Origin of the sequence: Acinetobacter sp. ANC 4470 (assembly GCF_002135335.1) — a bacterium.
Lineage (GTDB): Bacteria > Pseudomonadota > Gammaproteobacteria > Pseudomonadales > Moraxellaceae > Acinetobacter.
Genome location: NZ_NEGC01000009.1, coordinates 1 through 115,343, shown reverse-complemented (window position 1 = coordinate 115,343; position 115,343 = coordinate 1). Strand labels below are relative to the sequence as shown.

The 115,343-nt window shown below is 38.5% G+C and carries 108 protein-coding genes and 1 other RNA gene (1 of these 109 running past the window's edge); 54 read left to right on the top strand and 55 right to left on the bottom strand.

Translation table 11 applies throughout. The features are described 5' to 3' along the window. From B9T25_RS12855 to dnaE, 4 genes are all read right to left on the bottom strand, one after another. Nucleotides 1–477 carry the 5' portion of an ABUW_2363 family tetratricopeptide repeat lipoprotein gene (locus tag B9T25_RS12855; RefSeq protein ID WP_086188806.1) on the bottom strand. 438 nt of this gene lie to the left of the window's left edge, so only the first 477 of its 915 coding nucleotides appear in the window; it begins with the start codon at nucleotides 475–477; the stop codon falls past the left edge of the window. A gap of 111 nt (nucleotides 478–588) precedes the next feature. Then, nucleotides 589–1,395: a serine O-acetyltransferase gene (gene cysE, locus B9T25_RS12850; protein ID WP_086188805.1), complete on the bottom strand. Its 807-nt coding sequence runs from the start codon at nucleotides 1,393–1,395 to the stop codon at nucleotides 589–591. Beyond that, the gene (locus tag B9T25_RS12845) at nucleotides 1,388–2,245 is read right to left on the bottom strand and encodes an RNA methyltransferase (RefSeq protein WP_086188804.1); all 858 of its coding nucleotides are present in this window, start codon (nucleotides 2,243–2,245) and stop codon (nucleotides 1,388–1,390) included. The genes cysE and B9T25_RS12845 overlap by 8 nt, the downstream gene beginning before the upstream one ends. A gap of 27 nt (nucleotides 2,246–2,272) precedes the next feature. Next, a complete protein-coding gene (gene dnaE / locus B9T25_RS12840) occupies nucleotides 2,273–5,836 on the bottom strand; it encodes a DNA polymerase III subunit alpha (protein WP_086188803.1) in 3,564 nt (1,187 codons plus the stop codon). Between the two features lie 245 nt (nucleotides 5,837–6,081). Here dnaE and B9T25_RS12835 point away from each other — a divergent pair, with 245 nt between their 5' ends. Continuing rightward, entirely contained in the window at nucleotides 6,082–6,843 is a 762-nt protein-coding gene (locus tag B9T25_RS12835) for a DUF4184 family protein (protein ID WP_086188802.1), read from the top strand. 100 nt (nucleotides 6,844–6,943) lie between these two features. On the opposite strand, the gene B9T25_RS12830 is transcribed toward B9T25_RS12835, so the two are convergent. The 11 genes from B9T25_RS12830 to B9T25_RS12780 form a co-directional block, all read right to left on the bottom strand. Beyond that, nucleotides 6,944–7,639 (bottom strand): methionine ABC transporter permease, encoded by a 696-nt coding sequence (locus B9T25_RS12830; RefSeq protein ID WP_086188801.1) that lies wholly within the window; start codon nucleotides 7,637–7,639, stop codon nucleotides 6,944–6,946. Continuing rightward, entirely contained in the window at nucleotides 7,636–8,661 is a 1,026-nt protein-coding gene (locus tag B9T25_RS12825) for a methionine ABC transporter ATP-binding protein (RefSeq protein WP_086188800.1), read from the bottom strand. Before B9T25_RS12825 ends, B9T25_RS12830 begins: the two co-directional genes overlap by 4 nt. Nucleotides 8,662–8,734: 73 nt before the next feature. Next, complete coding sequence (locus B9T25_RS12820; RefSeq protein WP_086188799.1) at nucleotides 8,735–9,604, bottom strand: MetQ/NlpA family ABC transporter substrate-binding protein; 870 nt, start codon at nucleotides 9,602–9,604, stop codon at nucleotides 8,735–8,737. Between the two features lie 664 nt (nucleotides 9,605–10,268). After that, on the bottom strand, nucleotides 10,269–11,552 hold the full coding sequence (gene purD / locus B9T25_RS12815) for a phosphoribosylamine--glycine ligase (protein WP_086188798.1): 1,284 nt from the start codon (nucleotides 11,550–11,552) through the stop codon (nucleotides 10,269–10,271). Nucleotides 11,553–11,681: 129 nt separating this feature from the next. Continuing rightward, on the bottom strand, nucleotides 11,682–13,256 hold the full coding sequence (gene purH, locus B9T25_RS12810) for a bifunctional phosphoribosylaminoimidazolecarboxamide formyltransferase/IMP cyclohydrolase (protein WP_086188797.1): 1,575 nt from the start codon (nucleotides 13,254–13,256) through the stop codon (nucleotides 11,682–11,684). Between the two features lie 94 nt (nucleotides 13,257–13,350). Then, nucleotides 13,351–13,620: a DNA-binding transcriptional regulator Fis gene (gene fis / locus B9T25_RS12805; RefSeq protein ID WP_001086304.1), complete on the bottom strand. Its 270-nt coding sequence runs from the start codon at nucleotides 13,618–13,620 to the stop codon at nucleotides 13,351–13,353. 376 nt (nucleotides 13,621–13,996) lie between these two features. After that, nucleotides 13,997–14,860, bottom strand: a complete 864-nt coding sequence (locus tag B9T25_RS12800) for a DUF3426 domain-containing protein (protein ID WP_086188796.1) — start codon at nucleotides 14,858–14,860, stop codon at nucleotides 13,997–13,999. Between the two features lie 3 nt (nucleotides 14,861–14,863). After that, nucleotides 14,864–15,781: a 50S ribosomal protein L11 methyltransferase gene (gene prmA / locus B9T25_RS12795; RefSeq protein ID WP_086188795.1), complete on the bottom strand. Its 918-nt coding sequence runs from the start codon at nucleotides 15,779–15,781 to the stop codon at nucleotides 14,864–14,866. Between the two features lie 140 nt (nucleotides 15,782–15,921). After that, nucleotides 15,922–16,812: a bile acid:sodium symporter family protein gene (locus B9T25_RS12790; protein WP_086188794.1), complete on the bottom strand. Its 891-nt coding sequence runs from the start codon at nucleotides 16,810–16,812 to the stop codon at nucleotides 15,922–15,924. A gap of 273 nt (nucleotides 16,813–17,085) precedes the next feature. Next, nucleotides 17,086–17,976, bottom strand: coding sequence for a bile acid:sodium symporter family protein (locus B9T25_RS12785; RefSeq protein ID WP_086188793.1), 891 nt, complete (start codon nucleotides 17,974–17,976; stop codon nucleotides 17,086–17,088). 140 nt (nucleotides 17,977–18,116) lie between these two features. Further along, nucleotides 18,117–18,467 carry a hypothetical protein gene (locus tag B9T25_RS12780; RefSeq protein WP_086188792.1) on the bottom strand — a complete coding sequence of 117 codons (351 nt, stop codon included), beginning with the start codon at nucleotides 18,465–18,467 and terminating at the stop codon, nucleotides 18,117–18,119. A 251-nt stretch (nucleotides 18,468–18,718) separates the two neighbouring features. On the opposite strand from B9T25_RS12780, the gene mnmG reads away from it, so the two are divergent. From mnmG to B9T25_RS12765, 3 genes are all read left to right on the top strand, one after another. After that, nucleotides 18,719–20,599: a tRNA uridine-5-carboxymethylaminomethyl(34) synthesis enzyme MnmG gene (mnmG, locus tag B9T25_RS12775; RefSeq protein WP_086188791.1), complete on the top strand. Its 1,881-nt coding sequence runs from the start codon at nucleotides 18,719–18,721 to the stop codon at nucleotides 20,597–20,599. A gap of 316 nt (nucleotides 20,600–20,915) precedes the next feature. Next, complete coding sequence (gene mhpT / locus B9T25_RS12770; protein WP_086188790.1) at nucleotides 20,916–22,121, top strand: 3-(3-hydroxy-phenyl)propionate transporter MhpT; 1,206 nt, start codon at nucleotides 20,916–20,918, stop codon at nucleotides 22,119–22,121. 133 nt (nucleotides 22,122–22,254) lie between these two features. Then, complete coding sequence (locus tag B9T25_RS12765) at nucleotides 22,255–22,581, top strand: hypothetical protein (RefSeq protein ID WP_086188789.1); 327 nt, start codon at nucleotides 22,255–22,257, stop codon at nucleotides 22,579–22,581. 58 nt (nucleotides 22,582–22,639) lie between these two features. Here the strand turns inward: B9T25_RS12765 and glnG are convergent, their stop codons facing one another. Continuing rightward, nucleotides 22,640–24,124, bottom strand: a complete 1,485-nt coding sequence (glnG, locus tag B9T25_RS12760; RefSeq protein WP_086188788.1) for a nitrogen regulation protein NR(I) — start codon at nucleotides 24,122–24,124, stop codon at nucleotides 22,640–22,642. Then, a complete protein-coding gene (gene glnL, locus B9T25_RS12755) occupies nucleotides 24,111–25,220 on the bottom strand; it encodes a nitrogen regulation protein NR(II) (protein WP_086188787.1) in 1,110 nt (369 codons plus the stop codon). Before glnL ends, glnG begins: the two co-directional genes overlap by 14 nt. A gap of 361 nt (nucleotides 25,221–25,581) precedes the next feature. Here glnL and rimO point away from each other — a divergent pair, with 361 nt between their 5' ends. The 12 genes from rimO (at nucleotide 25,582) to lpxA (ending at nucleotide 38,002) form a co-directional block, all read left to right on the top strand. Then, nucleotides 25,582–26,925, top strand: coding sequence for a 30S ribosomal protein S12 methylthiotransferase RimO (gene rimO / locus B9T25_RS12750; protein WP_086188786.1), 1,344 nt, complete (start codon nucleotides 25,582–25,584; stop codon nucleotides 26,923–26,925). A gap of 49 nt (nucleotides 26,926–26,974) precedes the next feature. Further along, nucleotides 26,975–27,703: a UMP kinase gene (gene pyrH / locus B9T25_RS12745; protein ID WP_004651724.1), complete on the top strand. Its 729-nt coding sequence runs from the start codon at nucleotides 26,975–26,977 to the stop codon at nucleotides 27,701–27,703. 78 nt (nucleotides 27,704–27,781) lie between these two features. Beyond that, the gene (gene frr / locus B9T25_RS12740) at nucleotides 27,782–28,336 is read left to right on the top strand and encodes a ribosome recycling factor (protein ID WP_086188785.1); all 555 of its coding nucleotides are present in this window, start codon (nucleotides 27,782–27,784) and stop codon (nucleotides 28,334–28,336) included. 6 nt (nucleotides 28,337–28,342) lie between these two features. Beyond that, nucleotides 28,343–29,089: a polyprenyl diphosphate synthase gene (gene uppS, locus B9T25_RS12735; RefSeq protein ID WP_086188784.1), complete on the top strand. Its 747-nt coding sequence runs from the start codon at nucleotides 28,343–28,345 to the stop codon at nucleotides 29,087–29,089. A gap of 10 nt (nucleotides 29,090–29,099) precedes the next feature. After that, complete coding sequence (locus tag B9T25_RS12730; RefSeq protein ID WP_086188783.1) at nucleotides 29,100–29,924, top strand: phosphatidate cytidylyltransferase; 825 nt, start codon at nucleotides 29,100–29,102, stop codon at nucleotides 29,922–29,924. Further along, nucleotides 29,925–31,121, top strand: a complete 1,197-nt coding sequence (gene ispC, locus B9T25_RS12725) for a 1-deoxy-D-xylulose-5-phosphate reductoisomerase (RefSeq protein ID WP_086188782.1) — start codon at nucleotides 29,925–29,927, stop codon at nucleotides 31,119–31,121. It abuts the gene before it with no gap. A 3-nt stretch (nucleotides 31,122–31,124) separates the two neighbouring features. After that, nucleotides 31,125–32,480, top strand: a complete 1,356-nt coding sequence (gene rseP / locus B9T25_RS12720) for an RIP metalloprotease RseP (RefSeq protein ID WP_086188781.1) — start codon at nucleotides 31,125–31,127, stop codon at nucleotides 32,478–32,480. 42 nt (nucleotides 32,481–32,522) lie between these two features. Continuing rightward, nucleotides 32,523–35,120 carry an outer membrane protein assembly factor BamA gene (bamA, locus tag B9T25_RS12715; protein WP_086188780.1) on the top strand — a complete coding sequence of 866 codons (2,598 nt, stop codon included), beginning with the start codon at nucleotides 32,523–32,525 and terminating at the stop codon, nucleotides 35,118–35,120. A 36-nt stretch (nucleotides 35,121–35,156) separates the two neighbouring features. Next, nucleotides 35,157–35,654, top strand: a complete 498-nt coding sequence (locus B9T25_RS12710; RefSeq protein WP_086188779.1) for an OmpH family outer membrane protein — start codon at nucleotides 35,157–35,159, stop codon at nucleotides 35,652–35,654. A 3-nt stretch (nucleotides 35,655–35,657) separates the two neighbouring features. Beyond that, a complete protein-coding gene (lpxD, locus tag B9T25_RS12705) occupies nucleotides 35,658–36,725 on the top strand; it encodes a UDP-3-O-(3-hydroxymyristoyl)glucosamine N-acyltransferase (protein ID WP_086188778.1) in 1,068 nt (355 codons plus the stop codon). A 6-nt stretch (nucleotides 36,726–36,731) separates the two neighbouring features. Then, nucleotides 36,732–37,217 (top strand): 3-hydroxyacyl-ACP dehydratase FabZ, encoded by a 486-nt coding sequence (fabZ, locus tag B9T25_RS12700; RefSeq protein ID WP_171262787.1) that lies wholly within the window; start codon nucleotides 36,732–36,734, stop codon nucleotides 37,215–37,217. After that, on the top strand, nucleotides 37,214–38,002 hold the full coding sequence (lpxA, locus tag B9T25_RS12695; protein ID WP_086188776.1) for an acyl-ACP--UDP-N-acetylglucosamine O-acyltransferase: 789 nt from the start codon (nucleotides 37,214–37,216) through the stop codon (nucleotides 38,000–38,002). Before fabZ ends, lpxA begins: the two co-directional genes overlap by 4 nt. A 53-nt stretch (nucleotides 38,003–38,055) precedes the next feature. Here the strand turns inward: lpxA and B9T25_RS12690 are convergent, their stop codons facing one another. Further along, nucleotides 38,056–38,889, bottom strand: coding sequence for a YbgF trimerization domain-containing protein (locus tag B9T25_RS12690; RefSeq protein WP_086188775.1), 834 nt, complete (start codon nucleotides 38,887–38,889; stop codon nucleotides 38,056–38,058). 294 nt (nucleotides 38,890–39,183) lie between these two features. Here B9T25_RS12690 and ffs point away from each other — a divergent pair. After that, nucleotides 39,184–39,280: signal recognition particle sRNA small type (gene ffs, locus B9T25_RS12685), an RNA gene on the top strand. Between the two features lie 40 nt (nucleotides 39,281–39,320). Here ffs and B9T25_RS12680 read toward each other — a convergent pair. From B9T25_RS12680 to B9T25_RS12665, 4 genes are all read right to left on the bottom strand, one after another. Next, entirely contained in the window at nucleotides 39,321–39,920 is a 600-nt protein-coding gene (locus B9T25_RS12680) for a regulatory protein RecX (protein WP_086188774.1), read from the bottom strand. An 85-nt stretch (nucleotides 39,921–40,005) separates the two neighbouring features. Continuing rightward, the gene (gene recA / locus B9T25_RS12675) at nucleotides 40,006–41,049 is read right to left on the bottom strand and encodes a recombinase RecA (RefSeq protein WP_086188773.1); all 1,044 of its coding nucleotides are present in this window, start codon (nucleotides 41,047–41,049) and stop codon (nucleotides 40,006–40,008) included. A gap of 144 nt (nucleotides 41,050–41,193) precedes the next feature. Beyond that, nucleotides 41,194–41,634: an RNA-binding S4 domain-containing protein gene (locus tag B9T25_RS12670; RefSeq protein WP_086188772.1), complete on the bottom strand. Its 441-nt coding sequence runs from the start codon at nucleotides 41,632–41,634 to the stop codon at nucleotides 41,194–41,196. Continuing rightward, nucleotides 41,627–42,313 (bottom strand): HAD-IA family hydrolase, encoded by a 687-nt coding sequence (locus tag B9T25_RS12665; protein ID WP_086188771.1) that lies wholly within the window; start codon nucleotides 42,311–42,313, stop codon nucleotides 41,627–41,629. Before B9T25_RS12665 ends, B9T25_RS12670 begins: the two co-directional genes overlap by 8 nt. A gap of 13 nt (nucleotides 42,314–42,326) precedes the next feature. Between B9T25_RS12665 and B9T25_RS12660 the strand changes: the two genes are divergently transcribed. Next, entirely contained in the window at nucleotides 42,327–43,181 is an 855-nt protein-coding gene (locus B9T25_RS12660) for a 3'(2'),5'-bisphosphate nucleotidase CysQ family protein (RefSeq protein WP_086188770.1), read from the top strand. 53 nt (nucleotides 43,182–43,234) lie between these two features. Beyond that, complete coding sequence (locus tag B9T25_RS12655) at nucleotides 43,235–43,972, top strand: histidine phosphatase family protein (protein ID WP_086188769.1); 738 nt, start codon at nucleotides 43,235–43,237, stop codon at nucleotides 43,970–43,972. Between the two features lie 51 nt (nucleotides 43,973–44,023). Here the strand turns inward: B9T25_RS12655 and B9T25_RS12650 are convergent, their stop codons facing one another. Then, nucleotides 44,024–44,464: a hypothetical protein gene (locus B9T25_RS12650; RefSeq protein ID WP_086188768.1), complete on the bottom strand. Its 441-nt coding sequence runs from the start codon at nucleotides 44,462–44,464 to the stop codon at nucleotides 44,024–44,026. A gap of 771 nt (nucleotides 44,465–45,235) precedes the next feature. Further along, on the bottom strand, nucleotides 45,236–45,502 hold the full coding sequence (gene rpsT / locus B9T25_RS12645) for a 30S ribosomal protein S20 (RefSeq protein ID WP_086164024.1): 267 nt from the start codon (nucleotides 45,500–45,502) through the stop codon (nucleotides 45,236–45,238). Nucleotides 45,503–45,717: 215 nt separating this feature from the next. Here rpsT and B9T25_RS12640 point away from each other — a divergent pair, with 215 nt between their 5' ends. The 3 genes from B9T25_RS12640 to B9T25_RS12630 are packed head-to-tail and all read left to right on the top strand — an operon-like array spanning nucleotide 45,718 to nucleotide 47,707. Continuing rightward, nucleotides 45,718–46,383 (top strand): NAD(P)H-binding protein, encoded by a 666-nt coding sequence (locus tag B9T25_RS12640; protein ID WP_086188767.1) that lies wholly within the window; start codon nucleotides 45,718–45,720, stop codon nucleotides 46,381–46,383. Between the two features lie 12 nt (nucleotides 46,384–46,395). Then, complete coding sequence (gene rraA / locus B9T25_RS12635) at nucleotides 46,396–46,908, top strand: ribonuclease E activity regulator RraA (protein WP_086188766.1); 513 nt, start codon at nucleotides 46,396–46,398, stop codon at nucleotides 46,906–46,908. Between the two features lie 22 nt (nucleotides 46,909–46,930). Continuing rightward, nucleotides 46,931–47,707, top strand: a complete 777-nt coding sequence (locus tag B9T25_RS12630; protein ID WP_086188765.1) for a glutathione S-transferase N-terminal domain-containing protein — start codon at nucleotides 46,931–46,933, stop codon at nucleotides 47,705–47,707. A 535-nt stretch (nucleotides 47,708–48,242) separates the two neighbouring features. Here B9T25_RS12630 and B9T25_RS12625 read toward each other — a convergent pair. From B9T25_RS12625 to B9T25_RS12615, 3 genes are read right to left on the bottom strand one after another with little or no spacing between them, the layout of a single operon-like run. Then, nucleotides 48,243–49,412, bottom strand: coding sequence for a cupin domain-containing protein (locus B9T25_RS12625; RefSeq protein ID WP_086188764.1), 1,170 nt, complete (start codon nucleotides 49,410–49,412; stop codon nucleotides 48,243–48,245). 16 nt (nucleotides 49,413–49,428) lie between these two features. Beyond that, a complete protein-coding gene (locus tag B9T25_RS12620; protein WP_086188763.1) occupies nucleotides 49,429–50,022 on the bottom strand; it encodes a Maf family protein in 594 nt (197 codons plus the stop codon). After that, complete coding sequence (locus tag B9T25_RS12615; protein WP_086188813.1) at nucleotides 50,022–50,405, bottom strand: DUF2237 family protein; 384 nt, start codon at nucleotides 50,403–50,405, stop codon at nucleotides 50,022–50,024. The genes B9T25_RS12620 and B9T25_RS12615 overlap by 1 nt, the downstream gene beginning before the upstream one ends. 140 nt (nucleotides 50,406–50,545) lie before the next feature. Here B9T25_RS12615 and B9T25_RS12610 point away from each other — a divergent pair, with 140 nt between their 5' ends. The 4 genes from B9T25_RS12610 to B9T25_RS12595 all read left to right on the top strand — a co-directional run bounded on the left by B9T25_RS12610 (nucleotide 50,546) and on the right by B9T25_RS12595 (nucleotide 54,274). Then, nucleotides 50,546–51,733, top strand: coding sequence for a phosphoglycerate kinase (locus B9T25_RS12610; RefSeq protein WP_086188762.1), 1,188 nt, complete (start codon nucleotides 50,546–50,548; stop codon nucleotides 51,731–51,733). 147 nt (nucleotides 51,734–51,880) lie between these two features. After that, nucleotides 51,881–52,153 carry a hypothetical protein gene (locus tag B9T25_RS12605; protein WP_086188761.1) on the top strand — a complete coding sequence of 91 codons (273 nt, stop codon included), beginning with the start codon at nucleotides 51,881–51,883 and terminating at the stop codon, nucleotides 52,151–52,153. Between the two features lie 123 nt (nucleotides 52,154–52,276). After that, a complete protein-coding gene (gene fba, locus B9T25_RS12600) occupies nucleotides 52,277–53,314 on the top strand; it encodes a class II fructose-bisphosphate aldolase (protein ID WP_086188760.1) in 1,038 nt (345 codons plus the stop codon). A gap of 96 nt (nucleotides 53,315–53,410) precedes the next feature. Continuing rightward, nucleotides 53,411–54,274, top strand: a complete 864-nt coding sequence (locus tag B9T25_RS12595; protein WP_086188759.1) for a DMT family transporter — start codon at nucleotides 53,411–53,413, stop codon at nucleotides 54,272–54,274. 307 nt (nucleotides 54,275–54,581) lie between these two features. Here the strand turns inward: B9T25_RS12595 and nfsB are convergent, their stop codons facing one another. The 3 genes from nfsB to B9T25_RS12575 all read right to left on the bottom strand — a co-directional run bounded on the left by nfsB (nucleotide 54,582) and on the right by B9T25_RS12575 (nucleotide 56,820). Continuing rightward, on the bottom strand, nucleotides 54,582–55,235 hold the full coding sequence (nfsB, locus tag B9T25_RS12585) for an oxygen-insensitive NAD(P)H nitroreductase (protein WP_086188757.1): 654 nt from the start codon (nucleotides 55,233–55,235) through the stop codon (nucleotides 54,582–54,584). A 237-nt stretch (nucleotides 55,236–55,472) separates the two neighbouring features. Continuing rightward, the gene (locus tag B9T25_RS12580) at nucleotides 55,473–56,192 is read right to left on the bottom strand and encodes a UDP-2,3-diacylglucosamine diphosphatase (protein ID WP_086188756.1); all 720 of its coding nucleotides are present in this window, start codon (nucleotides 56,190–56,192) and stop codon (nucleotides 55,473–55,475) included. Between the two features lie 118 nt (nucleotides 56,193–56,310). After that, on the bottom strand, nucleotides 56,311–56,820 hold the full coding sequence (locus tag B9T25_RS12575) for a peptidylprolyl isomerase (RefSeq protein ID WP_086188755.1): 510 nt from the start codon (nucleotides 56,818–56,820) through the stop codon (nucleotides 56,311–56,313). A 165-nt stretch (nucleotides 56,821–56,985) separates the two neighbouring features. Here B9T25_RS12575 and B9T25_RS12570 point away from each other — a divergent pair, with 165 nt between their 5' ends. Together B9T25_RS12570 and B9T25_RS12565 are read left to right on the top strand one after the other, a co-directional pair. Beyond that, the gene (locus B9T25_RS12570; RefSeq protein WP_086188754.1) at nucleotides 56,986–58,707 is read left to right on the top strand and encodes a glutamine--tRNA ligase/YqeY domain fusion protein; all 1,722 of its coding nucleotides are present in this window, start codon (nucleotides 56,986–56,988) and stop codon (nucleotides 58,705–58,707) included. 118 nt (nucleotides 58,708–58,825) lie between these two features. Beyond that, entirely contained in the window at nucleotides 58,826–59,737 is a 912-nt protein-coding gene (locus B9T25_RS12565; protein ID WP_086188753.1) for a bestrophin family protein, read from the top strand. Between the two features lie 26 nt (nucleotides 59,738–59,763). Here the strand turns inward: B9T25_RS12565 and B9T25_RS12560 are convergent, their stop codons facing one another. The 4 genes from B9T25_RS12560 to putA all read right to left on the bottom strand — a co-directional run bounded on the left by B9T25_RS12560 (nucleotide 59,764) and on the right by putA (nucleotide 66,245). Then, entirely contained in the window at nucleotides 59,764–60,261 is a 498-nt protein-coding gene (locus tag B9T25_RS12560) for a lecithin retinol acyltransferase family protein (protein WP_086188752.1), read from the bottom strand. Nucleotides 60,262–60,605: 344 nt separating this feature from the next. Continuing rightward, complete coding sequence (locus B9T25_RS12555) at nucleotides 60,606–60,833, bottom strand: hypothetical protein (RefSeq protein ID WP_086188751.1); 228 nt, start codon at nucleotides 60,831–60,833, stop codon at nucleotides 60,606–60,608. A gap of 252 nt (nucleotides 60,834–61,085) precedes the next feature. Continuing rightward, the gene (gene trmA / locus B9T25_RS12550; protein WP_086188750.1) at nucleotides 61,086–62,171 is read right to left on the bottom strand and encodes a tRNA (uridine(54)-C5)-methyltransferase TrmA; all 1,086 of its coding nucleotides are present in this window, start codon (nucleotides 62,169–62,171) and stop codon (nucleotides 61,086–61,088) included. Between the two features lie 297 nt (nucleotides 62,172–62,468). Continuing rightward, nucleotides 62,469–66,245 (bottom strand): trifunctional transcriptional regulator/proline dehydrogenase/L-glutamate gamma-semialdehyde dehydrogenase, encoded by a 3,777-nt coding sequence (gene putA, locus B9T25_RS12545; protein WP_086188749.1) that lies wholly within the window; start codon nucleotides 66,243–66,245, stop codon nucleotides 62,469–62,471. A gap of 118 nt (nucleotides 66,246–66,363) precedes the next feature. Here putA and B9T25_RS12540 point away from each other — a divergent pair, with 118 nt between their 5' ends. Then, nucleotides 66,364–66,855, top strand: a complete 492-nt coding sequence (locus B9T25_RS12540; protein ID WP_086188748.1) for an Lrp/AsnC ligand binding domain-containing protein — start codon at nucleotides 66,364–66,366, stop codon at nucleotides 66,853–66,855. 67 nt (nucleotides 66,856–66,922) lie between these two features. On the opposite strand, the gene putP is transcribed toward B9T25_RS12540, so the two are convergent. Further along, nucleotides 66,923–68,431: a sodium/proline symporter PutP gene (putP, locus tag B9T25_RS12535; RefSeq protein WP_086188747.1), complete on the bottom strand. Its 1,509-nt coding sequence runs from the start codon at nucleotides 68,429–68,431 to the stop codon at nucleotides 66,923–66,925. 460 nt (nucleotides 68,432–68,891) lie between these two features. Between putP and aspA the strand changes: the two genes are divergently transcribed. The 5 genes from aspA to B9T25_RS12510 all read left to right on the top strand — a co-directional run bounded on the left by aspA (nucleotide 68,892) and on the right by B9T25_RS12510 (nucleotide 76,632). Then, the gene (aspA, locus tag B9T25_RS12530; protein ID WP_086188812.1) at nucleotides 68,892–70,340 is read left to right on the top strand and encodes an aspartate ammonia-lyase; all 1,449 of its coding nucleotides are present in this window, start codon (nucleotides 68,892–68,894) and stop codon (nucleotides 70,338–70,340) included. A gap of 143 nt (nucleotides 70,341–70,483) precedes the next feature. Beyond that, a complete protein-coding gene (locus B9T25_RS12525) occupies nucleotides 70,484–70,837 on the top strand; it encodes a hypothetical protein (RefSeq protein ID WP_086188746.1) in 354 nt (117 codons plus the stop codon). Between the two features lie 144 nt (nucleotides 70,838–70,981). After that, nucleotides 70,982–74,440 (top strand): transcription-repair coupling factor, encoded by a 3,459-nt coding sequence (gene mfd, locus B9T25_RS12520; RefSeq protein WP_086188745.1) that lies wholly within the window; start codon nucleotides 70,982–70,984, stop codon nucleotides 74,438–74,440. Nucleotides 74,441–74,673: 233 nt separating this feature from the next. Continuing rightward, complete coding sequence (locus tag B9T25_RS12515; RefSeq protein ID WP_086188744.1) at nucleotides 74,674–75,108, top strand: HIT domain-containing protein; 435 nt, start codon at nucleotides 74,674–74,676, stop codon at nucleotides 75,106–75,108. Between the two features lie 63 nt (nucleotides 75,109–75,171). Further along, nucleotides 75,172–76,632 (top strand): adenylate/guanylate cyclase domain-containing protein, encoded by a 1,461-nt coding sequence (locus B9T25_RS12510; protein WP_086188743.1) that lies wholly within the window; start codon nucleotides 75,172–75,174, stop codon nucleotides 76,630–76,632. A 75-nt stretch (nucleotides 76,633–76,707) separates the two neighbouring features. Here the strand turns inward: B9T25_RS12510 and fdx are convergent, their stop codons facing one another. The 8 genes from fdx to B9T25_RS12470 form a co-directional block, all read right to left on the bottom strand. Beyond that, entirely contained in the window at nucleotides 76,708–77,046 is a 339-nt protein-coding gene (gene fdx / locus B9T25_RS12505; RefSeq protein WP_086188742.1) for an ISC system 2Fe-2S type ferredoxin, read from the bottom strand. A 13-nt stretch (nucleotides 77,047–77,059) separates the two neighbouring features. Then, a complete protein-coding gene (gene hscA, locus B9T25_RS12500; protein ID WP_086188741.1) occupies nucleotides 77,060–78,922 on the bottom strand; it encodes a Fe-S protein assembly chaperone HscA in 1,863 nt (620 codons plus the stop codon). Nucleotides 78,923–78,960: 38 nt separating this feature from the next. After that, nucleotides 78,961–79,476 (bottom strand): Fe-S protein assembly co-chaperone HscB, encoded by a 516-nt coding sequence (hscB, locus tag B9T25_RS12495; RefSeq protein ID WP_086188740.1) that lies wholly within the window; start codon nucleotides 79,474–79,476, stop codon nucleotides 78,961–78,963. Between the two features lie 109 nt (nucleotides 79,477–79,585). Continuing rightward, a complete protein-coding gene (iscA, locus tag B9T25_RS12490) occupies nucleotides 79,586–79,906 on the bottom strand; it encodes an iron-sulfur cluster assembly protein IscA (RefSeq protein ID WP_086188739.1) in 321 nt (106 codons plus the stop codon). 37 nt (nucleotides 79,907–79,943) lie between these two features. Further along, complete coding sequence (gene iscU / locus B9T25_RS12485; RefSeq protein ID WP_086188738.1) at nucleotides 79,944–80,330, bottom strand: Fe-S cluster assembly scaffold IscU; 387 nt, start codon at nucleotides 80,328–80,330, stop codon at nucleotides 79,944–79,946. Nucleotides 80,331–80,416: 86 nt separating this feature from the next. Beyond that, nucleotides 80,417–81,634 (bottom strand): IscS subfamily cysteine desulfurase, encoded by a 1,218-nt coding sequence (locus tag B9T25_RS12480; protein ID WP_086188737.1) that lies wholly within the window; start codon nucleotides 81,632–81,634, stop codon nucleotides 80,417–80,419. Nucleotide 81,635: 1 nt separating this feature from the next. Then, nucleotides 81,636–82,109: an Rrf2 family transcriptional regulator gene (locus B9T25_RS12475; protein ID WP_086188736.1), complete on the bottom strand. Its 474-nt coding sequence runs from the start codon at nucleotides 82,107–82,109 to the stop codon at nucleotides 81,636–81,638. 112 nt (nucleotides 82,110–82,221) lie between these two features. Then, nucleotides 82,222–82,869 carry a hypothetical protein gene (locus B9T25_RS12470; protein ID WP_086188735.1) on the bottom strand — a complete coding sequence of 216 codons (648 nt, stop codon included), beginning with the start codon at nucleotides 82,867–82,869 and terminating at the stop codon, nucleotides 82,222–82,224. 195 nt (nucleotides 82,870–83,064) lie between these two features. Between B9T25_RS12470 and B9T25_RS12465 the strand changes: the two genes are divergently transcribed. From B9T25_RS12465 to B9T25_RS12455, 3 genes are all read left to right on the top strand, one after another. Beyond that, complete coding sequence (locus B9T25_RS12465) at nucleotides 83,065–83,523, top strand: phasin family protein (protein WP_086188734.1); 459 nt, start codon at nucleotides 83,065–83,067, stop codon at nucleotides 83,521–83,523. Nucleotides 83,524–83,680: 157 nt separating this feature from the next. Then, nucleotides 83,681–83,953 (top strand): HU family DNA-binding protein, encoded by a 273-nt coding sequence (locus B9T25_RS12460; protein WP_086188733.1) that lies wholly within the window; start codon nucleotides 83,681–83,683, stop codon nucleotides 83,951–83,953. A gap of 133 nt (nucleotides 83,954–84,086) precedes the next feature. After that, nucleotides 84,087–85,955 (top strand): SurA N-terminal domain-containing protein, encoded by a 1,869-nt coding sequence (locus tag B9T25_RS12455; protein WP_086188732.1) that lies wholly within the window; start codon nucleotides 84,087–84,089, stop codon nucleotides 85,953–85,955. Between the two features lie 60 nt (nucleotides 85,956–86,015). On the opposite strand, the gene B9T25_RS12450 is transcribed toward B9T25_RS12455, so the two are convergent. Beyond that, nucleotides 86,016–86,888 (bottom strand): DUF2797 domain-containing protein, encoded by an 873-nt coding sequence (locus B9T25_RS12450; protein ID WP_086188731.1) that lies wholly within the window; start codon nucleotides 86,886–86,888, stop codon nucleotides 86,016–86,018. Nucleotides 86,889–86,920: 32 nt separating this feature from the next. On the opposite strand from B9T25_RS12450, the gene B9T25_RS12445 reads away from it, so the two are divergent. Together B9T25_RS12445 and B9T25_RS12440 are read left to right on the top strand one after the other, a co-directional pair. Beyond that, complete coding sequence (locus B9T25_RS12445; RefSeq protein WP_086188730.1) at nucleotides 86,921–87,391, top strand: DUF6231 family protein; 471 nt, start codon at nucleotides 86,921–86,923, stop codon at nucleotides 87,389–87,391. Between the two features lie 108 nt (nucleotides 87,392–87,499). Beyond that, on the top strand, nucleotides 87,500–88,111 hold the full coding sequence (locus tag B9T25_RS12440) for a YidB family protein (protein ID WP_086188729.1): 612 nt from the start codon (nucleotides 87,500–87,502) through the stop codon (nucleotides 88,109–88,111). A 68-nt stretch (nucleotides 88,112–88,179) separates the two neighbouring features. Here B9T25_RS12440 and B9T25_RS12435 read toward each other — a convergent pair whose 3' ends face one another. Genes B9T25_RS12435 through B9T25_RS12425 form a run of 3 tightly spaced genes read right to left on the bottom strand, consistent with a single transcriptional unit; the run spans nucleotide 88,180 to nucleotide 90,161 of the window. Continuing rightward, the gene (locus tag B9T25_RS12435; RefSeq protein WP_086188728.1) at nucleotides 88,180–88,812 is read right to left on the bottom strand and encodes an OB-fold-containig protein; all 633 of its coding nucleotides are present in this window, start codon (nucleotides 88,810–88,812) and stop codon (nucleotides 88,180–88,182) included. An 18-nt stretch (nucleotides 88,813–88,830) separates the two neighbouring features. Next, entirely contained in the window at nucleotides 88,831–89,142 is a 312-nt protein-coding gene (locus B9T25_RS12430) for a Rieske (2Fe-2S) protein (RefSeq protein WP_171262788.1), read from the bottom strand. Nucleotides 89,143–89,156: 14 nt separating this feature from the next. Continuing rightward, on the bottom strand, nucleotides 89,157–90,161 hold the full coding sequence (locus tag B9T25_RS12425; RefSeq protein WP_086188811.1) for an adenosine kinase: 1,005 nt from the start codon (nucleotides 90,159–90,161) through the stop codon (nucleotides 89,157–89,159). Nucleotides 90,162–90,298: 137 nt separating this feature from the next. Here B9T25_RS12425 and B9T25_RS12420 point away from each other — a divergent pair, with 137 nt between their 5' ends. The 3 genes from B9T25_RS12420 (at nucleotide 90,299) to B9T25_RS12410 (ending at nucleotide 95,274) form a co-directional block, all read left to right on the top strand. Then, entirely contained in the window at nucleotides 90,299–90,748 is a 450-nt protein-coding gene (locus tag B9T25_RS12420; RefSeq protein WP_004651798.1) for a GNAT family N-acetyltransferase, read from the top strand. Nucleotides 90,749–91,154: 406 nt separating this feature from the next. Next, complete coding sequence (locus B9T25_RS12415; protein WP_086188726.1) at nucleotides 91,155–94,094, top strand: insulinase family protein; 2,940 nt, start codon at nucleotides 91,155–91,157, stop codon at nucleotides 94,092–94,094. 25 nt (nucleotides 94,095–94,119) lie between these two features. Continuing rightward, nucleotides 94,120–95,274 carry a phospholipase A gene (locus B9T25_RS12410; RefSeq protein ID WP_086188725.1) on the top strand — a complete coding sequence of 385 codons (1,155 nt, stop codon included), beginning with the start codon at nucleotides 94,120–94,122 and terminating at the stop codon, nucleotides 95,272–95,274. A 454-nt stretch (nucleotides 95,275–95,728) separates the two neighbouring features. Here B9T25_RS12410 and B9T25_RS12405 read toward each other — a convergent pair whose 3' ends face one another. The 5 genes from B9T25_RS12405 to B9T25_RS12385 form a co-directional block, all read right to left on the bottom strand. Next, a complete protein-coding gene (locus B9T25_RS12405; RefSeq protein ID WP_086188724.1) occupies nucleotides 95,729–97,069 on the bottom strand; it encodes a TrkH family potassium uptake protein in 1,341 nt (446 codons plus the stop codon). A gap of 3 nt (nucleotides 97,070–97,072) precedes the next feature. Next, nucleotides 97,073–97,723 (bottom strand): potassium channel family protein, encoded by a 651-nt coding sequence (locus B9T25_RS12400; RefSeq protein WP_086188723.1) that lies wholly within the window; start codon nucleotides 97,721–97,723, stop codon nucleotides 97,073–97,075. Nucleotides 97,724–98,123: 400 nt separating this feature from the next. Beyond that, entirely contained in the window at nucleotides 98,124–98,252 is a 129-nt protein-coding gene (locus B9T25_RS14595) for a DUF2474 domain-containing protein (RefSeq protein WP_086188722.1), read from the bottom strand. Between the two features lie 18 nt (nucleotides 98,253–98,270). After that, a complete protein-coding gene (gene cydB / locus B9T25_RS12390) occupies nucleotides 98,271–99,275 on the bottom strand; it encodes a cytochrome d ubiquinol oxidase subunit II (protein ID WP_086188721.1) in 1,005 nt (334 codons plus the stop codon). Then, complete coding sequence (locus tag B9T25_RS12385) at nucleotides 99,268–100,728, bottom strand: cytochrome ubiquinol oxidase subunit I (protein WP_086188720.1); 1,461 nt, start codon at nucleotides 100,726–100,728, stop codon at nucleotides 99,268–99,270. The genes cydB and B9T25_RS12385 overlap by 8 nt, the downstream gene beginning before the upstream one ends. Before the next feature lie 392 nt (nucleotides 100,729–101,120). Here B9T25_RS12385 and B9T25_RS12380 point away from each other — a divergent pair, with 392 nt between their 5' ends. From B9T25_RS12380 to B9T25_RS12370, 3 genes are all read left to right on the top strand, one after another. Next, nucleotides 101,121–101,936 (top strand): hypothetical protein, encoded by an 816-nt coding sequence (locus B9T25_RS12380; RefSeq protein WP_086188719.1) that lies wholly within the window; start codon nucleotides 101,121–101,123, stop codon nucleotides 101,934–101,936. 172 nt (nucleotides 101,937–102,108) lie between these two features. Next, nucleotides 102,109–102,492, top strand: a complete 384-nt coding sequence (locus B9T25_RS12375) for a CidA/LrgA family protein (protein WP_086188718.1) — start codon at nucleotides 102,109–102,111, stop codon at nucleotides 102,490–102,492. After that, nucleotides 102,489–103,184 carry an LrgB family protein gene (locus tag B9T25_RS12370; protein WP_086188717.1) on the top strand — a complete coding sequence of 232 codons (696 nt, stop codon included), beginning with the start codon at nucleotides 102,489–102,491 and terminating at the stop codon, nucleotides 103,182–103,184. The genes B9T25_RS12375 and B9T25_RS12370 overlap by 4 nt, the downstream gene beginning before the upstream one ends. 203 nt (nucleotides 103,185–103,387) lie before the next feature. Here the strand turns inward: B9T25_RS12370 and ilvA are convergent, their stop codons facing one another. After that, nucleotides 103,388–104,926 (bottom strand): threonine ammonia-lyase, biosynthetic, encoded by a 1,539-nt coding sequence (gene ilvA, locus B9T25_RS12365; RefSeq protein WP_086188716.1) that lies wholly within the window; start codon nucleotides 104,924–104,926, stop codon nucleotides 103,388–103,390. Nucleotides 104,927–105,032: 106 nt separating this feature from the next. Here ilvA and rpiA point away from each other — a divergent pair, with 106 nt between their 5' ends. The 8 genes from rpiA (at nucleotide 105,033) to B9T25_RS12325 (ending at nucleotide 112,997) form a co-directional block, all read left to right on the top strand. Further along, a complete protein-coding gene (gene rpiA, locus B9T25_RS12360; protein ID WP_086188715.1) occupies nucleotides 105,033–105,704 on the top strand; it encodes a ribose-5-phosphate isomerase RpiA in 672 nt (223 codons plus the stop codon). Nucleotides 105,705–105,836: 132 nt separating this feature from the next. After that, the gene (locus B9T25_RS12355) at nucleotides 105,837–106,532 is read left to right on the top strand and encodes a M48 family metallopeptidase (protein ID WP_086188714.1); all 696 of its coding nucleotides are present in this window, start codon (nucleotides 105,837–105,839) and stop codon (nucleotides 106,530–106,532) included. 171 nt (nucleotides 106,533–106,703) lie between these two features. Next, a complete protein-coding gene (locus B9T25_RS12350) occupies nucleotides 106,704–107,810 on the top strand; it encodes a sensor domain-containing diguanylate cyclase (RefSeq protein WP_086188810.1) in 1,107 nt (368 codons plus the stop codon). 114 nt (nucleotides 107,811–107,924) lie between these two features. Next, on the top strand, nucleotides 107,925–108,980 hold the full coding sequence (argC, locus tag B9T25_RS12345; protein WP_171262786.1) for an N-acetyl-gamma-glutamyl-phosphate reductase: 1,056 nt from the start codon (nucleotides 107,925–107,927) through the stop codon (nucleotides 108,978–108,980). Between the two features lie 72 nt (nucleotides 108,981–109,052). Further along, nucleotides 109,053–109,811, top strand: coding sequence for a DUF6776 family protein (locus tag B9T25_RS12340; protein ID WP_416202365.1), 759 nt, complete (start codon nucleotides 109,053–109,055; stop codon nucleotides 109,809–109,811). Between the two features lie 18 nt (nucleotides 109,812–109,829). Beyond that, the gene (clpS, locus tag B9T25_RS12335) at nucleotides 109,830–110,243 is read left to right on the top strand and encodes an ATP-dependent Clp protease adapter ClpS (RefSeq protein ID WP_086188712.1); all 414 of its coding nucleotides are present in this window, start codon (nucleotides 109,830–109,832) and stop codon (nucleotides 110,241–110,243) included. 9 nt (nucleotides 110,244–110,252) lie between these two features. Beyond that, nucleotides 110,253–112,529 carry an ATP-dependent Clp protease ATP-binding subunit ClpA gene (gene clpA, locus B9T25_RS12330; protein WP_086188711.1) on the top strand — a complete coding sequence of 759 codons (2,277 nt, stop codon included), beginning with the start codon at nucleotides 110,253–110,255 and terminating at the stop codon, nucleotides 112,527–112,529. Between the two features lie 114 nt (nucleotides 112,530–112,643). Next, complete coding sequence (locus B9T25_RS12325) at nucleotides 112,644–112,997, top strand: YnfA family protein (protein ID WP_086188710.1); 354 nt, start codon at nucleotides 112,644–112,646, stop codon at nucleotides 112,995–112,997. Between the two features lie 142 nt (nucleotides 112,998–113,139). Here the strand turns inward: B9T25_RS12325 and argF are convergent, their stop codons facing one another. Both argF and B9T25_RS12315 read right to left on the bottom strand, forming a co-directional pair. After that, nucleotides 113,140–114,060, bottom strand: a complete 921-nt coding sequence (gene argF, locus B9T25_RS12320; RefSeq protein ID WP_086188709.1) for an ornithine carbamoyltransferase — start codon at nucleotides 114,058–114,060, stop codon at nucleotides 113,140–113,142. Nucleotides 114,061–114,173: 113 nt separating this feature from the next. Continuing rightward, nucleotides 114,174–114,824: a TetR/AcrR family transcriptional regulator gene (locus tag B9T25_RS12315; protein WP_086188708.1), complete on the bottom strand. Its 651-nt coding sequence runs from the start codon at nucleotides 114,822–114,824 to the stop codon at nucleotides 114,174–114,176. A gap of 246 nt (nucleotides 114,825–115,070) precedes the next feature. Here B9T25_RS12315 and B9T25_RS12310 point away from each other — a divergent pair. Then, nucleotides 115,071–115,343: isocitrate lyase/phosphoenolpyruvate mutase family protein (locus B9T25_RS12310; RefSeq protein WP_171262785.1), on the top strand; the 273-nt coding region annotated here is incomplete at its 3' end.

Here is a 115,343-nt window from a genome sequence, read left to right as displayed (position 1 = left end):
ATCTAGCTGTTGTGTTAATTCTTTGAGCTTAGCTTCAAAACCTTTACGTTCTTGACGTTCACTAAAGCGAGGTGGGTAATGGCGTGCTTTACCTTCAACCAGTTGTAGAAAGTCATCAATTTCAGTGATGTCGATTTCATTGTCACCAGCAAGAACAGCATATTTTAAAGTACGTTGATTACTGTTCACTGTTGGAATAATCAGTTTATTAACATCTAAAGTCATTTTTTTAGATGGATCACTTTGCAGATTAACTTCCATTTTAGTCACTGGCTGTGCAGCAGCTTGTTTAAGTGCAATTTCAAATGGAGGCGGTGCATCGTAATTAAATGGATTTAGTGCATAGAATGGCGCAGTTAAATCAGGTTCAGTGAAGATGATTGGGCTATTCGGTTTTTTATCTGTAGTTGGTGCCATGCTACATGCGGAGAGCAAAGACATTGCAACTAATGTACATGCCAAAGGCTTAAGTGTCATATGGGTCATCCATTCATTTAATTTTAAAATTGATCAATAAGCACATTTGTCAGTCTAAGAAAACTCTGATAAACATGCAAGTTAGCGCTTGTTAATATTTAAATAACGTTTTTAGGCTTTAGATTGAGTGCCTTGAGCTTCACATTCGCGTCGCACATCTTCAATAATTTTAAGTTCTTCAACACTAAAAGGTTGTTCATCTTGTTGCTTCTTAAATGAAGGATCAAGCAAGGATAAACGCTGACATAATGTATTCATGCGTTTTTCATTATGCTGAATGCGATCAAGTAGAACACGCATACCCTCTAAAATTGGATCAGATTGATCTTGCGTTGCTGCATATGGCTGGAAACCAATACTTTCGGCATAATCACGACGACGTGCTTCTTCAGCATCTTTAGGCTTATCTTTGGTGATAAAACGGGCAGGGTTGCCGACTGCGGTGGTATCAGGCGGAACTTCTTTGGTCACAACGGCATTAGAACCCACTTTCGAGTTTTTACCAACGGTAAATGGTCCCAGAATTTTTGCACCAGCACCGACTACCACACCATCTTCTAATGTCGGATGGCGTTTACCTTTATGCCATGTTGTACCACCCAATGTCACGCCATGATATAGCGTGACATCATCACCAATTTCAGCCGTTTCGCCAATCACCACACCCATGCCGTGATCGATAAAAAAACGACGCCCAATTTTAGCACCTGGGTGAATTTCAATACCTGTGGCAAAACGACTAAAAGAAGACAACAGGCGAGCAGAGCCTTTACACTCTTTTTGCCAAAGTTCATGGGCAACACGGTGCATGATGAGCGCGTGAATACCTGGATAAGTGGTTAGAACTTCCAAAGTGTTTCGAGCTGCGGGGTCGCGCGCGAATACAGCTTGTATATCTTCTTTGAGCTGTTTAAGCATTAGGTTGATCCTCTGAAGAATCTATTGTTTTGTCTACTGATTTTTTCCATGTACCATTATTCATCGCTTGTACACGAGTGAATATGCCACGAAGTAAATGGTATTCCATACGGTCTAATTGTATACGTCCAAATAGGCGACGCAAGCGTAAAGGTAATAATCTTGGATTTTTTGGGTCCATAAATTCAATTTCAGCTAACATTTTTTCAATGTGAGGGTAAAACTGTTCCATTTGTTCATGGGTGACTAAAGGCTCATCCCAATGCATAGATTCTGTTTCAGTCACAAGCATGGTTGCTTCAGAACTTTCCTTTTGTTCCACAAACTCCATCGCAGCCATGCGCATTTCATAGCAAATCACTTGAATGGCTTGTGCAACATTCAATACGCCATAATCAGTATTTACAGGAATAGTGACGTGATAATTCGCCATCGCCAACTCTTCATTGGTCAAGCCACGATCTTCACGACCAAACACGACAGCAATTTCTTGTTGGTCTTTAACAACAGCATTAAGCGATTTTTTAGCGGCAGGGCGTGCATCAAGCAATGGCCACGGAATGGTACGGCTACGCGCACTGGTGCCAAAAACAAGGTGACAATCTTTAATCGCATCTTCTAAAGTCGCTACAATTTCAATCTGTTCGATTAAATCTGCGGCACCTGCGGCTAAAGCATTAATATCGGGATGCGGATAGGTTTTAGGCGCAACCAACACCAGCTTAGATAAGCCCATGGTTTTCATTGCTCTTAACGCACTGCCAATATTTGCAGGTAATGTGGTATTCACCATGACAATACGCACATGGGAAAGATGTGCTGAAACAACAGCATTGTCAACTTGACTCATAAGGTGTCCAATTTAAATATTTAAAAATTAAGAATATTGGTTGGCTTCAGCCTGATACATGTCCATTGCATCATCCATGCTCACATTGGCAGGTGGCGGTGCAATTTGTACAGGCTTACTATACTGTACGGCTTTTGCGGCCTTAGATTTCACTTGATATTCGATATGGATGACATCTTTACCAAAATAATCGCGTAATTTAGCCAGTAATTCATCCTGTGGTGCAACTTTCCAATTTAATCCCAAGTGAACTTCGGCAGAAGCATAGGGATAATCAATTTGTAATTGCATTGGAATATGATTGCACATATCGACATTACAAAATGGCAGCAAAATCTTTTGTAAATCTAGACTGAGTGATTTAGTCAGATGTTCAGCAGCCAATTTAATTTGAATACTATTGGCACGTTTCTGACGGATTTCATTGAGACTAAAAGCTTTGGTTAGTCGTCCCATTGGGCGATCATAACCTTCACGCTCATAGATTTCACCTTCAATCACCACCACACGGTCGGCTTGGATAATATCTTTAAAGCGTTGGAAGCGTTCATGGTTGGCAGACACTTCAATTCGTGCTGTACCATCATCTAAGGTGACCATCATACGATTTGGGAAGTTGGCAACATCCACCACCAAGCCTGCAAAAACGGTAGTAACACCGCGACGTGTTGGCGTTAATTCATTAATACGTACAGGAATAAAAGATTTTAATTCTGGACGATAGACATCAATCGGGTGTCCAGTTAAATATAAGCCAAGGGTGTCTTTTTCACCTTTGAGACGAACTTCATCTGACCACGGTTTAACAGGTTTGGCTGGTTTACGTTGAACTTCTTCAACTTCACCAAATAAATCCATGATGCCTGTTTCACGATTAGAGCGTGCTTGATCAGCTGCTTGCACTGCTTCAGGTAATTGCGCCATGATGCTGGCACGATCAATGCCTAAGCAATCTAAAGCACCTGAACGGATCAGTGCTTCTAAGGTTCGTTTATTGATTTTTTTCAAATCAATACGATGGCAGAAATCAAACAAATCTTTGTAAGGACCATCCTGCAAGCGTGAATCAATCACCGATTGCATAGCGGCTTCACCGACACCTTTAATTGCCCCTAAACCATAGACAATGGTTTTTTCATCGCTGGCATAGAACTGATAAAAAGACATGTTAATCGAAGGAGGAAATACTTCTAAGTTATTAATTCGACAGTCATCAATTAAAAATACAATACTGTCGGTATTTTGCATTTCTGAAGTGAGTACTGCTGCCATAAATTCAGATGGATAGTAGGCTTTTAGCCATGCCGTTTGGTAAGCAACGAGGGCATAGGCTGCCGCATGTGATTTGTTAAAACCATAGCCAGCGAATTTTTCCATATAGTCGAAGATATGGTTGGCAGTCGATTCATCAATGTCTTTTTGCGCTGCACCTTCAATAAAGATTTGACGTTGTTTAACCATTTCCTCAGGTTTCTTTTTACCCATGGCACGACGTAACATGTCTGCGCCACCAAGCGTATAGCCTGCACAATATTGCGCGGCTTGCATCACCTGTTCTTGGTAAACCATAATTCCGTAAGTTGGCTCTAATACACCTTCTAATAAGGGATGCAGATACTCAAACTCACCACCATGCATACGGTGAATAAAGTCAGGAATAAGATCCATTGGACCCGGACGGTACAAGGATACAAAGGCAATAATTTCTTCAAACTTACTTGGACGTGCCTCTTTCAGCATTTTTTTCATGCCGACGGATTCAAACTGGAATATCGCAGTGGTATTGGCATTTGCAAAAATTGAATAGGCTTTTGGGTCGTCTAACGGAATATAAGTAATATCGACTGATTTTTCAGGACCAATACGTTTATTAATATTTTGAATGGCATCTTCAATCACGGTTAGGTTACGTAAGCCTAAAAAGTCGAATTTAACCAAACCTGCTGATTCAACATCATCTTTATCGAATTGAGCAACACGGTTGGTGCCATCCGCATCGCACATCACGGCTGAATAATCGGTAATTTTACCTGGTGCAATCACTACACCACCGGCATGTTTACCCGTATTACGGGTAATACCTTCAAGTTTTAAAGCCATTTCCCAGATTTCGGCTGCATCATCATTGTCTGGGTTGGACGGGTTGGTCACGATATCTTTAAGCTGGGGTTCGATATCGATAGCACCACGAAGGTCTACACCTAAGGGTTTGGTCGGGATCATTTTCGAGATACGATCCGCCAGACCATAAGATTTTCCGAGTACCCGCGCGACATCTCGAATCGCACCTTTCGCTGCCATCGTCCCGAAAGTCGCAATTTGTGAGACGGCTTCACGACCATAATGACGCGCAACATAGTCAATGACGCGGTCACGACCTGCAATACAGAAGTCGATGTCAAAGTCGGGCATGGAGACACGTTCTGGATTCAAGAAACGTTCGAATAGCAGGTCGTAACGGAGTGGATCCAGATCGGTGATTTTTAAACTATAGGCAACTAATGAGCCTGCACCTGAACCACGTCCGGGTCCAACTGGTACGCCATTATTTTTCGACCATCGGATGAAGTCCATGACGATGAGGAAGTAACCGGGGAATCCCATGTTTAAGATGGTGCCAATTTCATAGGCTAGGCGTTCATCATAAACTTTACGAATTTCAGCCCAATCTTCATCGCGTTTTTCAGCTGGATAAAGGACGTTTAAACGTTCTTCTAAGCCTTCCTGAGAAACATGCTCAAAGAAGGTATCAATGGTATGACCTTCAGGTACTGGGTAATCTGGAAGGTCATTGAAGCCTAAACGCAAGCTAACATTACAGCGTTTAGCGATATGGTAGGTATTTTCAATCGCAGATGGAATGTCTGAAAAAAGTTCCGTCATTTCCTCGGCAGTTTTGAAATATTGTTCAGAACTATAATAACGAGGACGACGACTGTCGCCTAAAACATAACCATCGGCAATACAGACACGGGCTTCATGTGCTTCAAAATCTGTTTGTGCAATAAAATGCACATCGTTATGCGCAACGACACCAATATTGTATTTTTGAGCCAGTTTGACTGCCCCAGCAATGAAACTTTCTTCATCAGGGCGATCGGTACGGGTTAGGGCTAAATAAACACGGTCCCCAAATTTTTCAATCCATTCTTCTAATAGCGCGTCGGCTTTTTGTGGATTGGATGAATTGAGCATTTTACCAACATCACTATGCATGCCCAAAAGTACGATAATGTCTTGGTTTTGTTCAAGAACCCAATCTTTTTGTACACACGGAATATCAAGTTTCTGACCTTCAATAAAGCCACGCGAAACAATTTCAGTGAGACTGCGCCAGCCTTTATTGGTCATTGAAAGCAGAGTGACTTTATGTTCTGCATCATTCAGGCGAATGTTACTGCCCAAAATAGGCTTAATGCCTTTATCTAGACATTTTGTATAAAATTTAACTGCGGCATGTAAGTTAGATAAATCTGTTAATGCCAAAGCTGGCATTTCATCATTCACTGCAGCTTTAATAAGATCAGGTATACGTACGATAGATTCCGTAATTGAAAATTCTGTATGTATACCAAGATGAACAAAGTGCATAAATGAGTCCCTGCAAAAACCGTCGGCTATTTTAGCATGGCCCGCAGTCAATCTGAGGGATATTCAAGTGATTTGGCGAAGTTTTATTTGATTATTGAAGCTCAATCACCTAGATCAGGGGGCACTTGGCGAGGTTAAAGTATTTAGCAATCGAGACTCTATGTTTATTTTAGATTGATTTAGGCTTTTACAGCAGTTTTAATTCATAATATTCTTCTTTCTAAGAAAAACAGAAATTTAAAACCATGCCTTTTACATTTTCGCATACAGTGGCAGCATTTCTTTTTAAGCCTTGGCTAAATAGATTATCGCTAACTGGCGTTGTTCTTGGATGTATGGCGCCAGATTTTGAATACTTCTTAAGAATGAGAATGCAGGGGGAATTTGGGCATCATATTGCTGGAATTCTTCTTTTTGATCTGCCAGTTTCAATTTTAATTGCTTTAGTTTTTCATCAAGTGATTCGTAATGAAATGATTGAAAACTTACCTTGGTTTTTGAAAAAACGGTTTATTGTTTTTCAGAGGTTTGATTGGTTTGGATATTTTAAGAACCACTATTTTATGGTCATTATTTCGATTTTTTTAGGAATTTTCACCCATATAACATGGGATGCTTTTACGCATCAAACAGGTTTTTTTGTTCAGAAATGGGTTGTTTTGCAAGATACTGTTTCAATTGCAGATTTCAATATACCGCTGTATAAAATTTTCCAGCATTTAAGTTCCAGTTTGGGACTGATGATTATTGCTATTTATTTTTTTAAACTACCGTCTTATACAAATATTCAGAAAAATAATGAAAGAAAAACCCTGTGGATGTATTGGGGAGCGATATTGGTATTGCTCGGGTGTTTGCTTGGCTTATGGTCAAGTTTCAATAATGATTTAAAGTTTTCTTTGGTTCATGTGTTGGTCGCCGCAATAGCATGTTCGTTTTGGAGCATCTTAATTGTGTCTTTGTTTTTTAAGATGATGAAAAATAGAAAGATAATAAACATTAAATGAGCCATTTTCTTTTCTGGAAAAATAAGTGCAGCCCATGAAATCCATATAATAAAAAGCCCTCAAATTTGTGAGGGCTTTAAACATTTGCTTGAATCATACTTTATCTTAATTTGGCTAACCAATCGCCCATAGTTTGAACAATTTGAACCAAGAGTAACAGCACGATCACTGTTAAAATCACCACACTGGTATCAAAGCGTTGATAGCCATATGAAATTGCTAAATCACCAATACCGCCTGCACCCACTGCACCGGCCATCGCCGTTGCGCCAATTAAACTAATCGTGGCAGTGGTTAAGTTTAAAATCAGTGAGCTACGCGCTTCAGGTAAAATAAACTTGAAAATAATCTGTAGTGGGGTTGCGCCCATGGCTTGAGCTGATTCCACAATACCATCATTGACTTCAAGTAATGATGTTTCAATCAACCGTCCCATATATGGGCCAATATAAATGGTCAAAGGCACAATGGCTGCCCATGTGCCAATTGAAGTCCCGACTAAAAATTTAGTTAAAGGAATCACAGCAATTAATAAGATAATGAAGGGCAGTGAACGTAGCGCATTCACAATTGGATTTAAAATATGGTACATCGCACGATTGGGTAAAATACCATCAGGGCGTGAAACCAATAAAATAATGGCTTGAATAAAACCCCAGATACAGCCAAACAGCATAGCAAAGAACACCATGTGAAAGGTTTCTTGCAATGCAGTAATAAATTGATCAATCGAAAGGGAGCTTTTCCAAAAGGAAGAAGTTGCTTCAGTCAGCCATTGTACAATGAGGTCTCTCATGGCTGTACTCCTGATTGCTCAACTTCCACACCACTTTGCTTTAAAAATTCAATGGCTTGTTGAATGATTGCTGGGTCGCCTAACAATTGAATAAACATTTGTCCAATCACAGTGCCATTAATTTCAGTCATATTGGCAAATAAAATATTTAAGCTAATATCAAATTTTTTAATTACTGCTTGAACCACTGTTTCTTGCGCAGATTTGCCCAAGAATTGCAGGCAATAAATACTGTTGTGGTTCTGATTTTCCAGATTATTCAAAATATTGATAGGCAGTTGTTGCCGTAATACAGTTTGAATGAAATTTTTGGTGGTTGGATGTTGCGGTCGACTGAAAATATTAATTGTTGAACCTGTTTCAATGACCTTACCTTGTTCCATGACAGCAACATAATCACAAACAGTCTCAATCACATCCATTTCATGGGTGACCATGACGATGGTAATCCCTTGCTCTTGATTAATCTTTTTAAGAAGAGCCAGAACTGATTTTGTAGTTTGTGGGTCAAGAGCTGAAGTGGCTTCATCACAAAGTAAAATTTTAGGATGATTGGCTAAGGCACGAGCAATACCCACGCGCTGTTTTTGACCACCAGAAAGCTCATCAGGGAAGGCATCTTTCTTATGTTTTAGGTCAATAAAATCAAGCAATTCATTGAGACGCTTTTCACGCTCAACTTTACTAATGCCCAAAAGTTTCAGTGGTATTTCAATATTTGCAGCCACAGTTTTGGTTTGTAATAAGTTGAAATGCTGAAAGATCATACCAATATTTGCACGTTCTTGACGTAATGAGCGTGCATCTAAAGCGGTAAAGTCTTTTTGATTAATAATCACTTGACCTTGTGTGGGACGTTCGAGCAAATTGATCAAACGAATTAAGGTACTTTTACCTGCACCACTATAGCCAATAATGCCAAAAATACTGCCTGCTGGAATCTCCAGATTAATCTGGTCCAGAGCATGTATGGTTTGACCTTTTAGCTCATAATGTTTTGAAATGTCTTTAAATTCAATCATATCGTCAAAAACTGTACAAAAAAGAAAAAACAGGCAAAGTTAATTTGCCTGTTTTGATATGCGAAGTATATTACTATTTTGCGTCAGTAAGATAGCTTACAGGTTTGTTTACATCAATTTTAGTACCACCAAAGTGTTCTTGAACATATTTGTTCACAGCTTCAGTGTGATATAACTCACCTACTTTTTGCAATAAAGCATCATTTTTACGAGATTCAGCAACAGCTAAAATATTGACATTTAATTTTGTGCTTTGATCCACTGGTTCATAGTAGATCGAATCTTTAAGTACGTTTAAACCGCCTTCCATTGCCAGTGTATTGCCTAGAATGATCGCATCCACTTCGTCTTTAACACGTACAGCAGTTGCCATTTGAATTGGCTTGATCACGATTTTTTTCGCATTTTCAGTGACATCACTTGGTGTCCCTGTTGCAGGGTTAAAATCTGCTTTAAGTTTGATTAAACCAGCAGATTGTAAAAGTAATAACGCACGTGCTTCATTTGCAGCATCATTTGGAATTGCAATGGTTGCCCCATTGGCAAATTCTTCAACTTTTTTGACTTTGCTTGAGTAAATACCCATAGGTTCAAGATAAGTTGTCGAAACAGGTGCGATCTTTTCTTTATTACCCTCATTGAAAGCCACTAAATAGGCATATGATTGGAAGGCATTAATATCGACTTCTTTGTTTGCAACAGCAGTATTCATGGCTACATAGTCAGTGAAGTTTTTCACTTCAAGTTTAATACCTGCTGCTTTTGTTTCAGGTAAGGTTGCAATATAACGCCAAATATCAGCATCAGAACCAGTCGATACCATAACAACGGTTTGTTCTTTTGCTGTATCGGTTTTTGCTGCATCAGTCGCAGGTGCTTCTGGTTTTGAGCAACCAGCGAGACCAACGGTTAAACCTAATACCAATCCAAGGAGCTTTTTCATGTATTCATCCTAAGTAAATTTAATTTTGGCTTTAAATTTACGCATTATTCATTGAAGAGATTAAGTCAAAATCGAGATCAGTATAAAGCGAAGGAGTGATTACAGTCATCATCTCCAAATGTTTCTCTGATCTATGCACAGCACTATAGAATGAACAAATTATGCTATCCAATGAGCAATCTGGTGAATATCAAATTAAAACAATTATAATGTGTTTTAAATCATTGTATTCATTCACGAGATTGTATTTCAACTCAATCAAAATTTGCCTCATCATAACAATAAATCTATATGCAATATAGTGAATAAAAACTTAACAATTATCTCTTTTATAGAATAGCAAAGGCGAGATATTTGAAAATTTCATAATAAAAACAATATATTATTTAAAATTATATTAATAATTCGTAAAATATTGTTTTTATTGCTTCTTTATAACTTTTTTTTCAGTCTAAATCTAAAAAATAGATAATAAGAATAATGTTTTAGAAAGTGATGTTTTATGGTGTAAGTTTATTGATTGTCCAGCTCTTATGATAGGTTTCTTGCAGGGAGTATTTTTTAGCGATAATTTGTTTTAGTCAGCGAAATAGGGCGGCTTGATCAGAAAAATAAAAAAGCCCACACAAAGCGGACTTTTTTAAATCTTTTGAAAAACTAAGCTTTAAGCATTTTCACGCGCAATGGCACGGTAACCAATATCTTTACGATATTGAACGCCATCAAAAGTCACTTTTTCACAAAGTTCTAATGCTTTTGCTTGCGCTTCACCAATAGTATTGCCCAATGCTGTTACGCAAAGCACACGACCACCAGCAGTCACGATCTCGCCATTTGCATTTACAGCAGTACCTGCGTGGAAAACTTTAGCATCGGTCATTTCAGTGTCTAAACCTGAAATCACATCATCTTTGCTTGAAGTTTCTGGGTAGCCTTTAGATGCAAGTACGATACCGACAGTTTTGCGCTCATCCCATTCCGCTTCCGCAGGTAAATTGCCTGCAATGCCAGCTTCAACCAAATCAACTAAAGATGATTTTAAGCGCATCATGATCGGTTGAGTTTCAGGATCACCAAAACGACAGTTGAATTCGATCACACGCGGCTGACCTTGTTCATCAATCATCAAGCCTGCATACAAGAAACCTGTATAGACATGACCATCGGCTGCCATACCATCAACGGTTGGGCGCATCACTTCTTTCATCACTTTGTCGAAGATTTCAGCTGTTACAACAGGAGCAGGAGAGTAAGCACCCATACCGCCAGTGTTTGGACCTTGGTCACCTTCAAAAATGCGTTTATGATCTTGTGAAGTTGCCATTGGTAAGATGTTGTTGCCATCAATCATACAAATGAAAGACGCTTCTTCACCATCAAGGAACTGTTCAACTACAACACGAGAACCTGCATCGCCAAATTTGTTACCTGCAAGCATATCATCAATGGCATCAAATGCTTCTTGATTGGTCATGGCAACAATCACGCCTTTACCCGCAGCAAGACCATCGGCCTTAATGACAATCGGTGCGCCATTTTGTTCAACATAGGCTTTAGCAGCCTCAACTTCTGTGAATACATCATAGAAAGCGGTAGGAATGTTGTGACGTTTTAAGAAATGTTTGGCAAATGCTTTAGAGCCTTCAAGCTGTGCAGCAAATTGGGTTGGCCCCCAAACTTTCACATCAGCAGCACGGCAAGCATCTACAACACCATTGACGAGTGGTGCTTCTGGACCTACAACAATTAAAGCAACATCATTTTCTTTAGCGAAAGCAATAATTGCCGCATTGTCTAAAATATCGATATTGACATTTTCGCATTTATTTTCAGTTGCAGAACCTGCGTTACCTGGTGCTACAAATACTTCTGCGACTTTGTCATCTTGTGCAATTTTCCATGCAAGTGCATGTTCACGACCGCCACTACCCAAAACTAAAATATTCATCGCTTCATACTCCATGAATCGAAATAACATGAAAGTCCTCATCCCAAAACAGGAGAGGACTTTCATGTAAGATTTAGAAATCTGTTTTAAACATGTATGACTTTGTCATTACAGTCAGGATTCCATCAATTAATGACGGAAGTGACGCATGCCTGTGAATACCATTGCGATACCTGCTTCATCAGCAGCAGCAATGGTTTCTTCATCACGCATAGAACCGCCAGGTTGAATGATGCATTTAATCCCTGCTTTTGCAGCGTTATCAATGCCATCACGGAATGGGAAGAATGCGTCAGATGCCATAACAGCACCTTCAACCACTAAGCCTGCATGTTCAGCTTTAATTGCAGCAATACGAGCAGAGTTCACACGGCTCATTTGACCCGCGCCAACACCAATGGTTTGACGACCTTTCGCATAAACAATCGCATTTGATTTCACGTATTTTGCAACTTTCCAAGCAAAAATCAAATCATCAATTTCAGCTTCAGTTGGCGCAATTTTTGTCACCACTTTCAGGTCATCTTTAGTGATCATGCCTAGGTCTTGCTCTTGAACCAACAAGCCGCCATTCACACGTTTGTAGTCAAGTTGAGTTTGACGCGCATCAATTTTTGGTAATTCACCACATACCAGTACACGTACGTTTTTCTTCGTACCTGTAACTTCAAGTACGCCTTCAGCGATGCTTGGTGCAATAATCACTTCAACGAATTGGCGGTCTACAATTGCTTGCGCAGTTGCAACGTCTAATTCACGGTTGAATGCAATGATGCCACCAAATGCAGATTCAGGATCTGTTGCATAGGCAAGGTCATAAGCTGTAGCAATGCCATCTAAAGAGACTGCAACACCACATGGGTTTGCGTGTTTAACAATCACACATGCAGGTTTAGCAAAAGACTTTACACACTCAAGTGCTGCATCGGTATCTGCAATATTGTTATACGATAATTCTTTACCTTGCAGCTGTTTCGCCGTTGAAACAGAAGCTTCAGTTGCAGTGCTTTCAACATAGAATGCTGCTGACTGATGTGGGTTTTCACCGTAACGTAAATCTTGTGCTTTATTCAATTGTGTATTGAAAGTACGAGCAAATTTATCAGCTTGACCTTCATCGACACCCACGCGAGCGCCTAAGTAAGACGCGATCATGCCGTCATATTGTGCAGTATGTTCGAATGCTTTAACCGCAAGGTCAAAACGAGTGGCATGAGACAATGAACCGTCTGCTTTAAGTTCTGCAATCACTGTGTCGTAATCAGATGCATTGACCACAATACCCACAGACGCATGGTTTTTTGCAGCAGCACGAACCATTGTAGGACCGCCGATGTCGATGTTTTCGATTGCATCGTTCAGTGAACAGTTTGGTTTTGCAACAGTTGCAGCAAATGGATAAAGATTCACAACCACTAAATCGATTGCATCGATGTTGTGTTCAGCCATTACAGCTTCGTCTAGACCACGGCGAGCTAAGATACCACCATGAATTTTTGGATGAAGTGTTTTAACACGACCATCCATCATTTCTGGGAACCCAGTGTGCTCTGAAACCTCTACTACAGCGATATTGTTGTCTTTAAGCAACTTATATGTACCGCCAGTAGATAAAATTTCTACCCCAAGAGTCACGAGGTTTTTAGCAAATTCAACGATCCCTGATTTATCAGATACAGAGATTAAAGCGCGTTTAATAGTCATGATTTTCGTCAACAATATTAAAGGTCTAGATTAAAACAGCAGGCAAAACGTAAGATAAAAAAAATGCCCACGGTAGCCGTGAGCATTTTATCATTTATTCACTCATTAAACCGTGAGCTTTTAACTTTTTGCGTAAAGTGCCACGGTTCAGTCCGAGAATCTCGGCAGCGCGTGTCTGGTTGCCGCGAGTATATTCAAGCACTACAGATAAAAGAGGTTTCTCCATTTCTGCTAGCACCATGTCGTAAACTTGAGATGGTTGCTCACCTTGCAATTGTGCAAAATAGTGGCGAACTGCGCGATCTACGTGAATACGAAGAGCGACATCAGATTGTGCAGTAAAAATAGGAGATTTGCTATTCATGCGAATTAATCCGAAAAATCAAATATCACTTGGGTAAAGAGATATATAAAAGTGGTCTATAAAATTAAATGAACTCCGTTTTAGATCCTAAAGCGGAGTTCTAAAACTTGAACATTTAGCATGCCACAAACCAACGAGATGGTCGAAATTTAAGCGTAACAATAGTTAAATATTTGTTACAGACCAAAATCAAAACAAAAAAATCTGCTCAATACGCAATATATAGATAAAGCGCATTTTGCTAAATTGTATTTGTTGTGAAAAATAGCGAGGAGTTTGCGGCACAAAGCTTTCGTGGCGCGTATGATAGCATTGTCTCAGAAAAAGTGAGCAAGAAAACTGCATTTTTTTGTTTTTTTTAATGCTTTTTTCAATATTAAGGGGAAATTATTTCCAAACTATAGGTGTCGAAGCTTTTACGTGACACAGGAAGGTTAAACTTAAATTTAAAAGGACTATTCTGTGGGATGCGGTGGATGCCCGCAAGACTGCTAATCAGGTATTCGGAAGGTTGTAAAGAATAAGAAGATATAATTTCCCCATTATCTTTTAAATTTACTTTGATGATTGGTAGGGGCAAGCTTTTAGAATGATAATTGATTAGCTCACCAGTAAACTGAATTTCTTTTTTGGAAATTTGTTTTAATTTGACTTTGTTAGTCGAAATAAGACGATAATTCTGCTCCAATATCGAGCAGTTGAATGCCTGACACACTGTATTAAATACAGCACTAACTGCAGGGCTGTTGTTTAAGGTTTTAGGGTTGAACCAAAAGAATTGGAAAGCAAGTAAACTAATTAAACATATATTAACCACGATCCAGAGTGCATAGTGCCAAATATTATATTTACTCTCTTGTTCTGATTTGTCAGCCCAATTAAGTGCAGGATAGTTGCCAATCGGTTCTGTACTGAAGTAATTTAAGTTATTGAGATAGGTTTTTAAATCAATATTCGAGTTCTCTACTTTACGATCGAAAATAGCTAATAAATGCTGTACTGGTGGTTGATCGTCTAAAAAAGTGTTTTCTGTTATTTCTATGGCTTGAGTAGAGTTTGCAGAAGGAATGGATAGCGTAGTAGAACTAGGTTCTTCTTTGTCTACTACAAGATGTGTTAACGCATTAAAATTGGTTGAACATTTGGCACAACAAACCATGCCCCGAGCAACTGTGAGTTGAGCCACTGAGACTTTATACTTGGTAAAACAGTTAGGGCAATAGGTTTGTTTTTCGCTCATAGTCTATTCAAAGTTTGAATGGTTATTTTGGCGTTTCCCCGAAATACGGCACCAATGTTGTTCACGTTTTTCAACTTCCAGTATATCAAAAAAATTCAAATAAACACTAGAAACATCAGCTACTTGCTCTTCTAATATGCCTGCAAGTGCGAACTCTCCCTCAGATTTAATTAAAGTTGCGAATTCAGGCGCAAGAGCCATTAAAGGACCTGCAAGAATATTTGCGACAAATACATCTGCCTTTTGATCTTTTAATTCTGCATTGAATTCTTCTGGTAATCCAACATAGAGCTTTTCGAGTACACCGTTAAGTTCAGCATTTTGTTTAGTTGCAAGAACAGCTTGAGGGTCAATATCGGTTGCATAGACTTTTTTAGCACCAAGTAATAGTGCAGCAACACCTAAAATGCCAGAGCCACAACCATAATCGATCACAATTTTATCTTTAACATCAGTTTTACCTAACCATTGTAGGCATAGGAAGGTGCTGGCATGGTTACCTGTACCAAATGCTAGACCTGGATCAAGCTTAATATTTACTGCATCTGCTTCAGGTGCTTCCATCCACTCAGGAACAATCCAATATTTTTCAGCAATCTGAATAGGTTCATAGGCATCCATCCAAGTACGCTCCCATTCTTGGTCTTCCATGAATTCATGGCGTACTGGTGCTTCAGGCATTTGTGCAGTAATAAATGTGAGTAAAGCATTTACATCAATTTCTTCGTCATCTTCTTGGGCATAAATACCGGTCACAATGACGTTATTCCAAAGCGGGGTTTCGCCTGGAAGTGGTTCAAGTAAGTCCTGATTTTCAGCATCATCTAAAGTTACACTGACAGCACCAAGTAAACTTAATAATGTTTCAGTAAAATCGACTTGCGCTTGTTCAACAGTAATATGAATTTGTAACCACTTCACAGAGATAACCTAAAATTGTCTTTTCTAAAGAAAGCATTGTATCGAACTGACACAATAACAGCTACCTATTCATGCAGTAGAGCAAGAAAAGGATGCACTGTGGCATCCTGATATGAAGTTTAGGCCCGAGACTGTTTGTTTTAAGTCGCAGGTTCTTGAAGCGCTTGTACTTTTGGTTGTGGTGCGAATTTATTTAACAACATGCCAAATACTGCTGCAAAGACATACATGAAAATAGAATATACCGCAGCTGGCATTGCAACTGTGGAGCTAGCCATAACTGTGAGTGCAATGGTCATCGCAAGCGTACTATTATGAATGCCAATTTCAAATGCACATGCACGCGCTTGTGCACTATTGATACCCAATAATCGTGGCACAAAATAACCAATCAATAAGCTACATAAGCAGAATAAAACAGTTGCTAAACCTACTTGCGCTAAATATTCTAAAATTTGATGACGTTCTTTGGTGATGGCGCCAATAATAATTAAGATCAGAAAGCTCACTGCAAAAATACGCAGGGGTTTGTTGAGTTTTTCGGTAAAGTGCGGTGCATGGTGTCGAATAAGCATACCAATACCAACAGGAATGATAATGATTGCAAACACTTGCAAAATTTTACTGAACTGTAGGCTGATTTCTTGTCCGTCACTCATGAAATGTTGAATAGCAAAATTAACAATTAAAGGTAGGGTAAAAGCAGCAATGACTGAATTGATCGCGGTTAAAGTAATATTGAGTGCAATATCACCTTTAAATAGATAACTAAATAAGTTGGCTGTACTTCCCCCTGGTGATGCCGCAAGGAGCATTAAACCAACAGCAAGCAGAGGTGGAAGAGCCAAAACTTTACAGATGATAAAAGCAATGCTGACTAAAACCACCAATTGACAAAATAAAGCAATTAAAACAGCCTTAGGTTGTTTTGTTACGCGGGTAAAATCTTTCGGTGTTAGCTCTAGTCCTAAACCAATCATGATAATGGCAAGTGCTAAGGGTAATAAAATGGTGATAATTCCTGAATCCATTCAACATCTCCTATCCTGAATTGGTTTTATTTGATTTAGATTAAATTTTTTTACTCATTTTTATAAATTGAATAACAATTGTATAGCTGATAAATGAAAAATATGGAATAGCTTGCATAGGTTGCGAATTAGCTTCGGTTGCAGTAAGCCAATCTACTAAATGATTTTTCTATTTTATAGCTGTACCAAAATGCTTTGTTTTGATCATGATTAGGTGTATTAAAGGGTATATGAGTTAAGTGCTTATGTAGTATCAATGGGTGATCTCACAGTTTATTCATTGATTGCCTCAGATTTTTTTTGCTTCGCTGTAAGTGGGCTTCTTGTTAAAATATAGCCAAACAAAAATGCAAAAGCGTACATGAAAATAGAATAAATACCTGCAGGAATGGCGATGGTGCTATTTGATAAAACTGAAAGTGCAATGGTTAATGCAACAGTGGTGTTGTGAATGCCTATCTCAAAGGTACATGCACGTGCCTGTTGGTCAGGAATTCCAGCGAGTAAGGGTAATAAATAACCCACCAATAAGCTGATAAAACAAAAAAGAGCTGTTGCAATACCAATATCTGCAAAATATTTAATGAGGTTATATTGTTCTTTATATAATGCAAGGCAGAAAATAAAGATTAAAAAACAAACAGAAAGTAGTCGCATCGGTTTTTTAAGTTGTAGTGCAATAGTAGGTATAACTGAGCGAATGAGCATTCCTAAGCACACGGGGATAAAGATGATTAAAAAAACCTGAATAATTTTTGTAATCGGCATACCAATTTTTTGATGATCACCTAAAAAATAGTGAATCGATAAATTGACAATAAAAGGTAGAGTAAACGTGCAGATAATCGAGTTGATGGCGGTGAGGGTAATATTTAATGCAACATCCCCTTTATAAATGTAGCTAATTAAATTTGCAGTAGGCCCGCCGGGTGAGGCGGCTAGTAGCATTAAGCCCACGGCTAAAAGTGGTGGTAGTTGTAAAAAGATACAAATTAAAAAAGCAATAAAAACTAAAATCACCAGTTGGGCGAATAAAGCTAAAAAAATAGCCTTTGGATAATATTGGATACGAAGAAAATCTTTCGGCGTAAGTTCCAGCCCTAATCCAGTCATCATGATGGCAAGTGCTATTGGTAAAAAAAATGTGAATAGCCCTGAATCCATGAAACATCCTTTTTATATTTTTATTCTTTAATGTTCTTGAGTTTAAACAAGTTCTTTTAATAAGCAATAAAGAAAGTGGGCAAAGAAATAAATTTTTTGCCCACTTTTTTGACTTGGTTAACGAAATCATAATAATCTGATTATTTAGGCCGTAGTGCAGTAAATCCTAAAGCGCATTTACCTTTGACTTCATGTCCTTCAATATTCATTGATGTTGCATTTGTATTACCTTGGCAAATAGAATTTAACTCAGCTTCGTCACCTTTTAGCATGACTTTTTTTGAAGAGGGGAAAAATTGAGGTTCGCAAGTACCATTCCAGATAATGCCTCGGTAAGCAAAGCTGACTTGAGCACCTTGCATTTTACCTTTACAAACCTGTTGATACTTTTGAGCATTATAAATTGTTTCAACTTTATCATTAGCCTGGGTGGTCAATGGTGTGAGACAAAGACTACAGAGTATTGCGGAGAAGAAAATATTCTTATTCATCACTTATACCTTTGTTTGTAGTGTAGCTAACTTACAGGTTATAAAACACCCAAAATAAAACAATGCTATTCAAGTAAGTTTTGCAGACTAAATGTTTTATTTATATGGTAACTCTGCAAAGGAGGGTTGCATTTCAGCTTTTGATGCATGGTGAATACGGATCTGATCCTTAAAATTGACTGAATTTGTCAACTTATCTTGCTTAGTTTTGATATAATACTCCGTCATTCTTTTTTATCTCTCAAACCATTATGCATTATCCTAAAGTTTACGATGTCATTGTTATCGGTGGCGGTCACGCAGGTACGGAAGCAGCACTTGCTGCGGCGCGTATGGGTCGACAGACTTTACTCTTAACTCACAACATTGAGACTTTAGGGCAGATGAGCTGTAACCCTGCCATCGGTGGTATTGGTAAATCACACTTAGTGCGTGAAATTGATGCGCTAGGCGGTGCAATGGCATTGGCTGCCGACAAAAGTGGTATTCAATTCCGTATTTTAAATTCGCGTAAAGGCGCTGCGGTTCGTGCAACACGTGCGCAAGCTGACCGTGTGCGTTTTAAAGCCGCTATTCGTGAAACATTAGAAAATCAAGCCAACTTAGATATTTTTCAACAGTCGGCTGATGACTTAATTGTAGACGGCGATACCGTTAAAGGCGTTGTGACACAAATGGGTATTCGCTTCGATGCGAAAACTGTTGTGTTGACTACAGGTACATTCTTGGGCGGTGTGATTCACGTAGGACTCGAAAAATCGAGCGGTGGTCGTGCGGGTGATCCTCCATCTATTTCATTGGCGGCACGTTTACGTGAGTTAAATTTACCAGTTGGCCGTTTAAAAACAGGTACACCACCACGTATTGATGCACGTTCAGTTGATTTCTCGGTAATGACAGCACAGCCAGGTGATTTCCCATCGCCAACGATGTCATTTATGGGCGATGCTTCGATGCATCCTGAACAAGTAAATTGCTATATCACCCATACCAATGAACGGACGCATGAAATCATTCGTGGTGGTTTAGACCGTTCACCAATGTACACAGGTGTGATTGAAGGTGTGGGGCCACGTTATTGCCCATCAATTGAAGATAAAATTCATAAATTTGCCGATAAAAATTCGCATCAAGTGTTCCTTGAACCAGAAGGTTTAGAAACACATGAGCTTTATCCAAATGGTATTTCGACGTCGCTACCATTTGATGTTCAGTTTGAATTGGTGCGTTCAATTCGTGGTATGGAGAATGCACATATTCTTCGTCCGGGTTATGCGATTGAGTATGATTATTTCAATCCACAAGCATTGAAATTCTCTTTAGAAACCAAAGCCATTAATAACCTGTATTTTGCTGGTCAAATTAACGGTACGACGGGTTATGAAGAAGCAGGCGCACAAGGTTTGCTTGCAGGCTTGAATGCGGCACGTCGTGCGTGGGATCAAGAACAATGGACACCAAAACGTGATGAAGCGTACATGGGTGTATTGGTTGATGACTTGATTACATTGGGTACTAAAGAACCGTACCGTATGTTTACCTCACGTGCGGAATACCGTTTGATGTTACGTGAAGACAATGCAGATCAACGTTTAACGGCTATTGGTCGTGAAATGGGCTTGGTTGATGATACGCGTTGGGCAGCTTATTGTGAAAAAATGGAAGCAGTCGAAAAAGAAACCAGTCGTTTGCAGCATCTTTGGGCTGCGCCAAATAATCCAATGGGTAAAAAATTCGTTGAGATGACAGGTGCGGATCTTTCTAAAGAGTGTTCTGCAATTGATTTGTTGAAGCGTCCAAATATTAATTTTGCTCAAATTGCAGAACTGACAGGTTCTGAAGTTAGTCCATTTGTAGGCGAGCAAATTGAAATTGCCGTGAAATATGCGGGCTATATTAACCGTCAACATGAAGATGTTGCGCAGATGAAACGTCTGGAAGACACAAAAATTCCTGCCGATTTCGATTATGACATCGTGTCTGGTTTATCGCGTGAAATCACATTAAAATTGAAAGATGTACGACCTGAAACTTTAGCACAAGCAAGCCGTATTCCAGGTGTTACACCTGCTGCGGTACAGTTGGTGATGATTATGATTCGTAAGAATCTGCAAGCTAAAAAGTCGGCTTAATCTTTAGATTGTAAAAGACCCGCATCATCATGCGGGTTTTTTTATGGCTTAATTTTAATGAATCAATTTTGACTATGGTTTGATTATAAATAGCTATTACAAACATAAGTATTTGAATATATATGTAAATAAAAAATATTAAGATGGTAAAAGTATATTTACCTCATCTTTTAAGTCTAATTGAGTTGGTTTTTATTGTTTATAGGGGGTTAAATCCGACTATTGTAGTGGTATTTATACGGGGCGATTGAACAGAGAATAGTAAGACGAATTGTGATTATAAAAACGATTTGTATATTATTGATGGAGATCGATCATGGCACAAACACACACAGGGAAACTACAAAAATTTTTAACGATATTTTTGTGTTTTTGGGTCGCATTTTTTGAAGGTTTTGATCTTCAAGCACCGGGTATTGCAGCTAAAGGAATTGCAGCGACATTCGGTTTGGATCAAGTTCAAATGGGATATGTTTTTAGTTTAGGTGTATTCGGAATGCTTTTTGGAGCATTCTTTGGTGGGCGTATTGCCGATTATTTAGGACAGAAGAAAGTCTTGATGCTTTCTATCGCCATTTTTGGCGTCTTTATGTCTTTGACAGCATTAGCACCAAGTGCAGAAACTTTATATGCTGCCCGCTTTTTTACAGGTTTAGGGCTTGGGGCTGCAATGCCAACCATGATTTCAGTGGTGGGTGATGAAGCAACTGAAGCTAATCGGGGTAAATTAAATAGCTTGATGTATTGCGGGTTACCTGTTGGTGCAATCTTTGTTGCGAGCCTTGCAATATTGTTACCTGAAGTTAAATGGCAAACTTTATTTTTGATTGGCGGTTTAACGCCGTTAGTATTAATTCCATTGATGGCGATGATCCTTAAGGATAAGCCAAAAGTGGTTGTTATCGAGAAAGCAGCTATAGAAACTGTGCCAAATATGGCACAAGTATTATTTAAAAAACAAAAATATAAGAATACCTTGCCACTTTGGGTGGGTTTCTTCTTTACCTTGATGATTAATTATATTTTGATTAGTTGGTTGCCTAACTTATTGATGGAACAAGGTTTGGAAAAATCACAAGCCTTTATGGTCATGCTGGTATTTCAAGTCGGTGCTGTTATTGGTACGTTGGCTTTGGGTTATTTGTTGGATCGCTTAAAACTTTGGCAAATGGCTACAATTATCTATGGTGGTTTATTTGTTGCGTTAGTTTTGCTGTTCACGACAACGTCTATTCCTGTATTGATTTTAGCAGGCGTGATGGGCGGTATCTTTTCTACAGGTGGTCAGTCCATTCTTTATGGTATTTCACCAATCTTCTATTCAGGAATGGGGAAAGTAACAGGAGTAGGAAGTGCGATTTCTTTGGGGCGTTTAGGTGCAATGACAGGACCTTTGTTAACTGGGAAAATTTTGGCATTAGGATTGGGAACGACGGGTATTTTAATCGCGAGTTTACCTGCTGTGGTCATTTCAGCGGTTGCTGTAACTGCGTTATCACGTTATAAATCGACTTACAAGTAACTCAAGCGAGAAAAAAGAGAATCGAAAGATTCTCTTTTTTTGCAATTTCATTTACAGGCTCAATTTTATTTAAAAATAGAGAAAGCTGAATTGTTTGCTAAACTATAATGATAGAAAAACTGATTTATTTTTTATGACCTATCAATTGATTCAACTCTCTATTCAAGCGACTGACAATATTGCTTGCCCACATTGTCAACAAGACGTTATTAATTGGGCTGAAGAGCAATATGTGCAGCCCTGTGAACATACTTTATTTATTGCCATGGATGTTGGCTTTGAATATATGACAGATGAGTTCGAACAGACCATGCCACGTTCGGTAGATGATCTGCATGAACATGATGATCAAGTGAATATGTTCTCAGAAATTACTCAATCAACTTATCCAAACTATTTGATTGTTAAATCAGATTTGGGAATGGAAGGGTATTTTCGCTATGTGGGTTTTACTGCATAAAATGCCATGACATTGGATTTAAAAAAGCTCCTGAAGGAGCTTTTTTTTTGAGTAAAAATTAACTTTCTATAATTTCTTCTTCAACATCAATATCATCGACAGTGTCCATACCTAACTCTTTGAGCTTACGGGTTAAGGTGTTGCGACCCCAGCCTAAAAGTTCGGCAGCATGGCGTTTGCGCCCACGTGTTTGTTGTAAAGCTGCTGTAATTAAAGTACGTTCAAACATTGGTGTTGCAATGTCAAGAATCTTCATTTCACCATTTTTAAGCTTTTGTATTGCCCATTGACCTAATAATTCATCCCAGTGATGTAGTGAAACGCGATCAAAAGTACTATTGGGTTGAGCTTCATCACCAGAGCGTTGGATTGGGATTTGCTTTAATTCAGAAGGGAGGTCTTCAGGGTAGACCTCACGTCCAGTAATCATCACCGTTAGCCAACGGCAAGTGTTTTCAAGCTGACGCACATTGCCTTGCCAAGGCAATTGTTTCATATATTCTTGGGTTTCTGGACGTAGGATTTTAGGATTCACACCTAACTCTTTACCAGCACGAGCCAAGAAGTGTTGCGCCAACATGGGAATGTCTTCACTACGATGTGCAAGTTTCGGAATATGAATACGGATCACATTCAGACGGTGATATAAATCTTCACGGAAGCGACCATCATGAACCGATTTTTCTAAATCTTGATGGGTTGCAGCAACAATACGCACATTAACTTTGACAGGAATATGTCCACCAACACGATAGAATTCACCATCTGCCAAAACGCGAAGTAAACGAGTTTGTGTTTCAAAAGGCATATCGCCAATTTCATCTAAAAATAGCGTACCGCCGTTGGCTTGTTCAAAACGACCTTGGCGTTGAGAGTTTGCACCAGTAAATGCACCTTTTTCATGACCAAAAAGTTCAGTTTCAATTAAGTCTTTTGGAATGGCTGCCATATTTAAGGCAATAAATGGTTTGCTGCTACGTGGGGAATGGCGATGAAGCGCATGTGCAACCAGCTCTTTACCTGTCCCAGATTCACCATTAATGAGTACAGTAATGTGAGATTGCGATAAGCGACCAATCGCTCGGAATACTTCCTGCATGGCAGGGGATTCACCAATGATTTCAGCAGATTGAATCGGAGGGGCAGTTTTAGCAGACTCTTGTTGTTGTAATTTGGTGATATGTAAGATGGCACGATTGACCAATGCCAAGGCTTCATCAATATCAAAAGGTTTGGGTAAATACTCGAAAGCACCTGTTTGATAACTGGATACAGCGGATTCTAAATCTGAATGCGCCGTCATAATAATCACAGGGAGATCGGGATGACTGGCTTTCACTTTACCTAAGAAAGTGAGACCATCAATGCCTGGCATGCGAATATCGGTTAAAATTACATCAGGTAAGTCGATGCTCAGTTGATCGAGAGCAGATTGAGCCTCTTCAAAACTAGTAACATCAAAACCTTCTTCTTTGAATGTTTTTTCCAACACCCAGCGCATGGCGCGATCATCATCAATGACCCATATTTTATTTCGCGACATGGTTAGACTCCCAAGGTAAATATAAGCTAAATACTGTTTTTCCTGAAATTGACTGACATTCAATCATTCCACTATGTTGGTGCATAATATTTTGTGCAATGCTCAGTCCTAGTCCCGTACCTTTAGCACGTCCTGTGACCAGTGGGTAAAACACGGATTCTAAAATTTCTTCTGGTACACCCGGACCATTGTCTTCAATATCTATGCGAATAGCAGAGCGTTTTAATACGCCATTAATCGTGACAAGGCGTTGAATACGTGTTCGCAAAATAAGTTCAGGTTGATGATCGACAAAGAATTCTTTATTTTCCATCATGGCTTGAACTGCATTTACGCTGATGTTAAGCATGACCTGAATCAGTTGGTCGCGATCTGCCATCACATCGGGTAATGACAAATCGTAGTCACGGGTAATTTTAATTTTCTTTTTAGTTTGATTGGTAATCAGAGAGCGAACACGTTCTAATGGTTCATGCACATTAACTAATTCATAACTCGGTAATTGGCGAGATCCGAGCATGGTGTCGGCTAGATTACGTAAGCGATCGACTTCACTAATAATAATATCGGTAAATTCTGCATATTGTGGATCATTCAAACTTCGTGCAAGTAGTTGTGTTGCACCACGAATGCCGCCTAAAGGATTTTTAATTTCGTGCGCCACACCACGAATCAGTTGTCTTGCAACTTGATGTTGTTGAATTAAATTTTCTTCTTTAGATATTTTTAACATCCGATCAATTGGATTGAGTTCTATAAGTAGTAGTGGGTGATACGGCTTTTGAGCATTAATTTGTGAGACGGTATAATCGACATGAATATCTTTAAAGCTCACACTAACGGTTGCTTCACGACGGGTATACGGTTGTCCTGTGATGAATGTATTTAATAATGCTTCTTTGGTATTGAATTCATCATTGGGCATATGCAGTAAATTTAAGACAGGTTGACCTGAAGCACGCAGCAAACTAATGTCAAATAATGATTCACAAGAAGAATTTAAATAAAAAATATTAAGATGGCGATCAACCAGCAAAATGGCTGTAGTTAAATTATCCACTAAAAGGCGGTAGTCGATAGCGATGGGTTGATCCATTAGCGAAGGCATCCTGTATTGAAATAGCGCAATGGCATCTGCACTTCTTGTCATTTCTCCCTATTCTGGGACATTTAATGAGTTAAACGTTGTCGAAATAAAGCAAAATACACGCCAACTTTAAGTATTTATCTAAATAAAAATTTTGCCGCAATAAAAGTGTGCTTTTTTTATTCTTTTATTGCAGAAACTCATAGCATAGTAAAGGAATTAAAAACATTAATGAACTAAAATGGTGCGCATAAGATATTTGGTGAGAAATTGGATGTATTTTGGTGCGTTATGCAAAGAGTCGGCTTTCTGTCTGTTTTTATGATTCGAAAAGACATACAATACGCGCATTATAGTGGAGTGTAGATTCATGAAGACCCCCAAAGTCGGTTTCGTTTCTTTAGGTTGTCCTAAGGCATTGGTAGATTCTGAACGAATTTTAACTCAGTTAAAGACTGAAGGTTATGATGTAGCATCGGATTATGATGGTGCGGATTTAGTTGTTGTAAATACCTGTGGTTTTATTGAATCTGCAGTACAAGAGTCTTTAGACGCAATTGGCGAAGCCATTAGCGCAAATGGTCGTGTGATTGTAACGGGCTGTTTAGGTAAAGATGAAGAAAAAATTCGTCAAATGCACCCAAGTGTTTTAAAAGTAACAGGTGCTGCAGCTTACCAAGATGTGATGGAAGCTGTGCATGAATATGTGCCTGCACCACCTAAACATAATCCATTTATTGATCTTGTTCCTGAACAAGGGATTCGTTTAACACCAAAACATTATGCTTATTTGAAAATATCAGAAGGCTGCAACCATCGTTGTACATTCTGTATTATTCCAAGTATGCGTGGCGATTTGGTTTCACGTCCTGTGGGTTCAGTTTTAAGCGAAGCACAAGCGTTGAAAAAAGCGGGTGTTCAAGAAGTTTTGGTGATTTCACAAGATACTTCTGCTTATGGTCTAGACACCAAGTACAAGCTTGATTTTTGGAACGGTCAGCCAGTTAAAACCAAATTCTATGACATGTGTGAAGCACTGGGTCAGCTTGGTATCTGGGTGCGTTTACATTATGTCTATCCATATCCACATGTGGATGCAGTGATTGATTTAATGGCACAAGGTAAAATCCTGCCATATTTAGATATTCCTTTTCAACATGCCAGTCCACGCATCTTAAAATTGATGAAGCGACCAGCTCATAGTGAAAACACACTGGAACGTCTGAAATTGTGGCGTGAAAAATGTCCAGAACTGGTGATTCGTTCAACATTCGTTGTTGGTTTTCCGGGTGAAACTGAGGAAGATTTCCAAGTTTTACTTGAATGGCTCAAAGAAGCACAGCTTGATCGTGTAGGTTGCTTTACCTATTCACCTGTAGAGGGTGCGACAGCAAATGACTTGCCAGATCATGTACCTGAAGAAATTAAGCAAGATCGTTATGAACGTTTTATGGAAGTTCAACAGGCTATTTCTGCTGCGAAACTACAAAAACGTATTGGTCAAACCATGACTGTGCTGGTTGATGATCTAGATGAAGAATTCCCAGTGGCAATTGCACGCTCTTATGCAGATGCACCTGAAATTGATGGTAATGTTTTTGTTGAAGATATTGATAAAAGCTTGATTAAATCGGGCGATTTGCTCGAAGTCGAAATTACTGATGCAGATGAATATGATTTATATGCCAAGTTAATTCAGATTAGGTCAGCTTAAAAAGATACGAATAAAATTTTAGATATTGGAAAATTCGGAGACTCCCCTGATGTTGGACTCAAAAAAGCCCCGTTACGAACGTATTTTACTTAAACTTTCTGGTGAAGCATTGGCTGGAAATAAAGATATGGGGATTGATGCACAAGTGCTTGATCAAATGTCTTTGGCGATTGCTCACTTGGTTGGTTTAGGTGTTCAAGTGGGTATCGTGGTTGGTGGTGGTAACCTATACCGCGGTAGCCAATTGCAAAAAGATGGTTTAGTTGGTCGTGTAACAGGCGATCAAATGGGTATGCTTGCGACTGTGATGAATGGTTTGGCGTTACGTGATGCTTTGGTGCGCCGTAACATTAAAACGCGTTTAATGTCGGCTTTACCAATTGGTGCTGTGGTTGAATCTTATTCAAGCCGTGATGCGATTCGCCATTTAACTCAAGGTGAAGTGTGCGTATTTGTTGCGGGTACAGGTAATCCATTTTTTACCACTGATACAGCAGCTTGCTTACGTGGTATTGAAATCGAAGCGAACTTGATATTAAAAGCCACTAAAGTTGATGGCGTTTATAATAAAGATCCAAGCAAATACGATGATGCTGTGAAATATGACAAATTAACTTTCGATCAAGTACTTGATGAAAAGTTAGGTATTATGGATTTAACCGCAATTTGCTTGTGCCGCGATCATAATGTGCCACTTCAAGTTTTTGATATGAACAAATCAGGTTCATTGCTTTCAGTGGTTATGGGTGAAAAAGAAGGGACTCACGTTACGAATTAATGTACGTGAGCCTGAAAGCTCTTTATACTACACGCTATTTAGCAATTACATCTCTTAGAATTAAGTAAGGAAGATCATATGATTAACGATCTTAAAAAAGACAGCGAAGACCGCATGAATAAGTCTCTAGAGTCTTTAGAGCACGGTTTTGCCAAAGTTCGTACAGGTCGTGCGCACCCATCTATTTTAAATGGTGTGATGGTTTCTTACTATGGCTCTGATGTTCCACTGAACCAAGTGGCAAACGTTGGTCTTGAAGATTCACGTACATTGTTGGTACAACCATTTGAACGTTCAATGGTATCTGCAATTGATAAAGCGATTCGTGAAGCAGGTTTGGGTCTTAACCCTGTTACTGCAGATGCGATTCGTGTACCAATGGCTGCACTGACTGAAGAAACGCGTCGTGATATGCAGAAGGTTGCGCGTACTGAAGCTGAAAATGCCAAAGTTGCAATTCGTAACATTCGTCGTGATGTATTGGGTGATTTAAAAGCATTATTGAAAGAAAAAGAAATTTCTGAAGATGATGATCGCCGTGCATCAGATGACATTCAAAAAATCACCGATAAATTCGTAGCCGAAGTAGAAAAGCGTTTAGCTGCGAAAGAAGCTGAATTGATGAAGGTTTAAGATTTAATGACCGCATCAGAAGATAGCTTGCTTCTTCCAAAACATGTTGCCATCATCATGGATGGCAACAATCGTTTTGCTAAAAAGATGCAAATGCAAAAAGGTGATGGACACCGTGAAGGTAAAAATGTCCTTGACCCGATTGTTGAACACTGTAGAAAAAATAAAATTCAAGCGTTAACCGTTTTTGCATTCTCTAGCGAAAACTGGAATCGTCCCCAATTTGAGGTTGATTTACTCATGGTATTGTTAGAAGAAACAATCCTAGAGCAATTGCCTCGAATGGAAAAATTTAATATTGCTTTACGTTTTATTGGTGATCGTTCTCGTTTATCTGTACATTTACGTGAGTTAATGTTGCAAGCTGAACAAAGGACTGCTAAGTTCGACAGCATGACGTTGACCATTGCGATCAGTTATGGTGGCATGTGGGATATGGCGCAGGCTGCAAAGCAAATTGCATCGGATGCTGTAGCAAAAAAAATCGCTATTGAAGATATCAATGTTGAGTTGTTTGGGCAGCATGTCAGTATGGCAGATTTACCAGCTGTTGATCTATTGATTCGTACAGGTGGTGATTTTCGTTTGTCGAATTTTTTACTTTGGCAAGCAGCCTATGCTGAACTGTATTTTACCCAAACCTTATGGCCTGAGTTTACCGTTGAGGAATTCGATGATGCGTTAGCAGTTTTTGCTGGGCGTGAACGTCGTTTTGGAAAAACTTCAGAGCAAATCCAACAAGAGAAAAATTGAGAATTAATACATGTTAGAGCGGATTATAACCGCATTGGTATTGGTAGCAGTCGTACTCAGTTGTATGTTTGCTACACAGTCTCAGTATCCAATGTTTATGCTGATGATTGTTGCAGCAGGGGTTGCAGGGTATGAGTGGTTTAAGCTTATGCCAAGAAAAAATAAAAATTCTGTGAAACTCCTAGCTTGGGTTTATGGTATTGCAACTGCGGCTTTAGCAACTTTGGCATTATATTTTAATGATATTGCCTTATTACTTTGGGCGGCTTCTATTTTATGTTGGATTTTAAGTATCTTTTGGGTTAAGTCATACCCAGATTATGATGGCTGGTACAATCCAAGCTTAAAGATGATTGGTTTTGTTTTGATTTCTGCTGCGGTTACCGCAATTTTCTCTGTATGGCATAGTTCACCATGGTGGCTCATGTACCTATTTTTATTGGTATGGGGGGCAGACAGCGGTGCTTATTTTGTCGGACGTAAATTAGGCAAGAAAAAACTTGCACCAGATGTGAGTCCAAATAAATCGGTTGAAGGTTTGTATGGTGGTATTTTTACAGCAATGCTGATTGTTGTTGCTGTAGAGGTTCTTTATTTAGACTTAACGATCGCGCAACATATTCTGTTTTTAATTTTATCTGTGGTTACTGTATTTAGTTCAGTGTTGGGCGATTTGTTTGAATCTATGATTAAACGTCGTGCGGGAATTAAAGATTCAGGTCGTATTCTACCGGGACATGGTGGGGTGCTCGATCGTATAGATTCATTGCTTGCTGCGGCTCCAATTTTTGCTGCTGGCATGTATGTTTTAAAACTTATTGGTGTAAATTTATAGATGTCGCAATCTGTTTGTATATTAGGTGTAACGGGTTCCATTGGTCAAAGCACCTTAAAAATTTTGCAGCAGCATCCTGAAAAGTATTCTGTATTTGCAGTCACGGCACATAGTCGAATTTTAGAACTTGTTGAAATATGCAAACAGTATCGACCGAAAGTTGTGGTCATTCCGGCAACTAAAGTTGCCGAACTGCAACAGCATTTCCAAAAACAAAATTTGAATCATATTGAAATTCTGACAGATGAGGCTGGCTTAATAGCTGTTGCTGAACATGCAGATGTCGATGTGGTTATGGCAGCCATTGTGGGGGCTGCTGGTTTGTTGCCAACATTGGCTGCAGTTAAAGCGGGTAAGCGAGTTTTACTTGCGAATAAAGAAGCATTGGTGATGTCTGGTGACCTCATGATGCAAGCTGCTCTTGACTACAATGCTCAATTGCTTCCTGTCGATTCTGAACATAATGCTATTTTTCAATGTTTACCTGATGGTTATTTTCAGGCGGAGCGTAATGGACAGCCGAAACAGGGTGTGTCTCGCATTTTATTGACGGCTTCTGGTGGACCATTTCTAAACCATAGTCTTGAACAATTAAAAAATGTAACACCGACTCAGGCCTGTAAGCACCCGAATTGGTCCATGGGGCAAAAAATTTCTGTTGATTCTGCCACTTTAATGAATAAAGGTTTGGAGCTCATAGAAGCCTGTCATCTGTTTGCAATTTCAGAACAGTTTGTAACAGTCGTTGTTCATCCGCAGAGTATCATTCACTCTATGGTTCAGTACGTGGATGGTTCGACTTTGGCGCAAATGGGTAATCCTGATATGTGTACGCCAATCGCGCATGCACTTGCATGGCCAGAGCGTCTTCAGACCAATGTGCCTGCACTTGATTTATTTAAGAATCACCAGTTAGATTTTCAGGAACCTGACACGACGCGTTTTCCTGCCTTAAAACTTGCACGACAAGCGATGCAAAATGGTGGCTTAACCCCTGCAATTTTAAATGCAGCGAATGAAGTTGCTGTTGCAGCATTCTTAAATAAAGCACTTGGTTTTACTGAAATTGCTCAAGTGGTCGAACAGACTTTGAATCAAGTTGAAAGTGGTGCTGCGGAATCGATAGAGCTTATTTTACAAGCAGATCAAGTGGCTCGTTCTGTCGCACAGCAAATTGTCATCAATAAAGGAAGCTAAAACATGAGTGCCTTGTTTATTATTGTGGCAGCAATTCTTTTGCTCGGGCCGCTCATTGCGATTCATGAGTTTGGGCATTATATTGTTGCACGTAAACTAGGCGTCAAAGTTTTAGTTTATTCGATTGGCTTTGGCCCAACTTTACTCAAGTGGACATCTAAAAAGTCTGGCATTCAGTATCAGCTTTCAGCGTTACCCTTTGGTGGTTATGTCAAAATGCTGGATGAGCGCGAAGGTAATGTTGCAGAAGAAGATTTGCCGAAGGCATTTAATCGCCAACATCCATGGAAGCGAATTGCAATTGTAGCTGCGGGACCACTGATTAATTTAGCGTTTGCTATAATTTTATTTTGGATTTTATTTTTACCATCTCAAGATCAACTGAATACGCGTGTTGGTAAAGTGTTACCGAATACACCTGCTGCTACAGTCCAAATGCAAGTCGGCGATAAAATTACTGCGGTGGATGGCATGCCAGTCACGACGTGGGAAAAGTTAAATTTTGCTCTGGTGGATCGTGTTGGTGAAACAGGTTCAATTGAAGTTCAAGCTGATCGTAATGGTCAAATTCAAACGTTTAAATTACCGATTCGAGATTTTTTAAAAGATCAAAATCAATCTGCATTAGATAGTTTGGGCTTTATGCCATACCGTCCACACATTGCTGCTATTGCCACTAAACTGAGTGCGGATGGTGCTGCAATTCGTCAAGGTATGAAAGAGGGCGATAAAATTATTGCGATTGATGGTGTGAAAATGAATGATTGGTTTGATGTGGTTCAAACTGTTCAGGCTGCACCAGAAAAATTATTAAAAATTGATGTATTACGTCAAAATCAATTGCTACATTTGCAAATCATGCCACAAGCTAAGCGTGATAGTATGGGCAATGTTTCTGGTATGCTCGGTGTACAGAGTATACCCGGAAAAATAACAATACCTGCAGAATACAAACAAACGATTCAGTATAGTCCGACTGAAGCTTTGGTCGTGGCAGTTGATAAAACAGGTCAAATATCAGGTATGATTTTGAACTCGATTGTCAAAATGGTACGTGGTCTAATCGGTTTGGATAATTTATCTGGACCTATCACGATTGCTAAAGTTGCAGGGCAGAGTGCGGAAATGGGTTGGCAGACCTTTATTTCATTCATGGCTTTAATGAGTGTAAGTTTAGGAATTTTAAATTTATTGCCTATACCAATGCTTGATGGTGGACATTTAGTTTACTATTTTATTGAGCTGATTCGTGGTAAACCTGTTTCTGAACAAATACAATTGGTTGGTTTGAAAATTGGTATGGTACTGCTCGGTAGCATGATGCTCCTTGCATTATTCAATGACTTCATGCGTTTATAAGAACGTGGATACGAAATAAATTAACATCGGAAAAAGACAGGCATGCAGCACACACATTTATTTATGCCTTTGGCACTCATCAGTGCAATGGCAGCAGTACAACAAGTATATGCAGCAGATGAATTCATTGTCCGCGATATAAAAATTAACGGGCTGGTTCGTTTAACGCCAACAAATGTCTATGGAATGTTGCCTGTCAATGCTGGTGATCGTGTCAATGATGCAACCATTGCAAATGCGATTCGTGCTTTATATGCCACAGGCTTGTTTGATGATATTAAAGCATCTCAAGAAGCAGATGCCCTGATTTTTACTGTGGTTGAACGGCCACTGATTTCGAAGGTTGAGTTTAAAGGCAATAAACTCATTCCTAAAGAAGCACTTGAAGAAGGGCTGAAAAAAATGGGCATTGCAGAAGGTGAGGTTTTGAAAAAATCTGCCCTGCAAACCATTGAGACAGAACTTGAACAGCAGTATATGCAGCAAGGTCGTTATGATGCTGACGTTAAAGTTGTTACCACGGCTAAGCCAAATAATCGTGTTGATTTAACAGTTGATTTTGTTGAAGGTAAAGCAGCTAAAGTTGTTGATATTAATATTATTGGTAATACCGTTTTTCAAGAAAGCGATATTAAACAAGCTTTTGCTGTTAAAGAAAGTAGTTGGAGTTCGATTGTTACACGTAACGATCGCTATGCTCGAGAAAAAATGGCAGCCAGTCTAGAAGCTTTACGTGCATTATATTTAAATAAAGGTTATATCAACTTTAATATTACCAATTCAAATTTGAACTTGAGTGAAGATAAAAAAAATATCTTTGTTGAAGTTGCTGTGGAAGAAGGTGAGCAATTTAAATTTGGTGAAACTAAGTTTTTGGGCGATGCACTTTATAAGTCAGAAGAATTAAAAGCACTACAAATTTATAAAGATGGTGAGACTTATTCCCAAGAAAAAGTAAATGCAGTCAAACAACTTTTACTTCGTAAGTATGGTAATGCAGGTTATTACTATGCCGAAGTGAATATGGTTCCTACAGTCAATAAGGAAACAAAATTGGTTGATTTGAACTATTACATTAATCCGGGGCAACAGGTGACTGTACGTCGTATTAATTTTATGGGTAATACGAAAACAGCTGATGAAGTGTTACGTCGCGAAATGCGCCAAATGGAAGGTGCATTAGCAAGCAATGAAAAAATTGACTTGTCTAAAGTTCGTTTGGAGCGTACTGGTTTCTTTAAAACAGTTGATATTAAGCCAGCACGTATTCCAAATGTGTCAGATCAGGTCGATTTAAATATCAATGTTGAAGAGCAACACTCGGGTACAAGTACACTTGCTGTTGGTTTCTCACAAAGCGGTGGTGTAACGTTTCAAGCGGGCTTAAGCCAAACCAATTTCTTGGGGACTGGTAACAGTGTATCTGTTGATTTATCGCGTTCAGAAACCCAAGACTATTATAATTTAAGTGTTACAGATCCATACTTCACGATTGATGGTGTACGTCGTGGTTATAACATGTACTACCGTAAAACAAAGTTAGATGATGACTATAACGTCAACAATTATGTGACTGACAGTTTTGGTGGTGGTATTACTTTTGGTTATCCAATTGATGAAAACCAAAGTATTAGTGCAGGCTTGAATATTGACCAGACTGAAGTCACTACAGGTCCATATGTTTCGACCTATGTACGCGATTACTTGCTGTCAAAAGGTGGTAAGGTTAAAGGGCAAGGTAAATATTGTTCTAGTAATTTAACAATGTCTCAATGGGATATTGATAAAGAGGGAAATCCTGATTTAGAACCACCTAAAGATCCAGTAGATAATTATTATGATGCATTATGTGTCCAAAAAGGTGCAAATAATAATTATACCGATATAGGTTTTACACCTTTTGATAATCAGTTTGGCGGTGAGTTTTTAACGTATAACTTAAACTTGGGTTGGTCATATAACACATTAAACCGCCCTGTGTTTCCAACCAATGGTATGTCACATCGTGTCAATGCAGAGATTGCATTACCGGGTAGTGATGTGGAATATCAAAAACTAACTTATGATGCTCAAGCATTTTTCCCTTTGCCTTATGACTTCGTACTGCGTGGTTATGGTAAGTTGGGTTATGGTAATGATTTACCCTTTTATAAAAACTTCTATGCGGGTGGTTTTGGTTCAGTTCGTGGTTATGACAATAGTACCTTGGGGCCGAAATATCCAGGTGTAACTTATAATGAGTCGAAAATTAAAGACTATGACCCTGAGGAAGTAGGGGGGAATGCATTAATACAGTTTGGTGCAGAACTGGCATTGCCTTTACCATTTAAGGGCGATTGGACGCGTCAAGTGAGACCAGTGCTTTTTGCTGAAGGTGCACAAGTATTTGATACCCAATGTGCAATTCCAAGTGGTACTTTGTATTTAGCCGGTACACCAACAGACCCTGGTGTGGATGCTAAAAAATATTGTGAAGATAACTTTGGTTTTGATGCTGAAAACATGCGTTATAGCGTAGGTGTTGGCTTTACATGGATTACTATGATTGGGCCACTTTCACTCAGTTATGCATACCCATTAAATGATAAACCGGGTGATGAAACTAAGAATATCCAGTTTGAAATTGGTCGTACTTTCTAAGTACGACCTCGCAAAGGTTTAAGAAAGGATATTAAAATGAATAAAATATTAATGAGTATGATTGTTGCTGGGCTAGCAAGTACTTCTGTTGTTCATGCAGCTGGTTATGGTGTCATTGATTTAGAGAAAGTGGTCGAAAATAGCACTTATCTAAAGCAGCAGAATGCTTCTTTGCAGCAGACGGTGAAGCCACAAACGACAAAGCTTGAGCAATTGGGTAAAGAGTTGGATGCCATTCAGCAACGTGCTCAACAAAGCCCAAATTTAGCTGAAGCTGAAAAGCAAAAGATGATGACTCAATACCAAACGAAACTGAAAGAGTTTAATTCAATTCAACAGGGATTACAGACTACCGTCCAGTCTTCAATCCAGGTCATGAATAAGACTTTGGATGGTCGAGTGAAACAAGTTGCTGAGCAATTGCGTAAAGAAAATAACTTAGATGTTGTTTTAAATAAAAATTCAGCACTTGCTTATGACGCTAAGTATGATTTAACTGATAAAATGATTCAAAAGGTTAATGTTATTAAGTAATCAATGAATCCTAGACAATTGCGCTTAGAAGATCTGGCTCGCCTTGTACAAGGCGAGTGTGTTGGTCAATTTGATTTAGTGTTAGAAGGGCTGGCAAGCTTAGATGCCGCTCAAGAAAAACATCTCGCATTTGTAAATGCAGATAAATACTTAGATCACGCACGTGCTTCAAAAGCGGGTGCGTTAATTGTTACGGCAGCTTTAAAAGCACAGTTGGATAGCTGTAATAACTTTATTATTGTTGATAATCCTTATCTAGCTTTCGCTATTCTGACCCATGTATTTGAGAAAAAGCATACGCAGCAAGGTATTGAAAGCACAGCTCAAATTCATCCATCTGCCATCATTGCTGATAGTGCCTATATTGGGCATTATGTAGTGATTGGTGAGCATTGTGTTGTTGGTGACGAGACGGTCATTCAGTCACATGTCAAAATTGATGATGATGTCGAAATTGGTCAACAATGTTTTATCGATTCACATGTGACGGTAACTGGTGAAACTAAAATAGGTAATCGAGTCCGTATTCATGCCAATAGTGTGATTGGTGGTGAAGGTTTTGGTTTTGCACCTTATCAAGGTAAGTGGCACCGGATTGCACAATTAGGCTCAGTCAAAATTGGTCATGATGTCAGAATTGGGTCGAATTGTAGTATTGATCGTGGTGCATTAGACGACACAATTTTGGAAGATGGTGTCATTATTGATAACCTTGTGCAAATTGCACATAATGTGAAAATTGGTGCGAATACAGCACTTGCTGCAAAATGTGGTGTTGCTGGTAGTACTACAATTGGCAAAAACTGTGTGCTTGCTGGTGGGGTAGGTGTTGTAGGTCATATCAATATTGCCGATAATGTGACAATTACAGCTATGTCAATGGTCACAAAAAGTATTTCTGAATCTGGGAGCTATTCTTCTGGTACGCCAATGTTAGAAAGTTTACATTGGAAACGCGCTGCTGTACGCTTTAAACAATTAGCAGATGTGCCATTGACCCAATTGCTAAAACGGCTTGATCATATACAGGCTCAAATCGAGTCCCTTGAATCAACTTTTAAGCGTAAATAGAATATGATGACTGAGTCGAATACTCCTGCATTTACGAAGCCTGAATTGCCAATGCACATTCAACAAATTCGTGAATATTTACCTCACCGCTATCCATTTTTATTGGTCGATCGCATTGTTGATGTGACTGAAAATGCTATCGTGGGTTATAAGAATGTTTCAATCAACGAAGAATTTTTACAGGGACATTTCCCAGACTATCCAATTATGCCTGGTGTATTGATTGTTGAGGCATTAGCTCAAGTCTCTGGTATACTTGGTTTTATTATGAATAATGAAAAACCAAGTGAAGGCTCTTTGTTTCTTTTTGCTGGTGCAGAAAAGATTCGCTTTAAGAAACAAGTCGTTGCGGGTGATCAACTGGTTTTAAAAGCTGAGTTGGTGATGCATAAACGTGGTATTTACAAATATAATTGTATAGCCACGGTCGATGGCATTGTAGCAACCACTGCGGAAATTATGGTTTCGCATCAAAAAATAGAGCAGGCATGAGTAAAAACGATTTAATTCACCCAACAGCTATTATTGACTCATCAGCAGTCATTGCTTCAGATGTGCAAATTGGTCCCTATAGTATTATTGGGCCACAGGTCACTATTGCTGAGGGCACCAAACTACATTCGCATGTGGTTATAGGTGGCTTCACTCGCATTGGGAAAAATAATGAAATATTCCAATTCGCGAGTGTGGGTGAAATTTGTCAGGATTTGAAATATGCTGGCGAAGAAACTTGGCTTGAAATTGGCGATCACAATTCAATTCGTGAACATTGCAGTTTGCATCGTGGTACGGTTCAAGATCAAAGCTTGACTAAAATTGGTAGTCATAACTTACTGATGGTGAATACCCATATTGCCCATGACTGTATAATTGGTGATCATAATATTTTTGCCAATAACGCCGGTATTGCTGGTCATGTCCATATTGGTGACTATGTTATTGTTGGCGGAAATTCAGGTATTCACCAATTCTGTAAGATTGATTCTTACAGCATGATTGGTGGTGCTTCGTTGATTTTAAAAGATGTACCTGCCTATGTAATGGTTTCTGGTAATCCTGCACATGCCTTCGCAATGAATGTAGAAGGTATGCGTCGTAAAGGTTGGTCTAAAAATGTCATTCAGGCATTACGCCAAGCATTTAAACTGATCTATAAAGATGGTTTAACCACTGAGCAAGCGATTCAGCAGATTCGCACGGAAATATTACCTGAAGTTCCTGAAGTACAATTACTGATTGATTCTTTAGAGCAGTCTAAGCGTGGCATTGTTCGTTAATTGAATCTTGCGTTGCATAAAAAAGACACCGTTTAGGTGTCTTTTTTTATATTTTATTTCTTTAAATAACCTGCTTCTTCTGATTTTGGATAATTTTTAATAAGTTTGGTTTTGAGTTGGTTGGCAAGTGTTGTATTGCGATCTACATCTTTGGTGATATTGTGCAGTTGATAGAGTGCTCGTGCCGCTTTTGCTGAATTAGGATATTGATTGACAACAATATTATAATTCTTTTTCGCTTCAGTGTAATTAGTCGGTTCAATGGCTAAATTAAATTCGGCTAGCCAAAAATAAGCATTACTAATATAGACACTGTTGGGATTGTTTTTGATGAAGTTTTGCATTGGTGCAATCGCTTTTTTAGCACCGCCTTGTTTGTAGGCATCTAAAGCCACCGTGTATGCAGCTTTATCTAAATCAACAGTAGCAGGAGGCTGCGTGCTCACAATAGGTGCTTGAGTGTTTGTTATGGTGGCTATTGGGGTTGGGGTGTTTGAGGTGCTGGGAGAAGTATCCTGTTGGTTATCCTCCTCTGAAGTTGCGCTTTCCGGATCAATTTTTTGCTGTAATAATTCTAGTCGTTGATCCAAATCTGTGTAGCGATTGGTTAATTCATGTTTAAGCTGTTCAATTTCATTGCCTTGTTCTTCAATTTTTCCACGTAGTGTACGAATATCATTTTCTAATTGTTGATTTTTTTGCATGATTTGCCAATTCAGATTGGTCGGCACATTTGCTGTAGTTGCATCTGAATGAATGGCAACATTATTTGCGCCAGTCTCACCGCTATTTTGACTTAATCCACGAGATTCAATTGGAATATTGGCATAAAGTGAGACTGAGCTAAATAAGGCAAGTGCACATAAGGCATGCTGTTTGAGTATCATAAAAATATCCATTTCGTATACTTAGGCACATTCTAAATTACTGACTTTAGAGCGTACCTATTTAAAAGACCTGACGACATTAAAAACGTCCATGCTGTGAAATGCAATATACATTTACAATCTTGTCGTAATTTTAAAGCAAGTGATTGCATTGATAAAAAATATACAAAAATACTGTTTTGAATCAAGATTGTTTTTTTAATAATCAAATGAAAGCAATACGCTTATAAAAGTCATTTGAATACTTGCAAGTTAAATAAAAATCTCTATACTCTGTTCTTGCAATGGTAGCCCCGCTGGTGGCTTCGCAATTGTACTCTGTGAACCCCGCCAGGACCGGAAGGTAGCAACGGTAACAGAACTATGATGTGCCGAAGTTTTGCTAGTGGGGTTGCCACCAGTTTATGCAATAATAACTTTGATCTCTTCTTTTAAAAATCATCTTCTTTTCTCGTAATTGCTTTTATAATCGCATCCATTTCAAATCCTCTATACATTAAAAAGCGAATTTGTTTTGCTTTGAGTTTTGCTTCTTTCTCTACAGTTAAACCAAATTTTTTTACTTTTAGTTGATAAGCTTGTTCATTCCAATCCGTTTCCTTTAATTCTTGTTGAATTAAATTACTATCAATTTTTTTGGATTTTAAAGCCAACTTGATTCTGTTAGGTCCTTTGCCTTTGCGTTTTTGGCTCGATAACATCATTTCTGCAACACGCTGGTCACTTTGATAGTTTTGTGTTGCCAACTCATCGACCAGTTTTAAAACTTCATCTCGATCTATCGCATATAAGGCTAATTTCTCAATCAGTTCTGCTTTGGAGTATTCCCGACGTGTTAGTACAGCAAAGGCATAGGAGCGCAAACGCGAGCCTGTAAGACCTTGTGCTTTAGGAGCTTGCTCATCGTCAAAGTTCAACGCTTCTAATGATTCAGGGAGGGCAGTAGGAGAGTCTGATTCTGCCGAGGAATCATCAAACTTTTGCTTGAGTGCATCATAGTCAAGCATTGTCGGAAATTTTGAATTGCTCATAGTGTATCGATCACATCAAATAAAAAACGCCCCTTAGGGCGTTTTACAGTTTAAGACTTATATAGCTTGAAAACAAATCTCTGTTTTAAGCATCTAGAAAGTCTGGTTCTACTTCATCTTTTTCTTCAACGGGGGTAGTCGTTGGTGTTAACAGTTTTTCACGAATAAGGCGGTCAAGTTCTTGTGCAATTTGAGGGTTTTCCTCTAAATGGCGAATCACGTTGTTTTTACCTTGACCAATTTTATTGCCTTGATATGAATACCAAGCACCTGCTTTTTGTACCAGTTCTTGCGCAACGGCAAGATCAACCAGTTCACCCAGTTGATTCACACCTTTGCCATATAAAATTTGGAACAAGGCTTCCTTAAAAGGAGGTGCCATTTTGTTCTTCACGACTTTAACGCGGGTTTCTGAACCGACAATTTCATCGCCTTCTTTCACTTGACCGATACGACGGATATCCAAACGTATAGAAGCGTAGAACTTGAGTGCATTACCACCTGTTGTAGTTTCAGGGCTACCAAACATTACACCAATCTTCATACGGATTTGGTTAATGAAGATCACCATACAGTTTGAGCGTTTTGCATTACCAGTAATTTTACGTAATGCCTGACTCATCAAACGTGCTTGTAAGCCCATGTGTGAGTCGCCCATTTCGCCTTCAATTTCTGCGCGAGGCGTAAGTGCAGCAACGGAATCGACGACGATCATGTCAACAGCGCCAGAGCGTACTAACATATCTGCAATTTCAAGGGCCTGTTCACCGTGGTCTGGTTGAGAAACCAAAAGGTTATCCAGATCGACACCAAGCTTACGTGCATATTGTGGGTCAAGCGCATGTTCGGCATCGATGAAGGCACATGTACCACCAGCTTTTTGACATTGTGCAATGGCTTGCAAAGTCATCGTGGTTTTACCAGAAGATTCAGGCCCGTAAATTTCGACGATACGACCTTTAGGTAAGCCACCAATACCGAGTGCAATATCGAGTGTTAAAGAACCCGTAGAGACTGCTTCCACAGCCAATACGGTATTATCACCAAGACGCATTACGGTATTTTTCCCAAATTGTTTTTCAATCTGGCTTAGGGCAGCATTAAGCGCCTTGCTTTTATTATCATCCATCTCACAACCTCAAAACGATGTCACAAAAATATTAACTTAAGTGGATGAGTTACTTTTAAACGTGTTCCACTTGAGTATAGTGACAGATTCATTCTTTATATTCTATGTCAATTCTATCTGGTACGACAGAATATGACGCTTAAATTAATCATCATTAGAAGACCAGTTTTGGTCAAACTGCTGATCATTGTTTTGCTTAAATTTACTGATTTGCCGTCGATCTTTTTTACTAGGTCGATGTTCAGGTCGGGCTAGATTATGCAACTTTCTTTGTGTTGCAAGCAACTCTCGTCGTGCAATACTTATATCCGTTTCTGCATAAAGTTGTTGCGCAATCGGTGCTGCACCCCGTATAGCTGACAATGCTTTTATCACAATGGTTTTTCGGTCGAAACCTTGCTGAATGGTCAATTCCATGCCAACACGAACTTCTTTGGATACTTTAACCCGTTCACTATTATGATGAACCTTGCCACCTTCAATGGCAGCCTTCGAGATTGAGCGCGTTTTAAAAAAACGTGCAACCCAAAGCCATTTATCAACACGCATACTTTCAACGTTGTTTTGTTGAGAGAGATTAGGCATATTTTTTCAGATCCTCAGCTTGTTGCAATATTGCAATGAAGTCAGTTAAATGATTTAAAATCGGATAAGGACTTTCAGATCTTATCTTCCCTTGAGATGAGGGCTGGGCAATGGTAATTAAATGCTGAAGACCAAATTTTTCTGCGCCATTGAGGACTTTTTCTGTGTCATCAATAAAATAGGCTTGATTGATTTGAAATGGATGTAATGCGTGTAACTTTTGCCAAAATTCGGGATATTCTTTGGCATAGCCGATACTTTCACTGCTAATAATGACATCAAAGTAATGGGCTATTTGAGTTTGTTCAAGTTTAAACTTTAAACCCTCGCAATCGGCATTAGTTGCAATCCAGCAGGAATAACCATTTAATTTTAAATAATCGAGTAATTCCAAACAGCCTGCACGTAAAGCAACTTTGTGTTTAAATTCTTGTTGTAATGCAAGGGTATCGACACCTACTTTGGAACTCCAGAAACGGGTCGAATACCAATTTAGAGTATGATTATGTTCTTGATAGAACTGAAATAGGGCTTGGGTGCTTTGTTCCAGTGTGCAACCATGTATGGTGGCATATCGAATTGGAAGTTGATGATTCCAAATGAAATCATCATAAGCAAGGTCAAGAAGTGTGCCATCCATATCGAAGATAATGGTCGGTTTTTCTGAGTAATTTGGCATATAAAGGTAATCTATGTTTAAAACAACAACAGCACCACAAGATGCTTTGATTTTACAATTGGTTCCCATTGTGACACAGGCATGTGAAATTTTGCGAGCAGAATATCAGGCATATTGTGCAGGTAGCGCCTTTGATGTTGAGAGAAAAAGTGACAATTCACCTGTAACCCAAGCGGATTATCGAGTCAATGAATTTATCACCACAGCATTGCAGGAAAGTTTCTCAGATATCCCTGTATTGTCAGAAGAAGGCGATAATACAGAACGTAAGCAATGGCATAGCTTTTGGTTACTTGATCCTTTGGATGGTACGAAAGAGTTTCTACATAAACGACCTGAATTTACAATTAACTTAAGTTTGGTGGAAGGTGCGCATACCACTTTTGCTATATTGGCCATTCCAGGGGAGCAAATGATTTATATCTGCCCAAAACAAGGTTTGCCTTTAAAGTTTGAGATTCAAACGGGTCTATGGCTGGAATATGTGGAAGATCAGCCATCAGCAAAGATTCAAATTGGTTTAAGTCAAAGTAGCCAAGATAAACCTAAATATGCTGAATACTTAGAAATATTAAAACAAAGGGTAAGTATTGTTGAATTTAAAGCAGGAAGTGCTTATAAGTTTTGCATGATTCTTGAGGGTAAAGTCGATATTTATCCACGTTTTCATCCTACCAGTGAATGGGATACCAGTGCGGGTCAATGTCTGGTTGAGCGTATAGGTGGTGGGTTGCTTGATTTAAAAGGGAAACCTTTTTTATATAATCAACGAGATAACTTGTTAAATGGTGGCTTTATTGCATTTCGTAATATTGAGATGAAAAAATTGGCATTTCAAGCCTTAGAACTTATGGCAAACAAGCCTTGAGCTGATGATTTAACATGCTATAGTGTGCCGAACCATGTTTATTTGGCTGGATCATGGCGTTAGAGCTGCTCCCTATAAGTATGTTGAAGGCAATTGATTTATTGCCGGATGCAAAAACACCTGTCACTTTATTTACCCGTCATTCTATTCGCGAAATAGTGGCTGGGCAGGGTTTGGCTGGCTATGATTTGCAGTTAACCTCACAAGGTCGTGACTTGGCACAGGCGTGGGGAACTTATTTAATTGATCATACAGACCGAAGTATTCAGCACTGTATTTCAAGCCCGATACAACGCTGTGTCGATACCGCTGCTTTAATGATTCAAGGTGCTGATTCCAGTACACTTGCGCAAAATACCCATTGTATTGAGATTGTTGAGCAAGGCTTGTTGGTCGAACCGGGCAGTTTTGTACTGGACATTAAGCAAGCGGGTCCTTATTTTCGAGAACAGGGTGCATTGGGCTTTATTAATAGTTTTGTGAAAAATGCTTTGCCTGGCATGAAACATCCAATTTCTGGCGTTGTGGATGTATTAGAACTGATTTATAACACGCATCCACAAGACAATTTTGGTTTAAGTCTGGCGGTGAGTCACGATACGATTTTAGCAGCCATATTGGCGGTCATTTCAGGCAAGCATATTGTGACCAGAGAAGACTGGCCAAAAATGATGGAAGGTTTATTTGTTTGGTTTGAAGGTGATGTATTTTTAGATTCAAAATTAAAATGGATCTGGCGTGGTGAAGTAAATGAATTAAATATCCGAGACTTTCAGCGACTGGAAAGTTAACCATAGGACACGTTTTTAATTGAATAAAGACATGTCCAAAATAAATAAAAATTAAATTTTTGCTTTAAGACGGTGTGGGAAATTCTGTAAATTAATGCAAAGACCATCATTATTTAAAGGCCAAAGCGAGGTGTTGACTGGAACATTTTGCTGATGGATTCGGTTGTATTTATCTGCCGCAATGAGTGTCGCGATGTCATGATTTACAATGGTGTAAGCCGAGACAACACCTTCAGGATATTGAGTGCGTCTGAGAAACTGGGCTTCTGTCTCGCCCGTATGTAAAGCAAAGATTCGCTCTACAGCGGGTAAATAAACACCATATCCAAGCCATGAATCCACACCTTGTGAGGCTTGAATTTCTGCCGTAGATTTCATATTTGAAATGACTTTTGCTAAGACGTCTTTTTCGCCTTTTTGAGTAAAATATTTAATGTATTGTTGTTCGGCTTCAGCAAATTTTTCCAATACAGGTAAGAAATTCGTAATCATCTTATAAGTTCCCAAATATAAAAATAATGTAAAACTGCGATGCGTAGATTTATTCCAGATCTAGGTTGATTCAGAATACCATAAAATTTTTATGGGATTGTTGGAAGTTCATTTTTTATGAAAATTCTAAAAATAGAGCATTGTTAAATCAATAAAGTTAAATAAAGCATTTGATTTGTCACGCTATAACTTGTTTATAAAAAGTAAGATGCTTTTTTTGATAAAACTTTAAAAATTGTCTTTTTGTGACGAATCATGCTAATTGTAATAAAAAGTTATTTTTACTGAATGTTCGCAAACCACTAGTAATCAGGTATGGGCAATGAAGACGGAGTCTTTAATGATTACTCAAGTAGATCAATGCTTTGATCATGCGAAATGGGTACTTATTAAACAACTGTACTAATTTGCTGCGTTATTCATGTAATAACACAGCAGCGCAAAAATGGACCATGATGAATACCAACTCAAGTCTGATTTTGCTAAAGGAAAAATCCATTGGCTGTTAAATTTTTATGCGAAATACATCCCGAAAATAGAAAATCAACCAACTCAATAAATTATTTTATGTATCTGAAACAGCAATTACGTTATATAAATTTTATTTTTTGATCTAACCTACATAAAAAACATATATTTAATTGCGCTATAAAATAGGGCATGTGAGGTGAGAAATGGTGAATAGATTGAATAAATAACGTACTTTTAGATTTTTATTATAAATTCCAGGTACAAAAAAAGCCCTTAACGGGCTTCTTTCACATACATAAATTAGTTAGCCAAAGCTTTAATTTGTGCATTTAAACGGCTCTTATGACGAGCTGCTTTGTTTTTATGGATGATGCCTTTATCAGCCATACGGTCAATTACTGGTACAGCAGTTTTGTATGCTGCTGAAGCAGTAGCATAGTCACCAGCAGCAATAGCAGCTACTGTACGTTTAAGATAAGTACGAACCATTGAACGTAAGCTTGCGTTGTGTTTGCGTGCTTTAACGTTTTGACGGGCACGTTTTTTAGCTTGAGCTGAGTTTGCCACTCGTGCACTCCTTGAAATAGATTGGTCTGGGCGGGCTGAAATTGCAACTGAAAACCTTCATCAGAAGAATTATCACCAGCCCGTAAACAAGTGCCATATTGTGATTAAACTACGCCGTTAAGTCAAGTCTTGACTTGCTTTGACAACATTTTAGATGCATAAAAACTCTAAAGAAACCGTTAGATTAATAATAACCTCCAGAGATTGTTTAAAAAATGACTAATTCAATTAAAAGTGCAATTGTGATTGGAGCAACGGGTTTAGTGGGTCGTGAACTGCTAAAACAACTTAATCAGATTGAGAGTTATGAAAAAATTACAGCCGTTGTTCGGCATGAAGATACAGAGCTTAAATCTTTAGAAAAAGTACAACAATTTATTTTAGATGATTTTATGTTGTTGAATGATGAAGATGTGAATGGTTATAGCCATGCCTTTAGTTGTTTAGGGACAACGTTGAAAAAAGCAGGGTCTAAGCAAAATTTTTATAACGTTGATTATGAAATGAATGCACATTTTGCAGATTTATTTGAAATGACAGATACCCATTATTTACTGATTAGTGCAATGGGTGCAAATGCGCAGTCAAAAATTTTCTATAATAAAGTGAAAGGAGAACTTGAAAATCATATTCAAAATTTAAATCTTAAATATGTGTCCATCTTACGTCCTTCACTCTTATTAGGTGAACGCCCAGAACAACGCAGTTTAGAGGATGCGACTCAAAAGCTATATCGAAAATTTTCGCATTTGGTTCCAAATACATTCAAATATAAGCCAGTGACAGCAGAACAAGTGGCTCATACTATGGTCGATGCAGCGCGAACTCAAACGGATAAATTTGAAATTTATGATAATTTACGCATACAAACTTGCAAATAAGGGAGATAGAAAGTGGCTAATGTAGCATTCGTAACCTGTGATTTACTGGATGATCACCCAGAAAAAGATATTCAGGTGGTCACACCATCTATGGATGGTAAATTCTTTAAAAGCTATGGTGCGCGTAAAAGTTTTGGCGGTCAGGCTGTGACGGTTAAATGCTTTGAAGATAATTCACGTGTAAAAGAATTACTCGCCACTGATGGTACAAATAAAGTACTTGTCGTTGATGGTGGGGCATCCATGCGCTGTGCTTTGATGGGCGACATGATTGCAGAGTCAGCAGTTAAAAATCACTGGAATGGTGTGGTGATTTATGGCTGTGTACGCGATGTTGATGCGATTGCTGAATTAGATTTAGGTGTACATGCATTGGCTGCAATTCCACAAAAAAGTCATCGTAAAGGCATTGGCGAAGTAGATTTAACTTTGTATTTTGGTGGTGTGACCATCAATTCTGGCGATTATATTTATGCAGATAACAATGGAATTGTGATTGCAAAAGAAAAATTAGTTGATTTATAACGACAATTCAATAAGGACAAAAATGGTGAATCATCAAATTAAAGTAGTACAAGCTTTAGCTTCAACATTGACTGCAGGTGGACGTGGCGTGAGTGGCACAGCTTTCCCTAAGCAGCCTGAAAAATCACTCAAACTTTATGAGTTTGAAGGTTCACCGTTTTGTCGTCGTGTACGAGAAGTACTGACCTTATTAAATTTAGATTATGAGGTTTATCCATGCCCGAAAGGTGGGACAAAATATCGTAAAATTGTGAAAGAAAAAGGTGGGAAATTACGCTTTCCGTTTTTAATTGATGAAAATACAGGGATCGAAATGTATGAGTCAAAAGACATTATCGATTATTTATTTAAGCATTACGGCAAAAGTGGTCAGACGCCGAAAAAATATTCAGACTATCCTAAATATCCTGTCGTTGCCTTTGCGGGTACTTTGATGAATGGTGTACGCGGTGTTTGGATTAATCAAAAAATTATTGATCGGGAAGCACCTGAGCAACTTTTAGAATTATGGGGTTTTGAAGCAAGTCCATTTACCCGAGTTGTACGTGGTGTATTAACTGAACTGGAGTTGCCTTTTATCTTCCATAACGTGCCTAAAGAACGCTGGCAAGATCAAGGACCTGCATTTTTACGTTTAAAACCGGGGAAATATCAGCCGTTAAAAGGCGGGAAGCGTGAAAGAGTGGTCGAAATTATGGGTCGTGATATTCAAGTTCCTTATTTGGTTGATCCCAATACGGATGTGAAGATGTTTGAATCAGCAGAGATTGTGAAATATTTGAAAAAACAATATGGCTAAATGCTGAAATTAAAGTAAAGAAACAGCGTATTCCGTTGTTTCTTTATCACTGATATTACGTACTCATTTAAAAAAGCTTAATCATTCAGGTCATGACTAAATATATAAATGACTTTAACTCATGTGATGCAATGAAGAATTTGTGGCACTGCCTTGGATATATTGCAAAGTTTAAATGACCTTTGCATAGGTATTATTTCCACTTTTGAAAGGTTAATGAGTAGTACTGCTAGGCAAGACAAAAACCTTTTGTTGGTATGAGCAAACATTCTTGTACGCCATCCATCCGAGGAATTAATTTTTTCTATAATTTAGTTTGCGGATTTAAGCCGCTGTGTAACATTAGTTAAGTAAGTAAGTAAGTAAGTAAGTAAGTAAGTAAGTAAGTAAGTAAGTAAGTAAGTAAGTAAGTAAGTATTTATTTATTTTATTAAAATTGAATCGATTTAATTATTGAGTGGTATGTAATCCGCATTGATAAATTTCTTATGCTAAAAAATAAGGGGGAAATCTAGTTTCCCCCTTATCGCCTTAGTTATTCTGAATCTGCTGCTGGTAACAACATTAAAATCGACTCATTTAATAAGTTTACGACGTCTTCCAAAATATCTGGATCATAAAGTTTTTCGTCGAGTAATACCGGATTGCCATCGGCAATTTGTTTTAAAATCGGTGCAAACACATCTGAAATACAAATGCCTTCACCATTGGCCCAAAACAGAAATTCATTTTCGTCTTCGGTGTAGAGTAGACGCGATGCTGGCTCTAGAATGAGTGAATAGCCGAGATCAAGAGCTTCTTCTAAATCACCCGTACCCATTGCTTCAGCTTCTGGAATATTCTCAGGATATTTGGATTCCGACATCAGGCTCATAAGCGCATCTTCAAGCACGGTTGGGTTTTGCAATTGTGCTAAAAGTTCTGCTTTTAAATATTCAAGTTCAGCCTGACTGATTTGACCAATTGGGCTGATTTTGTCACGAATAATGTCCGTCAGTGGGTTTTTAAGCAATTGATCGTCAGCAAATTTGTCACTCACACGATCCATCATTTCCGCCACATTGGGCATACGGAAGCCAAATGAGTAGGTCAGACAGTCATCTTCAGCAACGCCATAATGTGATAAACCCGGTGGGACATATAGTAAGTCGCCTGGTGCAAGCACTTCATCAAAATTCACTTCCATTTCTGGCAGAAGTTTTAAGGGTTGTCCTGCAACGAATGCCGTTTCTGCATCGCACATTTGACCCAACTGCCAGCGACGGTGACCGTAACCTTGAACTAAGAACACATCATAAAAATCGAAGTGTTTACCGACTGAACCACCTTTAGGTGCATAAGACACCATAATGTCATCACGACGCCATTGTGGAATAAAAGGGAATTTTTTCCATAATTCAGCTAGATCAAAAGAGTAATGATCAACAGCTTGAATCAGCAAAGTCCAAAGTTTCGGCATCTTTTGGAAATCGGCCTTAATCAAAGGCGATGATTTCACTGACCATTGGTTTGGATCTTTATCTTTTTGTTTGATTAAACGCGCACTGATATTTTCATCCAGTGCAAGTTCCATCACATCACTCGGTTCAAGCAGATTTGCAATTTCAGGCAGTGCATTACGTACCAGTAATGGTTTTTTTTGCCAATATTCAGCAAGGAATTGTTCAGCGGTAATTCCGCCAAGAATATCTAAAGATGGAGACATAAATACAGCCTAAAAATTAAGGAACTAAAATGTTCAGTTGGCGAAGAATATGGCAGAGCTGAATCATCGGCATGCCCATAAGTGTGGTTTGGTCTTGCCCAATCATTTGTTCAAATAAGCTGATACCTAAGCTTTCACATTTGAAGCTACCCGCACACATTAAAGGTTGTTCCACTTCGATATAGCGTTCAATTTCCGCCAGTCCGAGTTTACGGAATTTAACTTTATAGTGTTCAACCAGTGTTTGCTCAAAGCCTGTAGACAGTTGTTGTACACTTAATGCCGTACTGAAATAAACGATTTTATCGGAGTTGGCTTGCAGTTGTTTGATTGCTTTTTCAACAGTCAAAGGTTTGCCAATAAAAATATCGGGTGCACCTTCACGCCATGCGACTTGATCTGATCCAATCACAATGGCTTCAGGATACTGTTCTGAAATAACTTTGGCTTTTTCAAAAGCCAGTCGTTTGGCTAAATGGTCAGCATGGTTTTCACCGCGCGGAGACTCATCAATATCAGGCACGATGCTTTGATAATTGATGCGAAGACGATTCATTAAGTCTTTACGCGTTTGACTGCTGGAAGCTAAAATAATTTGAGATGTATTCATTACACTGCATATTCCATAAGAACATCAAGCGGAACATAAGAGAGCACAGCTTGATGGCAAGCTTGAACTTTAATAGGGGGAGCAATACCAGCTTGGTAAGCATCTACCCAACGGGTTACACAAATACACCAAAAATCACCGGGTTCTAAACCTGGGAAATCGACTTCTGGTAATGGTGTGATCAAGTCATTACCTACTTTTTGAGAAAAATTAAGAAATTCAGTAGTCATTTGTGCACACATTGTATGCTGACCTAGATCTGTAGTCGCGGTATGACAAAAGCCGTTACGAAAATATCCCGTAATCGGAGAGTAGCAACAACTTGCCAATGGTTCGCCTAAAACATTTAAACGATTGATATTTGGATCTGGGTGAATAGACATAAGCTCTGAATCATGATGTGGCTTTTGACTATCATAATCAAAACTTTGTCTTTCGACAGCTTTTATGCAAAAGAAGCTAACCTTTTTCTGCATAATCATTTAAAATCGGGCGGTTTTTATATCTATACAGAGAGCTATACATGAATTTTCAACGTATGACTGACCTTGATTTAACAGGTAAACGCGTTCTTATTCGTGAAGATTTAAACGTACCTGTGAAAAATGGTGAGATTACAAGTGATGCACGTTTACGCGCTGCACTTCCTACCATTAAAGCCGCGATTGCAAAAGGCGCTGCGGTAATGGTTTGTTCTCATCTTGGTCGTCCCGTTGAAGGTGAAGCTAAACCAGAACAGTCTTTAGCTCCAGTTGCTGCTTATTTGACCCAAGCTTTGGGTCAGGAAGTTCAATTGTTGACTGACTATTTAGCGGGTGTTGAGGTTGCAGTAGGTCAAGTGGTATTGCTTGAAAATGTGCGTTTCAACCCTGGTGAAAAGAAAAATAACCCTGAACTTGCACAAAAATATGCAGCACTTTGCGATGTTTTCGTCATGGATGCTTTTGGTACAGCACATCGTGCAGAAGCTTCTACTGAAGGTGTGGCTCGTTTAGCTCCAATTGCAGCAGCAGGGCCTTTACTTGCTGCTGAATTAGACGCACTTGGTCGTGCGCTTAAAACGCCTGAATCTCCAATGGTTGCCATTGTTGCAGGTTCTAAAGTTTCAACTAAACTTGATGTATTGACTTCACTTTCTACACTTTGTGACCAAATTATTGTTGGTGGTGGTATTGCGAATACCTTCCTTGCTGCGGCAGGTTACAACGTGGGTAAATCATTGTGTGAAACTGATTTAATCGATACTGCAAAAGCCATTGCGGCAAAAGTTTCAGTACCATTACCAACTGACGTTGTGGTTGCAGATGCAGCTGAAATTGATTTTTCTGACTTTTTGGGTTCATTGGCGAAAGCGAAAGCAGTCGTTAAAAATGTTGCTGATGTGACTGACAACGATATGATTTTAGACGTTGGTCCAGAAACGGCAAAAGCCTTTGCTGAAATTATCAACACATCAAAAACAATTCTTTGGAATGGGCCAGTTGGTGTGTTTGAAGTCGATCAATTCGGTGAAGGGACTAAAGCACTGTCTTTAGCAATTGCTGAATCAGCAGGTTTCTCTATTGCAGGTGGTGGTGATACTTTAGCTGCAATCGACAAGTACGAAGTTGCTGATAAAATTGATTATATTTCTACAGGTGGTGGTGCTTTCCTTGAGTTTGTAGAAGGTAAAACACTTCCAGCTGTTGCAGTATTGCTTGAACGTGCATAATTGACAGCAATGTCATGATGACTGTTTGATGAAAAGGTTGATCTCATGATCAGCCTTTTTTATTTCTGATTCATTTTTTAGTCATTAAAATGAAATATATCTGCAATAAAATCATGTTCATTAAATCTCCTGTTGTAGGAAAATCTGATGAACTTAAAACTCACGTTGGCAGCATTACTGATTGCACCTTTAGCTTTAACCGCTTGTGCAAAGAAAGATGAAGCAGCTAAAAATGAGACAGCTGAAACTGTGGTAGTAGAAGAAAAAATTACACCAGAACAACAAGCAGCGATTGATTCAATTGATCAACCCGTTTTGGATGAAAAAAATACTGATATACCCGCAGAAATAGCTAATGTGGATGTTGATGAAGCAACCGCAGCAGTTGAAGACGTGGCTTCTGAGCCAACGGCACAATAAGTTTTTTATTTTTTATTTAAAAGTCCCTGCATTTGCAGGGACTTTTTTATGAAATAGTGTTTTTTCTTGCTGAATTGAAAGCAATCCGCATGTAGAATATGGGGCATTACCTGGGAGGACATTATGGCTCTTATTTCATTGCGCCAGCTCTTGGATCACGCCGGTGAACACAATTACGGCGTACCAGCATTTAACGTAAACAATTTAGAACAAATGCGCGCAATTATGTTAGCCGCAGACGAAACGAATTCACCTGTTATTGTTCAGGCATCTGCGGGTGCTCGTAAATATGCAGGTGCTCCGTTCTTACGTCATTTAATTTTGGCTGCAATTGAAGAATGGCCACATATTCCAGTGGTTATGCATCAAGACCACGGTACAGATCCTGATGTATGTCAGCGTTCTATCCAGTTGGGCTTCTCATCAGTAATGATGGATGGTTCACTTGGTGCAGATGGTAAAACACCAACTTCATACGAATATAATGTAGATGTAACTCGTCGTACTGTTGCAATGGCACATGCGTGTGGCGTTTCAGTTGAAGGTGAGATTGGTTGCTTGGGTAGCCTTGAAACAGGTCTGGCTGGTGAAGAAGATGGCGTGGGTGCAGAAGGCGTACTTGACCATTCACAACTATTGACTTCAGTTGAAGAAGCAACTCAGTTTGTAGCAGATACCAATGTGGATGCTTTGGCAATTGCGGTAGGTACTTCACATGGTGCGTACAAATTTACCCGTCCACCTACAGGTGATATTTTAGCGATTGACCGTATTAAAGAAATTCATGCGGCATTGCCAAATACACATCTTGTGATGCACGGTTCAAGCTCTGTGCCACAAGAATGGTTAGCGATTATTAACCAATATGGCGGTGAAATTGGCGAAACTTATGGTGTGCCTGTTGAGCAATTGGTTGAAGCAATCAAACACGGTGTTCGTAAAATCAACATCGACACAGATTTGCGTTTAGCATCTACAGGTGCAATGCGCCGTATGATGGCTGAAAAACCAAGCGAGTTTGATCCACGTAAATTTTTCGCTGCAACTGTTGATGCAATGAAACAAATTTGTGTAGATCGTTATACTTCATTTGGTACTGTGGGTCATGCAGACAAGATTCGTCCAATTTCTTTAGAGAAAATGGTCAATCGTTATAAATAATCGTTAAAGATTATTTATAATAAAAAGCCCACATCTATTGTGGGTTTTTTTGTATTTAACCCTAAACCATTATAAATAAGGAAAATAAGGCAAAAGATGGAACTTATATTGGCTGCAGCATGTTGTAGCGTAGCTGTCTCAATTCTTTTAAAGCTCGCTAAAGCACAAGATTTTGATGCATTACACATGATTGTATGGAATTACGCTTCTGCAAGTGTGTTGTGCTTTTTCTGGTTTAAACCAGATTTACAGCATATTTCAATCATCAATACGCCGTGGTGGTTAATTATTGCTTTAGGTATTTTACTGCCAAGTGTTTTTTTATGTTTGGCGAAGTCTTTGCAATATGCGGGTATTGTGAAAACTGAAATTGCACAGCGTTTGTCTGTAGTTTTGTCTTTATTGGCGGCATTTTTTATTTTTCAGGAACAATTCAATACACTAAAAATAATCGGTATCGTTTTAGGCGTGTTAGCTGTATTAAGTCTTTTATTTTCCCATCAGCAAGACAAGACAGGGCAGTCATCGACAAAGCAAGCAATGCTGTATCTTGCATTGGTTTGGTTTGGCTATGCCTTAATTGATGTATTGTTAAAATATACCACTGGATTGGGAGTTCAGTTTGCTGTTGCGCTGAATTTAATGTTTATTTGTGCCTTTATATTGTCATTGGCTTATATTGCAATGACCACCAAGACGTTTGGCACTAGAAGTAATATTTTGGCTGGAATGGGATTAGGGCTGTTAAATTTTGCCAATATTGCACTTTACGTCAAAGCACATATGTTATTGAAAGACACACCTGCAATTGTCTTTGCAGGCATGAATATTCTTGTGGTTGTATTTGGTGCATTAAGTGGCTTAATCATCTTTAAAGAAAAATTAACACTAACGACCATTTTTGGTTTAGCGTTAGGCTTAGCCAGTGTTACTTGTTTAGCTTATGCGATATCTGTTTAAGTAGATTTTTTGTGAAAATACGTGGGTATTTAATAAAATCTTTGATTTCAGCTGTTCCAAGCAATAAGCCAGCCTTTTTACAGTCAGGGCAGTCTGGATAAAAAGAAAGAGCATCTATGCGGTACGGATGCATATAAATTTTATTACAGGTTGTACATTTGAATTTCATTGGCATTTTCGAGGCAACTGGCATGAGAAGTACGACCGTTTAATTTTTGCGCAAATATACCTGAATAATATTTAAAAAATAAGTCCTGAAATGACATAAAAGAGGAATATATCCTCTTTTATTGTAAGTAATTTTGAATTAAAGCTGAGTAAAGATTTCTTCTTTACTTAAGCGAGATTTTGGCAGTTTTGCATTAAAGTCATTTTCGCTACGATAACCAAGTGTCAGTAATACCGAAGGTACCAAGCCTTTTTCAGTTAACTGCAATTCATCATTAATGATTTGTTCATCAAAACCACCAATCGGCGTTGCATCAATACCTTCAATTCCAGCTGCTAACAAGATTTGACCAAGCGCGATAAAGGTTTGATTTTCAGCCCAACGCTGAATATCACCTTTTTCATTTCGGTAGTAATTGACATAACCTGAACGACTATCTTTTTGCCCTTGTTTAGCATTTGAGTCCTTAAAGCGACCACTGATATCATCTTGAGTTAACAAGTTATCTAAATGTTGTTCGCTGATATCTGCTTTAGTGCAAAATAAAATAGTGTGTGATGACTCTAAAACTTTAGGTGCGTTATAGGCATATTTTCCAACCAACGCTTTTGCAATACGCTCTTTCGCCACTTGATTATCGGCAATAAAGAAATGCCAAGGTTGAATGTTAATAGAAGATGGTGTTAAACGTAAAATTTCTAATAAACGAGTAATTTGTTCTTGCGGAATTTTTCGAATAGGATCATAGGCTTTTGTTGTATAACGTGTTTTTGAAATGCTTAAAAGATCCATCAATCATTGCTCCACTTGTAAAGTATATTGCTTATTCTACCTGAAGTGCTAAGAAAAGGGTTTGTCACAAATTGAACTGGCTTTAGACTTTGGCATGATAAAAAATTCGATTCAAATCTATTTAATTTGACTTTTTGAGCTATGACATCTTAAAAATAATTTGTTATTAAATTTAGAGTGGTGTGAGCATAGGTCTTGCGTATTAAAACTTAGAATTAAAAAAACAACATTTAACCGTTAATAAGCCCAAGTTTTGAGTTCTAATTTTTGCTCAAGATTGCTTAGATCAATTTCTAAAATCTGAGCTTCGTGTTCACGCCAATCACCTAAAACGATACGTTTTTTGTTATTAAGATCATGAATTTCAGGGCGGTGTGTATGTCCATGAATTAGTAAATCAACCGATTGCAGTGATTGTTCAACGGCATGTTGATTCACATCCATAATTTCATAGGATTTTACTTGTTTGGTTTCTGCACTTTTTTTACGGAAGCCATTAGCCAACTTCTGACGGAAACTGAGCGGCATACTTTTTAAAAAACCTAAAAGAATTGGATTACGAATAATTTTACGAAATTTTTGATAGGACACATCATCGGTACACAGCAAATCGCCATGTTCAAGGCGTATTTGAATGTTGCCTATTTTTAACGTATCGACATCAGGCAATAAAATAGCGTTAAATTGTTTTAAAAATCGCTTACCTAAAGCAAAATCACGATTACCGACTTGGAAATAAACTTGATTACCAGCTTGATTGAACTGTTTTAAAGCATCAACAACGTCATCTAACCATTGGGCAGTGTAGTCATCACCAACCCATGCATTAAACCAATCACCTAAAATATAGAGTTGGGTGTTTTTGTTTTGATAGTGTGCCAATAAATCCAAAAACCCCCGAACGAGTCGAGGGTGTTCAGGTGACAAATGTAAATCAGCGATAAACAAATAGGTCACTTATTTTTCCTTTTAACTTCCTCTGTCCCTAATTATTGAAGAAGAAAGAAATGATTCTTTCCATTATTCCGTTTTAAAGCAGCGCTTTAAAACTAATTAAGGACGGGGAGGACGTTTTTTATTCAGCAATAATTTTAGCAGATTCGATCACAACATTTTCTAAAGGAACATCAGCATGGTGACCACGGTTACCAGTGCGAACACCTTTAATTTCGTTAACGATGTCTAGACCTTCAGTGACTTTACCAAATACAGCATAACCCCAACCTTGGACATTTTCGCCTGAGTGGTTAAGGAAAGCATTATTGCCTACGTTAATAAAGAATTGAGCAGATGCAGAATGTGGAGATTGAGTACGCGCCATTGCGATTGTGCCTAACTCATTTTTTAAGCCGTTGTTCGCTTCATTTTCAATAGAGTCGCGAGTCGCTTTTTCTTTGAAATTTTCATCCATGCCACCGCCTTGGATCATGAAACCGTCAATAACACGGTGGAAAATTACGCCATCATAAAAACCATCACGAACGTATTCTAAGAAGTTAGCAACAGTTTTAGGTGCTTTTTCTGAGTTAAGTTCAAGAACAATACGTCCTTTACTGGTGTTTAATTCAACTTGAGGAAAACTCATTCTATAATCTCCTGATCATGGACAAAAAAGCCATGGGTTTTTGGTTGAGAGAAGCATAAGCAAACTGTAAACTACAAGGCAAGCAAAAACGCGACTTTCTTTGTTAAAAAACGAAAATTGCGTTTTAATTATCCTATTTTATCTTATAGAAGTGATTTATCAACTATGAAGTCGAATGATGTTGTTTCATCCCTGCCAAATAACCCGACAACTAATACTCAATCTGTCGATGCTGCGCAGCAAGAACAACAGCCGGGCTTAGACTTTGTACGCCAAGTCATTACCGAAGATCTAGCAGCAGGTCGTACAAAGCAGGTGGTGACGCGTTTCCCACCAGAACCAAATGGTTATTTACATATTGGTCATGTCAAAGCTATTTGTCTGAATTTCGGTATTGCACAAGAATTTGATGGCGTATGTAACCTGCGTTTTGACGATACCAATCCCGATGCAGAAGAACAAGAATACGTTGATGGTATTGCCAACGATGTCAAATGGTTAGGTTTTGACTGGAATGGCGAACCGCGCTATGCATCAAGCTATTTTGACCAATTGCATACATGGGCAATTCAATTGATCAATCAAGGTGATGCTTATGTTGATTTGCAGTCACCTGAAGAAATTCGTTTAAACCGTGGTAATTTTGTTGAACTGGGCAAAAACTCACCTTATCGTGATGTGAGTGTGGAAGAAAATCTTGTACGTTTTACCCAAATGAATAATGGCGAGTTGGGTGAAGGCAAAGCAGTACTTCGTGCCAAAATTGATATGGCTTCACCGAATGTACATATGCGTGACCCGATTTTGTATCGTGTACTTCATTCTGAGCATCATCAAACAGGTGATACATGGAAAATGTACCCGATGTATGACTACGCTCATCCATTATCTGATGCGATTGAAGGCATTACCCATTCACTTTGTACACTTGAATTCCAAGATCACCGTCCATTCTATGATTGGGTCGTGGAAAAAGTTAAATCTGAAGCCGTTCCACGTCAATACGAATCGAGTCGTTTAAATATTGATTACACCATTACCTCTAAACGTAAGCTTCGTAAACTAGTTGAAGGTGGTCATGTTCATGGTTGGGATGACCCACGTATGCCAACTGTTGTGGGTATGCGTCGTCGTGGTTTTACTGCGGAAGGTTTGCGTGATTTTTGTAAACGTGTAGGCGTGTCTAAAACTGATGGTATTGTTGATGTGGCAATGCTTGAGTTCTGTATTCGTCAATCACTGGAAAATACCGCTGCACGTGGTATGGCAGTGTTAAACCCACTTAAAGTGACATTAACCAATCTTCCTGAAGATATGGATTTAACCCATTCACGTCATCCGAATGTGGATATGGGCGAGCGTGTTATTCCTTTATCTAAAGAAATTTATATCGATCGTAAGGATTTTGAAGAAGTGCCACCGAAAGGCTTTAAACGTTTAATTCCTGAGGGTGAAGTACGTTTACGTCATGCTTATGTGATTAAGTGCGATGAAGTGATTAAAGATGCTAATGGTGAAGTGATTGAGCTTAAATGTTCAATTGACCCTGAAACTTTAGGTAAAAACCCTGAAGGGCGTAAAGTGAAAGGGGTTGTACATTGGGTTTCTGCAACGAAAGGTATTGCTGCTGAAGTTCGTGTTTACGACCGTTTATTTACTGAAGCTGCGCCAGATGCAGATGATGATTTCTTAGCGAACTTAAATCCAAATTCTTTAACGGTACTTCAAGCCGTGATTGAACCTGCATTGGCACAGGCGAAACCTGAAGATCGTTTCCAATTTGAACGTGAAGGTTATTTTGTTGCAGATCAATATGAGCATACCAGCGACAAACCTGTCTTTAACCGTATTTTGGATTTAAAAGATAGTTTTAAACCAGGCAAATAACGAAAGCACTATATTTTAGTAAAAGATTGGCATTCAATGTGAATGTCACTCTGCTGAAATAAGCCATAAAAGCTCAACTTAGGTTGGGCTTTTTCATGCAGATCAATAAGGACTTGCCGTGATTATTCGAGATAAAACCAATAGTTTTGCACTGCTGTTTGCTTGGCACGGTACAATTCTGCCTAAAGTTTTTCCTGCACTGATAATGGTGGTGCTGATCTCGACAACTTTGGTTTATTTGTCGAAGAATCATTATGTTTCGGTGCCAGAAGTTCCTGCGGTAGGTTTTACTGTTTTTGGAGTGATCTTATCGATCTTTCTAAGCTTTAGAAATACTGCATGTTATGAGCGTTGGTGGGAAGGGCGCAAGTTGTGGGGTGCTTTAATTGCGAATTCACGACATATGATACGGGATACCTATGTGTTAGATGATCAACCGCGTGAAGTATTGCTGTACCGTATCATGCTGTTTACTCATTTATTACGTGATCGGCTACGTAAACAGGTGCATTCATTTGAACATTATCAGCTACATGTACAATTGACAGAACAGCAATGGCAGATGCTGAGTGGTCATATGAACCCACCGCAATATGTGTTGGAAATTATTCAAAAAGATTTAGTCGGCATTTATAAACGTGCTGAGATCACAGATATTATTTACAGTGCATTAACCAAGCATACCGTTGCGATTGGTGATATTCATGCAGGTTGTGACCGAATTTCATCTACACCGTTGCCATTTTCATATTCTGTGTTACTTCATCGCGCCGTGTATTCATTTTGCTTTATTCTGCCATTTAGTCTTGAATCCAGTTTAGGGGTTTGGACTCCCGTAATTGTCGCACTGATTGCTTACTTGTTTTTAGGTTTAGATGCCTTAAGTGCGGAGTTGGAAGAACCCTTTGGTATTCAGGAAAATGATTTGGCCTTAGATTCTATGGTACGCAACATAGAGCGGGAAATGCTGAGTTCATTGGGTGAAGACTTACCGCCCATGATTGTTGCTCATAAAGCGAATTTGATTTAAGAATTTTATCTCTGCTAGAATTCAAATTACGGATTTTTATGTCTATCCTTATCACGTAATTTCTTTTTGATATACAAAACTAAAGCAAAACAGGTGGTGGTGATCGTTAGTAGCATACTGTTCATATAGCTCATGATTGAGCTGACATAGCCAATGGTGGTGAGGCGATTCATCATACGCATCACTTGTGGGCTGCTTTCTACACCTGTAATTGCCCAAGTGCATAAATGTTCACAGTTATTCATAATTAGATGATAGCTGTTTTCATTCATGCGTGAACGCATACGACGTACCACTTTACGACCGACAAATTTTGGATGGGTATAGCGTTGAACAATAATGGTTTTACCAAAACTGAATTTTTCTAGTGATGTGACTTCAATAGGACGTTTTTTGAATAAGTGTGCAAAACCTGAATAATGAATCACCCGACCACGCCCTGCATAAATGCCATGGTGGGAATAGCCCAAATGTTTGACGATCAGATGTGTCCCTAAAGGAAATCGTGTTTTCTGCTGCCGCATCGTACGCTTAGCCTATAAAGTTACAAGTGTATATTGTTGATCTAGTTTACTGTTTCTGTATGAAAGAATCGAATATTTCATTCAGTTGAATGAATTTGTTATGCTTTTATTCAAAACAACGGCATATTGCTTCTTCAATTGTTTATGTAAAAAGCCATCACCTCAGGGTAGGCATGTTGTCAATAGAATGTATCAAGATGTGCGTCATACTCGCTTTAGATGAGTATCAGTCGCCAAAAGAGAGAATAGGGGACAGCTTAATCTTAACTATAGTCCTTCAATCTGTCGTATCAGCAAATAAAAAAGGCATTTAGATGATCTAAATGCCTTCTTCTCAGACTCTACTATTGGAGTGGTAGATGCTGTAGTTCATTTAACTCTTTACGGCTATAACCTCGCGAAGCTAAAACCTTTTTAATTCCAATGATGACTTCTTCATCTGTTGCTTTTGCTAAAGCTTGAATCAGTTGTTCATTCGATTTACAAGAGCAATCATTTTCGACACAAGAAATTTGGTTCTTCTGGTCGTTTTGCTGTTGATTTGCAGAAAACAGCTTTTGCCAAAAACTCATAGAGCCTTCATACACGACTTAATATAGTTCGAAATATAGCCAATCTGGTAAATAAAACAAGTCTACTAAAGCGATAAAAGCAGCAATCGAACAGTAAATTTTCCGATAGTAGCAGAGAAGTTTAACGGTATTATGACATTGACTATTTGAAAATATTTATAAGTTGCTGATTTTTATTTTAATAAAAAAATGAAGCTCAATTGAGCTCCATTAGAATATAAAAAATTAGGTTTTTACAACGAAATAAATTGTTTAAATTTTTTCGAGCAATATGCCAGATTCTACGTGATGGGTGTATGGGAATTGGTCAAACATCGCAAACTTGGTGATTTTGTGCGTTTGGGATAAAGTCTTTAAGTTGTCCTGTAAAGTATCAGGATTACATGAAATATAAATGATGCGTTCAAAGCGTTGGATCAGTTTTAATGTTTCATCATCAATGCCTGCACGTGGCGGATCAACAAAAACAGTGTCGAAATCATAGCTTGAGATATCGATATTAGCTTCTTGTAAACGACGGAACTCACGTTCACCATTATAGGCTTGAGTGAACTCTTCAGCAGATAGACGTGCAACTTGAATATTGTCAATTTGGTTTTGTTCAATATTCCACTGCGCAGCATAAACAGATGATTTAGCCAGTTCTGTTGCTAGTACTCGATTGAACTTGGTTGAAAGTGGTAGGGTAAAATTACCATTACCACAGTACAGCTCAAGTAAATCTTTATCTGACTGTTCAGCAGCATTACATGCCCATTCCAGCATCTTTTGGCAAACTTGTGCATTCGGTTGCGTGAAACTGCTTTCGATTTGTTTGTATTTATAAGTACGGTCAAAAACTTGGAGTTCTTCAACCACATATTCATCAGACAAGACAAATTTTACACCGCGACTACGACCAATCAATTTAATATTAAGTTGTTCGGCTAACGCTTTGGCAGCAACTTCCCACTCTTGTTCAAGTTTACGGTGGTAGATGAGTGAAACCAGCACTTCACCGCTTAACGTTGCTAGAAAATGTGCTTCAAATAAACGCGATTCTAAAATAGGATTTGCTTTTAAAGCTGTCAATAGTTTTGGCATTAAATCATTAATGCTTTGATCTGCAATCGGGAATTCATCTATACGAATAACGGTTTTCTGTTTGTCGTCTTCATTGCGTTCGAACATGGCATAGAACATATCATCTTCAGTATGCCAAATACGAAATTCTGCACGCATACGGAAGTTTTGTTCAGGCGACTGAAATACTTCTAAAGAAGGGGGATTAAATTCGGCAAATTGAGCAGAAATACGTGCAATCTTGGCATCAAGTTGTAACTGATAAGCTGAAGTCATATGCAGTAAAAATCACAAACACATTGAAAACAGGGATGGTAACAAAGTTTGAATAAGATGACTAAACTTATTCCCAATTAAGCAGTAGAAATATAGTGTGAACCGATATTTTGTGTGGATCTGTTGTTGATCTTATTTGTTGCAGTTAAAAGTTCTTGCAATAGGGGTATCACGATCATCTTAGTGATGATTGATCAATTTATAAAAAATCGCCAAGTCAACGAGATTAGGGAGTAGTCGACTTGGCTGAAAAGGAAAAGATATTTTGTTATAGGGTTGTGTGCTAAAGGTTTATTTTTAGCTTTGCGTGAGTGTCATTAGGCTGGCATTTCCTCCCGCCGCTGCGGTATTAATACTGATCGCCCGTTCAATTACAAAACGCTCCAAAGGAATATCATGATGCAGTGGTTCTAAGTGAGTGACGCCAATAATCGCACCTGAACGAGCAGCAATTTTGCTTTGCAGCTTTTGTAGTTCGACTTTGGTTCCGTGATGTAACACTGCATCAAACTGATCCGTTTCAATATTTTTGATGATAGAAAAACTGTCCACGATTTCTTTTGGCATTTTCTGCAAATATTTCAGTACGAAAGTATTTTCTGCCAGTACCGTCGGTTGACTGCCTACCGCAAAAATTGCACACAATTGCTGGATTTGATCCTGCTCTTGATCGGCTAAAGACAGGACACGTTTTCTTGGTAACACCACATATTGATTACTTTCCCCTGTAGGGCCTTGTAATTCATAATGATGACCAGAACAGAACGCAGGGGATGGACTCAGTTTATATTGAGGGAAATTCTTTTCTGCCCAAGCATAAAATATCTCATATAAAGGTTGATGTGCGGGTTGTGTTTTGGGCGCTTGAGTGGCAAAAGGAATGGCCAGTTTTTTTGCTGAACAGCTTTGCATTAAGCGGTAGAGATAAATTGGTCCACCTGCTTTAGGACCAGTACCTGATAAACCCTCACCACCAAAAGGCTGAACCCCGACCACAGCACCGACAATATTACGATTAATATATAAGTTGCCGACTTCTGCATGCGCAATCACTGTTTGAATGGTTTCATCAATACGGGTATGTAAGCCCATGGTTAAGCCATAACCTTTGGCATTAATGTGCTGAAGTAACTGTTCTAATTGACCATATTTGTAACGAATGACATGCAAGACTGGACCAAAAACCTCACGTTGCAAATCATTTAAATTCGGTAGTTCAATCAAAGTCGGTGGAATAAATGTACCTTCGGTTAAACTTGAATCGTGTTCAGGATTGAACATGAATTGATGCACTGGGTGACCTTTGGCACGCATTTGATCAATATGTTTTTGAATATTATTTTGCGCCTCTAAATCAATCACTGGGCCAATATCTGTTTTTAATAAGAAGGGACTGCCAACTCGCAGTTGTCGCATTGCACCTTTTAACATGGTGATGACGCTATCGGCACTATCTTCTTGAACACATAAAACACGTAGTGCTGAACAGCGTTGACCAGCACTGTCATAAGCCGAGCTGACCACATCTAAAACCACTTGTTCGGTTAATGCAGAGGAGTCGACAATCATTGCATTTTGACCACCCGTTTCTGCAATTAAGGGAACAGATTGACCTGAGCTACTTAGGCGCTGCGCAAGTGTTTTTTGTAAAATTTTGGCAACTTCGGTTGAGCCAGTAAACATGATGCCTTGAATACGGGCATCGCTACTTAATTGAGCGCCAACGGTTTCGCCTTGTCCGGGTAAAAGTTGTACGACATCATTTGGAATGCCTGCTTCCCAGAGTATTTTGATTGCTTCTGCGGCAATGAGTGGGGTTTGTTCAGCAGGTTTTGCAATGACGGTATTGCCTGCAACCAGTGCAGCAGAAATTTGACCTGCAAAAATGGCTAAGGGGAAATTCCACGGACTAATACATAACACCGTACCCAGTGGTTCAATGATCGTATCATTTTCTAAATCAATGACCTGTGCTGCATAATAGCGCAGAAAATCGATTGCTTCGCGGACTTCTGCAATGGCATTGGAATAGGTTTTACCACTTTCACGGCAGAGTAAAATCATCAGTTCGGGCAAACGTGATTGCATAATATCTGCTGCACGTTGCACATAAGCTGCACGGGTATTTTTTGCTGTATTGCTCCATCCAGATTGTGCATTCATTGCATTTTCAAGTGCTTGATTCACTTGAGTTGCTGTGGCTTCTTGCACATGACCCACGATATCTGAACCATTCGCAGGATTAACAATGGCTAAACTTTGTAGGCTCTCATGCTGAAGGGTCTTTTCAATGCTTAAGTTTTTACCTAAGGCTTGAGCTTGCCATTGATGCTGACTTAAATTTTGCGCAGTTTGATTAAGTGCAATTAAATCATGATCATTGGCTAGATCTAGACCAGCAGAATTGGGACGAATATCGCCGTATAAGTCTTGTGCCAGAGGAATGGATGGATGTTTCTGACCAATTTGCACTTCTTTTTCAGCATTTTTCAGAATTTCGGTATGTGGATTTTCAATGAGATCACTAATTTCTAATGTTTTGTCTGCAATACGATTCACGAAAGATGTATTTGCACCATTTTCTAATAAACGGCGTACCAGATAAGCCAGTAGTGTTTCATGATTCCCGACAGGCGCATAAATACGACAAGGCACACCGAGTTTTTTATCTAGTTTATTACCCACCACTTGTTCATACAGTGGTTCACCCATGCCATGTAAGCACTGAAATTCATACTGACCAATATAGTATTGCTTTGGATCTGCTAAATGGTAAATCGTTGCCAGCGTTTGTGCATTATGCGTTGCGAATTGAGGATAAATTTGCTCGGGTGCTGCTAATAATTTTTTTGCACAGGCAATGTAGGACAAATCGGTGTGAACTTTGCGCGTAAACACAGGATAGTCGTTCATTCCTTCAATTTGAGCTTTCTTAATTTCGCTATCCCAATATGCGCCTTTGACCAAGCGGATCATTAAGCGTTTTTGGCTACGTTTTGCTAAATCAACCACATAGTCGACCACGTAGAAACAGCGTTTTTGATAGGCTTGAATGACAAAGCCAATGCCTTTCCAGTCAGCAAGTGTTGGTTCAAAACATAGGCGTTCTAAAAGTTCTAAAGAAATTTCTAAACGTTCAGATTCTTCTGCATCAACGTTTAGCCCGATGTTGTATTGTTTTGCCAACTGAGCCAATTGAAGCACTTTTGGATAAAGCTCATGATGCACACGCTCAATTTGCACACGTTGATAGAGCGGATGTAGAGCAGAAAGCTTAATTGAGATACCTGGGCCATCGTAAACATCTTTGTCTTTTGATGCTTTGCCAATCGCATGAATGGCATCGCTATAATCTTGATAATAACGTTCAGCATCATGTTCGGTTAGTGCAGCTTCACCCAACATGTCATAAGAATAACGGAAGCCTTTATCTTCTAAAGATTCTGCATGTTTAAGTGCTTCTTGAATGGTTTCACCCGTTACAAACTGTTCGCCCATCATACGCATAGCAACATCTACGGCCTTACGGATAATGCTGCGACCACTACGCGCTAAAAGACCCGTCAATACACTTGATAAGCTATTTTCTTTTGGGGTTTCCATCAGTTTGCCTGTAAGCATTAAGCCCCAAGCTGCGGCATTGACAAACATCAGGTTGCTTTGACCGAGATGTTCTTTCCAATTGCCCTGATTAATTTTGTCACGAATGAGCAAGTCACGCGTTGCACTGTCCGGAATCCGCAGCAAGGCTTCAGCCAAACACATCAGCGCAATGCCTTCTTGAGAGGACAAGGAAAACTCTTGTAATAAACCTTGTACGATACCTGCTTTACCCGCAGAGCTTTTACGATCACGTAGTGTGTGTGCGAGGTTAAATGCAAGATCGTAAATACGCTGATTTAATTCGGCAGAAATTTGACTATGTTCAAGTAGGTTTTCAACACATTCTGGTTCAGCACGGCGCCAAGCAGTATTAATCTTAACTTCACAATCATTTTTTTCTTTGAATTCAGTTATATATTCAAAATGAGGTTTTGTTTCATCGAAATGGGTTTTTGTATCCATCATATTCATGCCAACGTCCTGTAACGCCCAAATTTTTGTTGAGTGAAATACCTTATATAATTTATGATTACAGAAATAAGACCGAATAACTCACTATAGTTTTTATTCATTTTAGAGAATAATTCAGATGACAAGCCCGATTTTTACATTGGACAGAACAGATATCAAAATTTTAGATATTCTGCAAAATGATGGTCGAATTTCAAATATCAAATTGGCTGAAATGGTTAACTTATCCGCGACTGCTGCTTTAGCGCGTGTGCAAAAATTGATGAAAGATGGCTTCATTGTGGGTTATGAAGCAAAGCTGAATCCTGAAATGCTCAATGCCAGTTTTGTGGTTTTTGTAGAAATTTTATTGGATAAAACCACACCGAATGTTTTAGAGGAGTTTTCTGATGCAGTGATGCAATATCCAGAAATTGTGGAATGTCACATGATTAGTGGGGGCTTTGATTTTGTGGTGAAAATTCGCTGCGCTAATATGGAAGAGTTCCGCAGGATTTCGGGGCAGGTATTATGGCAACTTCCAGGTGTAAAAGAGACCCGAAGTTATCCAGTGATGGAAGTGATTAAAGAAGGTTCTAAAATACATATTAAAAGCAAACTACAAAAATAAAAACAATAAAGGGGCCTAAGCCCCTTATAGAATTGGAAATTTATCTAGGCTTTAAGATGAAGGATATTTACTTCTTCAATTCAGCCATTTCTTTTTTATACAATTCATCGGCTTGTTCAAAACGCTGGATCACCTCTGGAGATGGCGCTTTTTCTAGCAAGCTCACAACGATGATACTGATGAATGAGAAAATGAAGCCGGGAATAATTTCATAAAGTCCAGTGCTTGCCATGGTGTTTTTCCATAAAATAACCGTCACCGCACCGACAATAATTCCGACAATCGCGCCGTTTAAAGTCATACGTTTCCAGAATAAAGATAGGATGATGAGTGGGCCAAATGCAGCACCAAAACCTGCCCATGCATAAGCCACTAAGCCCAAAACCTTACTGTCTGGATTGCTTGCAAGACCAATTGCGAGAACTGCAATGGCTAAAACCATGAAACGCCCCACCCAAACCAACTCCTTCTGTGAAGCATTTTTGCGTAGAAATGATTTATATAAATCTTCAGTTAATGCGCTTGAACAGACCAAAAGCTGACAGCTTAGTGTGCTCATCACCGCCGCTAAAATAGCAGCTAGAACCACGCCTGTAATCCATGGATTGAACAAGATTTTAGTCAATTCCATGAATACAGTTTCAGGGTTGGCTGTCGCTATTGCAGCATGTTCTGGGTGGATGTTGAAGTAAGCAATACCTAAGTAGCCAACAGCAACTGCACCGGCTAAGCAGAGAATCATCCACGTCATGCCAATGCGGCGTGCTGCTGGAATCGATTTCACAGAATCTGCTGCCATAAAACGCACAAGAATATGTGGTTGGCCAAAATAGCCTAGACCCCATGCCATAGAGGATAAAATGGCAACAATGCTTAAATCTGAAAAAAGGTTGTTTGCCAGTGGACGAACAGATTCAATTACAGTTGTCACTTGCTGCGCATTCTCGCCAATAGCAATGTAAGTCATAATTGGCGCAAGCAGTAGGGCAAAAATCATTAGACCGGCTTGGAAGGTATCTGTCCAACTGATCGCGAGAAAGCCACCGATACATACATAACTAATGGTTGCAATTGCACCAATCCACAGTGCAGTGGTGTAATTCCAACCAAAGAGGCTTTCAAACAGGCGTGCGCCAGCAACCATGCCTGAAGCACAGTAAATTGCGAAGAAAATTAGAATGACTACGGCTGAAATAATACGCAAAACACGCTTACGATCACCAAAACGGCTGGTGAAATAATCTGGCAATGTTAATGCGTTATTCTGTACTTCGGTATGAACACGTAAACGACCTGCAACCAATAACCAATTGAGCCATGCGCCAATAATCAGTCCAATGGCAATCCAAGCCTCAGATAAGCCTGAAAGATAGATTGCTCCAGGAAGACCCATCAAGAGCCAACCACTCATATCTGATGCACCGGCAGAAAGGGCGGTGACGACACTACCTAAACTACGACCACCCAGGATGTAATCTGAGAAATCTGTGGTGGCTTTATAGGCATATAGCCCAATTCCAACCATGGCAATAATATAAAAAATAAATGTGATTAATGTCGGGTTTAGCTGACTCATGTGCTCATCCTTATGTCCTTATAAATACATCTATCCAAGATGAATTTTTATCCATATCCAGTAAGGAGCTGATTCAAGCATAGAACTAAAATTACGTTCCGTTACATTTCGGGAGGATTTAATAGTGAGTTGTGTAGCGAAATGTATTTCTAGATACAATTGGAAAAAAGATTATAAAATGAATAAATTATAAACATGATGCTAAATGCCATTCATATTTGGGCGTATTTAATTAGTGTAAATTTAGAATCAGTCTAAAAGAGTCCTGAGTTGTATTTTTAATGAGAAAGGTTGAATACAGTCAAGAATATTACACATTCTTACAGTTGTTACGAAAATGCTGTATTTGATTATAAAGTATTGCTAAATATATATCTTTTTACTGTATTCAAAATAGAACAAAAGTTTAATATTTGTTATATTGCACAATTCTGGTGCATAAAATGTGAGTGTATTTAAAGTGTCTACGGTTCAACTTGATCATACAAGAGTAGAGCATGATTTGTTGGGGGCGAAGAAAGTTCCAGCAGCATGTTATTACGGCATCCATACTTTACGTGCTTTAGAGAATTTTCAAATCTCTAATCAAAAAGTAGGAACTAATCAACATTTTATTCGTGCTCTAGCGCAAGTCAAAAAGGCTTCAGCGCAAACCAATTTGAAATTTACAAAAATTTCTGAACAAGTTAGCCAAGCTATCGAGTTTGCTTGTAATGAATTAATCGAGTTTCCCGATAAATGGAGTACTGCTTTTCCTTTAGATGTTTATCAAGGTGGAGCGGGAACATCTATTAATATGAATACCAATGAAGTATTAGCAAATATTGCCTTAGAACATTTAGGGTTTAATAAAGGTCAATATGAACATATTCACCCCAATGATCATGTGAATAAATCACAATCAACCAATGACGTCTATCCAACGGCTTTGCGTTTAGCAACCTATTATAGTTTGGATGATCTGTTACTTCAGATTCAAAGATTGATTGATACACTACACATAAAAGTTGCAGAGTTTCAGTTTGTTTTAAAAATGGGACGAACTCAATTACAAGATGCTGTTCCGATGACTTTGGGACAAGAATTCCGTGCTTTTGCGACGTTATTAAAAGAAGACATACGCTTAATTCAGCGTACACGTGAGCTGTTATTGGAAGTGAATTTAGGTGCAACGGCAATTGGCACAGGAATAAATACACCTAAAGGCTATGCGTATGAAGCTGCTCAGTCTTTAAGTAAAATTACTGGCTTGAATTTAATTGGCGCGGAAGACTATGTTGAAGCCACCAGTGATTGTGGCGTATTTATTATTTTATCAAGTACGCTGAAACGCCTTGCAGTTAAACTTTCAAAAATCTGTAATGACTTACGCCTATTAAGTTCTGGCCCACGTACAGGTTTAGCTGAAATACGTTTACCTGAATTACAAGCAGGGTCATCCATTATGCCTGCAAAAGTTAACCCAGTCATTCCTGAAGTGGTCAATCAAATTGCATACAGAGTAATTGGCAATGATTTAACCGTGACGATGGCTGCTGAAGCAGGGCAATTACAGTTAAATGTCATGGAACCTGTGATTGCTATTGCAATTAATGAATCAATTGAATTACTCACACAAGCAATTAAAAGCCTAGATGACAAATGTATTAAAGGCATTCAAGCCAACGAACAAGTCTGTTATGACGCAGTCATGCGTAGTGTCGGCATTGTCACTTTATTAGATCCAATTCTAGGTCATGCTAAATGTGATGAAATTGGTAAGCAATGTATTGCTGAAAATAAAACCATTCAACAAGTGGTTTTAGAGCAAGAATTACTGACCCAAGAACAGTTAGATGAAATCTTCTCATTTAGTAATTTAGTTTCAGAAATTAGCGTACAAGCTGAGCCATTAGCACAAGTAAGCTAAATTTTGGCTGCAAAAATCCAATTCTGAGTAGTGATTATTAAAGGGTAGTAATTTAAGTTGCTATCCTTTTTTTATGAAAAATAGTCGTGAACAGACTGTAGCTCAGGTTAAAATAGACGAGATTTTTAATATTTGTAATGCTTATGCTGAATAAACTCGCTGGACTGTTTAAAGGTTCAAGAAAGTCTGCTGAACAACTGTTTTTACAACAACAGAATATTCAGTTTGATCAAGTGCAGGGTTATATTGTCGATGGTATTGTGGTCAATGAGCTTTCAGAACGTTTAGTTTATTTTTCAAATCGGAAATTGAACCACTTTGATGATTTAAAAAAATTGTATTTCACTGCAATGATTATCAATGAAAAAATTGATCTTGAAATTGCCAATCAACGCTTTGTCACGCGTTTAGGCAATACTGAAGAAAATTTATTGCAGTTGAAGCATATTATTCAAAAGTTAAATGACTATTATCGAATTTTCTTGCGCGAAAAATGATTAAAAAATAGGCTTTGAATAAATGAGATATTAAGCATCTAAAAGGATTTGGGTAAAAAATGGTGCCAAATATAAAAATAACTCAACCGCAAAATTACACATGCTAATATATTGCTTATGTGATTTAGACCAAAAGCTATATACATGTTCCAACAAGAAATTTCCCAACTAAATCTGCAACAATTAAAAGCAGGCGAGAAACGCTGGGTCGGTAATTTACAAGGCTCATCTGCATCTTTGTTGTTCAAAGAGATTGCGACGCAAAGTAAGCAATTATTCATTATTGTTGCCAAAAATAATCAGCATTTAGGTCAGTTGGAAAGTGAATTAGAGTTTTACGGGATAAAACCGATTATTTTCCCAGATTGGGAAATTTTACCGTATGACCGTTTATCGCCACATCAAGATATTGTGTCAGAACGACTGTCGATTTTATCCAATATGCCACAATCTGGCGTGTTGCTTTTGTCTGCATCGACCTTGGTACAACGGGTCGCACCAACGTCATGGGTGTTAGGCGAACATTTTGATATTAAAGTCGGTCAAAAATTTGCATTAGAACAACAAAAACTTCGCTTAGTACAAGCGGGCTACCACTTGGTCGATACCGTTTATGATCATAGTGAATTTGCTGTACGTGGCAGCATTATGGATATCTATGCGTCTGGGCAAAGTGCACCTATCCGTATAGATTTATTTGATGATGAAATTGAGAGTTTAAAGTTCTTTGATCCTGAAACGCAAAGAACGACGCAAAACTTGAAACAGTTTTCGGTGTTGCCCGCTAAAGAATTTCCACTCAAAGAAGGACGTTCGACTTTCCGTGATCGTTATGCAGAAAGTTTTCCGACTGCAAATCCAAAGAAAAATAGAGTTTATCAAGATGTTTTAGAAGGCATTGCATCTCCAGGGCTTGAGTTTTATTTTCCTTTATTTTTTAGTAAAGAAGCCATGGCAACACAAAGCACCCTCATGGCGTACTTTCCAAAGAATGGCATTGTCATTACAGATAAGAGTTTGGATGAAGGATTAAGCAATTTTTGGAAGGATGTGGTAAGACGTTACGAAGATCGTCGCCATAATGTTGATCATCCTATTTTACCGCCAGAGGAACTTTTCTTACAACCGAATCAGGTCTTGGAACAACTCAATCATTTTGCAAGAATTGTTGCTTCATCCGAAGAGTTTGTCGAAAAAACAGGTGTTCTGAATCTGAATACGGAATTGCCTCCGCGTTTACCTGTTGATCCAAAACAAGAAAAACCTTTTTCAGCGGTTAAAAAGTATATTGATGCTGTAAATCACCCCGTGCTTTTGGTTGCTGAAAGTGCAGGCCGCCGTGAAACTTTAAAAGATGCTTTGCGACCAGCGCTTGGGGATATCCCCAATGTGGAAAATTTTACCGACTTTAGAAAATCATTACATGCCATTGCTATTACCAGTGCACCACTTGATCGTGGTTTGGTGATCCCGAATCACCTCACGGTGATTTCTGAAAATCAGTTGTATGAACATCGTGTAGTTCAACGTCGTCGTAAACGTCAGCAAGAAGTATCCGAAGAGTTCCTCATTCGTAGTTTGACGGAACTGAGTATTGGTGCACCTGTCGTACATATTGATTATGGCGTGGGGCGTTATGCAGGTTTGGTCACTTTAAGTATAGATGATCAAGACTATGAGTTTTTACAGCTCGATTACGCTGATGCGGCCAAAGTATATGTTCCTGTCACCAACTTACATCTGATTAGCCGTTATAGTGGTGGTGATCCTGATTTGGCGCCGTTACATAAATTAGGTACGGATACGTGGAATAAAGCAAAACGTAAAGCCTTGGAACAAATACATGATGTCGCTGCCGAATTGCTGCATATTCAAGCACGTCGTCAAGCTAAACCTGGTTTTGCTTTTGAACTTGAGCAAAGTCCATATATGCAATTTGCCAGTGCTTTTGCTTATGAAGAAACTTTAGATCAAGCCAATGCCATTGATGCAACGCTACATGATATGCAATTGGCAAAACCCATGGATCGCCTTGTCTGTGGTGATGTCGGTTTTGGTAAGACAGAAGTTGCTATGCGTGCAGCATTTCTAGCGGTGCAAAATAATAAGCAAGTGGCGGTTTTAGTCCCGACCACCTTGCTTGCGCAACAGCATTATGAATCCTTTAAAAACCGTTTTGCCGATTGGCCAATTCGTATTGAAGTGCTATCCCGTTTTGGTTCCAATAAATCGCATGTGAAAACGACTGAGGATTTGGCGAATGGTAAAGTTGATATTGTGATTGGAACGCACAAAATTTTGCAGGAAAGTATTCAATTTAAAAACTTGGGTTTAATGATTGTCGATGAGGAGCACCGCTTTGGTGTACGTGATAAAGAACGTATTAAAGCCATGCGTGCCGATGTCGATATGCTGACACTGACTGCAACACCAATTCCGCGTACCTTAAATATGGCATTTAGTGGGATGCGTGATTTATCTATTATTGCTACGCCGCCGGCACGTCGTTTAGCCGTTAAAACTTTTGTGCAAGAAAGTACCAATGAATCGATCAAGGAAGCCATTCTGCGTGAATTACTTCGTGGTGGTCAGGTTTATTTTTTACATAATGAAGTGGATACCATTGAACGTGCAGCAGAAAGCTTACGTCAACTTGTTCCAGAAGCACGTGTAGCCGTGGCACATGGGCAAATGCGCGAACGTGAGTTAGAGCAGGTCATGCAGCAGTTTTATCACAAAGAATATAATGTCTTGGTGTGTTCAACCATTATTGAAACAGGGATTGATGTTCCAAATGCCAATACTATTTTAATTGAACGTGCAGATAAATTGGGTCTTGCACAGTTACATCAATTGCGTGGTCGTGTCGGTCGTTCACATCACCAAGCCTATGCTTACCTACTTGTGCCTTCTCTTAAAGGTTTAAAAGGCGATGCGGAAAAACGTCTTGATGCCATTCAGCGCGCATCAAATTTAGGCGCAGGCTTTATGCTTGCCACGGAAGATTTGGAAATTCGTGGTGCTGGTGAACTGTTGGGCGAGCAACAAAGTGGTTCAATGCAAGCGATTGGCTATAGTTTGTATATGGAAATGCTGGAGAAAGCGACTAAAGCCATTCAAAAAGGTAAAACACCGAATTTTGATGCGCCACTTTCTTTAACTGCTGAAATTAATTTGCATATGCCAGCGTTGATTCCAGATGATTATCTGGGTGATGTACATCAACGCTTGTTGTTTTATAAGCGTATTAGTAATACTGATAGTCAAGACAAGCTTGATAACATCCGCATGGAATTGATTGATCGTTTTGGTGTGCCACCACAACCGGTGAAGCAATTATTTGCCGTACATCAGATTCGTTTAAAAGCAGAGCAGTTGGGCATGACCAAAGTCGATATCGGTTCGCAGGGTGGTTATATTGAATTTTCTCCCGATACTCCAGTACAAGCAGTCAGCATTATTCAAATGATGCAAAAACATCCGACTTTTTTCCGTATGGATGGTGGGCAACGCTTGAAAGTGATGGTGATGTTGGAAGATTATCAAAAAAGAATTCAATTTATTTCTGATTTATTGGTCAGTTTATTAAAAGAAGTTCACTAAAGAGAATGTGAGTGCGTAATATTTATGCACTCATATTTAAGTTTGTTCATAATTTAAAAAATGCCAGTAAGAAATACTTGATTTTTTAAAGGAAATTATTACATTCGTAGGTACGAAGGTATTCAATATAAATAGTGGTTTATTTGTAATGAAACACATTGCATAGAATATTCACGTCTCATTGGATGTGATAGTATTAGCCATCATTCTAATTTTGCATAATTTATAAAGATATGTTTAGTTTGCATCCCCAACTTGCTCAAGATACTTTTTTTGTAGGCGACTTTCCACTGTCAACATGTCGTTTAATGAATGATATGCAATTTCCGTGGCTCATATTAATTCCGCGTGTACCAGGTACTACTGAATTATATGAATTAAGTCAGGCCGACCAAGAACAATTCCTACGTGAATCTAGCTGGTTATCAAGCCAACTGGCACGTGTATTCCGTGCAGACAAAATGAATGTCGCAGCTTTAGGCAATATGGTGCCACAGTTGCATTTTCATCATGTCGTGCGTTACCAAAATGATGTCGTTTGGCCAAAACCAGTGTGGGGTACACCAGCTGTTCCTTATACCAATGAAGTCCTTGCTCATATGCGTCAAACTTTAATGCTCGCGCTTCGTGGTCAAGGTGATATGCCATTTGATTGGCGTATGGATTAATTCATAACCATTTAAAACCATAAAAGAATATATGGTATGAATACTCGGACTAGGAGTGCTTGAGTGCCGTTAGACGACTGGATTAGAAAAGAGCCTAGGCAATTTGAATATTTTCATCGCTTGATGGGGTATGTCATGTTGTCTTTACTCATCATTGTCTATCACTACACTTCATCCGATACTCAATATCAGATTTATGTTCCTTTATTCTTACTGTTTACTTTACTGATTACACCAAAGTTATCGAATTGGTTGCTATACCGTTATAATTCCAAAATAAAACGTAGTGTCCTATTTGTTGTCGATATTGTTGTTATTTCAGTTCTTTTATCTGCGATTCATTTAAATTTGGTGCTGACTTTTCTTTCATTTTTTGCACTTTTATATACTGCCATTAGTAATAAAATTTCATTTCTAATGACGTCACTGGCAAGTTTAATTGGTATTGCCATTTTTTATCTGTGTAATATTTTTATTTTTGGTTTCGGTGAGTATTTTGAGCAAACGACTGGGGAGTTAACGGTCCTTGGTTTTATTTGTTTAATTACTTATTTTGGCGTAGGGAGTTTTTACCAACGCAGTCAAATACAACATATGAGTAATCGTAAAGCTTATTATTATGAGCAAATGAATCGCTATATGGAATTTGCGAATCAACTCAGCCGCTATGCACCTGTGCAATTGTGGCAATCGATTATGAAAGGTGAGTCTGAAGCCAAAATTGAATATAAACGAAAAAAAATGACGATTTTCTTTTCAGATATTCAAGGGTTTACTGAACTTTCTGAAACGCTTATTCCAGATGACTTAGCATTTTTACTTAATGACTATCTAAGTCATATGACTGAAATTGCAAAGCAATATGAAGCGACTGTTGATAAGTTTATGGGCGATGCAATTTTAATTTTCTTTGGTGACCCTATTTCTCAAGGTGTTGAACAAGATGCAAAAACTTGTTTAGACATGGCGATTGATATGCGTCAGCAAATGAAATTATTAAGAGAAAGATGGATTAAAATGGGTTATCCCGCTTTACATATTCGTATGGGGATTAGCACAGGTTATTGTCACGTAGGGAATTATGGTGCAGCTCATCGTATGGCATATACCATTGTTGGGCGTGATGCAAATTTGGCAGCACGTTTACAAAGTGCTGCTGCGGTAGATGAAATTTTAATTTCTGATGAAACCTATAATCTAATTAAGAATGATTATCTGTGTGCGCCTAAAGCACCTGTTACCCTGAAAGGGATTCAAGGGCCAGTAAACACTTGGCAAGTGATGGAAAAATATACTTCGCGTAAATCGGATTATCAGCGCTGGTTTGATTATGAGTATAAGGGCTTTCATTTGTTATTAAATCTGGATGAAGTTCAGAATTATGAATATTCAGAACTGATTAATGTTTTAGAAAAAATGATTAAGCGCATACAAAAACAGCAAAAAATGACCAATTCTCATGGGATTGTAAAATTGAATTTAGAGGATGAAGTGATAGAGGAAAAAGATCAACAATATCACTAGAATCATTCTTTTTAGGCTGTATTTAGATAGGAAAAACCACGCTATAGCGTGGTTTTTTATTGCCTATAAAATCAATTAATGATTTTCAGAAGCATGATTGATTGTATATTTAGGTATTTCAATTTCTAAGTCTTCATCGACCATTTTCACTTGGCAAGATAGGCGAGAATCAGGTTCTAAGCCCCAAGCACGATCAAGTAAGTCTGCTTCAACATCATTCATTTCATCTAGGCTGTCAAAGCCTTTACGTACTACAACATGACATGTTGTGCATGCAGCAGACATATCGCAAGCGTGTTCAATTTTAATGCCATTTTTCAATAAGCTTTCGCAAAGATTAGCATTCGGTTCAACTTCAAACTCAGCACCATTAGGGCAAATTTGCGCATGTGGAAGAACTTTAATACGTGGCATGATTTTTACCTATTTATTTGTGTGAGTTTGACCAGTCATCGAGTTGAGTGCCTTTAAGTGCTGAATCAATGTGTTGATTCATACGTGCTGCAGCAAAAGCATCACTATGTATTTTAAGTTGCTGTACAGCTTCTTCAATAGCTTCGATGTTGGTTGTCGATAATTGCTGTTCGAGTTCAACTTTCGTTTGCTCTAAAGCCACCAATTGTTCAGCACTCAGTAAGTTTGAATCAACTTTTAATGCTTGTGTAAGTGCTTCCAATTCACGCTGTGCTTCAACTTTAGTCTCTTGTAAATGACGAAGATTTTTATCTTCTTCAGCAAATTTAAAACCGTCAATTAATAAGCGCTCAGTATCAGAATCGGATAAACCATAAGAAGGTTTAATGTCAATTTGTGCATGCACACCCGAAGTGGTTTCTTTTGCAGAAACAGTCAGCAAGCCATCCGCATCCACTTGGAAGGTGACTTCAATGCGTGCTTGACCCGCAGTCATCGGTGGAATGCCATGTAAAACAAAGCGACCTAAACTACGACAGTGTTCAACCAGATCACGTTCACCTTGTACCACATGAATCAACATTGCAGTTTGACCATCTTGATACGTAGTAAACTCTTGGCGACGTGCGACTGGAATAGCGGTGTTACGTGAGATTAGGCGTTCCACCAAGCCCCCCATGGTCTCTAAACCTAAAGAGAGTGGGGTGACATCAAGCAGTAATGAACCATCTTTGCTGTTGCCAATCAGTTGGTCTGCGGTAATGGCTGCCCCAATAGCGACCACTTCGTCTGGATTGATAGTACATAAAGGTTCTTGATTAAAGACATCACGAACAGCTTTTTGTACCGCATAAGAACGTGTTGAGCCACCGACAAGAACAACATTTTGAATGTCACTAAGTTCTAATTTGGCATCACGCATGACACGCTTGCAAACGCTAATGGTTTTATCTAAAGCAACTTTAATAATATCTTCAAATGTTGCACGATCTAAAGTTAAAACTTGATCTAAGGCCTGAAGCTCTACCGATTCAGCATCGGTTAATGCTTCTTTTGCTTTGCGTGCAGCAACGATCAGATGCACATGTTCTGAATTATCTAAAGTTTCAATATTGAGTTGTTTCTTCGCCCATTTAACAATTAAACGGTCTAAGTCATCGCCACCAAGTGCAGTATGACCACCCGTCGCGAGAACCTCGAATACACCTTGGGTGAAACGCAAGATCGAAACGTCAAAAGTACCACCACCTAAATCATAAATCACATAGTTGCGGTCAGAAGCTAAGTTACTTTCTTGGTCTAAACCATAAGCAACCGCAGCAGCAGTTGGCTCATTGAGTAAACGTAATACATTGAGACCAGCTAATTGAGCCGCATCACGTGTTGCTTGGCGTTGAGCTTCATCAAAATAGGCGGGAACAGTAATAACTGCACCATTAATTGGGTTTTGTAGGCTGGATTCTGCACGTTCTTTTAAGTGTTTTAATATTTCAGCCGAAATTTCAACAGGTGTTTTACGCCCTTGCTGGGTTTCAAACGCTGGCATTTGATGATCTTCACCCACCAGTGTGTACGGGTGCTGAAATTTAATATCTGCTTTTGAGCGACCCATAAAGCGCTTGACTGAAACAATGGTGTTTTGAGGATCGCTGGTCATGAAAGCTTTGGCTTCATCACCATATTGAGTTGCCTGATCAGCATAATGAACAATAGAAGGAAGTAACACGCGACCTTGTTCATCGTTTAGAACTTTGGCTTTGCCTGATAGAACCGTAGCCACTAAAGAGTGCGTGGTACCTAAGTCGATACCAATAGCAATACGGTGTTCATGGGGCGCACTTGATTGACCAGGTTCTGCAATTTGCAAGAGAGCCATTGTGTTACATCCTTTGAACGTCTAAAAGTAAAAATAAATTAAAAATCATCATCAAGATCGAATGAGTCATCATCTAAAAAGCGATCTTCAGCTTTGTCAATATCAGCCATGACTTTCTGGAAGAAGCGTAATTTTCGTACTGTATCACGTGCTTCAGTCCAGTCTTCTTCAGTATAGTCGATTTTAAATTCACGAACTAAGCCATCAATCCATTGTTGGACTTCTTCTTTAAGCGAAATTAAATCGTCAGCAGAGTTGGCTTCATCAAGTTGTTCGCGAATTTCTAAAGCGGATTGTAAAAAATCAAAATCACTAATGGATTGATCAAGCAGGTGATCTTGTTTCTTTAATGAAAGTAGATATCCAGCACGACTGTCAACTTGAGATAGAACTTTGAAAGCTTGGTTGATCTCGCTGGATTTGATAAGCGCTGGAGCTTTGTCTTCGGCTTTATCGGGGTGATATTGTTGCTGCAATTTTAAAAATTCATTTTTTAAAACTGCTAAATCAATATCGAGTTCTACTGGAAGATTGAACAACTCAAAATGATTCATGGGAGATTTGATCCGCGAAAGTTCTATAAAAATAACTGCAAATTAAATGCAATTAAAACAGTGTATTGTACACTGTTTTAATGCTTAAAAAGAGAATTCGATAGGTTGGTTAAACCGTGAAAGATTCACCACAACCACATTCACCTTTTTTATTGGGGTTGTTAAATTCGAAGCCTTCGTTTAGACCATTTTTGACATAGTCCATTTCTAAACCTTCTAAATAGACACCGCTTTTAGGGTCAACGAAAACCTTAACACCAAACTGTTCAAAAACTTGATCATGTGTATCAACTTCATCTACGAACTCGAGTACATAAGCCAAACCAGAACAGCCTGAAGTTTTCACGCCAACGCGAATGCCTTCACCCTTACCGCGATTTTCTAAGTAATTGCTGATATGAGTTGCAGCATTTTCAGTTAAATGAATCATGAAAACTCCGTTATTCCTTATTCAAAACTTAAAATAATTAAGCTTTAGCTTTTTTGCTGCGGTAGTCTTCAACAGCAGCTTTAATTGCATCTTCAGCAAGTACAGAACAGTGTACTTTCACTGGAGGGAGCGCAAGTTCAGTTGCAATATCAATGTTTTTGATCGCTTGAGCTTGGTCTAAAGTTTTACCTTTAAGCCACTCAGTTACAAGCGAACTTGAAGCAATAGCAGATCCGCAACCATAAGTTTTGAAACGTGCTTGTTCAATTATGCCATTGTCATCCACTTGGATTTGAAGGCGCATAACATCACCACAAGCAGGTGCACCGACCATACCTGTACCAACATTTTCAGCATTTTTGTCTAAAACGCCAACATTACGAGGGTTTTCGTAATGATCAATTACTTTTTCACTATAAGCCATGATGCGTCTCCAAAACTCGGGGTCAGCCTGATAAGATTTAATATGAGGGCATCTTCATGAAATTTCCATGAGATGCCATGAATAAATTAGTGTTCAGCCCATTCTACTGTAGATAGATCGATGCCTTCTTTGTACATATCCCAAAGAGGAGAAAGATCACGTAATTTTTCTACAGCGGCTTTGGTTATTTCAAGAACATGGTCAATGTCTTCTTCGGTGGTGTATGTACCGAAGCTGAAACGAATCGAGCTGTGAGCAAGTTCATCAGACAAACCTAATGCGCGAAGCACATAAGAAGGTTCTAGTGTTGCAGATGTGCATGCAGAACCAGATGAAACAGCAGCATCTTTCAATGCCATCATCAATGATTCACCTTCCACAAAGTTAAAACTTACGTTTAAGTAGTTTGCAACATTGTATTCGGGATGACCGTTTAAGAACACTTGTTCTAAACCTTGTAAGCCATTCCAAAGTTTGTCACGTAATACACGAATACGTTTTTGTTCAGATTCTAGGTTTTTGCCCGCAAGTTCAAAGGCTTCACCCATACCTACAATTTGGTGAGTTGGCAATGTACCAGAGCGCATACCGCGTTCATGACCACCACCATGCATTTGAGCTTTAAGACGAACACGTGGGCTACGACGGACAAAAAGTGCGCCCATGCCTTTAGGGCCATAAATTTTGTGCGCTGAGAAACTCATCAAATCAACTTTCATGGTTGAAAGATCAATTTCGACTTTACCTGCAGCTTGAGCAGCATCGACATGGAAATAAGTTTTATTTGCACGTGTGATTTCGCCAATCGCTGCAACATCAGTCACAGTACCCAGTTCGTTGTTGACCATCATTAATGAAACAAGAACGGTATCTGGACGAATGGCTGCTTTCACCATTTCAGCTGTGATCAAACCTGTCTTTGGCTCTGGCTCAAGATAGGTGATTTCAAAGCCTTCGGCTTCAAGTTCACGACACGTGTCTAAAATTGCTTTATGTTCAATTTTACTGGTAATGATGTGTTTGCCTTTAGAGGCATAAAATTGAGCAATACCTTTTAATGCAAGGTTGTCGGATTCAGTTGCGCCTGAAGTCCACACGATTTCACGCGGATCTGCTTTAATTAAATTAGCGACTTGTTCACGTGCATATTCTACTTTTTCTTCTGCCTGCCAACCGTAAGCATGAGAACGAGATGCTTGGTTACCGAAAGTACCGTCGAAAGTTAGGCATTCCATCATACGTTCTGCGACTTGAGGGTCTACAGGAGTTGTTGCTGCATAATCAAGATAAATCGGACGTTTCATGTCAAATACCTGTAACCGATAAAAGGGCTGAATCAAATGATGGTGTATTTTGGCGAATCGCAACGGTTTGTACGTTGTCTCTTGCGACAAGATCAGCCAGCGTGATTTTTGCTAAATAATCGGCGATGTGGTGGGAGAGTTCTTGCCATAAATCATGAGTTAAGCACATTGCACCATTTTGGCAGTTAGCCTTGTGGTCACAACGCGTTGCGTCAACTGTTTCGTTTACAGCTTCTATAATTTCTAATACCGTGATTTCTTCAGCGCTACGAGCTAGATGGTAACCACCGTTGGCACCACGAACACTAGAAACTAAACCGTGACGCTTTAATTTCGCAAATAACTGCTCAAGATAAGCAACAGAAATAGTTTGACGGGCTGCAATTTCGGCAAGCGTGATCGTTTGTTCAGTTGGCTGCAAAGCTAAATCAAGTAGAGCAGTCACTGCGTAGCGACCGCGAGTAGTAAGACGCATGATTCGATACACATATTGAGACTAGATGTGTCGATTTTAAGAATCCTGACTAAAATAGTCAAGTTTTTTATGAGGCTTTAATTTGTTTTATTTTATAAGAAAAATTATATATTTATCCAAGCCATAGATTATACACTAATAATACAATTAAAAGCACGATGGTTACAATAAATGCAATGTTAGCTCTTTTCTGTTTTTGCTCAAGACGACGAATACGGTTCTTATATTGTTTTACTTCTACGTGTAAGCTATTAATGGTTGAACGTTGCTGATCAATTTTTTCTAACAGTGGTGCAATACGTTTTTTTGAGGCAATAATATCTTGCTTATCAGTTGGTTCAGTTAACCATTGTTTCCAATCAGATAAAACTTTTGGCAAGCTAAAAAGTAAAGCTAAATCGCGAAATTCATCTTTTAAAGTAATGTCACCATCAATACGCATTTTTTTAATACTACGACGATTAGCCAAAACAAAGACTTTAATTAAATCCATTAGCGTGGTGCGAATATCGAGATCTACGGCTTGCTCTGGCGCTTTGGTATCAAATAGAACACCCTGTTCAGTAAATTGAACGTAAAAATCAAAATAAGGTAAATAGCTATTAATTTTGATGGAAACTTTTTGATCGATAAACTTTTTAGCTTGTAAACCAACCACACGATCATGTTTTAAAATGAAGGTGAAAACTGTTTCTAAAAAAATCATAATCATTGTAAGCAACAAATGTGATTGATTTTGATTTTGTTGCGATTCACTCATAAAACTTAATCCTTATCCTTCCCTGAAAATAACGCATCCTAGCTCGTAAAATATACTTCAGGACTTAAACTAAACATAATATCTTGCTTTGTAGAACAGTTTAGCAAATCGATCAAGTATTTAGTTTGCTATTATGAGACTATTTTATAGGTGAATGTATTTAGCGGTATAAAAAATAATCGGGAGTGTGGGGAAATGGATAAGCGTATAAAAGATCAAGGTGTTGATCAGGAAAATTCCGATAAAACAAAGAATAAACTGCATTCAGGTCGTAAGTCGGGTCTAGATTTCCGTAAATATACCCAGCAAATTTGGCTTGCTGGATTAGGTGCTTTTTCACGTGCAGAGGAAGAGGGGAATAAATTATTTGATTCCTTGGTGAAAGTGGGTGAAGAGCTAGAATCAAAAACCACTGAAATTGCAGATCAAACAGTTGAAAAAGTGTCTGAAAAAGCAAAGGATTCGGTTACAGATACCAAAGATAAAGTTGAAAAACTACTTGATCAAAGTGTTAATCATTCACTAAACCGAATTGGTCTAGTGACAGTAAAAGATATTCAGTACTTAGAAAGTCTCATATTGCAGTTACATAGTAAGGTTGATTTTTTGGTTGAAGAAAATAAACTTTTAAAAGAAAAAATTGTAAAAAAATGAGACAGTTTTACTTTTTATTTATTTTTCAATAATTTTTTCATATTTATTTTATAGAAATGCTGATCTAGAGTATTGCCTTTTGCCCCAAAGCATTGCTATAAAGATGTTATGGAATCCTTAGACCTTAAATAAACGATATTAAGAGGACGTAATCTTCATGAATAAATCAGAATTAATCGATGCAATTGCAGAGAAAGGGGGATTGTCTAAGACTGATGCAGGTAAAGCCTTAGATGCGACAATTGCTTCTGTTACTGAAGCACTTAAATCTGGTGATACTGTTACACTTGTTGGTTTTGGTACATTCAATGTTAAAGAACGTGCAGCACGTACGGGTCGTAACCCACAAACAGGTGCAGCTTTAGAAATTAAAGCAAGTAAAGTACCTAGCTTTAAAGCTGGTAAAGGTTTGAAAGATTCTGTAGCTTAATCTTTTTTAAAGCCGAAAAACGCGCCGAATAAGGCGCGTTTTTTTATTAATAATGCCGATTTATAGTTTGAACTCATTCATTCGTTGTGGGTTTTCGGGTAAAATCCCTGACAAATAAAATATTGGAATACTTATGGAATCTTTTCGTAAAGTTATTAAGGGTTGGTTGGGCAAAGTTCTGCTCATTTTGTTTTTGACCCCTTTAGCACTTGTAGGTATTGAAGGATATTTTAGTGGTGGGAAGTCAGAAGACTCAGCAAAATTAGTCAATGGCCAAGAAATTTCTAAGAAAGAGTTAGAAACACTGACCAAAACATTTAAAGAACAGTACTTGGCTTATGCCAAGGGCGATGAAACTTTATTGAATCAATCCTATATTCAAAATAAAGCAATGGATAGCCTTGTTGCTCGTACCTTGTTATTACAACAAGCAGAAAAGTTGGGTATTTCATTAAGTGATGCGCAGATTGAACAAATGGTTGCTCAACAACCAAGCTTTCAAGAAAATGGTAAATTTTCTGAAAGCTTGTATGCAAATTATTTGCGTTCTGTTGGTATGACCAGTCAAGCTTTAATTGCAAATTTACGCCAAGACCATGCTTTAAAAATGTTGACTTCAACATTTGTGGATTATGCATTGGTGAGTAAGCTTGATATTCAACAAATTGCGAATTTGCAAACTGAACAACGTACTTTGCATTTGGCCAGTATTAAACTTGATGAATATAAGAAAAACATAAAAGTTACACCTCAAGAAATTGCGACTTATTACGACAAACATAAAAATTCATTCAAGCAAGTTGCCAGTGTGGATGTGGATTATGTTGTATTGACCCCCGCAAATGTTGCACCAGCGAATACCCAAGTGACAGATGCTGAATTACAGCAAGCCTATATAGCATTTGTAGATGCACAACAGAAAAATATTCAACCTTTAGTGAAACATATCTTAATTAGCGCAGACACTCGTTCAGATGCTGAAGCGAAGAAATTGGCAGATGATGTGGCTGCGAAAATTAAAGCAGGTATGACTTTTGCTCAAGCAGCTGCGCAATATTCAGACGATACTGAGTCTAAAGCCAAAGGTGGTGTGATTGAAGCATATCAAAAAGGTGTATTTGGTGATGCATTTGATCAAGCAGTGGCTGCTTTAAAATCAGCTCAAGTATCTGCACCAATTAAAACGCAATATGGTTATCATTTAATTGAAACACAAGCAGCCGCTATTCAGCTTCCCTCATTTGAAGCCGAAAAACCACGCTTGATGGCTGAATTACAAAAGAGCAAATCTGCAAATGCTTTTTCAGATACGGTAAATAGTCTGAATGAGTTGGTGGTGAGTAGTGATGCGTTAGATGTTGTTGCACAAGAAGTTAAAGGTGTGGCGGTTCAGTCTGTGAAAGGCATGACATTATCTACACAACATGCAGTACTGAGTGATGCAAATGTAAAAGTTAAGCTGTTTAATGAAGATGTGAAAAATGGTGATCGTAATGCTTCAAGCAGTATTCAGTTAGGTAATGGTGATACTGTTTGGGTGAAAGTACGCAATTATCATGCTGCTGGTGTGCAAAGTTTGGCTGAAGCGACTCCACGTATAAAAGCTAAATTAATTGAACAAAAAGCAATTGATGCTGCAAAAGCAAAAATTCAAGCTTCATTGAATAATTTTAAATCACAACCTGCTGCAACTGTGGTAGCACAAAGTAAAATTGCATTTGAAAGTGCTGGTGTTTTTACGCGCTCACAAGGCTTGAAACGTGAAGTTGAGCGTGCAGCATTTAGTGTTCCAGCACCAAAAGCAGGCATGTGGTCAGTAACCACAGCATCATTGCCAAATGAGTTGGTGGTTGTGGCTGTGTCAAATGTAAATAAGACCACATCAAGTGCTTTAACGGATGAGCAATTGAATGAATTGTCTAAGTTGTACCAACAACTTCGTGGTCAACAAGAATTGGATGATTACACTCAATATTTAAAATCAAATGCAAAAATTAAATAATTTTTGCTGAAATAAAAAAACCTGCGTTCACGCAGGTTTTTTTATGGGTGAGATAAAATTTTATTCAGCACGTAGCTTAAGTTCATAACCTGAGTATTTGCGAATATTAATCACCCCAGTATCTAAAATTAGATATTGACCTTTAATACCTTGCAAGACACCACGGATAACTGGTGTTTTGTCTAGATTGTGAGATTTTACTTTTTCAGGATACTGTTCTACGGGATAGATAAACTCATGTGGAAGTTCATTTTCCATCAATTCAATGGTTTCGTTAAACTCAAGGTTTTGACTAAATTCATCACGAATCGTTTGAATTTTTGGTGCAAACTCTGCAACCAGTTGCTCGCGAACCTCAAGTAAATTTAGCGGTTCGGCTTCACCTTTGAGTAGTTTTCGCCAATCAGTTTTATCTGCCACTTGTGTTCCAAACATAATTTCGAGTTGCCCCGATAAGCGGCGTGAACCCACTTTCATAATAGGCAATGCTTGTGTTGCACCCTGATCTAACCAGCGTGTTGGCATTTGTCCAAGTCGTGTGATGCCAACTTTGAGCGCACTGGAATTAGCAAGGTATACAATATGCGGTTGGAAGCAGACTTCATGTGCAAAACTATCTTCACGACAAGTACCTAAATGATAGTGACAAGTCTCTGGCTTCATGATGCACATATCACATGAAGCCTTGGTTTTAAAACACTTGAAACAGTGACCTTGTGAATATGATTTTGGAGTTTTGCTTCCACAAGAAACACAATAAATCTTACCTGTCCATTCAATTTCAATTTCTTGACCTAAACGAAATGGAAGATTGATTTCTGAACGATCCAGAACAAATTTATATTCTACATTTGCCTTACGCGTCTGTTGATCAGTTACACTAAGGTCCTTTAGACCTGCATGCATTTTATGGCAAATGCCTTGTAGTTCCATGAAAAAACTCTCTTAATAATAAGGATGCAGTTATGGCTGAACAAAATATCATCACTTCAATGCTAGACGATTTATTCAAACAACAGCCAATTCAAACTGCATTATGTATTGGTCAAAATCTTGAGCAATACGACAATAATCAATCAATTCAATGGCACCATTTTAGCGTAACTGAATTTTTAAATCTGCCTTTTACTCGGCGATATGACGTGGGTTTAGTATTGCTTGATTCTCCAGGGTTATTGGGTATTTCAAATATTCAAAAATCACAATTGCTGGTAAAACTACGAGATTTAATGGCAAAACGAATTGTTGTGGTCAGTCAGTTACAAGATGAAAAATTATTGCGTTCTTTAGGTTTTACTCAGTTGATTGATAAAACTCAGCATGATCGTGATTTTGCTTTATGGCAATTTAATATTCTGACTTATAAGCATATACCTGATTGGTTTAATTCCAAGTTTTGGGCTAACCCTGAAAATTGGAATAAATTCCGTTGGTAAGTCTTTCATCTATATAAGCTTTAATGATTGCAAATTTTAACAATTTGTTTTTGTTGATTGCATTCAAAGCATCGTATTCTTTTATTGCGTTCATATAAGGATAATACGATGACGAATCTTAGCAATATTGTGGAAATGCTCGCTAAACAAGCTTTAGGTGGAAATCAGCAACAACCTTCGCAGCAAGGTGGTTTGGGGGGGATTTTAGGTTCTGTACTTGGGCAAATGGGTGGTAATAGTGCTCAGCAATCTCAACAAGGCGGTTTAGGTGGGATTTTAGGATCCGTATTGGGGCAATTGGGGGGGGGGCAGCAAACACAGCCAACCAGTAATATGGGCGGTGGTGCAAAAACATTATTGGTTGTGGTGTTGCCTTTAGTTTTAGCTTGGATTCAAAAGCAAGGTGGAATACAAGGGGCTTTGGATCAGTTAAAAGGAGTGGGCCTAACCAGTCAAGTCGATGATTGGGTGTCTACTGGACCCGGTGAAAATGCTAATGTAGATCAACAACAGGTTCAGAGCTTATTTGATGAGCAAGATATAGAACAAGTTGCACAACAAGCACAAGTGCCTAAACAAGATGTTTATGGCGCTATTTCAATGGTTTTGCCACAAATTATTGATTCATTAACTCCACAGGGTGAGCAAACCAATAAACAAGAAGCCAATACTGATATTCAACAAGTTATGAACTTGGTTTCAGGTTTTCTGAAAAATTAAAATATTTTTTAAAACCAGTTGAGTTAATAGCTTGGCTGGTTTTTTTGATCAAAGATTAACTTTGATGATTATTTACTTAAATGTTGCTGATGATTTCCCATGGTAAACAGACTGTTTGATTTGGATACTTTTTTAGCAATATAGTGTGATTTTTTTAAACGAATTAAAATGATCTGAGATTGAAATTCGAGCTCCCCAAATTCTGGTTCAACTTGTACATAATGCAGTTGACCAAATTCATCACGAACTCGTGCTTGTGCTGAAAATCCTGGGCGTGCATTGCCGCTGGAAATTGTTGCGAGTCGTCCGAGTAAACTAACTTGTTGTTTTATTTCGATGGGTTTAATCACTTGATCTAGACAATGGATCATAAAGACTGTAAAGAAAATTGCAATAATCAGTGCTGGAATAATTAAGTAATAAGCAGGAAGAAATTTTTGTTGCTGAGCATAAATACATAGCTGAAGAAAATAGCCTGAAAAACTAAAATTCATGAGTAAGAAAACTACAATCAGTGTTTTGGAGAACTTAACGTTGAGTAGTGGTGATTCAGAGAGTTTCTTCGGAGAAAGACTTTTTAGGTATTGAGTGGGGCGAATATTAAAGTAATAGCCGATGGTTTCGACCATGCTGAGTAAAATTAAGGCCAATAAACTTAAATGAAACGGGATTAAGTTATAGTTCTGCAAAAACTCAAACATGGCAAAATTCCATTGATTTTATTCTTCTGTGAGGTAGATTCCACCATCAGAATGCACGTTGATTGCTACTTTTTCAAGTGATTGTCCTTGGCAAGGTCCAGAAATACATTCACCTGTTTCAACCATAAAAAGCGCGCCATGAGTTGAGCATTGAATATATTCACCGTCTTGATCTAAAAACTGATTTTCTAAAAACTCCAATTCAGTTTGTAGGTGAGGACAAAGATTATTGTAAGCATAGTAAGCCCCATCACGTTGAGTGATAAAAATGGTTCTACCATCATCTGTGTCAAAAGCACGTGCTTCGCGTTCAGGAATTTCTTCCGTCATGGCAATTCTCATCATTATGCACATTCCTTTTGGAAGTTGTTTAATAATTCCGTATAACTTTCTACACTGAGACGTGGACCAAATTGCGAAACCACTTCACTTGAAATCAGAATCGCCAATTCAGCAGCCACTTGAAGACTTAAACCTGCATTTAATGCATAAAGGAATGCGCCAGCAAAGGCATCACCAGCACCATTCGCATCGACCGCGGTTACAGTGCGACCTGGAATTTTAAGTGTTTGTTCTGAATCAGAGATTAAAGCACCTTCTGCTGATAATGTAATGACAGTGTATTTGCTTTTTAATTGCAATTTAGCTAGTGCTGCCTCTACAGAATCAGTTTCTGTATACATCATCGCTTCTTGTTGATTGCAGAAAATTAAATCGACACCATCGTCTAACAGCTCATCTAAACCTTGACGTGCATATTGCACCATCGCGGGATCAGATAAAGTTAATGCAATTTTCACCCCATGTGCTTTGGCAATTTGGCGAGCTTGTTTTACAGCAAGGCAGGCAGAACTGCTAGTCGATAAGTAACCTTCAATATAAAGCCATTTTGCTGTTTTTAATGGTTCAAAGTTAATTTGATCTGTACTAAGTTCCGCAGTAATGCCAAGGTAAGTATGCATTGTACGTTCAGAATCTGGGCTGACCAGTACCATACACGTACCCGTTTCACCTTCACTCACAGAATGTTCGGTGGTTTGGATGCCAGCTTCATTTAGACCTTTTAAGTAAATATGGCCTAATTCATCATTGCCTACACGGCATCCGTAAAATGCTTTGCTGCCTAAAGCACTAAAAGCAACGGTTGTATTGGCAGCAGAACCACCAGATGCTTGCCCTTTGTATATTTGCGTTTCTTTTAAATTATTATATAAATTTGCTTGTGTTTCACCATCAGTCAACTGCATAGTGCCTTTTTGCAAATTTTGTTGAATAAGGAAGTCATCAGAGACTTTAAATTCTTGGTCGATTAATGCATTACCAATTGCAAAAAGATCAACAGTTGCCATGTCTTTCATTCACACTTCAAATTAAAGCGCTAAGTTTACACCAATGCTCATGATAGCTGTAGGTTGATGAATAAAATTCAAGATATGACGCATTTATTCAGTCAAAATGCAATATAGGAAAGGATGAGGAATATTAGATGAATATCACGATTGATAAAGCTGAACAATTACCAACACAGATTCAGGAATTAGCGAAGCAAGCACAGAAAGAAGGATTTCAGTTTGTTGATCGATTGATTGAAGAGTATGAGAGTGGAAAAAATAGGTTTAATCAACCGGGGGAGTTTCTTCTTTTTGTTTATGACGATGAAAAGCTGATTGCCTGTGGAGGGTTAAATCAGCAGTGGAATGAAAACGAAATTGATAACAGAATTGGTCGTGTGCGTCGTTTTTATGTATTGCCTAAATACCGTAAGCATGGTGTAGGTAAACAGTTATTACAACATTTGGAAAAAAATGCTCGTGCAAATTTTTCAGCACTTTGCTTGAATACAGATACAAAATCTGCGGCTCATTTTTACCAAAAGCAAAATTATGTTTTTGTGGAAAATCACCCGAACTATAGCTATTTCAAATATTTACTCTAGTATTAGATCACTTTAGAATATGACGCTGCTTAGCTCGGTCTTTATCCTGAATAGCGTCATATTGATTAGTGTTTTTTAACCACTATTTCGATTCTGAGATGAAGTTTTTAATTAACGAAATTTGCTTTTAGTGGTTTAGATTTAAGGTTGTTTGCTGCATCTGCGGTGATTTTGGTTGCGATTGCGATATGTATGTATTGAGTCAATCACCTCATGACAAGAAATATTTAATGTTTAGTGCATATTGTATTATTTTCAACCATAAATTAAGAATACTGATAAGGAATTTAGGGTAAAAAATCTATACCGAAATACACGGAAATTAGTGTTTGCAGCAATCCATAGTCATGAAAGATTCAGGTATAATCAAAACAACTTGTAAAATTGTATTTGATTTGGAGATCACATGACTGTAGATGTTACTGAAACCATTACTCAAACTGTTCATCCTGCGTTTCAGTTGATACGTCAACACCATGTTGAAGCCTTAGATGTTTTTATTTCTGAATATAAACACAAAGTGACGGGCGCAACGCATTATCATTTGGCAAGTGACCTTGATGAAAATGTATTTTTAGTTGCATTTCGTACCCAGCCGATGGATTCAAAAGGCGCAGCGCATATTTTGGAACATACAGCATTGTGTGGTTCGGAAAAATTCCCAGTACGTGATCCGTTTTTCTTGATGATTCGTCGTTCACTCAATACCTTTATGAATGCGTTTACTTCAGCCGATTGGACAGCGTATCCATTTGCAACACAAAACAAAAAAGACTTTCAAAACTTGTTGGAAGTTTATTTAGATGCTGCATTTGCTGCAAATTTAAATGAACTTGATTTTGCTCAAGAAGGTATTCGCATTGAGTTAGAAGAAGGTCAACCTGTGTATAAAGGTGTGGTTTTTAATGAAATGAAAGGGGCGATGAGTTCTCCTTCAGATCAGCTTTATCATCAATTGGCACATCATTTATTCCCTAAAACCACTTATCACTACAACTCAGGTGGTGATCCTAAAGATATTCCGGATTTAACCTATTCAGAGTTGGTTGATTTCTATAAGTCGCATTATCATCCGAGTAATGCTGTATTCATGACTTTTGGTGATGAGTCTGCATATCATTTACAACAACAATTTGAAACTTTAGCCTTGTCTAAATTTGAACAAGGTCAAACACTGTATTCAACACCTGAAACACGTTTAGCTGCTCCTATTAACGTCACAGAAACATATGCAGTCGATGCTGAAGACTTAACCGATAAAACCTATCACATCATTTCATGGTTATTGCCTGAAGCCAGTGATATTAAATTGCGCTTAGGTATGCGTTTGGTTGAAGGTATTTTACTGGAAGATTCAGCTTCGCCATTACGTCATTATTTAGAAACGTGTGATTATGCACAATCTACTGGCCCGATTATGGGCGTAGATGATTCAAATTTTGAAATGACATTTTTCTGTGGTGTGCAAGGTTCAAATCCAGAACATGCTGAAGAATTCAAAAACGGTGTGTTTCAGATTCTTGAAGATGTTGCCTCAAAACCTGTCGATACCGATATGGTGGATGCAATTTTACATCAAATTGAATTACATCAACGTGAAATCAATGGCGATGGTATGCCATATGGTTTAAGCCTAATTTTAAACGGTTTAAGCAGTGTGATTCATCACAGTGACCCAATTCATGTTTGGGATGTCGACAGTGCGATGGAGCAAGTCAAAGAAGAACTTAAAGACCCAATGTGGTTGTCGAATCTGATTAAAACCTATCTGATTGATAATTCTCATCGTGTACAAATGACTTTGCTACCAGATGCCAACAAATCTGCCGTAGAAGCCGAAGCTGAAAAAGTACGTTTGGCTGAAATTGGTACCAAACTGACTGAAGAGCAAAAAGCTGAAATTATTGCGCATACGGAAGCGTTAAAAGTTCGTCAAGATACGCCTGATGACCTCAATTTGTTACCGAAAGTAGGGCTAGAAGATGTGCCTGCTGATTTACATATTGTACAAGGTCAATTGCGTGAAATTATCAGTAATGGTTTAGATACCCCGCTGAATTTGTACCATGCGGGAACCAATGGTATTTACTACCAGCAAGTTACAGTTAAAATTCCTGACGAGGTTGTACAGTCACCATATTTTACTTTGCTGTCGGTTTTGTTGGGTGAAGTTGGTGCTGGAGAATATGATTATCTCGAGTTACAACAACTGCAAACTGCGGTCAGCGGTGGTGTGGGGATGGGCGCATCTTTACGCTCAAAAGTGGATGACAAAAACAAAATTAGCGCATGGTTAACGCTCACGACAAAATCGTTGGTGAATAATTTTGAAGCCATTCGTTTGTTGAAGTTAGCATTTGAACAACTACGTTTTGATGAAAAAGACCGCATTGTTGAATTACTACAACAGCGTAAGACTCGTTGGCAGTCGCGTTTGTCAGGTTCAGGGCATAGTTATGCAATGCAGATTGCATCACGTAACTGTAGTGCTTTAGCGCAACGTGATTATCAAAATACCGGCTTGGGTGCGCTGAACTGGTTGGGCGACTTGGTTGCTAAAGTTGAAAATGATGATGCTGCTTATGATGATTTAATTGCAGAGCTAAAAGCCATTCATCGTTTACTTTTACAAGCACCAAAACAATTTTTATTGGTTTGTGAAGAACATCAATCTGATGCTCTAGTTGAAGAAGTGCAGAACGTTTGGGATAAATTGGTTGTAGATAAAACCCCTGTAGAATTGTCAGCACTTAGCACGGAAAATAGTACGAAAGATGAAGCTTGGTTGATTCAAGCCAATGTCCAATTCTGTGCTTTAGCTTATCCTGCTGTTGAAGTTTCTCATCCTGATGCAGCACCTTTAATGGTGTTGGCTGCTTATTTACGCAATGGTTTCTTACATAGTGCTATTCGTGAAAAAGGTGGCGCTTATGGTGGTGGTGCAAGCTACGATGGTAATGCTTGTTCATTCCGTTTTTATAGTTATCGTGATCCGCGTTTGGCAGAAACATTTAAAGACTTTGAAGCAAGTATCGCTTGGTTATTGAATACCGAGCATCAACCGCATCAGCTTGAAGAAGCGATTTTAGGCTTAATTGCGAGCATGGATAAACCTGGCTCTCCTGCGGGTGAAGCGATTAGTGCTTGTTATGCTTTATTGCATGCACGTACACCAGCAGTAAGAAAGCAATTGCGTGCACGTTTGCTTGCAGTTAGTTTAGATGATTTGAAACGAGTGACGGAGCAATATCTAGTTCAGCAAACACCAACGAGAGCAGTTGTTGCACCCGTGGCTAAACGTGATACTTTGTTGGAGTTAGGTTTTGATATTCAACAAGTAAACTAAAAATAACAAATAGGGGTAAGTCAATATGGCGTTCAAAAAAATTGAACGCACTACTTTGCAACTGAGCATGATCATGCTCAGTTCATTGTATGTGGCGAATGTACATGCCGTGAATCCAGAGTCTTTGGTTACGCCAGCAAGCCCAGAAGCATGTGCGGCATTAGAATCTAATGCAGATCGTTTGGGTTGTTACGATACTTTGTTTAAAGTACCTGAAGCAGCAAAAACCGCATTTCTTTCTGAACGCCAAGCCGCGAATGAACTTATTCTTAAACCCACTGAACCCGAAACGCTGAAAGAAAAAATTAGTCATGGTGTGAGTAATATCTTTGCTGTTGAAGGTCCAGCAATTAACCCAAATACATCTTTGCTGGATAAGCGTTGGGAGTTATCTGCTGCTAGTAAATTGGGAACATGGAATATTCGTGCGCATCAGCCTGTTTATCTCATGCCAGGTTTCTGGACCTCTGATAAAAACGAACGTCCATCTAGTCCGAACGAAAACAATACTGTGCCAGTTGATGATGAACTCAACTTAACTTCTATGGAGGCTAAGTTTCAGCTCTCTTTAAAAACCAAAGCTGTTGAAAGTCTATTTGGGGATAATGGGGATATTTGGTTAGGCTATACACAATCATCACGTTGGCAGGTTTATAACGGTGATGAATCACGTCCTTTCCGTGAAACCAATTATGAACCTGAAGCAAGCTTAATTTTTCGTACCAATTATGAAGTATTGGGCTTAAATGCGCGCTTACTGGGTTTGACATTCAACCATCAGTCGAATGGTCGAGCGGATCCATTATCACGTAGTTGGAACCGCATCATGTTAAATGTTGGTTTTGAGCGTGATAATTTTGCCTTGATGTTACGTCCTTGGTATCGCATGGAAGAAGATGCGAAAGATGATAATAATCCCGATATTAAAAATTATGTTGGTCGCGGTGATTTAACTGCATTTTATCGTTGGAATGATCATGATTTTTCACTCATGTTACGTCATTCTTTAAAAGGTGGTGATGATGCGCACGGTGCTGCGCAGTTTGATTGGGCATTTCCAATTAGTGGTAAATTACGTGGCTATGTTCAATTGTTTGATGGTTATGGGGAAAGCCTGATTGATTATAACCATCGTGCAACTTATGTGGGCGTAGGCGTGTCACTGATGAATTGGTACTAAAATTTATTAATACCTTAAAAAGCGCCTTCATTAAAGTAATGCCAGTCAGTTAAGAAATTGACTGGTTTTTTATTTTAAATTCATGATGTTATTTGATACGCGGAAACGTCATCCGCAACTTGCACAATAAATAAAGCACGGCTTTATTTATTGTGCAAGGCAATACGACTTTGAAAAAGTAAAGTTTCTGTGATTAATTGATCGATAAAAAGTATTTGACGAGTTTTGCGGTGAGGCGCACTGCGCCGCAAGATATCTTTCTTGCGAACTCAAAATATATTTTGAGACTTCTTATTTGGGCTTATCTAAAGTAATAGATGAACTCCAAGGATTTGATTTAAAGAGATAAGACTCTGTCGTGAATAACTAAAAAGTTAAGGAGTTAATTGTAAAACTCCTTAACTGATCAGCATTAACACCATTGAGTGGTTTTTTTGCTTAAAGTAGAAGTAATCTAACCAATTTGAATATCAGTCGGAGGATGTTTTAAGCGACTCTTTTTAGGCGTGGCGATCAGATAAGCTAGAGTGAGTGGCCCTAAACGACCGGCGAACATGAGTAACATTAACGCGACTAAACTCGCGGGTTGAAGTTCACCGGTGATGCCACGTGATAAACCTACGGTACAAGCAGCAGAAACGGCTTCAAACAATAAATCTAAGAATTCTTTATCGGGCTCTAAAATAAGGAGCGTCAGTAGCCCTAAAAATATGAGGATTCCAGTGATTGAAACGACAGCGAAGGCTTTAAATGAGGTCGTTTTTGACACAGAATGGTTAAATACACGGAGTTCTTCAGAGCGACGTAAAAAAGTAACTACACTGAGGATGACAATAATAAAAGTACCCACTTTAATTCCACCAGCAGTACTGAGTGAGCCACCACCAATAAACATCAATACCATCGTCACTAAGGTTGAAGCATCGCTCATACTTGCCATATCTAAGCTATTAAAGCCAGATGAGCGCGGAACAGTCGCATGGAACCAAGCATTGACCGCTTGATCACCCAGACTCATACCTGCAAGCGTTAGTGGATTACTCGCTTCTAAAGCCCAAATCACAATAAAGGCAATAAGGTTTAATCCAGCAATCGTTGAAAGTATTAATTTACTGTTTGGACTCATCTTTTTCCAACGACGCGCGCGCTTAATATCCATCAGTACAACAAAGCCGATGCCGCCAATAATGTAGAGCATGCTAATGGTAAACGTAATCAAATAATGCTCTGAAAAGCTCATTAGACTATTCGGAAAAAGGGAAAAGCCGCCGTTATTAAATGCTGAAACGCTATAAAAAGCGGCATAGAAAAAGGCATGCGCAAAATCGTATTCTTGCATCCAAGCAATGGTTAAAATGACAGTACCAAGCGCTTCAAAGAACAAAGAATATAAAAGGACACCTTTAATGGTAAACGATACTTTCGATAGACTGGTTTGTCCAATCGTCTCTTGTGCCATCACTTGCTGTTTTAAGCCAATATTGGATGATAGACTGAGTGCTGCAAGAATGGCAAAGGTCATAAAGCCCAAACCACCACATTGTAGCATCAGCATAATAGTCACCTTACCAAAAGTGGTATAGGTTTCACCGACATCAACCGCTGAAAGACCAGTAATAGTGACAGCAGAGGTAGCTGTGAATAGAGCATTAACCCAAGATAACTCACCATAATGAGCAATCGGTAATTTGAGTAATAAAGTACCAATCAAGATAAAGCTTAAAAAACCCAGTGCCAGTAAACTGGGAGGGCTGAGGTTAATCGTATTTTGCTTTTTATTGTGTAATGGATTCATATTTTATTTAAACCGTGCAGAAAGTTTTCGTAGTGCTTCAAGCTCTCCTTCAACCACCAGAATATCCCCAACTTGTAATATTAAATTTGGATCAATACTAAATAGAATTTCCTGTCCACGCTTATGTAAAAGGGTTTTAATCTCGGATGCGTGATCCATAAGATGATTGAATCGTTCGCCATTGAGGCTATCTTTAATTTCAATTTTGACAATGAAATGATTGTCCTCTAAATCCATATATCGACTGATCATGGGGTAACTGAGGGATTGTGCGACGCGGACGCCCATATCTTCTTCGGGATGAATGATTTTGTTGACCCCAAGGTGGGTTAAAATCATGTGATGGGATTTGGATTTAGCCTTGGCCCAAATCTTTTTAATGCCTAAATTTTTAAGATGCAGTACGCATAAGATACTGGCTTCAATATTTTCACCAATGGCGACCAAAACAGCTTCACAATTTTGAATATTGAGCTCGTTGAGTACGTGTTCGTCGGTTGCATCGGCAATGACCGCGTGTGTAATTTGATCTGAAATACTTTCAACAAATTTCTTATTGCTGTCGATACCAATCACATCATGATTTAAACTCACAAGTTGCGTGGCTATTGTGGCACCAAAACTTCCTAATCCAATTACTGCAAATTGAGCCATGCACGCATTCCTTATCCATTTTTATGTGATTTTGATTCATAAAGTATATCTGCAAATCGGCATTCATTTTATAAGGTTATGGTTTATTCATCTATTCGTCTTACAAAACTATATATAACAAAAGTTTATTTTAAGATCGAACATCTTACAAAAAGAAAATGAATAGATAACTTGCATATTTTTATTAGCTTTCCAAGTCTCATTTTCAATCGGTAGTTTTAGACTATTAGCCAATTTTTTAGATTTATACGTCAGAATTCAGGTCATCATAATGTAGACAAAATATGGATAGATCACTCTATCCATATTTTTTATCATAGTTGACTACTGTAACAAGTCCATTCAGTCTAAACCTGAAAACTATGAATGAGGCTTGATTGTATTAAATTATATGAAAAGGCTATGACGGATAAGCAAGATATAATAAAAATCGGAATAGCCCTGCAATGAATGCCAATCCTAGAAATCCAACTAACCATAGGACAATAAACCATTGGCTTGAATTCATTTTAGACATCAGTTTGTTCATTTAAAATGTCTCCAAGAATTAATGATAACCCTCATCGCCAATACGAACTTTGTCACGAAATACCCAATAAGACAGGAAGGTATAGGTAATAATGATAGGGATCAAAATGACTGCACCGACTAAGGTAAATTTTAGACTTGATTCTGGTGATGCTGCTTGCCAGATGGTCACAGATGGCGGAATAATATTTGGCCATAAACTGATAATAAAACCGGTAAAGGCTAAAAATACCAGTGCCAACGTATAGAGAAACGGTTTAATATCTTGTTGTTTTTTGCAAGCAGAGATAATAAGCCATACAAAAAGGAGCACTAAAATTGGTACAGGGCTGAAATAGAAAACATTGGGTAAAGAGAACCACCGTTGTGCAATTTCAGGGTGGGTAAATGGGGTATATAAGCTGACACCTGCAAAAATAATCAATAATGCAATGATTAACCTTGGTATAAGTTGATACATGGTGTGCTGTAAGTTTGCTTCCGTTTTTAGAATCAACCAACCACAACCTAGTGCCGCATACATTGCAACTACGCCTATTCCAGAAAAAATAGAAAATAGTGTCAACCAATCCCACGCACCACCACTGTAAAGTCCATGGGTGGTTTCAATTCCCTGAATATAAGCGCCAAGAATCACGCCTTGAAAGAAACTGGATAGAATCGAACCCCAAATAAAGGCTTGATCCCACAAGTATTTGGTACGCGTTGCTTTAAAACGAAACTCAAATGCAACTCCACGGAAAATTAAAGCCACCACCATGAATGTAATTGGTAGATAGAATGCGGAAAGAACAGTTGCATACGCCAAGGGAAAGGCAGCATATAAACTCGCTCCTCCCAGAACCATCCATGTTTCGTTACCATCCCAAACAGGGGCAACGGTATTCATCATCAGATCACGTTCCTGATGATCCTTGATAAATGGGAACAGAATCCCAATTCCAAGGTCAAAACCATCCATAACGACATAAATAAGGACACCTAGACCGATAATACCGACCCAGATTAAAGCCAGATCAATCATGATGTTTCTCCTTAGCTTGATCTGTCGTTGATGTTTGATCATCAAGTATTTCATCCACAGCACTCAATGGACGTAATGGGGTTTTAAAATGACCAAGACCGGCTGTTTTTTCAGGCTGTAAACTGTCTAAGAAAGCAGGGCCTGTTTTAATCAGTTTGAGCATGTAGTAAATGCCGCTGCCGAATACTACGGTATAGACCAACACAAAAATAATAAGACTAAGACCGACTTGATCTGCCGTGACGGAGTGAGATAAACCATCCCGAGTACGCATCACGCCATAAACCACCCACGGCTGACGACCGACTTCAGTAGTAACCCAGCCTGCTAATAAGGCGACATAGCCAGTAGGACCCATGATGATGGCAAATTTATGGAACCATGAGCTTTCATACAATGAACCTTTTTTACGTAACCATAATGAAGTCAACGAGAGTAGTACCATTAGCATTCCTAGGCTGACCATGACACGAAAGCTCCAAAATACAATCGGTACATTTGGACGGTCTTCAGCTGCAAAATCTTTTAAGCCTGTGACCTGACCATCTATAGAGTGAGTTAAAATTAGACTGCCTAGATGAGGAATTCCGAACTCTACTGCATTGCGTTCATTTTCCATATCTGGAATTGCAAACAGCAACAGTGGCATTGCATGATCACGATTGGTTTCCCAGTGTCCCTCAATTGCTGCCAGTTTTGCAGGTTGATGTTTTAGAGTGTTTAAACCGTGGTGATCGCCAATAATCACTTGTAAACATGAGGTGATTAGAACCATCCATAAACCCATAGAGAATGATTTTTTAACCAAATCATCACGACGCCCTTTGAGTAAATGCCATCCTGCTGTACCGACCACTAGTAGAGATGACACGAGGAATGCCGCGGTAGCCATATGGGCAAAACGGTAGGGGAAGGAAGGATTAAAGACAATAGCCCACCAGTCGGTGGGTACAATAATACCATTTTCAATGGCAAAGCCTTGTGGGGTCTGCATCCAACTGTTAGAGGATAAAATCCAGAACATGGAAATACAGGTGCCAATGGCTACCATGAGCGTTGCAAAAAAATGTACTTTTGGACTGACTCGTCCCCAACCAAACAGCATAATGCCGAGGAAGCCGGCTTCAAGAAAGAAAGCACTTAGCACTTCATAGGTCAGTAAAGGACCAGTAATACTGCCTGCTATACGTGAGAATTCACTCCAGTTAGTACCGAACTGATAACTCATGACGACGCCTGATACCACCCCCATACCAAAGGCAACGGCAAAGATTTTAATCCAGTACTTGAATAAATCTTTATAGATCGGGTCTTGAGTACGCAACCATTTCCACTCTAGTACCGCAAGGAAACATGCCAGACCAATAGAGGTTGCAGGGAAAATAATGTGAAAAGAAACAGTAAAAGCAAATTGTATGCGTGCTAATTCTAGAGCAGTGAGTCCGAGGCTCATATCACGCTCCAAATTTCAGTAGATCATGCAGTTTTACATGACGGATAGAATAACGGTCAGTTGATAAAACAGCACAAAAAGTAAGAGATCGTTTCATTTAAACCACTGATCAAGAGAAATTAATTCATCTTGCATGACAATTTAAATGATGAATAGGTACAGAAATTTGCTTAAAAAAATATAACAGTTTGAGCAGTGAATTTTAGAACTGTTATATTTTTTTCCAATGTTTTTGTAGCTATACATTTGATCAGCATCACGACAAAATCTATTCTAGTCTCATGAGTGGCTATTTTTTAATGCATCAAGTTGGGATCGGACATGACGGATCAGCATTGAATGAGAAGGCGAAATACTCATGAAATATAGGTTCGAAGTGAAATGGTGATGCAATGTTTGTTACAGAGAAATTGAATACACTCTCAGAACTCATAGAAACAAGGAGTTTTTCTGAGCAATTAGAGAATATATTGCAACAGCAATATGTCAATTTAGAAGCAACATTATTACGTGCCAAAGTTTTACGTGAATTTTCAAAGCTTAAAGTTCATTATATTATTCAATCTGAAATTCAAGCAGAGCAGGCAAGCTTAGCTTTTCTTTTTTCACCTTTTATTTTAGCGAACCTGAATAAAGCAGTGATTTATAATACAGCTGCAACGCTACCTGTTCTTAATATTTTGAATAATTATTATCAGGCAGAAAAAAATCAGAATGTAAAAATAGATGAAGTTTTGAACACTTTAAATATTTATTTAGATTTAAGTTTTACGGAATTAGAGGAAAGTGATTTTTTATATCTGTCTATTATTAAAGCCCTATGTAGAGCGGATGTTTCAAGTATTTTTATTATTACAAATTTGGAAATTAATCCTAAAATACGAGAAGAATTAGAAACATTTTTTAAAGTGAGTATCCGCCTGATTAGTACACAGCATCAGGAAAATATTATTGATAGTCGTGAGTTGAATACGCGAAAATTGTTTTTTAAAAATAAAGATGCAGACTATATTAAACTTTGTGGAAAATTCTCAGAAATCAATTCTGAATTGCTTCAGTATTGCGATATTTATAATACAGAGCAAACTATTAATTTGATTGAAGATATGTTCTATAGTGAACATATTTATGAAAAATTATCTGTTTATGCTGAATATATGCAAACCTGTCTACAACATCAAAATTCTGTATTTAGTCTTCGTATTTAATTGTGTTAAAGCAATGAATTACTTTTAGGTTTGGCCAAATTTTTATCTGTGATTTAAGTTTAATACGTATTTTGATATGCAGTTTAGAGAAAAATCTGTGTTTAAAATTTATAAACACATCTTCACTTGGTCTTTTAAAGAAACTTGTACAAGTTGAGTACATCATTAAATCATGTTTAGTTTATTCTGTTTAAAGCAATTGCAAGTCACGTTATTACAGATTCTTCTGATTTTGTTGGTTTGGGGATTTGCTTATACTATTCAAAAATTTTTACATTTGCCAATTGCATCAGGTGTATTGGGTTTCTTTATTTTATTATTTTTGCTTGAAACACAGTGGATTCGACTGGAACAAGTGGAACATGGTGCTAATCTAATTTTAACTGAATTGCTTTTGTTTTTTATTCCGCCTGTAGTTGGAGTAATTCAGTATCAAGAATTACTCATCATTAGTGGATGGAAAATTGTCATGGTGATTTTCATTAGTACCTTTATGGTAATGGCAAGTTCGATGCTTAGTGTCAGAATATTGATGAAACAGGATGAGGTTAAATAATGTCATTTTGGGGCGTATTTTTCTTTATATGGACGCTAGTATGTTATTTCTTTGCCAAAAAATTATTTATAAAAACAAGAAAGATTTATTTTTCTCCGATTATTGTCGTTCCTATATTTAGTATTTTAAACATTATTATTTTTCAGCGTACTTTTCAGGATTATTACACTTATACTCAATACTTAGTAGCAATGCTCGGGCCAATTACTGTGGCATTTGCTATCCCTGTATTTAGATATAGAACGATGATCCGTAAATATTTTAAAGTTTTAATCATCACATCTAGTATTTCTATGTTGGTCGGTATTTTAAGCACTTGGTTCTTGGCAAGCGCACTAAATATTGAGCAAATCGTAAAAAATAGTTTATTGGCACGCTCAATTTCTATTCCCTTTGCTTTAGTGTTGACTGAAAAAATTGATGGCTCTATTAGCCTTATTCCACTTTTTACTGTAATTACAGGATTAGTGGGTATGTTATTTGGAGACCTATTTTTGATGTGGATGAGATATCAGCATCGGATTGCTTATGGTGCTGCATTTGGTAATGCTGCACATGCTATGGGAATTGCTCGGGCACAACAACGTCATTCAGAAGAAGGGGTTGTGGCAAGTTTGTCGATGATTATTTCTGGCATTATTATGGTTTTATTTGCACCATCCGTAATTGCATTGATTAAAATGTTGCCATAACCAAGTGAGTATAAAATACTCCGTTAAATGAGTGTGGAACCGTTTGAGAATAATATGATATATATCAGTAGATCTCTTTCATAAATAATTTTTCACTCAGCTTCGTACTTGAATTCATTTTTATTTTATTTTTACAGGCTATTCTTTTGAATATACAAAAAATAGCCTGTAAAAATACAGGCTATTTTTAGAATCTAAAAATTTTATTTTAAGAAACGTTGATAACCTAAATTATTGGTAATTTCAGCATATGGATAAGTGATCTTTTCCAATGTTTCAATTAATCCATCTGGGTTTTGTTTGGCATCGGTTGCTTCAAGACCAACCAAGACACGACCTTCAGCCGCACCATGATTACGATAGTGGAATAGGGTAATGTTATGCGTTGGCCCAAGACGTTCTAAGAATGTCAATAAAGCACCCGGACGTTCTGGGAATTCTACGCGGAATAAACGCTCATTTTCGATATCAGCATGACCACCGACCAAATAACGAATATGCAATTTTGCCACTTCGTCATCAGATAAATCATCGACATCATATTGTGCTGTTAAGGTGTCATAAATGTCGTGACGTTCCTTTTCACCGCCTTTTAAGCTAATACCGACAAATACTTGTGCGGCACTAGAATTGCTGGCGCGGTAGTTAAACTCAGTGATATTACGACCTTGCAGAGCACGACAGAAATTAAGGAAAGAACCTTTTTCTTCAGGAATAGTCACGGCAAAAATGGCTTCTTTACGCTCACCGAGTTCGGTTCGTTCCGCAATATAACGTAGGCGGTCAAAATTCATGTTGGCACCGCATACAATCGAAACCATGTTTTTATGTTCTAGACCATGTTGTTCGACATATTTTTTAATTCCTGCTAGTGCCATTGCGCCAGAAGGCTCAACAATACTACGACATTCATCATAGGTGTCTTTAATGGCAGCACAAATTTCATCTGTATTGACCAGAACGACATCACGTTCAACAATTGGACCTGAATTATCAGATTTTTGTAGTTGGATCACTTGAAAAGGTTTTTCACCAATTTGTGCCACCGCCGTGCCATCGGCAAATAAGCCGACTTGTGGCAGAATCACACGTTCATTGGCTTCAAATGCTGCTTTGAGGCATGCAGATTCATCATATTCCACAGGAATGACTTTGACATGTGGCGCAACATCCCCTAAATAAGCGGCAACACCAGCAATTAAACCGCCACCGCCCACAGCAACAAAGACATAGTCAACATCACGCCATTGACGCAAAATTTCATTGGCAATAGTACCTTGACCTGCTATGACCAATTCATCGTCATAAGGTGGAATAAAGGTCATACCTTCTTCAGTTGCACGTTGAATAGCGTATTTATTGGCAACATCAAAAGAATCGCCATGTAAAACCACTTCACCACCTAAGCGTTTCACCGCTTGTACCTTAATGTCCGGTGTGGTTTTTGGCATTACAATAATGGCACGAATTCCCAGTTTTTGACCAGATAGAGCCACACCTTGCGCATGGTTGCCTGCTGAAGCTGTAATAACGCCACGTTCTAACTGAGATTTCGGCAATTGACTAATACGGTTATAAGCACCGCGTAGTTTGAAAGAAAAGACAGGTTGTAAGTCTTCGCGTTTAAAGCGAATATTATTGTTTAGTTTTTCACTAATTCGTGGCGCTGCTTCGAGTGGAGTTTCGATTGCAACGTCGTAGACCGTTGCTTGTAATATTTGTCGAACCAAACGAGACAGCATGTTAATTTTCCATCTAACAGTTTAAAATAGATTTTTATTGTAACAAACCCCTGTACATTTGGGCTGCTTAATCAGCAACAAATGTCAAAAATAGTTGAGCCAAATTATGAGTCTGTATGCGACCCAAGATGAAAAGAAACAAGCTGCCGCGAAAGCTGCTTTAAAGCACTTGCCGAAGGGTGGTATTTTGGGTGTAGGTACAGGAAGTACTGTGAACTTCCTCATTGAATTATTACCAGAACTACAATTGGAAGCTGCTGTTGCAAGTTCTGAAGCGACTGCACAACGCCTTAAAAAATTGGGTATTGAAGTGGTTGATATGAATCACGTCGGTGGTTTGGATGCCTATGTTGATGGTGCGGATGAAATTGACCGTCATATGCATATGATTAAAGGTGGTGGAGCTGCATTGACCCGTGAAAAAATTGTCGCTTCGATTGCGAAGAAATTTGTATGTATTGTTGATGATTCTAAATGGGTAGAGCAATTGGGTCATGATTTCCCATTACCTGTAGAAGTGATTCCAATGGCACGTTCTGCTGTGGCGCGTAAAATTGTGAGTCTAGGTGGTGACCCTGTATATCGTGAAGGTGTCATCACCGATAATGGCAACGTAATTTTAGATGTGCATAACTTCAACATCTTAAATGCTCTTGAACTTGAAAGAACCTTGAACAATATTCCAGGCGTTGTAACCAATGGCATCTTTGCAATTCAAAAAGCAGATATTGCCATTGTGGCAACCAACAACGGTATTGAAGAACGTACTGCGGTTTAATTAATCCTCCCAGCCCTCCTTTTTAAAGGATGGGCTATCCATTTTTTATGAATAATGGCTCTTCCCCTTAACAAAGGAGGAAGAGGGGGATTTAAATATATTTACTTCTTAAGCCCCAGATTAACTATAAAAATGACCTTAAACCAATTACCTGAAATTAAAATTGTCCGTCATGCTCGGTCGACGCGATTACGCTTACGTGTTGAACCGACTCAAATTCGTTTAACTGCACCTGTATTTTGTAGTAAAAAACAGATTCAAAATTTCATGGATCAATCAGAACAATGGTTAGTCAAAACTTGGCAAGAGCAGCAGCAGAAACGAGAAATACAGATACAAAATAGGGTGCTTCCTACAGAACTTAGACTTTTCAATTTAGAACAACCTTTACAGCTTAGCTATCAAACACAAAAACAATCTTTTATTTTTGATCATGAAAACTTACAACTAGTAATGAGTGATCGTCATCCCGAACAATATTTAAAGGCTTTTGTCATAGCCTATGCAAAGCATCATCTTCCTGTTTATTTAACGCAAGTGAGTAGTGAAACTGCACTAAAATATGGTCAATGTGCTATTCGTCAACCTAAAACACGCTGGGGAAGTTGTACATCTAAACACGACATTATGTTGAATAGTGCTTTAGTATTTTTTCCGAAAGAGGTTGTTAGATATGTATGTGTACATGAATTAGCCCATACCCGATATTTTGATCATAGCTCACAGTTTTGGGCTCAGGTTCAGTTGCATGACCAAAACTTTCAGCAGCATCGGAAGATACTAAAACATGAACCATTACCTTATTGGTGGTTTTTGGGTAAAAATTGATCTACACTGTGGCTTGATTTTTCTTTTTAAGAAAAGATTGGGCCTATATAAAAAATGATTCAAATTCATGTGTTGAACCCTTCCTATCCCGTATCGTAATAAAAGAACTCAGATGTGAATTTTGCAGATATTCATTATTTCGTATTAATTGTTCCGAGCTGTCTCATCTTGATGGGTAGTCTGTTCTTAATTTGTCATTTTTTCTTCAAAGCACCACATTATTTGTTGTGGTTGGGCATGGGGTATATTGTTCCAGCATTTGCTTTGGCAGCACAATGTTTAATGTCGAATCAACAAATGACGATGTCTTCCCCTATACTTGGAATCATGTATTTGTTTGGTGCTTGGGCCAGTGCTTATGCTATGGCTTTAAGAAAAAATGCACAGGCGCATTCTAAACTTGCATGGGTATTAATTGTGATAATTACTGCCTTGCTTGGTTATTATGCCTTTGTCGATGAACAACTATGGATACGCATGCTGATTTTGAATTTGGGTGTCGCGATTGTTCAGTCCTTGGTTCTTATCTCAATGTTTGCCCATTTTAAACAAAATGATTGGTTAAATAAAATCGTTGATCTTTCATATCTGTTTATTGCATTTTATACCTTTGTCCGTAGCTTGATTATTTTCCTATTTTTAAAAAATATTGAAGTCAGCATGCTTTCTACTTCGGTTTGGTGGTTGATGATGTTGGCTGCCAGTATTTTATTGAGCATGTGGTTTGCTATAGTTCTATTGGGTACTATGGTGCGAGATATTATTTCTAAACTCAATGAAGAGCGCTCACGAGATTCGTTAACTTATTTGCTTAATCGGCGTGGTTTTTATGACTTTGCAAAAGTAAATTTGGCGCAACTACCAGTAAAAAAATATTTTTTATTGATGTGTGATATTGATCATTTCAAAAAAATTAATGATAGCTATGGACATTTAGTCGGCGACCAGATTTTGCAACAAGTGGGAGTAATTATTAGCCAAAACGTGCGTGAAAATGACTTGGCTGGACGTTTTGGTGGGGAAGAATTTATTATTTTATTGCAAGTTGAACAGGTCTCTAGTGCGTATGAAATTGCTGAACGTATACGCGTTGCTATTGAGACTGAATTATTTTCAGAGAAAAAAATATCTATCACCGCAAGTTTTGGTCTTACTCATGTAGAAAATAAAAATTTAACAAATACAATTGATATTGCAGATAAATTATTATACGACGCAAAACGGGCAGGGCGTAATTGTGTTGTTTTAAACATGTATGAAACAGAGAAGTATGGATAATAAAGCGGTTAGTAATGGTGAGAAAATATCACTAAACCAAGCAAAACAGTTTAGAAAACCTAAACTTCCTGTCATACTAGATAGTTACGAAATGGGTATTTTAGAATAGAGGGAATGATCGTGATTTCAGTTGGTATTGTCGGTGGTACAGGTTATACAGGCGTTGAATTGTTGCGTCTTTTACTACGACACCCAAATGTGCAAGTCAATGTACTGACATCACGTACTGAAAACGGCCGCCGTGTGGATGACATGTTCCCAAGCCTGCGTGGTCATACCGATCTTTGCTATTCAGATTTAAATATCGACGAACTTAAACAATGTGATGTGGTTTTCTTTGCAACGCCACATGGCGTGGCAATGAAGCATGCTGTGGAACTGGTTGCAGCGAATACTAAAATTGTCGATTTAGCAGCAGACTTCCGCTTACAAGATTTAGAACAGTTTGAAAAATGGTATGGTTTAGAACATGCTTGCCCAGATATATTAAAAGATTCGGTTTATGGTTTGTCAGAGCTGAATCGTGACAAAATTAAACAAGCCAATGTGATTGGGAATCCGGGTTGTTATCCAACAACTGTACAATTGGGTTTAGCGCCATTATTTAAACATAGCGACACATTGGTGAAACCTGAAAGCATTATTATTGATGCAAAATCAGGTGTTTCAGGTGCTGGGCGTAAAGCAAGTTTAGGCATGATTTATTCGGAAAATGCCGATAACTTTAAAGCTTATGCTGTGGGCGGTCATCGTCATCATCCTGAAATTGTGGAAGCATTGGAAAATATCTCAGGTCAAAAAGGTGTATTCAATCACATCGTATTTGTGCCACATTTAGTCCCAATGATCCGTGGCATGCTCAGCACGATTTACATTGATTTAACAGATGCAGGTGATGCTGTAGATTTGCAAAGCTTGTATGAGCAATTCTATGCGAATGAGCAGTTTGTTGATGTGATGCCCGTAAATAGTTCACCTGAGACACGTTCCGTTCGCGGTGCAAACCAACTGCGTATTGCATTGTATAAACCACAGCCGAAAAAACTGGTTGTTTTATCTGTACAAGATAATTTAGTGAAAGGTGCTGCTGGGCAAGCGGTACAAAATATGAACTTGATGTTCGGTTTTGCTGAAAATGCAGGTTTAGAAGGGATTGGTTTATTACCATAAAAAACGTTTTTCAACTTCACACACATTTAGATTTGGATTTAAATGTGTGTTTTGAATGAATCAAAATAAGAGATGACGATGCTGGATACTGAATTAGATACTCCGTCACAACAGAGCCCATTAAGTAAAAAGCCTTTTTTAAAGGGTAATTTACCTTTGGCGATTGGTGCTGCAATTTTGGTTGTAGGTAGTGGTTTTCTTGGCTATTCAATTGGGCATCGGCAAGGTCTAACCATTGTAGGTTTTGAAGCTGATGCAGAACAACTTGTTGAGGTTGTGCAAAAGCAAAAGAGTAGCTTAGAAACACTGAATAAAGGCTTGAATTTAGCAGTACAAGAGCGTGATGTTGCGGTGAGTAATTCAAATGATTTATTTGCCGCGCTGAATCAAGCACATGTAGATAAAACTCAGTCTGAAGGTTTGGGTGCAATTTATCGTGAAGTATTGCGTCAACGTGGCGGTTTAAGCCTAACCATACAGAATATTGGAATTAAACCGTTACCTGATAACGCTTATGAGTATGAACTAGACTTGGTACAAGTGAGTCCTAATAAACGTAGTGCATCTGGTAGTGTTGAATTACGTTTAATTCAAGGTACGGAAGTTTTAGTTGTACCTATGGACGACAAGAATTTCAATTTTCAAGATTCTGAGCGTTTAACTGGACGTTGGACCATGCCTAAAGGCTTTACGCCACAGTTTATTGAAGTTCATTTAACTGGAACCAGTACCCCTGTGATTAAGAGGTTCAGTTGGGGCCGTGGAAAACCGATAGAAAGTCAATCTGCATTTATCTCTGATATTCCTCAAGCAGAAGCCAATGCAAAATAAATGTGAATTTTAAATCCTATGCGTATGAATAAACGTCAAAATTGTTTAAATGACATCAAAAATTCTTTTCATCAATCTGGATATGTCGATTGGCATATTAGTCCACGCTTAAGCAATGAAACGCATGAGGAAGTAGAGGGTGATATTGCAGTACAAGCCGCGAAACCTGAATTAAAGCGTCCACCTATGTATTGTGTTGTTTTAATGAACGATGATTACACACCAATGGACTTTGTAATTGAAGTTTTACAACAATACTTCGCTTTGAATCTTGACCAAGCCACTCAAGTAATGCTAACTGTACATTATGAAGGGAAAGGTATCGCAGGCGTTTATCCACGAGACATTGCGGAAACAAAAGCGAACCAAGTAAATAATTATGCTCGGTCACAAGGTTATCCATTGCTTTGTCAGATTGAGCCAAAAGATTAAGGGGATTACATGCTCAGTCGTCAATTAGAAGTATCTTTACGTTTGGCTGTTAGCATGGCTCGTCAAAAGAGACATGAGTTTCTGACGGTTGAACATTTATTGTTGGCGTTACTTGATAATGACTCTGCTGTAAATGCGCTTAAAGCGTGTGGTGCGGACATTATTGTTCTTCGCAAAGAATTGGAAGAATATGTTGAACAACATACCCCAAAATTAGGCGAACATAGCGATCAGGCACCACACCCGACTGAAAGTTTTGATCGTATTTTGCAACGTGCAATTTTCCATGTGCAATCTAGCAGTGGTGATCGTACAGTTGAAGGTGCGGATATTCTTGTTGCGATGTATTCTGAACGTGACTCATTTGCTGTTTATTTACTTAAACGCCATCAAATTAATCGTTTAACTTTAACTCAATATTTGTCTCACGGTACGCGCAAAGAAGAAGTGCAAGCCGAAGAAGAAGTTGAAGAATTGGATGGTGAAACATCTGCTTCTGCAAATGCAGGACCACTTGATTTATATACCACTAATTTAAATGTGGAAGCTCAAAAAGGCAAAACTGATCCTTTAATTGGTCGTGAAAAAGAAATTGAACGTGCTGCGCAAATTTTATGTCGCCGCCGTAAAAATAATCCTTTGTTGGTCGGTGATCCTGGTGTCGGTAAAACATCGATTGCTGAAGGTCTGGCTTGGCTGATTGTTAATGGTAAAGCACCGAAACCTTTAGCTGATGCAGAAGTATTTAGTTTGGATATTGGTGCTTTGGTGGCAGGTACAAAATATCGTGGTGATTTTGAAAAACGTTTAAAACAACTTTTAAATGCTTTGAAAAAGAAACCAGAAGCTATTTTATTTATTGATGAAATTCATATGATTATTGGTGCAGGCTCAAGTATGGGCAGTACCATGGATGCATCAAATTTAATTAAGCCAGCGCTGTCGAATGGCTCACTACGTTGCATTGGCTCAACGACTTTCCAAGAATATCGTCAAGTCTTTGAAAAAGATCATGCTTTATCACGTCGTTTCCAAAAAATTGATGTCAATGAGCCTTCTATTTCTGAAACGATTGATATTTTACGTGGCTTAAAATCTAAATTTGAAGATTTTCATCATGTGAAATATGACGATAGAGCATTGGTTTCAGCGGTAGAGTTGTCAGCGAAATTTATTAATGATCGCTTCTTGCCAGATAAAGCGATTGATGTAATTGATGAAGCAGGTGCACAGCGCCGTTTGAAAGCTGAGCAAGATGATAGTTTAATTACAGTAGAAAATATTGAAGATATCATCTCCAAAATTGCGCGTATTCCACCAAAAACCGTATCGAAAGATGACAAGACGGTATTAATTAATCTTGAGCGTGATTTGAAACGTGTGGTCTTTGGTCAAGATACGGCAATTGAAGCACTCGGTTCTGCCATTAAATTATCACGTGCTGGTCTGAAATCACCAGATAAACCTGTTGGTAGCTTTGTATTTGCAGGTCCTACAGGCGTGGGTAAAACCGAAGTAACCAAGCAGTTGGCAAAACTACTAGGTGTAGAATTGGTTCGTTTCGATATGTCTGAGTATATGGAACGTCATGCTGTTTCACGTTTAATTGGTGCACCTCCGGGTTATGTTGGTTTTGACCAAGGTGGATTGTTGACCGATGCTATTCATAAAAGTCCACATTGCGTCTTGCTACTGGATGAAATTGAAAAAGCACATCCAGATGTCTTTAATTTATTACTGCAAATTATGGATCATGGTGCATTGACCGATAACAATGGTCGTAAGTCTGATTTCCGTAATGTGATTCTTGTTTTAACCACCAATATTGGGGCGGACAGTATTTCTCGTGCCAGTATCGGTTTTATGGAACAAGACAATAGTAATGACAATAAAGATGCAATGAAGAAGGCATTCTCACCGGAATTTCGAAATCGTTTGGATGGAATTATTCAATTTAATGCATTGCCGACGACGGTAATTGAAAATGTAGTTGATAAATTCTTAACTGAATTACAAGCACAACTCGATGATAAACAAGTCGTTCTCGATGTCGATCAAAGTGCTCGCGAATGGATGGCTGAGAATGGCTATGACCGTTTAATGGGTGCTCGTCCAATGCAACGTTTGATTCAAGAACATTTGAAAAAACCGCTTGCTGAAATGATTTTATTCGGTGAGCTTGCTGAACATGGTGGTAATGTTGCTGTTTCTGTAAAGCAAGAGAATGGTAAGGCAGTAGGATTGAAACTCGAAGTATTTGAAGACCAAACTGCTGAACCCGCATAATTAGATTCGATGATTAAAATAACCCGTGTTCGCACGGGTTATTTTGTTTTTATTCACCCTCATCCCAACCTTCTCCCAAAGGGAAAAGGTGAAAACTGGCCTATATAGAAAGTTATGGATATTCAAGTTACCAAGGTGATTACGACATTTTGCCTTTTTTTTGTCACAGCGATTGCAGAAATTTTAGGTTGTTATTTTCCATATTTAATTTTAAATCAAGGCAAGTCACACTGGTTTTGGCTTCCGACTGCGTTAAGTCTGGCTGTATTTGTATGGTTACTAACTTTACATCCTGCTGCATCAGGCAGGATTTATGCAGCTTATGGTGGAATTTATATCTTTACAGCTTTAGTCTGGTTACGTTATGTCGATCATGTGGTGTTAACCCGTTGGGATGTTTTGGGTGGTCTGGTGGTCATATTGGGTGCGATGATGATTATTTTGCAACCTCAAGGCTTGATACGTTAGTTATCTAACGTGTCAAGTGAAGCGAGTAAAATGAACCTTCATTTAAAAATTTGGTTATAACAATCATAAAATTGATGGTCTTATTTTAGTTGTTTGAGTAAAAAAAAGCACCCGTAGGTGCTTTTTAAGATTTTTTAATTGTTTAATCTTTCTTTGAATTTTCATTGAGTAAAAATTCAACCAAAGCTTTTTGTGCATGTAAACGGTTTTCTGCTTCATCCCAAACCACTGCATTTTTATGGTCGAGCAGATTTTCAGAAATCTCTTCACCACGGTGCGCAGGTAGGCAGTGCATAAATAAACAATTTGAATGTGCTAAATCCATGAGTTTTTCATTAACTTGGAAATCAGAAAATGCTTTTTCACGAATTTTTTGCTCTTCTTCTTGTCCCATGCTGGCCCAAACATCAGTCACAATAAGGTCTGCATTGACTGCTGCATCTTCTGCTGAATCGACAAGTTCTACACAGTGTGCAAATTCTGACAAGAATTTTTCTTGTGGTTCATAACCATTAGGGGTGGCAATTTTTAATTTAAAGCCCCACATGTGCGCTGCTTCAATATATGAATTACACATATTGTTGCCATCACCAATCCATGCCACGGTTTTACCTTCGATAGAACCACGATGTTCAAGGAAAGTTTGCATGTCAGCAAGAAGTTGGCAAGGGTGATGATCATCAGTTAAAGCGTTGATGATGGGTACTTTTGAATAAGAAGCAAAGCGTTCTACGATGTCATGACCAAAAGTACGGATCATAATAATATCAAGCATGCTTGAGATCACACGTGCAGAATCTTCAATCGGTTCACCGCGACCAAGCTGTGTGTCACGGGAAGATAAGAAAATTGCACTACCACCGAATTGACTCATACCTGCTTCAAACGAAACACGTGTGCGGGTACTCGATTTTTCAAAAATCATGCCCATAACTTTACCGACAAAAGGTTGGAACACCTCATTACTATGTTGCTTGCGTTTAAGTTCAATCGCGCGCTGCAAAATTTGGTTAAGTTCTAAAGTCGATAAATCGCGTAAGGTTAGAAAGTGACGTAGAGCCATGATTACTCCACAATAATTGCTGAATAGAAAACAAAACAACAATTAGTTGTTGGTTAGTGAGTGAAAAAGGGAATCGGCTAATATACTACAAGGAGCTGAGATTGCAAAAGAAACTATACTTTTTGATGGCCTTCTAAAAAGCGATCAACGCAATAACTGATGTATTCGATTGTTTCTTGGTCATTTTCTTGAATTGGAATACCCATGAGAACGCGCCATTCAATATTACGGATAATTCCAAAATATAATTGAGCAGAATAAATAGGTTGTTTACAGTTAATAATACCGAGTTCATCTGCTTTGGTTAGTGCACAAGCAATTGCCATTTGAATATGTTTTGGACCTTGTTCATGAATATACAGAGCCAGTTCTGGGCTGCGCTGAGTCCGTTCAATAATTAAACGTAGGAATGCAGCATTTTCTGGAAGAACGAGGTGGTGCTTAAAATTTATTAGGGTTTGAACTAAGTAGGAACGAAGATCATCTTTACCTTGTTCAAAAGGCACACAGATATCTTTAAAAAATTGCTCGCGACGATAATCACAAATTGCAGTAAATAAACCTTCTTTATTGCCAAAAAATTTATAAATTGAGGCTTTAGAGCCACCGGCATGATGAACGATATCGTCTAGAGATACTGCATCATAACCACGTTCTAGAAATAGTTCATTTGCGCTAAGCAAAAGCGATAGGCATCGTTCATAACCACGTTTTGTTTGTGGAGTATCTCGAGCTAAAGGTTCTAGTTGAACTAATTCTTGCATATGGCGTATAGAGTCAATAATTAGAAAATGAAAACATTTGCAATGATAGCAAAAATATGAGCACATTTCTTAAAATAAAGAAGTTGTCTTGTTTTAGTCACAATTATGAAAAATGGAAATAACACTATAGGTTTAATGAATATTTGACTAAAGTTTTAGAGTAGATGTTCTAAAAAGCCATAGATCTGACTATGTTTATGGCTATACTCGAAATTCAATAAATAAAGTGAAACTGTGGAAAGGGAAATGACAGAACAAAAGTCTGCAGGCTTAAGATTCAGACAAGCACTGGAAGTAGAAAAACCATTACAAATTATTGGCACAGTGAATGCCTATGCGGCCATGATGGCAAAAGAAGTGGGTTATAAAGCCATTTATCTATCGGGTGCAGGTGTTGCCAACTATTCTTATGGCTTACCTGATTTGGGAATGACCAGTTTAGACAATGTTCTTGAAGATGTTCGTCGTATTACTGAACGTGTTGATACACCGCTCTTGGTCGATATTGATACAGGATGG

Bases quoted from the DNA above. Each gene is read 5' to 3' on its own strand.
- cysE (WP_086188805.1), bottom strand. From the start codon at position 1,395: ATGCTTAAACAGCTCAAAGAAGATATACAAGCTGTATTCGCGCGCGAC.
- B9T25_RS12845 (WP_086188804.1), bottom strand. From the start codon at position 2,245: ATGAGTCAAGTTGACAATGCTGTTGTTTCAGCACATCTTTCCCATGTG.
- dnaE (WP_086188803.1), bottom strand. From the start codon at position 5,836: ATGCACTTTGTTCATCTTGGTATACATACAGAATTTTCAATTACGGAA.
- B9T25_RS12835 (WP_086188802.1), top strand. From the start codon at position 6,082: ATGCCTTTTACATTTTCGCATACAGTGGCAGCATTTCTTTTTAAGCCT.
- B9T25_RS12830 (WP_086188801.1), bottom strand. From the start codon at position 7,639: ATGAGAGACCTCATTGTACAATGGCTGACTGAAGCAACTTCTTCCTTT.
- B9T25_RS12825 (WP_086188800.1), bottom strand. From the start codon at position 8,661: ATGATTGAATTTAAAGACATTTCAAAACATTATGAGCTAAAAGGTCAA.
- B9T25_RS12820 (WP_086188799.1), bottom strand. From the start codon at position 9,604: ATGAAAAAGCTCCTTGGATTGGTATTAGGTTTAACCGTTGGTCTCGCT.
- purD (WP_086188798.1), bottom strand. From the start codon at position 11,552: ATGAATATTTTAGTTTTGGGTAGTGGCGGTCGTGAACATGCACTTGCA.
- purH (WP_086188797.1), bottom strand. From the start codon at position 13,256: ATGACTATTAAACGCGCTTTAATCTCTGTATCTGATAAATCAGGGATC.
- fis (WP_001086304.1), bottom strand. From the start codon at position 13,620: ATGAATAGCAAATCTCCTATTTTTACTGCACAATCTGATGTCGCTCTT.
- B9T25_RS12800 (WP_086188796.1), bottom strand. From the start codon at position 14,860: ATGAGCGAAAAACAAACCTATTGCCCTAACTGTTTTACCAAGTATAAA.
- B9T25_RS12790 (WP_086188794.1), bottom strand. From the start codon at position 16,812: ATGGATTCAGGAATTATCACCATTTTATTACCCTTAGCACTTGCCATT.
- B9T25_RS12785 (WP_086188793.1), bottom strand. From the start codon at position 17,976: ATGGATTCAGGGCTATTCACATTTTTTTTACCAATAGCACTTGCCATC.
- B9T25_RS12780 (WP_086188792.1), bottom strand. From the start codon at position 18,467: ATGAATAAGAATATTTTCTTCTCCGCAATACTCTGTAGTCTTTGTCTC.
- mnmG (WP_086188791.1), top strand. From the start codon at position 18,719: ATGCATTATCCTAAAGTTTACGATGTCATTGTTATCGGTGGCGGTCAC.
- mhpT (WP_086188790.1), top strand. From the start codon at position 20,916: ATGGCACAAACACACACAGGGAAACTACAAAAATTTTTAACGATATTT.
- B9T25_RS12765 (WP_086188789.1), top strand. From the start codon at position 22,255: ATGACCTATCAATTGATTCAACTCTCTATTCAAGCGACTGACAATATT.
- glnG (WP_086188788.1), bottom strand. From the start codon at position 24,124: ATGTCGCGAAATAAAATATGGGTCATTGATGATGATCGCGCCATGCGC.
- glnL (WP_086188787.1), bottom strand. From the start codon at position 25,220: ATGGATCAACCCATCGCTATCGACTACCGCCTTTTAGTGGATAATTTA.
- rimO (WP_086188786.1), top strand. From the start codon at position 25,582: ATGAAGACCCCCAAAGTCGGTTTCGTTTCTTTAGGTTGTCCTAAGGCA.
- pyrH (WP_004651724.1), top strand. From the start codon at position 26,975: ATGTTGGACTCAAAAAAGCCCCGTTACGAACGTATTTTACTTAAACTT.
- frr (WP_086188785.1), top strand. From the start codon at position 27,782: ATGATTAACGATCTTAAAAAAGACAGCGAAGACCGCATGAATAAGTCT.
- uppS (WP_086188784.1), top strand. From the start codon at position 28,343: ATGACCGCATCAGAAGATAGCTTGCTTCTTCCAAAACATGTTGCCATC.
- B9T25_RS12730 (WP_086188783.1), top strand. From the start codon at position 29,100: ATGTTAGAGCGGATTATAACCGCATTGGTATTGGTAGCAGTCGTACTC.
- ispC (WP_086188782.1), top strand. From the start codon at position 29,925: ATGTCGCAATCTGTTTGTATATTAGGTGTAACGGGTTCCATTGGTCAA.
- rseP (WP_086188781.1), top strand. From the start codon at position 31,125: ATGAGTGCCTTGTTTATTATTGTGGCAGCAATTCTTTTGCTCGGGCCG.
- bamA (WP_086188780.1), top strand. From the start codon at position 32,523: ATGCAGCACACACATTTATTTATGCCTTTGGCACTCATCAGTGCAATG.
- B9T25_RS12710 (WP_086188779.1), top strand. From the start codon at position 35,157: ATGAATAAAATATTAATGAGTATGATTGTTGCTGGGCTAGCAAGTACT.
- lpxD (WP_086188778.1), top strand. From the start codon at position 35,658: ATGAATCCTAGACAATTGCGCTTAGAAGATCTGGCTCGCCTTGTACAA.
- fabZ (WP_171262787.1), top strand. From the start codon at position 36,732: ATGACTGAGTCGAATACTCCTGCATTTACGAAGCCTGAATTGCCAATG.
- lpxA (WP_086188776.1), top strand. From the start codon at position 37,214: ATGAGTAAAAACGATTTAATTCACCCAACAGCTATTATTGACTCATCA.
- B9T25_RS12690 (WP_086188775.1), bottom strand. From the start codon at position 38,889: ATGATACTCAAACAGCATGCCTTATGTGCACTTGCCTTATTTAGCTCA.
- B9T25_RS12680 (WP_086188774.1), bottom strand. From the start codon at position 39,920: ATGAGCAATTCAAAATTTCCGACAATGCTTGACTATGATGCACTCAAG.
- recA (WP_086188773.1), bottom strand. From the start codon at position 41,049: ATGGATGATAATAAAAGCAAGGCGCTTAATGCTGCCCTAAGCCAGATT.
- B9T25_RS12670 (WP_086188772.1), bottom strand. From the start codon at position 41,634: ATGCCTAATCTCTCTCAACAAAACAACGTTGAAAGTATGCGTGTTGAT.
- B9T25_RS12665 (WP_086188771.1), bottom strand. From the start codon at position 42,313: ATGCCAAATTACTCAGAAAAACCGACCATTATCTTCGATATGGATGGC.
- B9T25_RS12660 (WP_086188770.1), top strand. From the start codon at position 42,327: ATGTTTAAAACAACAACAGCACCACAAGATGCTTTGATTTTACAATTG.
- B9T25_RS12655 (WP_086188769.1), top strand. From the start codon at position 43,235: ATGGCGTTAGAGCTGCTCCCTATAAGTATGTTGAAGGCAATTGATTTA.
- B9T25_RS12650 (WP_086188768.1), bottom strand. From the start codon at position 44,464: ATGATTACGAATTTCTTACCTGTATTGGAAAAATTTGCTGAAGCCGAA.
- B9T25_RS12640 (WP_086188767.1), top strand. From the start codon at position 45,718: ATGACTAATTCAATTAAAAGTGCAATTGTGATTGGAGCAACGGGTTTA.
- B9T25_RS12630 (WP_086188765.1), top strand. From the start codon at position 46,931: ATGGTGAATCATCAAATTAAAGTAGTACAAGCTTTAGCTTCAACATTG.
- B9T25_RS12625 (WP_086188764.1), bottom strand. From the start codon at position 49,412: ATGTCTCCATCTTTAGATATTCTTGGCGGAATTACCGCTGAACAATTC.
- B9T25_RS12620 (WP_086188763.1), bottom strand. From the start codon at position 50,022: ATGAATACATCTCAAATTATTTTAGCTTCCAGCAGTCAAACGCGTAAA.
- B9T25_RS12615 (WP_086188813.1), bottom strand. From the start codon at position 50,405: ATGTCTATTCACCCAGATCCAAATATCAATCGTTTAAATGTTTTAGGC.
- B9T25_RS12610 (WP_086188762.1), top strand. From the start codon at position 50,546: ATGAATTTTCAACGTATGACTGACCTTGATTTAACAGGTAAACGCGTT.
- B9T25_RS12605 (WP_086188761.1), top strand. From the start codon at position 51,881: ATGAACTTAAAACTCACGTTGGCAGCATTACTGATTGCACCTTTAGCT.
- fba (WP_086188760.1), top strand. From the start codon at position 52,277: ATGGCTCTTATTTCATTGCGCCAGCTCTTGGATCACGCCGGTGAACAC.
- B9T25_RS12595 (WP_086188759.1), top strand. From the start codon at position 53,411: ATGGAACTTATATTGGCTGCAGCATGTTGTAGCGTAGCTGTCTCAATT.
- nfsB (WP_086188757.1), bottom strand. From the start codon at position 55,235: ATGGATCTTTTAAGCATTTCAAAAACACGTTATACAACAAAAGCCTAT.
- B9T25_RS12575 (WP_086188755.1), bottom strand. From the start codon at position 56,820: ATGAGTTTTCCTCAAGTTGAATTAAACACCAGTAAAGGACGTATTGTT.
- B9T25_RS12570 (WP_086188754.1), top strand. From the start codon at position 56,986: ATGAAGTCGAATGATGTTGTTTCATCCCTGCCAAATAACCCGACAACT.
- B9T25_RS12560 (WP_086188752.1), bottom strand. From the start codon at position 60,261: ATGCGGCAGCAGAAAACACGATTTCCTTTAGGGACACATCTGATCGTC.
- B9T25_RS12555 (WP_086188751.1), bottom strand. From the start codon at position 60,833: ATGAGTTTTTGGCAAAAGCTGTTTTCTGCAAATCAACAGCAAAACGAC.
- trmA (WP_086188750.1), bottom strand. From the start codon at position 62,171: ATGACTTCAGCTTATCAGTTACAACTTGATGCCAAGATTGCACGTATT.
- putA (WP_086188749.1), bottom strand. From the start codon at position 66,245: ATGAATATGATGGATACAAAAACCCATTTCGATGAAACAAAACCTCAT.
- B9T25_RS12540 (WP_086188748.1), top strand. From the start codon at position 66,364: ATGACAAGCCCGATTTTTACATTGGACAGAACAGATATCAAAATTTTA.
- putP (WP_086188747.1), bottom strand. From the start codon at position 68,431: ATGAGTCAGCTAAACCCGACATTAATCACATTTATTTTTTATATTATT.
- B9T25_RS12525 (WP_086188746.1), top strand. From the start codon at position 70,484: ATGCTGAATAAACTCGCTGGACTGTTTAAAGGTTCAAGAAAGTCTGCT.
- mfd (WP_086188745.1), top strand. From the start codon at position 70,982: ATGTTCCAACAAGAAATTTCCCAACTAAATCTGCAACAATTAAAAGCA.
- B9T25_RS12515 (WP_086188744.1), top strand. From the start codon at position 74,674: ATGTTTAGTTTGCATCCCCAACTTGCTCAAGATACTTTTTTTGTAGGC.
- fdx (WP_086188742.1), bottom strand. From the start codon at position 77,046: ATGCCACGTATTAAAGTTCTTCCACATGCGCAAATTTGCCCTAATGGT.
- hscA (WP_086188741.1), bottom strand. From the start codon at position 78,922: ATGGCTCTCTTGCAAATTGCAGAACCTGGTCAATCAAGTGCGCCCCAT.
- hscB (WP_086188740.1), bottom strand. From the start codon at position 79,476: ATGAATCATTTTGAGTTGTTCAATCTTCCAGTAGAACTCGATATTGAT.
- iscA (WP_086188739.1), bottom strand. From the start codon at position 79,906: ATGATTCATTTAACTGAAAATGCTGCAACTCATATCAGCAATTACTTA.
- iscU (WP_086188738.1), bottom strand. From the start codon at position 80,330: ATGGCTTATAGTGAAAAAGTAATTGATCATTACGAAAACCCTCGTAAT.
- B9T25_RS12480 (WP_086188737.1), bottom strand. From the start codon at position 81,634: ATGAAACGTCCGATTTATCTTGATTATGCAGCAACAACTCCTGTAGAC.
- B9T25_RS12475 (WP_086188736.1), bottom strand. From the start codon at position 82,109: ATGCGTCTTACTACTCGCGGTCGCTACGCAGTGACTGCTCTACTTGAT.
- B9T25_RS12470 (WP_086188735.1), bottom strand. From the start codon at position 82,869: ATGAGTGAATCGCAACAAAATCAAAATCAATCACATTTGTTGCTTACA.
- B9T25_RS12465 (WP_086188734.1), top strand. From the start codon at position 83,065: ATGGATAAGCGTATAAAAGATCAAGGTGTTGATCAGGAAAATTCCGAT.
- B9T25_RS12460 (WP_086188733.1), top strand. From the start codon at position 83,681: ATGAATAAATCAGAATTAATCGATGCAATTGCAGAGAAAGGGGGATTG.
- B9T25_RS12455 (WP_086188732.1), top strand. From the start codon at position 84,087: ATGGAATCTTTTCGTAAAGTTATTAAGGGTTGGTTGGGCAAAGTTCTG.
- B9T25_RS12450 (WP_086188731.1), bottom strand. From the start codon at position 86,888: ATGGAACTACAAGGCATTTGCCATAAAATGCATGCAGGTCTAAAGGAC.
- B9T25_RS12445 (WP_086188730.1), top strand. From the start codon at position 86,921: ATGGCTGAACAAAATATCATCACTTCAATGCTAGACGATTTATTCAAA.
- B9T25_RS12440 (WP_086188729.1), top strand. From the start codon at position 87,500: ATGACGAATCTTAGCAATATTGTGGAAATGCTCGCTAAACAAGCTTTA.
- B9T25_RS12435 (WP_086188728.1), bottom strand. From the start codon at position 88,812: ATGTTTGAGTTTTTGCAGAACTATAACTTAATCCCGTTTCATTTAAGT.
- B9T25_RS12430 (WP_171262788.1), bottom strand. From the start codon at position 89,142: ATGACGGAAGAAATTCCTGAACGCGAAGCACGTGCTTTTGACACAGAT.
- B9T25_RS12425 (WP_086188811.1), bottom strand. From the start codon at position 90,161: ATGGCAACTGTTGATCTTTTTGCAATTGGTAATGCATTAATCGACCAA.
- B9T25_RS12420 (WP_004651798.1), top strand. From the start codon at position 90,299: ATGAATATCACGATTGATAAAGCTGAACAATTACCAACACAGATTCAG.
- B9T25_RS12415 (WP_086188726.1), top strand. From the start codon at position 91,155: ATGACTGTAGATGTTACTGAAACCATTACTCAAACTGTTCATCCTGCG.
- B9T25_RS12410 (WP_086188725.1), top strand. From the start codon at position 94,120: ATGGCGTTCAAAAAAATTGAACGCACTACTTTGCAACTGAGCATGATC.
- B9T25_RS12405 (WP_086188724.1), bottom strand. From the start codon at position 97,069: ATGAATCCATTACACAATAAAAAGCAAAATACGATTAACCTCAGCCCT.
- B9T25_RS12400 (WP_086188723.1), bottom strand. From the start codon at position 97,723: ATGGCTCAATTTGCAGTAATTGGATTAGGAAGTTTTGGTGCCACAATA.
- B9T25_RS14595 (WP_086188722.1), bottom strand. From the start codon at position 98,252: ATGAACAAACTGATGTCTAAAATGAATTCAAGCCAATGGTTTATTGTC.
- cydB (WP_086188721.1), bottom strand. From the start codon at position 99,275: ATGATTGATCTGGCTTTAATCTGGGTCGGTATTATCGGTCTAGGTGTC.
- B9T25_RS12385 (WP_086188720.1), bottom strand. From the start codon at position 100,728: ATGAGCCTCGGACTCACTGCTCTAGAATTAGCACGCATACAATTTGCT.
- B9T25_RS12380 (WP_086188719.1), top strand. From the start codon at position 101,121: ATGTTTGTTACAGAGAAATTGAATACACTCTCAGAACTCATAGAAACA.
- B9T25_RS12375 (WP_086188718.1), top strand. From the start codon at position 102,109: ATGTTTAGTTTATTCTGTTTAAAGCAATTGCAAGTCACGTTATTACAG.
- ilvA (WP_086188716.1), bottom strand. From the start codon at position 104,926: ATGCTGTCTCGTTTGGTTCGACAAATATTACAAGCAACGGTCTACGAC.
- rpiA (WP_086188715.1), top strand. From the start codon at position 105,033: ATGAGTCTGTATGCGACCCAAGATGAAAAGAAACAAGCTGCCGCGAAA.
- B9T25_RS12355 (WP_086188714.1), top strand. From the start codon at position 105,837: ATGACCTTAAACCAATTACCTGAAATTAAAATTGTCCGTCATGCTCGG.
- B9T25_RS12350 (WP_086188810.1), top strand. From the start codon at position 106,704: ATGGGTAGTCTGTTCTTAATTTGTCATTTTTTCTTCAAAGCACCACAT.
- argC (WP_171262786.1), top strand. From the start codon at position 107,925: ATGATCGTGATTTCAGTTGGTATTGTCGGTGGTACAGGTTATACAGGC.
- B9T25_RS12340 (WP_416202365.1), top strand. From the start codon at position 109,053: ATGACGATGCTGGATACTGAATTAGATACTCCGTCACAACAGAGCCCA.
- clpS (WP_086188712.1), top strand. From the start codon at position 109,830: ATGCGTATGAATAAACGTCAAAATTGTTTAAATGACATCAAAAATTCT.
- clpA (WP_086188711.1), top strand. From the start codon at position 110,253: ATGCTCAGTCGTCAATTAGAAGTATCTTTACGTTTGGCTGTTAGCATG.
- B9T25_RS12325 (WP_086188710.1), top strand. From the start codon at position 112,644: ATGGATATTCAAGTTACCAAGGTGATTACGACATTTTGCCTTTTTTTT.
- argF (WP_086188709.1), bottom strand. From the start codon at position 114,060: ATGGCTCTACGTCACTTTCTAACCTTACGCGATTTATCGACTTTAGAA.
- B9T25_RS12315 (WP_086188708.1), bottom strand. From the start codon at position 114,824: ATGCAAGAATTAGTTCAACTAGAACCTTTAGCTCGAGATACTCCACAA.